Genomic DNA, 114,661 nt, shown 5'->3' with positions numbered 1-114,661 from the left:
GCGTGGGCTACACCGACATTCGCATCCGGGGCACGAGCAACACGGGCATCAACACCACCATCAACGGGGTGCCGCTGAACGACCCGGAATCGCACGGTGCGTTTTTGATTAACCTGCCCGACCTGGCCTCGTCGATTAACTCGCTGCAGATTCAGCGGGGCGTGGGCACCAGCCAGAACGGCGGCGCGGCCTTCGGAGCCAGCCTGAACATCAGCACCCTCGACAACCGCCGTGAGGCCTACGCCGAAACCCAGAACACCTACGGCTCTTACCAGACCTGGAAAAACAACGTTTCCTTCGGCACGGGCTTGCTGAACGGGCATTTCACCGTTGATGGCCGCCTGTCGCGCATTGCCTCCGACGGCTACATGAACCGGGCGGCTTCCGATTTGAAGTCGTACTACTTCGCCGCCGGCTACCAGGCCAAGAACACGCTGCTGAAGTTCATCACCTTCTCGGGCCGCGAAAAAACCTACCAGGCCTGGAACGGCGTGCCCGAGCCGGCCATCACCGGCAACCGCGCCCAGCTCCAGACCTACATCGACAACAGCGAGCTGAGCCCGGCCGACGCCGCCCGCGTGCTGACCGAGGGCCGCCGCTACAGCTACTACACCTACGACAACCAGACCGACAACTACCAGCAGAACCATTACCAGCTGCACCTCTCGCAGGGCCTGGGCCGCAGCTGGAGCCTGGGCGCGGCGCTGCACCTCACGCGCGGCTTCGGCTACTACGAGAGCTACCGCGCCCGCCGCAAATTCTCTAACTACGGGCTGCCCAACGTGGTTCTCGGGGGTGATACCATCACCCGCACCAACCTGGTCGACCGCAAGTGGCTTGATAACAATTTCTACGGCGGCACGCTGGCCCTGAACTACCAGCCCACCAACGGCAAGCTGCAAGCCACCGTGGGCGGGGCCTGGAACCGCTACGATGGCGACCACTACGGCGAAATTATCTGGGCGCAGTATGCTTCGACGAGCTTCCTCAACCAGCGCTACTACTTCAACAACGCGGTCAAGACGGACTACAACGCCTATGCCCGCGCTACCTGGCAGGTGCTGCCGGTGCTGGGCGTGTACGGCGACATGCAGGTGCGCCACATCGAGTACCGCATCGACGGCGTGGAGCAGGGCAACCAGGACGTGACCACCCGCGCCCGCTACACCTTCTTCAACCCCAAAGCTGGGGCCACGCTCACGCTCGGCCACGGCCACCAGCTCTACGGCAGCTTTGCCGTGGGCCAGCGCGAGCCCGTGCGTTCCGACTTTACCGACCGGCCCGTGGGCGACCAGACGGCCAAAGCCGAACGCCTCAATGACTTTGAGGGCGGCTACCGCTTCGGCCGCACCGACCTGGCTTTTCTGGGCGCGAATGGGGCGCTGCGCTTCGAAGCCAACGGCTTTTACATGAACTACCGGAACCAGCTGGTGGCTACCGGCCAGCTCAACGACGTGGGCACGGCCCTGCGCACCAACGTGGCCCGCAGCTACCGCCGCGGCGTCGAGCTGAGCGGCTTCGTTTCGGCCAACGACAGAATCAGCCTCAGCAGCACGCTTACGTTGAGCCAGAACCGCATTCTGGACTACCGCGACTACACGTATACCTACGATATGAATTACGTGGTAACCACCGAAATTTCGGCGCCACGCACGTCCACCATCTCGTACTCGCCGAGCGTGGTGTCGGCTCACACGCTCGAAGGCCAACCGGTGAAGGGCCTGCGCGTGGCGCTGCTGCTCAAAACCGTGAGCCGCCAGTACCTCGACAATTCGCAGAGCGAGCGTCGCAGCCTCGACCCCTACCACACGCTGGATTTCCGCCTGCGCTATGCCATCCATCCTTCGTTTATGAAGGAGATTGAGCTGGGCTTGCTGGTGAACAACCTGCTGAACCGCGAGTACTCGGCCAATGGCTACACCTACACCTACCAGGGCGCCAGCGGCAACCAGGAGACCTTCAACTGGTTCTACCCACAAGCCACCCGCAACTACCTGGCTTCGGTGGGGCTGAAGTTCTAAGGGTTCATACTCGTTAGAATTGGTTTGCGAAAAAGAGGTAGGGTGCGGGGCTTGCCCCCGCCCGTCGTTAGCATCGTTACAACGATTCCGCTCAACGACGGGCGGGGACAAGCCCCGCACCCTACTTCGCAATTATAACTAAGCAGTCATAAAGAGGCCCCGGTTCTGTCGAGCCGGGGCTTTTACTGCAACTCAGGCCGCTATTCCTTCATCACCCGGTGGGTTTTCTGGTAGCCCTTGCCGCGTAGCTTCACCACATAAATGCCCGGTGCCAAATGGGCCGTGTAGCCGTTGAGCTGCTGCTCGAGCAGGGCCGGCGAGCCGTGCATGGAGAGCAGCCGCAGGCCCTGGGGCAGCGCAAAATCGAGGGTGAGGGCTCCGGCACTGGCCGGCACGCTGGCCAGACCAAACGCTTGCGGCCCCGCCGCCGGGCCAGGGTACGCAAACAGGCGGTTCTGAGGCCGGTAGGCCACGTTGCGAATGCCCGCAAAATTCACCCCGATGAGCACCGGGTCGTGGTCCGATGAACGAAAGGGAGTCGTCACATCAGTTGCTTCGCCGGCCGCGTCGTACTGCAGCACCGTGGGCTCGGCTGAGTTGATGTGCCACTTCTGCACGTCGACAAACCCCACCAGGTTGGGCGTGACCACAGCGTGGTCGAGCGAACCGGTGAGGCCCCTGAAAACATAAGAAGCGCTGGTGGGCGGCGTAGCCGGCACCAGCCCGGCAGCGCGCAGCAGGTCGATGGGGTCTTCCTCGTAGTTGGCGTTGTAGTCGCCGGCGCTCACCACCCGCGCCGCGCCGGCTGGAATGAGTCTGGTGTTGATAAACTTCACAAGGGCGCGGGCCTGGGCCTTGCGCTGGGCATTGAAGCCGCCCTGGCCGTCGTGCTGGTCGGTCTCGGGGCCGGTGGCGGGGCTATTGAGCTTGCTTTTGAAGTGGTTCACCACAAAGCCTAGCGTGTCGGGCCGCTCCTTGCGCTGCGTAACGAACACCTGCGCAATGGGTGGCCGCTCATACACGCCGCGCGTGCTGTCGACCAGGGGCGGCCCCAGGGCCTGCACCACGGCCGGCTTGTAGATGATGGCGCAGTGAATGACGTCGGTGTTGTTGAACTGCTTGGCCGAGTTGCCGTCGTTCACGAAAATGTAGGTGCCGGCCCCCATCAGTTTGTTAAGGCCATCAACCAAATCCTGGATGGACGAAGCCGTGCTGGTGCCGTCGTTTTCTATCTCGGTCAGGCCCACGATGTCGGCATTCATCTGCTGCAGAGCCAGCAGAATTTTGGCGCGCTGGCGCTGGAAGTCGGCGGCCGTTTTGGCGCCGCGCGAGGTAGGAAAGCCGCCGCCCAGGCCGTCGCCGTTGAAGTAGTTGAGCAGGTTGAAGCTGGCCAGTTTCAGGTCGAGCGGCCCAAAGGCCGGCGGGGAAAGCGGCCGCACCACCCGCACGGTCGGCGCATCGACTCCGGCGAGGGGCTGCAAACGCCAGCGGCCGTACCCGAAACCCAGAATGCCACTGGCTCCGGTGAGCGTGCTGCCCACCCGCACGGTATGAAAGCGGGCATCGAGGTAGGGCGTAGGGGAGGGGTTCGACTTGGAGCTGCCGTCGTCGAGCACCAGGCTGCGCTGCTCGTTGGCGGCCTCAAAGGCGTTGATGGCCGCCAGGTTGCTGCTACCGCGGCTATGAATGCCCGTCGCGGGCTGGTCGTTGGGGTCGACGAACTGCGTGGGCTGATACGTAACGCCCTCGACCGACACTGTGAGCTCGCCGCGCTGCTTCAGGCTGAAGTTGTCGGTGACGGTGAGCGGCGCCGCAAAGCGCACCCGCATGCCCTCGTAGCGTTCGGCCGTGGCAACCGAAAAGCGGTTGTTGGCAATCGTGAGGAATTCCGGCAGCGCATTGCCCGCAGCCAGTACGGTGATGGCGGGCTCGAGCAGCACCGCCTGCCCGTAGGAAGGCGCGGCGGCATCCTCGCGCACGGTGCCGCGAATGCGCACCCGGTCGCCCACGGCCACGGTGGGGCTGCTCTGCACCACAAACAAGGCGTCGGAAGTAGCGGCGCTTTTGTCGGCGCTGGCGGCATCGTTCTGCACGTAAAACCCTGCGGGCTGCAGGTGGGGGTACACGGCCGTTACGATGGCTTCGATGGTGTAGGTGCCGGGGGCAGCGGTAGCGCCCGCACCCTGAATTGCGCCGATGGACGTGGCTGACACCGAGCGGGCAGCCAGCCAGATACCCAGGCTCAGGAGGAGTTTATAGTACATAGCTCAGGTAAATATGAACGGAAGTGAGATAGTAAAGTTATTCGGAACTGCGAAAGTGCCGCTGCCTGGGTATTGCACCAGCAACGGGGCTTTGGCATGGCTTCCCGGGCCGAACAATCGTATACTGCCCCCATGATTCCGCTTATCACCCATACTCCCCGCCTGCAAGTGCTGGCTGCCAGCCGCGCGCTGCTCACGGCCGAGCTGCAGAAACCACACTATTTCCCGGTGCTTCTTGGCGCCGCGCTGCCTGCCGACTGGAGCTCAGCCCAGGTGGCCCGCCCTGTCCTGGAGCAGTCGCTTGAGTTGCTTACCGCCGGCGGCCGCGATACCGCCGGCTGGTACGGCTGGTACGCCCTGCGCAAGGCCGACGACACCGCGCCCCGCACGCTGGTGGGCGCGGCCAGCTTTGGTGGGCGGCCCGACGCCACGGGCACGGCCGAAATCACCTTTGCCATCGCAGCTGAATGGCGTGGCCAGGGCCTGGGCACCGAGCTGGTGGCCGGGCTGGTGCAGCAGGCCGCCGATACCAATTTGGTCAGCCGATTGGTGGCGCACACGGCGGCCGATAACCTGGCCGCGCAGGAAGTGCTGCTTCGCAACGGCTTTGCGCCGGCCGGCACCGCCGACGATGGCCGGCTTCGTTTTGAGCGGGCCGTGGAGCCCTCGCCGCCACCTGTGCTGCCCGCCGGCGCGTAACGGTTAGCCGCCTGCGCCGTACTGCCGGATAAGCCGGCGGCGCAGGTGCCCGCGCCGGCCGGTTGTTTTCACCCTCTTTCATTTCGTGCTATGAACCGTCTGTTGCTTTTCGTGATGCTCCTGGTAGGGGCAATTGGAGCCGGGCCCGTTGCGGCCCAAACCGGCGACGCGGCCGGCCTGCCGCCACGCCCCACGCCTTTTAAGTTTGTGAACGACCAGGCCAGCCTGATGGCCCCGGCCGACGCCAAAAAGCTGGACAGCGGCCTGCGCCGCTACGCCGACAACACCGGCACCCAGATTGTAGTCGTGACCGTGCCCTCGCTGGGCGGCCGCTCGGTGGCCGACTACGCCCGGGCCCTTGGCACCGCCTGGGGCGTGGGCCAGCGCGACAAAAACAACGGCATTGTGGTGCTAGTGGGTGCGCAGGAGCACAAAGTGTCTATTCAGCCTGGCAGCGGCCTGCAAAGCGTGGTCACGCCGGAAGTCACCAGCCGTATCATCAATGAGATGACGCCGGGCTTCAAGCAGAACAACTACTTCGCCGGCCTGCGTACCGGTCTGAACACGCTAATGGCCACGGCCAACCCCAGCTCGGTGAAATATGCCACGGCGAACAATGCCGCTGCTGCGGGCGCCGCTGGTGCTGCTGCTTCAGCTAACAACTCCGCCGATAACCTCTCGTCTGAGACCCAGCAGTACCCCACTACTACCAACGACCCGGTGGCGACCACGCCCGTCGAGCCCGCGCCCTCGGGCCCCGGCATGGGTACCTTACTAATTGGTGCGCTCGTAATTGGCGGCATTTTGTGGTTTGTGGTGCGCATGTTTAAAGGCCGTAGCGCGGCGGCTGCCAACCAAGCGGCTAACCAAAGCAGCGCTCCCAACTTCCTGCCCAACCGGCCCAATGGCCCTAATAATGGCGGCAACTACGGCCAGAACCCCGGTAACTATGGCCCTGGCTACGGTCAGGCTCCGAATTCGGGCGGCGGCATGGGCATGGGCGGCATGCTGGCTACCGGCGCGGCAGCGGCGGCCGGTGCTTACCTCGGCAACCGCATGGCTTCGGGCCACGATACGTCGGGCAACAGCATGGTAAACGATGGCAGCAATGCCGGCAACGGCAACAACCTGGGCGGTGCGGGTGTCGCAGGCGGCGCGGCAGCAGGTTCTGCGGCTGGCAGCGACTATTTCAATGCGCGTGAAGGTGGCGGTGCCGATACCTCGGCCCCCGACTATTTCTCCGATGCCAACACGGCCCCCGACACCTCGAACGACTTCTTCTCTTCCGACGACAACTCGTCTTATGACGATACTTCCTCCAACGATACCGGCGGCGGTGGCTTCGACAGCGGCAGCGACAACAGCGGCTCGTGGTAACCACCAGGGTTGAATAACCCAATAGGAGAAGCTCCGGAGCGTGTTGCTGCCGGAGCTTCTTCCTTTTTGAGGAAGTAGTATTTCACCAGTTGGTGGGGCTGTTTATTAAGTAATGGCTATATCTTTTGTCGGTATTTAGCGCATCTGCTTTGGCCGGTGTTTGCCGTCGTAGCAGCGGTTTTCCTCCTCCCTACACAAGCCTGCGGGCTTTTACCTATGAAAACTGCCCAACAAGTTGAACACCCCACCACGCCGGTGCTCGAAACCAGCCGGCTGCGGCTGCGCGGCTTTCGGGCCGAGGATTTTGACAACTGGCTTGCCTTCAGCCGGGAGCCGGCGTACTACCGTTACTTCGGCAACGAGCCCATGCCCGCCGAAGAAGTGTGGAAGCTGGTGCTGCGCAGCGCGGGCCACTGGGTTATCATGGGCTTCGGCTTCTGGGCCGTGGAGGAAAAGGCCAGCGGCCAGTTTGTGGGCGCGGTAGGCTTCCTGCGTTTGCTGCGCGCGCTTGACCCGCCGCTGGGCGAAGCGCCCGAAATTGGCTGGGTGCTGGACCCCGCCATGCACGGCCGGGGCTACGCCAGCGAGGCCGTGGAAGCCGTGCTGGCCTGGGGCGAAAACCACTTCGGCCCGGTGCGCACGGTGTGCATCATTCATCCCGAAAACGAGGCTTCGCTGCGCCTGGCAGCTAAATTCGGCTACCACGAATACGCCCGCACTACCTACCACAACGAGCCCATTGTGCTGCTCGAGCGGCTTGGTGATGAAGGCTAGCAAAAGGTCCCAGCTGGCAGCAACTGCATTGTCTTTCTCCCTTCTCAATTCGCGCTGCTGTGACCGTTGAATTTCCACTTGCCGACCTTGACTTGGCCCGCCGGCTCGAGCGCACCGAAGCCCGCAGCAACGCCGCGTTCGTAGAAGCCCGCGCCCGGCTCTTTCCGGACCGTGGGGCCCGCTGGCAGGAAATAGCCGGAGCCTACGCCCTTTTCGATGGCGCCGACTCGCCCCTTACCCAAACCTTCGGGCTGGGCTTGTTTGCGGACGCGACAGCTGCTGGCTTGACCGAAATAGAAGCTTTTTTTTCCGAACGCCACGCGCCGGTGCTGCACGAAATCAGCCCGCTGGCCCACGACTCGTTGTGGCCGCTGCTGCGGGAGAGGGGCTATTTCCCCATCGAATTTACCACCGTACTCTATCGTGCTTTGGCTAGCGCAACCGAACTGCCTGCTTCGCCCCTGAGCATCCGCACGATTGGAACCGCCGAAGCCGATGCCTGGGCCCGCGTGGCTGCCACCGGCTGGCTCACCGAAGCGCCCGAGTTCACCGAGTTTTTGCAGGACCTGGGCCAAACCAGTGCCCAAAGCGAGGGCATGACGCCGTTTCTGGCTGAGCTTGACGGCTTACCCGTTGCCACGGCCAGCCTGTACCAAAATGCTGGCGTGGCCTTGCTTGCCGGGGCCAGCACGGTGCCTGCGGGCCGCCGCCAGGGCGCCCAAACTGCTTTGCTCGCCGCTCGCCTGCACCTCGCCGCCAGCCAGGGCTGCACCCTCGCCACGATGGGCGCACGGCCCGGGAGCCAGTCGCAGCGCAACGCCGAGCGGCACGGTTTCCGTATTGCCTATACCCGCGTGAAGTGGCAGCTATTGCGCTAGCCTAGTCCCCGTCAGTGCCCGACTTCGTCAGGTTTCATTTTATAAGCTTCCTCGCTATGCCTACTCGTCCGTACATCCTCGCCGAAACCACCTGGAAAACCGTGCAGGAGGCCAACTACGAAGTCGTGGTGTTGCCCTGGGGCGCTACCGAGGCTCATAACTACCACCTGCCCTACGCCACCGACAATATTCAAGCGGATTACGTGGCTGCGGAAGCCGCCCGCAAGGCCTGGGACCAAGGTGCGAAGGTGGTGGTGCTGCCCTGCATTCCGTTCGGCGTGAACACCGGTCAGCTCGATATTACCCTCGACATGAACCTGAGCCCCAGCACCCAGCTGGGCATTCTCAGCGACCTGGTGCACGTGCTGGCCCGCCAGGACATTCCGAAGCTGGTGATTTTAAACGGCCACGGCGGCAACGACTTCCGCCAGATTCTGCGCGAGCTCCAGGCCGACTTCCCGTCCGTGTTTTTGAGCACGCTGAACTGGTTTAAAGCCGCCGACCGCAACCAGTATTTCTCGGCGCCCGGCGACCACGCCGATGAGTTGGAAACCAGCGTAATGATGCACCTCGTGCCCGACCTGGTACGCCCCCTGAGCGAAGCCGGCGACGGCGCCGCCAAGCGCTTCCGCATTGCAGCCCTCCGCGAGGGTTGGGCCTGGGCCCAGCGCGAATGGAGCCAGGTTTCGGCCGATACCGGCGTGGGCAACCCCGCCGCCGCCACCCCCGAAAAAGGCGCCGCTTTTCTGGAGGCTGTAACCACCAATATCGCGCAATTTCTGGTGGAGCTGGCTGCTGCCGACCCGCAGGATTTGTACGAGTAGAAACTTGCCGGCTTGTTTCTTCTCGTCATTGACTACTGCGTCTTTCCCGACCCGTGCGATGGGTTACAGCATTAGAGCGGTTTCGTGGCCAGTGTACAGGCGGAACGATGTAGGGGCGGGGCTTGCCCCCGCCCGTCGTTGAACAGAATCGGTCAACGGGCGTCAACGTCCGGGCGGGGGCAAGCCCCGCCCCTACATCCACTGACTCCGAAACTGCTTTAGTTATATCGCTAGCCGCACTGTATAAGCAGTTCTTTCACTGCGTGGTCAGCAGCCCGGGTCGTTTCCGGCAGGCGGTACGTTGGCGTGAGGCGCAGAGCCCAGGCGGTCGCGGTTTCCAAACTTACTTTGTGCCCAACCGACACAAACACAGGGTTTTTATCTGTCTGGGTTCGCAGCGCCCGCCCAATCACCTCGCCGTTGTCCATCAGGTTCTGGTAGCTGCCCCGGTCAGCAGCCAAAGGAGCATATTCGCCGAGCAAGCGAGTCTTGGCGCAGCCAATGGTGGGCAGGCCCGTGGCCACGCCGAGGTGGCAGGCCAGCCCGAAGCGGCGCGGGTGCGCGAAGCCCTGCCCATCGCACACCAGTAAATCGGGCTTGGCAGCCAATTGCTCCAGAGCCGCTAGCACCGCGGGCAGTTCGCGAAACGAGAACAGGCCCGGGATGTAGGGAAAAGTGGCCTCGCCGTGGTACGAGGCAATCTGGATAACCTTGAGGCTGGTGGCGTCGAGCACTGCAACAGCTGCTACCAGCCGGTTGCTGTTTTTCTCATACGCCACGTCCACGCCCGCTACCGTCCGAATATCGTTGGGGAGCTCATCGTGTGCGATGACGGCTTGCCGTAGGGATTCCTGCTGCTCCAAAGCACTTTTAATTTCTTGGTCAAGCACGTTTTGTCGTTGAAATAAGCCTCTTTTTTGAAAGAACTCCGCGGGCCAGTTGATATGGTGTGCCTAGGGCGAACGGAAGAATCCATCAGCCAAGGGGTGAGGCGGTAGGAAGGCCAGCAGGTGCGAGTGGAGGAGGGAAGCGCACCAGGGCCGGCAGTGTCAAAGGTACTTCGTGCAGGACAACTGCTGGGGCTCAGCCAAGCGCGGCTAAAGAGATGCCAGCCGGTTGATACCAGTATGGAATGAGGCTGACAGGTGTTGCGCAGAAATACCTGTCAGTTATTCCCAAAATATAGCCATTATTCAGTAATTGAAAAGTCTAATGCTGTTTCCGCTTTTAGGTCTGTAAAATTGCTTCTGAGGGGTTTTAGTGCTTTGGAACAGCGGCTATAAAGTCCTGTATTGTCATTTTTAGGATTGCAAAGCCTTGAGGGCACCGTCTAGTTTTGGCTCAATATCAACCCGGCGTGGTGCAAACCAGCGCCTTGCCGGGGTCACCGCCAAACCTTCCCGCCCATGCCTTCCATCTACGAGCTGAAGCCCCGGTTTCAGCAGCTGTTGCGGCCCATCACCGCGTTTCTGCACTGGGCCGGCTGCACGGCCAATAGCGTGACGGTAGTGGCCGCGCTGGCCTCGGCCGCCTACGGCATCTGGCTGGCCCTGGACCCTACCAACCGCTGGGCCTGGGTTCTGCTGCCCGCCTTCCTGCTGGCCCGCATGGCCCTGAATGCCATCGACGGCCTGCTGGCCCGCGAGTACGGCCAGCAAAGCCAGCTCGGCGCGCTGCTGAACGAGGCCGGCGACGTAGTGGCCGATACTGCCCTCTACGCGCCGTTTGCCCTGCTGCCGGGCGGGCACGCCTTTGGGGTGCTGGCGGTGGTGTTTCTGGCCGGGCTCAGCGAGTTTGTGGGGGTGCTGGGCCAGGTGGTGGGCGGCGGGCGGCGCTACGACGGCCCCTGCGGCAAAAGCGACCGGGCCGTGGCCTTTGGTGCGCTGGCGCTGCTGCTGGGCCTGGGCGTGCCGGTGGCTCCATACCTCGACTACGTGATGGCGGCCTTGGCTGGCCTGTTGCTGCTCACCATTCGCAACCGGGCGCGCAAGGCGTTGCGGGCTGCTTCACCCTTAGCCGCTTAACCTCGCCATGAACGACGTACTGAGTTACGCTTTCGGCGGCATTGTGGGCCTGCTGCTCACGGCTTCGGGGGTGCTGGCCGGCCTGATGCGGGCCCGCCCCGGCCGCAACTTCCGCGAGCTGAAGCTACGCATCCAGACCTGGTGGTGGCTGGCGGGGCTGCTGTTTCTGGCGCTGGGCATCAACCGCACGGTGGCTGTGGTAGTGCTGGGTTTGGTCAGCTTCATGGCCTTCAAGGAGTTCATCTCGCTGATTCCCACCCGGCCTATTGACAATGGAGCCCTGCTGCTGGCCTACCTGGCCATTCCGGTGCAGTACCTGTGGGTGGGGCGCGGCTGGTACGGCATGTTTATCATCTTCATTCCGGTGTACGTGTTTCTGCTGCTGCCGCTGCGCATGGTCATCGCGGGCGAAACCAAGGGGTTCCTGCGGGCGGCGGGCACCATCCATTGGGGGCTGATGACCACCGTGTTCAGCCTCAGCCACCTGGCCTACCTGCTGGTGCTGCCGGCCCATGCTGGTACCCACGGCCCGGTGCGCGGCGAGATGCTGGTGTTCTACCTGCTGGTGCTCACGCAGCTAAATGATGTAGCCCAGTTCCTGTGGGGCAAGTGGCTGGGGCGGCACAAAGCGGCCCCCACTGTCAGCCCCAACAAAACGGTGGAAGGCCTGCTGGGCGGCGTAGCCACCACCACGCTGCTGGCCTGGCTGCTGGCGCCCTGGTTCACGCCTTTCTCGCCGCTGCACGCGGTGCTGGCGGGCCTGCTCATCAGCCTGTGCGGCTTCACTGGCGACGTGGTGATTTCGGCCATCAAGCGCGACATCGGCGTGAAAGACTCGGGCAGCCTGCTCCCCGGCCACGGCGGCATCCTCGACCGGCTCGACTCGCTGACCTACACGGCCCCGCTGTTTTTCCACTTCCTCTACTACTTCTACTACTAAGCCGCTGGCGCAATCTGAACGATGTAGGGGCGGGGCTTGCCCCCGCCCGGGCGCACGCATTGCCTCAACGATTCCACTCAACGACGGGCGGGGGCAAGCTCCGCCCCTACATCGCTCAGATTTTGCGCGGGCTTGGAAAACTGACAACCAACAACCGCCAACCGCCAACCAAACCACCACACCCACCCGCACCATGAGCAAGCTGCTGAATACCGCCAGCCGGTGGGCCGAAACTCCGCTGCGACTCCTGTTTGTGGTGTGTGTGGCCTACCCGGTGGTGTGGCTGTGGCTGGGCATTCATGTGCGGCACCGCGAGCGGCTGCCCAGTCGGGGGCCGGCCATCATCGCGGCCAACCACAACAGCCACCTCGATATTCTGGCGCTGCTCTCGCTGTTTCCGCTGCTGCGCATTTCGGGCGTGCAGCCCGCTGCCGCGGCCGACTATTTCTGCCAGAACCGCTGGATGAAATGGTTCTCGCTGCACGTCATCGGCATCATTCCGGTGGTGCGCGGCAGCCTGCACCAGTGCCCCGACGGGCCCGACCCGCTGGCTGACTGCTACCGCGCTCTGGAAGCCGGCAAGGTGCTGGTAATTTTTCCGGAAGGCACCCGCGGGGCCCCCGAAGAAATGGCCGAACTGAAAGCCGGCATCTGGCACCTGGCCAAGCGCTTCCCCGAGGTACCGGTGATACCGGTGTACCTGCACGGCCTAGGCAAGGCCATGCCCAAGGGCACGCTCATTCCGGTGCCCTTCTACGTGAAGGTAGCCGTGGGCCAGCCCCTGCACGGCTGCGCCGATAAGCTCGATTTCCTGCACCTGCTGCGCGAGCAGCTCACTTGGCTGCAACACAAAGTGCACACGCCTGCCCTCGCCGACGACTAGCTCCCGGCGCTCCTCCTGCTTCCCCTTTCCCCATTTCCTGTTTCCTTTTTACCCTTTCCCATTTCCTGCCCTTCTACCTTTTCACATTTCCCTTTTTCACATTTCCCAACCCCCCAGCTCATGGATACTGCTTATGCTACCGCGCGCACCTGCGCCGAGCACTATTTCCCTTCGGCCGATGCCATGCCGCTGTTCTACCGCCACTGGCCGGCCGCTACCACGGCCGGCCACTTGGCCGGGTCGAAAAAGGCTATTCTATTGTTTCATCGCGGCCACGAGCACGGCGGACGCATGGCTCACCTCGTCGACGAGCTGAACCTGCCCGACTACGACTTCTTTGCCTGGGATGCCCGCGGCCTGGGCGAGTCGTTGGGCGAGCGCGGCGCAGCCGCCAGCTTCGGCGTGCTGGTGAAGGATGTCGACACCTTTGTGCGCCACCTGGCCACTACCCACGGCATCACGCCGGAAAACATGGTCGTCATCGGCCAAAGCTTTGGGGCCGTGACGGTCGCCACCTGGGTGCACGATTACGCGCCGTGCCTGCGGGGCATGGTACTGGCCGCTCCGGCTTTTAAAATCAACCTCATTGTGCCCGGCGCCCGCCAGATGCTGGCGCTGCTGCACAAAGTGCGAGGCAATTTCTTCGTGAAGTCGTACGTGAAGCCCACCCAGCTCACCCACGACCCCGCCCGCATTGCCTCCTACACCCGCGACCCGCTCATCACTCGCCCCATTGCCGTGAACGTGCTGCTCGACGTGGACGCTGCCGCCGACCGCGTGGTGGCCGATGCCGCCGCCATCCATGTGCCTACCCAGGTGCTGGTGTCGGGCGATGACCAGGTGGTGTACCGCGAGCCCCAGCAGGTGTTTTTCGATAACCTGAGCAGCCCAAGCAAGGAGCTGCACGTGCTCGACGGCTTCTACCACGACACGCTGGGCGAGCTTGGCCGCGACCGGGCCGTGGCGCTGGTGCGCGACTTTGTTGAGCGGGTATTTGCTGAACCGGTAGCCAAGCCCGGCCTGCTCGCGGCCGACCAACAAGGCTTCACCAAGGCGGAATTCGACACCCTGGGCCAGCCCGCCGCCTCGGCATTGGCCCGCGCCTACTGGGGCATGAGCCGCTTCTGGATTAAAGTCGGTGGCCGACTGTCCACGGGCATTAATCAGAGCCTGGCCACTGGCTTCGACTCGGGCAGCACGCTCGACTACGTGTACCGCAACCGCCGCCAGGGTCACACCTTCATCGGCCGTCTTGTGGATGGCTTTTATTTGAACAGCATCGGCTGGCGCGGTATCCGGGTGCGCAAAACCCACCTCGAGCGCCTCATCGGCCAAGCCATCGACCGGCTGCGCGAAGCCGGCCGGCCCGTGCGCATCGTCGACATTGCCGCCGGCCACGGCCGCTACGTGCTCGAAGCCCTGGCCCAGCGCCCGGGCCAGGTCGACCGCATTCTGCTGCGCGACTACAGCGACCTCAATGTGGCCGCCGGCCGCCGCCTCATCACCGAAAAAGGCCTGGCCTCTGTGGCCCGGTTCGAGCCCGGCGATGCCTTCGACCAGGCCAGCCTGGCTGCCCTGGAGCCGCGCCCCACGCTGGCCGTGGTATCGGGCCTCTACGAGCTGTTTGCCGATAATAATTTGGTGCGCAAGTCGCTGGCCGGGCTGGCTGAAGCTGTGGAGCCCGGCGGCTATCTGCTCTATACCAACCAGCCCTGGCACCCGCAGCTCGAAATGATTGCCCGCTCGCTCACCAGCCACCGCGAAGGCAATGCTTGGGTGATGCGCCGCCGCGTGCAAGCCGAAATGGACGAGCTGGTGGCCGAAGCCGGCTTCGAAAAAATCGACCAACTGAGCGACCAGTGGGGAATTTTCAGCGTGTCGTTGGCCCGCCGGGTGCCGGTGGCCCCAGCCGCTGCGCCGGCTCCGGCCTTGGCCCAACAGGTTGCCATTCCGGCTTTGGCTGAATAACCAGTTGCCTAACCTAGTCCTCAACGCTGGGTTCGTTGGGAATGACCTTCAACTGCCCCAATAATTACCTGCATGGCACTGCTCATTCGCCTCTTCGTTGCGCTGTCGGATAGCCGCCTGGCGGTTCTGCTGGCTCGGCCAGTCCCGCAGGCGCCGGCCCCTTCGGGCCACCGGCCCTGGTTGCGGGCGGCCGGCTGGTTGGCCGTGCTGGGTCCGTTCTTCTTCCTGTCCTACGGCTTGGCCAACTGGTGGACCGGCCGACTACCCCACGTGGGCTCGGTGGTGTTTGGCTGGGAGCGGCACATCCCGTTTCTGTCCTGGACCATCCTGCCTTACATGTCGCTCGATGCCTTTTATGCGGGCTCGCTGTTTCTCTGCGCCACACGGGCTGAACTCGATACGCACGCCAAGCGGCTGCTGGCGGCCAGCATCATTTCGGTGGTGGGGTTTCTGGTGTTTCCGCTGCAGTTCAGCTTCGTGCGGCCTGCTACCAGCGGCTTCAACGGGGCGCTGTTTGAGGTGCTGATGGGGTTCGACAAGCCCTACAACCAAGCCCCGTCGCTGCACATCAGCCTGGTGATACTGGTGTGGCTGGTGTTTGCGCGGCACCTGCGCGGGGTGGCCCGGTGGACCATGCATATCTGGTTTAGCTTGATTGCGGTGTCGGTGTTCACCACCTTTCAGCACCACTTTATAGATGGGGTGGCCGGCGCCGCCGTAGCCGTGGTGGTGGTGTACCTGCTGCCAGAGGCCCCGCACGCCTGGCGGCCCGTGCTGGCCCCGGCCGATGGCTCCTGGCGGCGCTGGCTGGCGGCTGGCTACCTGCTGGGTGCAACGGGCGCCGCCGGACTAGCGGCCGCGCTGGGTGGCTGGTTCTGGCTGCTACTGTGGCCTGCCGTGGCCTTGTTGCTGGTGAGCTTGGCGTATGGCCATTTCGGCGTCCAAATATTCCAGAAAAATGCCGGGCGGTTGAGCTGGGCCGCTGGCCTGTTGCTGTGGCCCTACCGGATGGGCGCCTGGTGGTCGTCGCGCTGGTTCACTCGCCACGAAGCGCCGGCAGCCGAAGTAGTACCCGGCGTCTGGCTGGGCCGCGCCCCCGGCCGCGCCAACCTTCGCCAATTCTCAGCTGCCATCCTAGACCTCACAGCCGAGTTCAGCCGGCCCGCTGCGGCGCGCCAGCGGCCCTATCGCAGTGTGCCGCTGCTCGATTTGGTTGTGCCTGCCCCAGTCGAGTTGGCCGAGGCGGTGGCTGCCCTTAATGAGCTAAGCCCCACCGGCCCGGTGCTGGTACATTGTGCCCTAGGTTACTCCCGGGCGGCCATTGTGGTGGCCGCGTGGCTGTTGCACCGGGGCCTGGCCGCTACCCCCGAAGCGGCCGTGGCGCGGGTGCGGGCCGGCCGGCCGCAGGTGGTGCTATCGGGTCGGCACTGCGCGGCGCTGGCAGAATATGCGGTGGCTTACTGCCCGCAGCCCATGCTCGCACACTAACCTTTCGCTTGATGCACAATCCCGAAAACACCGTCCGGCTGCGCGTGCTGCTGGGGTTTCTGAAAGCAGCCCGAGTGCTCGACCACGGCTCGTCGGTGCTATTGCTAAGTACGGTTTTGGTGGGCACGCGCGCCAATGGCGGGCTCGCCGTGGGGCTGTGGGGAGTCGCAGGATTGCTGGGGCTGCTCGAAAAATACCTGGCCTGGCGAGTGGCCCTCGATACTGAATTCTTCGCTCTGCTACTCGAACACCCCGGACAGGAAGCTGCTTTTGACGCGGCGCTGGCCGAGTTTCTGAGTCGCCCGCCAGTAGCTGAAACCCGGACCATGACCAGCCGCTGGCAGGGCGCGCGTAGGTTGGTGCAGCAGCAGGCAGTTGCTTTGGCAGCGCAGGCATTAGCCGTTGCGGTGGGAGTTGCCTGCACCGTAATTTGGTAGCGGTAGCTGGCATAAAACAGGGGTAGGATTTGCGGGAGCTGATGTAGAGACGCAATATTTTGCGTCTCGTAGTTGAACAACAAAGGCGAACGATGACCGAACTACACCCAAGCGGCACGGCCGACGTGGCGCAAAATGTTGCGTCTCTACGTCGTTCTTGTTAGCCTGCCCAGTGCCAAAGCTTCAGCATCGCAGCCTGTCCCGCAACCGCAACGCGCAACCCCGGGACGCGGCGGGCGGTTAGGTACCGGGCAAGCTGCTTTGCCCGGACCTTTTTTGATTGCTGATGCCTACCCGTTTCGATAGCGTGATTTTTGACCTCGACGGTACCCTGTGGGACGCCTCTGCAAGTATTACCCAGGCCTTTCAGGCCGCGGCCCGGAGCGTCGACTACATCGACCACAACGTAACCCAGGAACAGGTACAAGCCGTGACTGGCCAGCCCTACACTGTGGTGTACGAGCGCCTCTTCCCAACCTTGCCGGCCGATAAGCTCGAAGCATACCGGGCCCTTTGCGCCCGCCAGGAGCTGGCTGCCGCCGCCGACCACGGCGGTACGCCCTACCCCGACCTCGAACCCACGCTGGCTTATCTGAAGGAGGATGGCTACCGCTTGTTCATCGTGAGCAACTGCCAGTTGGGCTACGTGGAGACATTTTTCAAGCATACTCAGCTGGGGCACTACTTCGAAGGCCATCAGTGCTTTGGCACCAGACTGCTGCCCAAGTCGGAGAACATCCGCGAAGTGGTGGCGCAATACGGCCTGCAGGCGCCCGTGTACGTGGGCGATACGCCCGGCGACCTGGCCGCGAGCGAGGCGGCCGGCGTGCCGTTCATTTTCGCCACCTACGGCTTTGGGCAACTCACGCCAGCCGAAGCGCCCACGCGAATCGACCAGCCCGCCGACATGCGGCAACTGCTGTAGCTGCTCGCCCGTTGGCCATAACAGGCCTATGAAAGCCAGTGGGCGTACTGTTCTGCTTGTAGGCGCTACCCGCCATTTGTAATTTGGTTGAATGAACATGCCGGGCTCCTCACGCATCACCATTCATCCCGCCATCTGCGACGGGCAACCGACCGTGCGCGGCTTGCGCATACCCGTGTGGCAAGTGCTTGAATGGCTGAGCGGCGGCTGTACCGCGGCTGAGCTAGCCACGGCGCACCCCGAACTGGAGCCCGAAGACTTGCAGGCCTGCCTGGCCTTTGCCGCCGAGCGCCTGAAGCCGTTGCATCATCCGCAACCCGTCGTGCCCGACCACAATTCCGAGGCCTGGCTGCTGAGCCGCCAACGCCAGTGGCTGGCCGAGCAGGACTTTCTGAAGCAGCTGTGGGAGCGTCCTGCAACGAGCCCGCAGTCCGCGGACTAACGCATTAGCGCTGGCTTTCCAGCGTCGGAATCGGCGTGGCGACTTCCACGTTCGAGGTGTTGGGGAAAGCCAGAAAGTGCGTCACGCGCGGCTCCTCCGGCCCTTGGTGGAAGCGGCGCACGCAGGCTTCTACCACCTGGTCTTCGCGGGTGAAGCGGTGGTGCTGGCGCTGGTGCTCGCCCCAGGTGGCCACGTAAAAGAACTCGCTGATGCGGGTAGGCACGGCCACATCGGCAAACACGCCGGCGCGCAGGGCCCCATCGCGCAGCCGCAGCCGCGTGAGCTGCTCGGCGGCCAGGTGGAAGGCGGCCCAGTTGGCGGGCGCCACCTGGTACTCAATCATCACCAGCACGGGGCCGTCGTCGGGGTCGATGGGGCCTTCGGTTTCCGGGGCGGGCCAGTGCTCGGCGGGGTCCAGGTTCAGGCCTTCGGCCGAGCGCATGGGGAAGGGGAAGGCCAGCAGCGTGCTGGCCAGCATCCAGCCGGCGGCGGCCAGCAGCGAGGTTCGCAGCGAAAGGTGGTCGGCCAGCTCGCCCCACACCAAGCTGCCCACCGACAACCCCGCCTGAAACACCAGCATGTACACGCTGATAACGCGCGCCTGCACCCACTTGGGCACGCTCAGCTGCACGGTGGTGCTGAAGCTGGTCATCACCAAAAGCCAGGCGATGCCCGACACGAACATCACGGCATACAGCACCTGAATCTGGCTCACGAGGGCCAGCGCCAGGTTGGTGCCCACAAACGCCAGCACGCCCAATAACACCCGTTGGTTGAAGCTGAGCCGTGAGCCGGCCCGGCCCATGAGCACCGCCCCCGTCACGGCGCCCGCGCCGAGCCACGACAGCGTGGCCCCGTAGTGCCCGGCGCTCAGGTTCAGGCTCTTCACTACCACCGAAGTGAGGGCCCACATGGCCGAAGCCCCGAACGAAAACGCGAACGTGCGCGCCAGCACGCCATAAATGGCCGGCGAATACTGCACGTAGCGCATCCCCGCCCGCAGCGCCCCGATGAAGTTTTCGGCCGGGCCATTCGTGGCCAGGGGCTGGCGCTTCCAGAAATATATTACCGCCCAGGTGCCCAGAAAGGACACGCCATTCAACAGAAACACCCAGCCCGGCGAGTAATAGGCGATGATGACCCCGCCAATGGCCGGCCCAATGGCGCGGGCAATGTTGTTGCTCACCCCGTTCAGCGTGATGGCTGAGGGCACTGCCGGGCGGGGCACCAGTTCGGTTACGATGCTTTGCCAGATGGGCAGGTTGAGGGCAGCGCCCATGCCCAGCAGAAACGTGAAACCCAGCACCCCGTAGGCTGAAATGCCGCCACTGAGCGTGAGTACACCCAGCCCCATGGCCACCACCGCCATGAAGCCCTGCGTGAAAAGCAGCAGCCGGCGACGGTCCACCAAATCGGCCAACACGCCGCCGGGCATGCTCAACAAAAAGGCCGGCAGCGAAGTAGCCGTCTGCATGAGCGCGACCAGCGTGGCCGAAGCCGTGAGGGCCGTAACGAGCCACACACCGGCCACGTTCTGCATCCAGGTGCCCACGTTGCTCACCAGGCCCGCAATCCAGATGGCCCGGAAAACGGCATGGACAAACGGCGTCCAGAGCGTGACTTTCGGAGCGGGCGGAACAACAGTCGGTTCGGGCATCGGGCAGCAGCAGGGTTTCGCTGCTAATAACAGCGCAACGACGCAAAAGGCTGCTTACGTTTCTGGCTGAGGAAAGGAGAAAACTTTCCCGGCAGGTTAAGTGCAACCTGTGCAGGCATCATTGCCAATCCACAAAAGCCCGGCTGCTGCCGAAACCAGCCAGCCCAAGCTCCGGGTTGGCAATGAAGCAGCCACGCGCACCTACAACCGGCTCCCCCAACCTGGGGGAACGCTACTCCAACAGCGTGCGAAACGACAACCGGGAACGCGCTGCTTTGGGGCGCCGTAGTAAGCTCCGCCGTGTGAGCTGCAGGGCTAATATCTGGGCGAAAAGTTGATGCGTAAACTGCCTTTGAGTGAAGCAGGCGCAGAAAAGAATAGTACCTTCACAGCTCCCCATTCCTTATTTTACACTGCATGACGGACTTCTCCACCTTATTTATGGACCAGGCAGAAGCCAGCGCCCAGGTGCAGTTTGTGTACGACGTGGCCGCGGGCCGTGTCGTTTACGTCAACGCTGCCTACGAGCAGGTGCTCGGCGGCAACCGGCAGCTGGTAAACCAGGAGTTGCCCGGCCTGCTTGCCCGCCTGCACCCCGACGACCGCCAGTACCTGGCGCACTGCTGGAAGCTGTGGCTGCAGGGCCGCATGCCCGACGAGGTAGAAGTGCGCCTGTGCACCCCCGAGCAGCCCGACCAGTACTTGTGCCTGAGCCCCTACTGTCCGCCCCAGGGCGAAGGGCCGCTGCTCGTGGCCGGTACCCTGCGCGACATCAGCGTGGGCAAGCGCTACCAGCAAAACGCCGACACGTTCAATGCCCGCAAGAACGCCTCGCTCGAAATCCTGTCGCACGACCTGAGCGGGGCCTTCGCGCTGGTGCACCAGATTGCCACGTACCTGCGCGAAGAAGTGGCGCCTCCGGCGGGCAGCCGGGTGCTGGAAATGCTGCGCGTGCTGGAGGCCACCAGCCAAAGCAGCCGGAAAATGATTCACGACCTGGTGAACATTGAGTTTTTGAATTCGGTCAACACCGACCTGAAGCGGGACCGGGTGGAGGTAGGCGCCGTGCTGCGGCCCCTCCTGGATGAGCTGCAGGGCAACCGCGAATTGCTGGGCCAAAGCTTTGCCTATTCGCTGCCCGCCGAGCCCTTGTATGCGCATCTCGACGTCAATAAAATAACCCAGGTGCTGAACAACCTGGTAAGCAATGCGCTCAAGTTTACGCCGGATGGCGGGCAGGTTACGGTCGAGGTCGAGCCCTGCCCGGGTTGCGTGCGCATTCACGTCAAGGATACGGGCGTGGGCATTCCGGAAACCCTGCAGCCGCATCTGTTCGAGCGCTTCACCAAAGCCCGGCGGCGCGGCCTGCGCGGCGAGCCCACCACCGGCCTCGGCCTGGCGCTATGCAAAACCATTGTGGAGTGGCACCAGGGCACCCTCACGGTGCGCAGCGCCGAGGGGCAGGGCAGCACGTTTACCGTAGAAATTCCGCAGGCGGAAAGCGCCGTATAACCCGGTTGCGGCACGTTGCCAGAGGTGGAGAACCGATGCGCTAAGCCGGTATTGGAGTAATGGACCGGGTGGCCATCGGTTAGCGGCTGGGCCTTCGCTTTCCCTACCGTCGCTGCGACGACTCGCGTACCAGCAGCTTGGGCTTGAGCACGATGGGCTTGGGCGGGCCTACGCGGTTGGGGCCGCTTTTCAGCATCTTTTGCAGCAGCTGCACCGCCGTTTTGCCCATCTGCTCGCAGCGCTGGTCCACGCTGCTAAGCATGGGCTCGGTGAGGGCGGTGAAGACTTCGTTGCTGAAGCCCACGATGGCCACGTCCTGCGGCACGCGCAGGCGCAGGGCCTTCACGGTTTGCAGGGCGCCCACGGCGGCCAGGTCGTTGCTGGAGAACACGCCGTCGGGGCGCTGGGCGGCGGGCAGGCGCAGCAGCTGGCGCATGGCCGTCTGGCCACCTTTTTGGCTCATCTCGCAGTGCACGCTCAGCTCGGGGTCGATAGTGAGGCCGTGGGCGGTAAGCGCATCGAGGTAGCCCTGGTGGCGGTTTTTGTGAATGCTCAGGTGCAGCGGGCCGGTGAAGTGGGCAATGCGCAGGCAGCCCTGCTCAATGAGGTGCGTTACCACCTGGTAGGCGCCCTGGTAGTCGTCAATCACCACGGCGCTCACGTTGCTGCCTTCAAAGTCCTCCACCATGCGGTCGAAAAACACCAGCGGAATGTTCTGTTGGCGCACGGCTTCGAAGTGGCCGAAGCTCTGCGTGGTGTTGGCCAATGAAACCAGGATGCCTTCCACCTGTGAGTTCATCAGCAGGTCGATGTTCTTCTGCTCTTGGCGGGCGTCTTCGTTCGACTGGCAAATCATCACGTTGAAGCCCAGCTTGGCGGCTTCGGTGGCAATGCCGTTCACCACCAGCGGAAAAAAATGGCCCGTGATGTGGGGCACCAGCACGCCCAGCGTGTTGCTGCGGCCCTTGCGTAGGGCGGCGGCCAGCTGGTTGGGCTGGTAGTGCAGCTCCTCGGCCAGTTGGCGCACGCGGGCCTTGGTGGCCTCACTCACGTCGGCGTGGTCGCTGAGGGCGCGGGAAATGGTGGACGGCGACAAGCCCAGCGTTTTGGCCAGGTCGGTAATGGAAGCGCGGCGGTTGGCCATCGGATGTGGTTAGCGAGGTGAACGAAAACCCGGGTCGGGGGCGGCACTGCCGCCCAGGGCCGGGCCCTGGCATGCGGCCGAAGGAGGTAGGCCGCCCGCGCCTGGGGCAGCCGCTTTCGGCCATCGATGGGAATTCACCCGCAATCTACACCGGTCGGCGAATCTGGCCGCCCCGGTCGAGGCCGCCCGGCGGCCAGCTGCTATTCCACTACCAGGTTGTAGCGCGCCACCACGCCCAGCAGCCCGGCCAGGGTGAAGTGCGCGCCCGTAAGGGGGTTGGTTTCGGGGTCGATGATGAAGCCGGTGGCGGTACGGAAATCAGCTCCCAGCAGCTTGGTGTTCTGGAACACGGCCCCGCCCAGTGCGCAATCTTCAAAGGCGGCATTGCTGAGGTCGGCATCGGCAAAGTCAGCATCTTCCAGCTGGCAACCCACGAAGCGGGTGCCCGCCATGCTCCGCCCCGCAAACGAGGCGTAGCGCAGCTGGCACTGGTCGAAATGCACGCCAAACAGCATGTCGCGGCATGCTCCAAACTGCAAGCCCATCAGCTTGCAGTCATCAAACGCCACGTTCTGGAAAGCCGTGCCTGCCAGCTGAGCTGTGGTGAGGTTGCAGTGCTCAAACCGGCAGTCGGTGAAGCGCAGCCGGCGCAAATCGGCCCCGCCAAAATCGCAGCCCACGAAGCGAAACTCATCAAACTCGGTGTGGCCCAGCAGGTGGCAGGCATCCCAGCGCTCGGCCACGTTTTCATCGGGAAAGTAGGTAGGCTTGCGCAGGGTAGGGACGGGCTTGCGGCGGGGCGGCATGAGGCGATGAATGTTATGATTATGCGATAAAGCAAGAACGTCATGCTGAGCGCAGCCGAAGCATCTCGCTTGCAGTTACTAACCTAATCGGTGAACGATTCAATCAGAGGTGGCAAGCGAGATGCTTCGGCTGCGCTCAGCATGACGTGCGGAATTAAACCAATCTACTCCTTCACCACCCACTGCACCTCGCTCAGGCCCTCACCGTGCAGCCGCACCAAATAAGCGCCCGGCGCCAGCTCGGCCGTGCGCCGCGCCAGTTCGGCCTGCACCTCGGCGACCGTACCGCGCATTGCCAGCACTGGCTGCCCCAGCGCCGACAGCACTTCCAGTGTCAGCGGCCGGGCATCGGGACTGGCGATGCGGATGTTGAACGCACCCGGCGCGGGGTTGGGAAACACCTGCAGCCGGGCAGTAGCCGTTTTCGGGGCCAGGGCGGCCGTTACGGTCGTCGTAAAATTCAGGCCGATGAGGATGGGGTCGTGGTCGGAGGAGCGGAAGGGGCTGTTCACGTCGGTAGCCGCGCCGGCTACGTCGTACTCCAGGAATTCGGGCTCGGCGGCGTTGATGTGCCACTTTTCGACCGCTGAGTGGCCCATCAGGTTGGGGGTAAGTACGGCATGGTCGAGCGAGCCGCTGAGGCCGTTGAACAGGTAAGATGCGCTGGCGGCGGGGCTGCCCACTACCAGCCCGGCGGCGCGCAGGACATCGATGGGGTCTTCTTCGTAATTGGCGTTGTAGTCGCCCACGCTCACCACGTAGCGGGTGCCGGCCGGCTTCACAATGGTGTTGATAAACTGCACGAGCCCGTCGGCCTGCTGCTTGCGGCGCAGGTTGCTGGCGCCCTGCCCATCCTGCTGGTCGGCATTTACGCCGCTGCCGCTGGCTTTCGATTTCAGGTGGTTTACCACCAAGGCAAACGTGTCGCGCCGTGAAGCCTGGTTCGTGATGAAAAGCTGGGCCAGGGGCGGCCGCTCAAACACGCCCGGCGTCAGGGCAATCAGGGCCGGACCGTAGGGCGTGAGCACGGCCGGCTTATAGATAATCACGCAGTGAATGAGGTCGGTGTTGTTGAACTGCTTCGTCGTGCCGCCGTCGTTGATGAAGGCGTAGGTGCCCGCGCCCATGGCCTGGTTCAGCCCGTTCACCAGGTCCTGCACCGACGAGGCAGTGCCGGTGCCGTCGTTTTCCACCTCCATTAGGCCAAAAACGTCGGCGTTCTGCTGGGTGAGGGCGGCCATGATTTTGCTGCGCTGGCGCTGAAAGTCGGTTAAGGTCAGGGCCCCGCGCGAGGTAGGAAAGCCGCCGCCCGCGCCGTCGCCGTTGAAGAAGTTCAGCACGTTCATGCTGGCGATTTTCACGTCAATCGGGCCGAAGGTGGGCACCGGCGGGCGTACCGTGACAACCTGCGGTGCATCGGCGCCGTCCAAGGGCTGCACGCGCCACTTGCTGTTGCCGTAGCCCAGCACGCCGCGCAGGCGGGCCACGGTGCTGCCCACGCGCACGGTGCGGGTAGTGGCATCGAGGTAGGGGGTGGGCGTGGGGTTGGTGGCCGCGCGGCCGTCGTCGAGCACCAGCGACTTGTTCACGTTGGCGGCTTGGTAGGCATTCACGGCGGGCACGTTGGCGGTGCCGGTGCTGCTGGTGCCGCTGGCCGGGTTGTCGTTGGGGTCCACGAACTGCGTGGGCTGGTACACCAGGCCGCGCAACGAAATGGTGAGCTCGCCGCGCGACTTCACGGCTGCCACGTCGGCGACCGTCACGGCTCCGTTGAATTCGACCAGCATGCCTTCGAGCGGCTCGGCGTCGGCCATCGAAAACGTTAGTGGGTCGATGCTACTGAATGCCGGCAGCGTACTGCTCGGGCTCAGCACCGTAACAACCGGGCTGGTGAGCACGGCCTGGTTGAACGACGGCGTGCTGGCAATTTCCTGCACCGCCCCGCTGATGCGCACGCGGTTGCCGACAACGACGGTGGGCGAAGTTTGCACTACAAACAGCGCATCGGAAGTGGCCGGGTCGCCGTCGGCGCTGGCTGCGTCGTTCTGCACGTAGAAGCCGGCCGGATTTAGGCCCGCGTACACGCCCGTTACCACCCCCTCGATGGTGTAGTTGCCGGAAGTGGCCAGCACGCCGCTGCCCTGAATGGTGCCAATTGGCGTGATGGTTTGGGCTTGGGCAGTAGCCAGGCCGGTGGCCAGCAGCGCGGGGAGGAAGGCAAAAAAAGAACGACGTAAAACTTGTGGCATAGAGTTAAAAATCAACGAGAGACTGATACGGGCTTGTAAATGTAACAGGCTTGCTTGGTCGGTTTGCATGGGGTCGGAAAATGCCCAATTAAGCTAGGCCACGAAGCCAATGCGGGCAACTTGCAGACCATCCCGGCACGTACGCTTTAGCAGCAAGTCTTCCTTCCATCTTATTCACTCCTAGCTACATGTTTCAGGAAAACAATTCCTTCGCTTTCGATACGGCTGCTACGCCCGATGCGGGTTGCGACACCTCGCGCCGCCACTTCATCAGCCACGCCCGCCACCGCGCCTCCTGTTACCGGCCGAAGAGGAGGCGTAGGCGAACGCCGGCCCGTTAGAAAACATGGGCCGGGCCAACATCCTTTCGACCTTTGTGGTTTACGCCCAGGCGCGGCTGCTCCGGACTTGGCTTTTGAGGCCAAAAAGCCGGAGCAGCCGCGCTTGTATGCAGTTGTTTTTTCTCGTTTAATGCCGCAGGCTCCCCGTTCCCTCTATTTCGAAAACAGCGTTGGCCGCCTTTGGGAAGAACCCGAGGGCTACCTGCGGCTCGAATACAAGCCAAACCCGCGCGAGTTGCTACAGTTTCGCGCCCTGCTCACCCACACGGCTCAGGCCCTAAGCCGCCGCCACTGGTCCAATATCCTCGTCGACCAGCGCCAGATGACGCCTTTCACCCCCACCGAGCAGGCCTGGATGACCAGCGAATGGCTGCCCAAAGCGGTGCACGAGCACGGCTACCGCCATGGCGCAGTGCTGGTGGCCAACAACGTAATTTCCCGCCTGGCCATGACGCAGCTGGTACTCGGCACCCGCTACCTGCCCCATACCTACCGCACCTTCGAGGAGGAAAAAGAAGCGGTGGTGTGGCTGGCTTCGGTGAAGCAATAAGGGATAAGGAAAAAGGGATAGGGAATAAGGATGTCTGGCTAACCAAACGTCCTTATTCCCTATCCCTTTTTCCTTATCCACAATCTTACAGCTGCCCCGCCAGCAAGTCCTCGAACGTCTGGCGCTGGCGAATCAGCCGCAGCTGGCCATCTTCCTGAATCAGGACTTCGGCCGGGCGCAGGCGCGAGTTGAAGCTGCTGCTCATTTCGAAGCCGTAGGCGCCGGCGTTGTGAAACACTAGCAAGTCGTTTTCGTGAATTTCGGGCAGCAGGCGGTCCCAGGCGAAAGTGTCGGTTTCGCAGATGTTGCCCACCACGGTGTACAGCCGCTCGGCTCCCTCGGGGTTGGTGAGGTTGCTGATGTGGTGGTAGCTCTCGTAGAACATGGGCCGGATGAGGTGGTTGAAGCCCGAATTCACGCCCGCAAACACCGTGGCGGTGGTTTGCTTTACTACCGATACGTTCACCAGCAGGCAGCCGCTTTCGCTCACGAGGTATTTGCCCGGCTCGAACCAGCATTCCAGCGGCCGGCCGTATTCTTCCTCGAAGTTGGTGAACGCCAAAGCCACCCGCCGGCCCAGCTCGGCCACGTCGGTTTCGGTCTCGTCGGGCCGGTAGGGCACCTTAAAGCCCGAGCCCAGGTCCAGAAACTCCAGGTCGGGGAAGCGTCCGGCCGCGTCGAACAGCACCGCCAGGCCGCGCAGAAACACTTCCACGTCCTTAATCTCGGAGCCGGTGTGCATGTGCAGGCCGCGCACGTGCAGGCCGGTGCTCTTCACCACGCGCTCGAGGTGGCGCAGCTGGTGAATGCTGATGCCGAATTTCGAGTCGATGTGCCCGGTTTGAATCTTGTAGTTGCCGCCCGCTTCGATGTGCGGGTTCAGGCGCACGCACACCGGGTACGAGCCACCGTAAGTAGCGCCGAAGCGCTCGAGCAGCGAGATATTGTCGATGTTGAGGTTGACGCCCAGGTTTTTGGCCTCGGCCACCTCGGCAAACGTCACGCCGTTGGGGGTGAAGAGGATGTTTTCGGGCAGGAAGCCGGCGTGCAGGCCGAGCTTCACTTCGTTGATGCTCACGCAATCGAGGCCGGCGCCCAGGTTCAGAATGTGGCGCAGTATGGCCACGTTGCTCAGGGCTTTGCAGGCGTAAAAGAAGCGCGTAGGCCGCTGCGGAAAAGCTTTTTCGAGCTTGCGGTACTGGCGCGTGATGGTGGCGGCGTCGTAAACGTATAGGGGAGTGCCGAACTGCTCGGCCGCGGCGCGCAGCGCCTCGTTGATTTCTGACATAAGCACAAAAGTACGCCCGCCCTCGCTGTAGCACCTTGCAGCACCCGGCAAATAGCTGCCTCAGGCCCCTCGGAAGGCTGCTGCAACCGCTGAAAGCGTTTGGGTAGGCAAATTTAATTTAACCAGTACGGCCGGTTCTGCGGCGCTTCGATGCTGCCATAGGCTCCGTATATTTCTATTTCACATGTCTCATTCTGCTTCCCTCGAATTCTGGCTGCGCGGTCCCGTACCGGGCGTGCCAGCCCTGCTGCAACCCGTGGCCCACGCCCTGCTGCAAGCCCGCGAAGAGCTCGCCACTGCGCTGGCCGACTTTCCGCCGGCCCTGCTCAACGAGCGGCCGGCCGGGCTGGCCTCGGTCGGTTTCCATCTGCAGCACTTGGCCGGCGTGCTCGACCGCACCTTTGCCTACGCCCGCGGCGAAGCGCTCACACCGGTGCAACAAGCGCAGCTAGCGGCCGAAACTGAGCCGCTACCACCTGATTTTGAGACACTGACGCAGCTTCAACAGCATTTCAATCAGCAGGTCGACCATGCCCTGGCCCAGCTATGTAGCACCGACTTTGCCGTTCTCACCGAGCTGCGTGGGGTCGGGCGGGCGCAGGTGCCGTCCACCGTTATCGGCTTGCTGGTGCACGCCGCCGAGCATACTACCCGCCACCTGGGCCAGCTGTTGGTAACGGCCAAATGGGTGCGTAGAGACGCATAATTGCGTCTCATCGTTGAACGACCGGCCCCAACAATTACAGGCGGCGCAGTCTCAGCCGTTCAACGACGAGACGCGATTATGCGTCTCTACCGCGAGCCGGCGCTGCTGGCTACCCGCGGTTTGGCGCGGTCGTACTGCGCCGGCCATTCGATTTCCACGCCCAAATCTTGCGCCGCGAACAGCGGGAAGTAGGGTTCGCGCAGAAACTCGCGGGCCAGCAGCACCAGGTCGGCCTGGCCGTTGGCCAGAATGGCTTCGGCCTCCGCCGGCGTGGTGATAAGGCCGACCGCGCCGGTCAGAATTTCGGCTTCCTGGCGGATGCGCTCGGCAAATTGCACCTGGTAGCCGGGGCCGACGGGAATAGGAGCTTTGGGCACGTTGCCGCCGGTTGAGCAGTCAATTAAGTCGACGCCGCGGGTTTTGAGCAATGCGGCCAGCTGCACCGACTCGTCGGCGTTCCAGCCGCCTTCGGTCCAGTCGGTGGCCGAGAGGCGCACGATGAGCGGCAACTCCTCGGGCCAGACCTCGCGGGTGGCCGCCACCACTTCGAGCAGCAGGCGCACGCGGTTTTCGAAGGAGCCGCCGTACGCGTCGCTCCGCTGGTTGCTGAGCGGCGACAGAAACTGGTGCAGCAAGTAGCCGTGGGCGGCGTGCAGCTCAATCACCTGAAAGCCGGCTGCCAGGGAGCGTTGGGCTGCCGTCCGGAAATCGGCAATGACCTGTTGTACCCCGGCTGCATCCAGCGCGGTGGGCTGCGGGTAGTCGCTGCTGAAAGCCTCGGCGCCGGGGCCTACTACCGGCCAGCCGCCTTCGCTTTCGGGCACGGCCCCGGCGCCCGACCACGGCCGGTAGGTGCTGGCTTTGCGGCCGGCGTGGGCCAGCTGCACGCCCGGTACCGAACCCTGGGCGATGATGAAGTCATTAATGCGCCGCAGCATGGGCACGTGCTCATCTTTCCAGATGCCCAGGTCTTCGGGGCTGATGCGGCCTTCGGGCGAAACAGCGGTGGCTTCCTGAATGATGAGGCCCGCGCCGCCCACGGCCCGGCTGCCGAGGTGCACGAGGTGCCAGTCGTTGGCAAAGCCATCCTCGGCGCTGTACTGGCACATGGGCGATACCACAATGCGGTTTTTGAGCGTGACGCCGCGCAGAGTGAGGGGTTCAAATAGCTTAACCATGGAATTGCTGAGGGAGAATGCGAAGCTGGGTAAACCAGCTACGGCGGGCGAAGGTTGCGGCCGGCAGCGCAGCATCCGGGCCTTGGCTGGCGTTCGCGGGCGGTTTTCCGCCGCTCGCACGATTTTTCCGGCATTGGCGCGAATTGCCGGGCAGCCGGGGCCGGCCGGCCGTTGTTTTGGGCATCTTCTCACTTCAACCCCCCGCATTTCGCCATGAATACCGACCAGCTTATCCGCGACGTGAAAATTCTCAAAGCCTACGCCGTGGGCCTTACCGTGCTGCCCGTACTGGGTGTGCTTTTTGCCTTTGGCAAACCCGATAAGCCGGTGCACTTCGGCGAAGTATCGGTGGAGCGCCTGAACCTGGTGGAGCGCGACGGCAGCGTGAAAATGGTGATGAGCAACAAAGACCGGTTTCCGCAGGGCGTGACTATCGACGGCAAGCACACCGACTACCCGCGCACCAACCCGGGCATGCTCTTCTACAACGACAAAGGGGAGGAGTGCGGCGGGCTCATCTTTGGCGGCCAGAAAGATAAAAACGGCCAGGTGTCGGCCGGCGGCCACTTTTCGCTCGACCGCTTCGGGCAGGACCAGGTAATTGCCCTCAACTACCAGGAGCACGGCGGCAACTACCGCGCCGGCCTCACCTTCAACGACGCCCCCGACGCCTCGATGACCGCCGTGGACGAGCAGTATAAAAATGCCACGCCCGATGAACGGCAGCAGGCCCGCCGCGCGGGCAAAATTGGCTTATTGCCGCGCATGTACCTGGGCACCACCCTGGGCCGGTCGTCGGCGATGATAATGGCCGACCAGCACGGCGAAAACCGCGTGATGCTGCTGGCCAATAATGAGCAGTCGACGCTTGATTTCAAGGACAGCCAAGGCCGTACCCGCCTCAGCCTCGGCGTCGACAAGAACAACCAGCCCGTGCTGCGCTTCCTGGATGAAGCGGGCAAGGAAGTGAAGACGGTGAGCGCGCAGTAGCCCGGTACTCAGCCACGTTACGTTGTCGGCGAGGGGCTCGGCAAAGAGCCTGCTCGTTCGGCCGCGTCTCGCAATCTTCCAGCCTCGTATTTTCGGCCCTCGATGCGTAAAAAGCCCTGGTTTTATTTGTTCGTGTTTGGGCTGTCGCTGCTGCTGGCACTATACACCCGCCTGACCATGGCCACCACGGCCGCTGAGTTTCATCTGTTTCCGGATGCTCCGGTCTGGACGTTTCTGGAGGCACTGCTGATTATTTACCTGCTCGACCGCCTGCATGCCCGGGCCGGGCGGCGGGGGCAAGCCAGCGGGCAGGCCGCCTACTTTTTCGGGTTGCTCTGGCGCGGAGCCCTGCTGTACTGGGGCCTTAAGCAGCTGCTGGTGCTCTTCCTCGAAGTCAGCTACCTGGGCCACGGAAACTATGCCAGCGGGTACGAGATGCTGCGCGGGTTCTCGTTCGATGTGTTTGTGTACCTGATGGTGGGCAGTATTTACCTGCCGTTTCTGTTTCAGCAGCACGCGGCGGCCGGGCAGCTGCAGGTAGAGCAGCTGGCCCGCGAGGCTACCCGCCACCGCTTGCTGGCGCTGCATCAGCACGTCGACCCGCACTTCCTGTTCAACAACCTCAACATTCTCAGCGCGCTCATCGAGCCCGGCAACACGGCCGCGCTGGCCTACGTTGAGCACCTGGCTCGCCTCTACCGCTACCTGGTGCGCACCCGCGAGCAGGAGTTGGTGCCCGTGGCCGAAGAGCTGGCCTTTGCCCGCGACTACCAGTTTCTGCTGCGCCAGCGCTTCGGGGCGGCCTACGAGTTTGCCGAGGAGCTGGCTGCCGAGCCTGCCAACCTGCACGACTGCCTGCTGCCCCCGGGTGTGCTGCAGGAGCTGCTAGCCAACGCCGTGAAGCACAACCTTGCCAGCCGCGCCCGGCCCCTGCGCGTGCACCTGCTGCTCACGTCCACGGCCCTCACGCTCAGCAACGCCCGCCAGCCCCGGCCGGCGCCGGCCGCTGGCGAGGGCAGCGGCCTGGCCAGCCTGCGCGCCCGCTTCGCCCTGCTCACCGACGAGCCCCTGCGCGTGACCGATACTGCCGAGACCTTTGCCGTTTCGCTGCCGCTTATCCACTTGCTGCCTTCGCCCGCTACTCGCCCATGACCGTTTTGCTTATTGAAGACGAGGAGCCGGCCCTCGCCCAGCTGCGCCGTTTTGTGCTGCAGTACAACCCCGCCGCGCAGGTGGTGGGCGAGTGCCAGCAGGTAAGCGAAGCGGTGGACTTTCTGCGTACCCACCCCGCGCCCGACCTCATCCTGTCCGACATTGAACTACTCGATGGCAATGTGTTCGGCCTGTTTGGCCAGGTGGCCGTGAGCAGCCCGGTGGTATTCATCACCGCCTACGACTCCTTCTTGGTGGAAGCTTTTGCCCAGAACGGCATTGGCTACGTGCTGAAGCCGGTGCAATACGCCGAGTTTGCGGCGGCGCTGCAAAAGTTCGAACGGCTGCGGCAGTCGTTTCAGGGGCCAGCGTTGGCCGCACTCACGGCTGCCTACGCCGCACCCGCGCCGCGCTACAAGCAGCGGCTGCTGAGCAAGGGGCGCACTGGTCTCTCCCTGCTCGACGTGGCCGACGTGGCGTACATTCAGTTGCGCAACGGCATCGCCCACGCCGTCGATGGCCAGGGCCGGGCCTTCCCGCTCAACGAAAGCCTGAGCCAACTCGAAGCCCAGCTCGACCCCGCGGCCTTCTTCCGCCTCAACCGCGCCGAGCTGGTGCGCCTGGGAGCAATCGAGCGCCTCGAACCTTATTTCAACGACACGCTGGTGGTGCACCTGCGTGGGCTGGCCGTTACCCTCACCAGCAGCACGCACCGCACGCCCGAGCTGCGCAAATGGGTCGCGGGCTAGTCGTGGAGACAACGAAGTAGGGTGCGCCCCGCACCCTGCTTCGCGATGAGTATATAAGCAGCCAGCCCCTGCCGGCCCGGCAAACGGCGAGGCAGCGAGAGCCCGGCAGCAAGGAATACGCCGGCACCGTTGGAGCACCGGGTTGAAAAACTTGGTTTTTTGAAATCCTCCCTTACCTTGCAGCCGCAAACACCAAGCACCATGTTCCAGACGCGCTACTTTTTTGGCTATTATACCTTCTACGCCACCGCGTAGAACGAGCCGCCGTTTGTAGCTAACCCGCAAACTTCTCCAGCGCCGCTCGTTCTTCGAGAGGCGCTTTTTTAATGCCCGTTTCATTTCAGATGCCCACGCTGCACCACGTCTTTTTTACCTATTGCTATTACTTCTTCTATCTGAAGAAGCCGGCCCTGTGTTGCCCGTGTTAACCACCACACGTTCCTCCACAACCCAGGGCCCCGCAACAACGGAGGCCCTTTTTTATTGCCTGTACCCTGGTTGTTAGTTGTCGGTTGCTGGTTGTTAGTAATTCGACAGCTGCCAACTAACAACTGACAACCAACAACTAACACCTAACATCATGCCCCAGCACGTTTCCATTCAGGGTTTCCAGGGAAGTTTCCACGAAGTAGCGGCCCGCCGCTTCTTTGGCGCGCAGCCAGCGCTGCTGCCCTGTGCCACCTTTAGTGCGGTGGTAGCGCACGTGGTGCAGGGCACCGCCGATGCCGGCCTGATGGCTATGGAAAACTCGTTGGCCGGCAGCATTCTGCCCAACTACCTGCTGCTGGAGCGCCACGCCGTGCGCGTAACCGGCGAGGTGTACCTGCCCATTCACCAGCACCTGCTGGCGCTGCCCGGTACCACGCTGGCCGAGGTGCAGGCCGTACACTCGCACCCCATGGCCCTGCGCCAGTGCGGCGAGTTCCTCGACCGCCACCCGCACTGGAAGCTGGTCGAAACCGACGATACCGGCCACAGCGCCCAGCTGCTGGCCGAGCAGCGCACCCCGGGCGTGGCGGTAGTAGCCGGTGCCCAAGCTGCCGAGCAGTTCGGCCTGCAAATCCTGGCCCCGGCCATTCACGACGACCCGCACAACTACACCCGTTTCCTGGTGCTGGAGCGCACTGCCGAGGCGCAGCCCGACCCGCTGGCCGACAAAGCCTCGCTCTATTTCTGTGCGCCGCACGCGCCCGGTAGCTTGGCCGCCGTACTCACCCGCGTAGCCGCTCATGGCCTGAACCTGAGCAAGCTGCAATCGTGCCCCCGGCCGGGCCAACCCTGGCACTACGGCTTTCACGCCGACGTAGAATTTGCAGCGTTGGAGCAGTTGGAAGCGCTGCTGGCCGATTTGGAGCCCGTAACGGAGGAGCTGCGAGTGCTGGGTGCCTACCGCCGCGGCAGCATGGCCGAGGCGATGGGAGAGGACTTGTCGTTGCAAGCCGAGCATTTCACGGCGTCTGTCATTGCGAGTGGAGCGCAGCGAAATGCGGCAAGCCTTCCTCTAAATGTGACCAACCTTTAAGAAGTGACACAGTCTTTTTGGTACGTCACGCTTTATCTAACCAATTGCTCGGCTCGACAAGAGAGCTTATCCCCATAGAAAATTAGTCGCATTTACAGGAAGGATTGCCGCGTTCCGCTGCGCTCCACTCGCAATGACAAATAGCCCCATGAACATCTCAATTGCCAGCCGCTTAGCCCACACCGGCGAATACTACTTCTCGCGCAAGCTGCGTGAACTGGCCGCCCTCAACGCAGCTGGGGCCAACATCATCAGCCTGGGCATTGGCAGCCCCGATTTGCCGCCGCACCCGAGCGTGACTGCGGCGCTGGCCCAGACGGCGGCGCAGCCCCATGCCCACGGCTACCAGAGCTACCAGGGCACGCCGGCGTTGCGCGGCGCCATGGCCGAGTTCTACCAGCGCCACTACGGCGTAGCGCTCGACCCGGCTACCGAAATCCTGCCGCTGCTGGGCTCGAAAGAAGGCCTGATGCACATTGGAATGACGTTTCTGGAGGCGGGCGACGCTGTGCTTATTCCCAACCCCGGCTACCCAACCTACCGGGCCGTGGCCGAAATCTGCGGCGCGGAGGTGCGGGAGTATGACCTGACCGAGGCCAACGGCTGGCTGCCCGACCTCAACGCGCTGGCCCACACCGACCTCTCGCGGGTGAAGCTGATGCTGGTGAACTACCCGCACATGCCCACCGGCACCGCCGCCGACCTACCCTTTCTCACGCGCCTCGTGGAGTTCGCCACGGCCCACAACATCCTGCTGGTGCACGACAATCCCTACGGCTTCATTTTAAACGAAACGCCCCCGGTAAGCCTGTTGGCCGTGCCCGGGGCCCGCGAAGTCGCCGTCGAGCTAAACTCCCTGAGCAAGTCGCACAACCTGGCGGGCTGGCGCGTGGGCCTACTAGCTGGCCGCGCCGACATCATCGCCAACGTCCTGCGCTTCAAGAGCAACATGGATTCGGGCATGTTCCTGCCGGTGCAACAGGCCGCTGCGGCGGCCCTGGCGCTGGGCGACGACTGGTTCCAGGAACTGAACGCTACTTACCGTGCCCGCCGCGAATTGGTCGTGGAGCTGCTGCGCGCCTTGGGCTGCGAGCCGGCGCCGGGTCAGGTTGGCCTGTTCATCTGGGCAGCAGTGCCTGCCCGCTTTGCCGATGGCTACGCGCTGAGCGATGCCGTGCTGGCCGAAGCGCGGGTGTTCCTCACCCCAGGCGGCATTTTCGGCAGCAATGGTAACGGCTACATCCGGGCCAGCCTGTGCCAGCCCGTGGCGCTGCTGCGAGAGGCATTGGTGCGGGTGTAGGATATGGCTGTCATCCTGAGCAGAGCGAAGGACCTTGTCACGTCCGCGCCTACTGAAGTATAAAGTACTGTCGGTCGTTCAAACCTGATAAGGTCCTTCGCTCTGCTCAGGATGACCAGTCAATTCACTAACTCACCAACTCAAACCTCCACCATGACCGTCACCATCATCGGCCTGGGACTTATCGGCGGCTCGCTGGCGCTCAGCTTGCGGCAGCACGGCTTGGCGCAGCACCTCATTGGCGTCGAAAACAGCACTGCCCACGCCCGCCGGGCGCTGGAGTTAGGGTTGGTCGATGAAATCGAAACCGACCTTGCGGCTGCGGTGCGCCGGGCCGACCTGGTGGTTGTGGCCGTGCCCGTAGATGCCATGGTTGCCGTGCTGCCGCCGGTGCTTGACCTCATCACCACAAAACAGGTAGTCATCGACGTGGGCTCGACCAAGCAGGCGCTGCTGGCCGCTGTGGCCGGGCACCCGTGCCGGGGCCGCTTCGTAGCGGTGCACCCCATGGCCGGCACCGAGCACTCCGGCCCGGAAGCAGCCGTTTCGGGCTTATTTGAGGGAAAAACGGTGGTGCTCTGCGATGTTGAGCACAGCGATGCCGACGCCGTGCAAACGGTAGAAAAGCTGTTCCAGGCGCTGCCCATGCGGCTGCTCTACCTCAACGGGGCCGAGCACGACGTGCACACGGCCTACGTGTCGCACATTTCGCACATCACCTCGTTTGCGCTGGCCCTCACGGTGCTCGAAAAGGAGAAGGAGGAGCAGCGCATTTTCGACCTGGCCAGCGGCGGCTTCGAGTCGACGGTGCGGCTGGCCAAGAGCGCACCGGCCACCTGGGTGCCCATTTTCCGCCAAAACCGGCTGAATGTGCTTGATGTGCTCGACGAACACCTCCATCAGCTGCAAGTGCTGCGCGAACTGCTGGCCAGTGAAGACTACGATGGGCTGACCGAGCAGATTCGGCAAGCCAACCACATTCGCAAAATTCTGCCCTGACAACACGCGCCAACTGTCATCGTGTGGTCATCTGTCATCCTGAGCTTGCGCAGGACCTTATCACCGAAGAACAGTTTGCAGTAATCCTGGTAATTGCGAACGTAACAAGGTCCTGCGTAAGCTCAGAATGACAGAAAAAATCAACAATCAAATCAACGAACAACTTTAACCAATACCCATGAAATCCGCCCTGTTTAACCGCCAGCCCGACGACAAGCCCTACCTCATTTCCGGCCCTTGCTCGGCCGAAACCGAAGAGCAGGTGCTCGAAACCTGCCAGCGCCTGGCCGCCACCGGCAAGGTGCAGGCCCTGCGCGCCGGCATCTGGAAACCCCGCACCAAGCCCGGTGGCTTCGAAGGCATCGGCACCAAGGGCCTGCCCTGGCTCAAGAAAGCCAGCGAGCTCACCGGCCTGCCCGTGGCCGTGGAAGTAGCCACCGCCAAGCACGTAGAGGACTGCCTGGCCTTCGGCGTAGACATTCTGTGGGTGGGCGCGCGCACCACCGGCAACCCGTTCTCGGTGCAGGAAATTGCCAATGTGCTGCGTGGCGTGGACGTGCCAGTGCTGGTGAAAAACCCCATTCACCCCGAGCTGGAGCTGTGGGTAGGCGCCGTGGAGCGCCTGCAAAAGGCTGGCCTGAAGCAAGTGGGCCTTATCCATCGGGGCTTTTCGAGCTACGGCAACACCGATTTCCGCAACGCGCCGATGTGGCACCTGCCCATCGAGATGAAGCGCCGGATGCCCGAGCTGCCGCTGCTCTGCGACCCCAGCCACATCTGCGGGCGACGCGATACGCTGGCGGCCGTGGCCCAGCAGGCCCTCAACCTGGGCTTCGAAGGCAACATGATTGAAAGCCACATCGACCCCGACAACGCTTGGAGCGACGCCAAGCAGCAAATCACGCCCGAAGTGTTGCGCGACCTCATCGAGAACCTGGTGTGGCGCCACGAAACCACCAACGCGCAGGAGTTCCTCTCGGCCTTGACCGGCCTGCGCGAGCAAATCAACCAACTCGATGCCGAGGTGATGCAGCTGCTGGGCCGCCGCATGGCCGTGGCCGAGAAAATCGGCCAGTACAAGCGCGAAAACGACATCACCATCCTGCAAACCAACCGCTGGAACGAGGTGCTGGAGCGGGCCCAGCGCCAGGGCTCATCCGTCGGCCTCACGCAGGAATTTGTGGAGCAGTACCTGGCGGCGGTACATTTGGAATCCATCAACCGCCAGAACAAGGTGATGGAGGGGTAGGCTAGACTCACGCAAATAGCTTTTGTGCGGGTTTTGTACTTGTGGTATATAAAAAATGCCCACTGCGTTAAGCCGTGGGCATTTTTTATGCTACGGCCGTGGCTATTCCACTACTAGGCGGCGGGCAGCTGTGGCCGCGCCGGCTTGCACCTTTATGACGTAAAGGCTGGGGGCAAGGCCCGTCAAACTCAATTCGTGGCGCAGGCCGGCGGGCGGCAGAGCCACGGTGGCGGAGCGCACGGCCCGGCCTAGGACATCGAGCACCGTGAGAGTGACTGTGGTTGCGCTGGGCAGTGCCGGTAGTTGCACGGTGGTACTGGTGCGGGCCGGGTTGGGAGAGAGGGTGAAAGCCGCGCCGCTCAGGGCCGGAGTGGTGGACGTAAGGGTGGCATCGGTGAGGGAGGCCAGGAAACCAGTTCGGGTACCAGGCTGGCCGGCAACTGCAAAATTGCCAAAACTGGCCGGAGGGGTGAGGCCGCCGGCTATATAAATGGTATTCCGGTCCAGAACCACCGTTGCGGCGGCATCAATGCCAGTGCCCCCGGCGCGTTGAGCCCACGTAAAGCTGCCAGTACTGCCCGCATCAATGATTTTGGCGGCGAATACGTCAAAATCTCCCGCCGCGGTAAGGGTGGTGTTGCCAAAGTCGGCCGTGCCCTTGAAAGCCCCGCCCACGCACAAACTTGTGCCATTAACAACCAAAGCCGGCGCATAATCATTATCAAGACCGCCAGCGCGTTGAACCCATATAAAGCTTCCTGAGCTACCGGCATCGGTGAGTTTGGCCACAAACAAATCGTAAAGCCCCACACTGTTCAGTGTGAGGTTGCCAAAGGTAGCAGTTCCCAAAAAATTGCCGCTCACGTAAAGTGCGTTGCTGCGTACGGCTAAACCTTGTACGTTATCAGTATCGACACCGCCCATGCGATGCGCCCACACAAAGTCGGCAGTGCTGCCCACATCGGTAAGCTTGGCTACAAATCCATCGAAGTTGCTGCTGCTGTTGGAAATGGTGACCGTGCCCAGCGTGGCCGTAGCTCCCAAAAATGACCCTGCCGCATAGATTGATGTTCCGCTAACAGCTAAGGCATTAACGTTAATACTGTTGTCTGTACTACGGGCCTGCTTCACCCAGCTAAATACGCTGGTTGTGCCCGTATCCAATAGCTTGGCCACAAATAACTCGGAGCCTCTGCTGCTCGTGAGGGTTATACTGCCAAAGGTGGCCGTGCCTTCAAAGGACCCGCCAATGTATACGGCGTTGCCCGCGGCAACAATAGTATAGGCTCGGTCGGCTCCTGTACCCCCTGCTTTGGCAGCCCACGCAAAACTGCCTGCACCGCCCGCATCGGTGAGCTTGGCCACAAACACGTCGTAATCGGCACCAGTATTATTGGGGGCATTATTAGACAGTGTAGTGCTGCCAAAGCTGGCCGTTGCACTAGTGAAATAACCGGTTAGATATAAATTGTTGCCGTTGATTGTCAGTGCTGTAGCTCGTTCGTCGCTCGTGCCACCACCGCGCTGCGCCCAAATGAAGCTACTCGTTGCTGGATGCCATTTAGCAACGAACACATCGGAACCACCAGCACTGATTAGGGTCGTATTGCCGAAGCTGATGGTGCCAACGAAAAACCCCGTTAAATAAACGCTGCCATTCGCATCGGTAGCCGTACCGGTTACTTGTGAAGTACTGCCTACTGGCTGAGTAAATGCAAAGGCGCTTTGCCAAGCCGGTGCCTGTGCCCGCGCCACCGGCCCCAGCGCTAGCAGCATAAAAGCCAACAGCCCGGCCAGTAGCCCGCCGCGCATTCCTGAGAAAAAGTGCTTCATAATAAGCAGGAAAAAGCCCACCATTAGTAGAAGGACCGGGCGAAGATAACCGCCAAAAAAGCCCCAATGCATAAGCATCAGGGCTTGCTATTATATAGTTGGAAACTACAGCCGCTTCAGTCGCTCGCGTAGCTGCTGGTACAGCTTTTCGCCGTCGCTGGGGTGGTAGGCGCTGGCCTCCACCAGCTGGCCGCTTTTGTCGAACAGCATGTAGCGCGGGATAAAGGGAATGACCGACTTAAGGGACTCCTGCACGGCCGGCGAGGCCAGGTAGTGGTAGCCGCGCAGGCCATTCTTGGCCGCCAGTGCCGCCCACTTCCCGCGGTAGCCGGGCTGGTCGACCGAGATATACAGCACCTCAATTCCGTTCTTGCTGGCAAACTCGTGCAGGCCGGGCTCATACCGAAACTCGGCGATGCACGGCCCGCACCACGAGGCCCAGAAATCGACGAATACCGGCCGGCCCGCAAACTGCTGGCGCACCAGCGCTGCCAGCGTCCGCACCGTATCGAGGCCCGGTGCGGGGGCGAAGGCCAGGGCACGGGTGCCCGGGGCAAGTTGGCCAAAGGTCTGGTTCTGGCTAGCCACGACTGGGGTAGCCGGGGCTCTGGGTAGCGCCCTGGCGATGATGGGCACGTAGGGGCTGGCCGGAAACATTCGGCGATAGTCGGCAAACACCCGGGCAAAATCGGCTGCGCTCATAGCGTTTAAGGACAGGGCCGTGAGGATGACGTTGCCCATTGCCTGGCCCTGGGCCGCGGCGGGCAGGTAGTCGTAGCGGGCCATTGCCGAGTTCACCTGCGCGAACTGGGCGGCGTAGCCGGCCCAGGCGCGGGCCGTGGGGGCCGGGCCGGGCAGCCCGCCTTTCTCGCGCAGGGCCGCTACCATGCCCTGGTTGCTTAAGGGCGAGGCCTGGTAGCGCGGCAGGCTGGGGTCGTACTGCGTGCAAAGGGCCACTGCCAGCTGGCGGGCTTCGGCCAGCGGCATTTGCAGCGCCGGGTTGGCTTTGTCGGGGGCTTTGAAATAGCCGACCAGCGTGTTGCTCGACCAATAGAGCAGGCGCTGCTCCACTTCGGCCGTGAGCACGTCGTAGCAGCGCTGGCTGATTTGGCGCTGGCGCAGCGCGGTGAAGAGCAGAGCCTTGGGTGCGGTCATCTCGGCTTGCAGGGAGGCCAGGGCGGTTTTGGCAGTAGGGGCTTTAGCCAGCACGTTGGCAATGCGCTCGCCGTCGGGCGGGCCGCCGTTCAGCAGCTTGCCTTGCTCGATGAGGTTGTTGGCTGCTGCGTTGGTGCCACCGAAGATGACGGTGGGCGGTGCATTGCCCACGCCCGGCTTCAGCGTGAAGGTGACGTGCGCGCCGGGCTCGACGAACGACACCCCGTGCGGCACCACCTTGCCCCCGTAGCGCACAAAGCCCGCTTCCGCGTGCCGCAACCGGTAGCTGAAACGCCCACCGCGCACCACACACTCGTTGGGCCCATCCGTGAAAAAGTAGTTCATCGGCACGCCGGGCATTGCCTCAAAAATGGCAATAGTAGTCGAGTCCGGTACCTCGCTGAGCTGGCCCGCAATAGTGGCCGGTACAGCTTTGGGGACGGTTTTTTGAGCGCGCAAGGGCCCGGGGGCCACGGCCAGCGCCGCCCCAAGCAAAGAAATCCAGAAATTCATGCGACGGAAGGAAGGGTAACTATTTCAGGTAGCTGGTGTAGGATTCCGAAACAAACTGCCCGGCCCCATCAAACAGCAGGTAGGCCGGCCGCCGGCCAATCGCCACCTGGGCCTGGTAGCGCGTGGCGCCGCCGTCCGGGGCGGGCACTTCCGTTACGCCGAGCAGCCGGGCCGCCGGGTAGTGCTGGGTAATGTAGGCCAGCGCCGGGGCCGCCAGGTAGGGCACACTGGCCGCTGCTGGCATTGGAGTAGCAGTAGCGGCGGGTACAAACGCTTTCTCCGTGCCCGCGCCCACTTTCTCGTTGAAGCCGCGCACATCGGCATCGTTTTGCTTGGCGATGGTCGTCACCACGACTACCCCATCGGCGGCCTCAACCCCGAACCGCTGGCGGGCCTCCGCACCCTTAAATACGCTGATGTTGGCAATGTTCTTCGGCCCGATGTTGTTAATATCGCCCGCGTAACGCTGGCCATCGAGGTACACTATTGGAGCCGGCTTGGTATGGGCGGGGCCACTGCTGGCCGCACGTGCCGCCGGCCCGGCTATGACCCTAGATGCGGCTTGGGCCAGCTGGTTTGGCCCGGTTACCAGCTCCTGCCTGCTATTGAAATACAGCTTGTGTTTCGCGCCGTTGCTGGTTGTGATGCTGGCGTAATACTGAACGTGCAGCGCTTTTTCCGAAGCTCGGTCGGCTGCAAAATAGCCCCTGATGGTGCTACCCGGGTAGGTTTTGGCGAGGTAGGCCTTGATGCCATCCGGCAGTTGAGGAGAGGCCGGGTCTACCGCCGAACCTATCTTGGCAGAAGCCTTGTGAGTTGGGGCGCTATCCGCGGGCACGGCAACGGCCTTGGCTGCTGGCACCCCCACAGGCGCACCGCTTTGCGCGCGGGCCCCCGAAATGCCCAGAGCCACGGCCAGCACCAATGGCCCGGCCACAAAATAGCGGGCCAGCTGCCCGGAGGTTGAAAGCGGCGTATTCATCATAACAACGCGGGTTTTTAGGCTTGGAAATGTGAAATGGGAGACGAGCGAAGGGCCGGCTGGCGCGTGGCTCAGGCGCAGCAAACTGTATTGGTAAGCGCGCCGGTCGAGCCCGGTAGCGAGCACGGCCTGGTCGGCCAGAAACTCGAGGTTGTCGAGCAGGGCGCGGCGCAGCAGCCACGCGGCCGGGTTGCACCAGGCGGCCGCCAGCCCTAGTTGGGCCAGCAGCACATCGAAGGTGTGGGCCTGGCGCACGTGCACCTGCTCGTGGCGCAGCACGGCGGCCAGTTCGGGCCCGGGGTGTTGGTCGGGGTTGAGGTAGATGCTGTGTGCAAAGGAAAACGGGCTGATTTCGCCCGTCAGCACCCGCACCGCCAGCCCGCCCACCACGGCCGGGCGCGAGCGCCGCCGCAGCTGCGCCAGCGCCAGCAGCTGCACCAGCAACCGGGCCAGCAGTACGGCGGTGCCTGCTGCATACAAGGCCACTCCCACGGCTGCCCAGTCGACGGCTGGCGCACTGGGCACCGCCGCCGCTACTGAAAAAGCCTCCGCGTTTCCCACCACAGGAACAAGGACGGCGGGAGTGGCCTCGGCCGGCAGCAGCGCCGGCACCGGCAGGGCCGGGTACAGGGCCGCGAACAGGAGCGCCAGCACCAGATACACCCGGTTCAGCGTGAAAAACGTGAGCCGGCGCAGCAGGCCGAAATACGCCGCCACAAACAGCAGCAGCACTCCGTTGGCCTTCAGCAAATACAGGAGAATGGAGGTCGACGTGGCCATAACTACTGCTCCTTCTTGCTTTCGATGAGCCGGATAATCTCCTGCAAATCAGCCGCGCTGATTTTCTCCTCCTGGGCGAAAAACGAGACCAGGTCCTTGTAGGAGTTCTGGAAATGGTGCTGCACCAGCGTGCCCAGCGAGCGGCGCTGGTAGTCGTCGGCCGTCACCACGGGCACAAAGCGGTAGGAGTTGCCCAGCTTTTCGGCGCGCACGTAGCCCTTGCGCTCAAGGTTGCGCAGGGTGCTGGCCAAGGTAGTGTAAGGTGGAGGCGGGGCGGGCAGCGCGTCGAGCACGTCTTTTACAAAGCCCCCGGCAGGCAGTGGCCAGAGCACGCGCAGGGCATCTTCTTCGGGTTGGGTAAGGCGTTCCATAACAACTTAAGCTTGGCGGATACGATGATGTCGTAAATCTACGAAAGTTTCGTAGATATAATAATCCAGTAGGAATAAAAAGGTTAGTTATAAAACCAAAACCCCATTTCCAAGCTGGAAATGGGGTTTTGGTTCGAAATGAATTGATGATGGGCCGGCCGTAGGGTGTTAGCCAACCGGCGCATCGGCCGGCCGCGCCTGCAGCCACTGCATGGCCGCGCCTTCGTCTCCAAAGAAAGAAATGGCAAAGGGCTGGCCGTCGTAGTATTCGGCCGAGACAAAGTCGGGCTGACTCACGATAGCCTCGTGCAGGACGGGCCCCACCAGGTAGGCTACGTAGAGGCGGCCGCCCAGGTGGCGGGCCATGCCAGGAAAGAAGTCCTGCAGCAGCCAGCGCGTCGTATGTGGGTCGTTGAGGGTGCGGCGGCGAATGTCCTGAAGCCAGAAGCGGCAGCCATGCTTCAGGGCCAACTCCTGCACTTCCTTGTACACGGCTGGCAGTTCGTGGGGGTCGGGCTGGTAGCCCCAGCGGCCCACCAGAATGTTGAGGTCGGGGCGGTAGGAAAGTTGCAGCAGGGGCGGGGAAGCTTCGGCGGACATAAGGAAAGGGTAAGCTGAACGGGTTGCACCTACGCAAGTAGAGTGGGGCACGGTTGCCGCCGCTAGTGGGCCGGCGTCGGCTCCGCTAGCGGCTGGCTGAGGTTGGCAGGTGGGTGTTTTTTTAGAGAATAATAGGCCAGAGCCACGCTGGCCAAGGCCAGTACCGCGCCCAGCAAATAAGGCGCGCCCGGAAACTGCACCGGCGCGGCGGGTTTGGTGAAGTAATGAAATAATCCCGTCATCAGCGGCGGGCCTACCATGCCGGTGGCACTTACTAGGCTGGTGAGCGCGCCCTGCAATTCGCCCTGCGCGTTGGCGGGTACCTGAGCCGAGATGGTGCTTTGAAGCGCTGGCCCCGCAATGCCGCCCAAGCAGTAGGGGGCCAGAAACGCCAGCATCAGCCAGCCGCTGGGCGCGAAGGCAAACAGCACGAACCCCACCGTATAGCACAGCAGGCCCACCACAATGGCGCGTGCCGCACCTAACTTCGGAATAGCTACCCGTACCAAGCCACCTTGTACCAATCCTGAAAACAGGCCCACCACCCCTAACGAAATGCCCACAAAACCTTCTGTCCAGCCAAATTTTAGCATCGTGTAAAACGACCAGACGGACTGCGTGGCATGTCCTGCCAGATAAATAAGGACCAACGCCGCTACCAAGCCCAACGTGGCCGGGTAGTTGCGCAGCCGCAGCAGCGAAGCCACCGGGTTGGCCCGCGCCCACTGGAACGGCCTGCGCAGGTTGGCCGGCAGCGACTCGGGCAACACGAAGTAGCCGTAGGCCACGTTGCACAGGCTCAGCCCCGCCGCTACCATAAATGGCACCCGCGCCCCAAAACCAGCCAGCAGCCCGCCAATAACCGGTCCGATAACGAAGCCCACGCCGAAGGCTGCACCCACCAGCCCGAAGTTCTGGGCCCGCTTTTCGGGTGTGCTGATGTCGGCAATGTAGGCCGTGGCCGTGGTGAAGCTGGCGCCGGTGATGCCCGCCAGCACCCGCCCCACAAACAGCCAGGCCAAAGTGGGCGCAAAGCTCAGGAAAATATAGTCGAGCCCCAGTCCCAGCAGCGCGGCCAGCAGCACCGGCCGGCGGCCCAGTTTATCGCTGAGCCCGCCCATCACGGGGGCGAAGCAGAACTGTGCTGCTGCGTAGGCAAACGTGAGCCAGCCCGAATACACCGCCGCCCGGCTCAGGCCCTCACCCGTCAGCTGCTCGATGAGCTTGGGCACCACCGGAATGATGATACCCAGCCCAATCACATCGATGAGGATGGTGACGAAGATGAAAGCGAGCGCGGGCGGGCGTTTTTCGGACATAAGCGAAGTGGAAGACCAACGGCCGGAAGCCGGACCACAAAGGTACCGGGATACCAGGGGTATGAAAGAACGTCATGCGGAACGCAGTCGAAGCATGACGTTCTTCAGCAATTATGCCCCTGCCAGGGCCGCAAGCGGCAGCGGGCCGGTTGCATCCACTTGGACCTGCTGGGCGCTCAGGCCCACATCCAGCAAGTCCTGCATCAACCCTTCGCTGGCAGCCTTGGGCAATGAGGCATCGGTTATCACCAGTACGGGGTGCTCGGGCAGGGCCACCAGCGTCGCGCGCCGGTCGATTTCGGACGGAAACACCGGGGCCACCAGAACGAGGCGCTCGTAGGCGCGGCCGTTGCCGGCCAGCCAGCGGCAGGCTGCCGCGGCGCCGTGCCCGTAGCCCAGCACCGTTACGGGCGTATCGGGTGGGCAGGCGGCCAGCACCTGCGCTGTCAGCGCATCGAGGTAAACGGCCAGGTCGGTGAGGTCGGGTAGCAAGGTTTCGGCCGCAAACCAGGCCGCGTCGGTACGCGGGGCCGCATCAATAACACCATCGGCGTTGGCATCCTGGGGTTGCTCGTAGCGGCTCAGGGCCTCGGGCAGCAACAGCAGTCGGTCAGGAATAGCGTGGTGTTGCAACTGGGCCGCGAGTTCAGCCAACGGCTGGCCGTGGCCGTGCAGGCACACCCACACCTGGGAAGTGGTCGGCCCGGCCTCGCCCAGGCAGAGGTAACGGGCCGTGCGGGAGGTTGTAAAGTTGAGCGGCAGCATAAGCGGGCAAATCAGGGGTAAGGCGCAGACTATTCAGGAGCTGCGGCCTATACGCATGCCCGGCCGCTTGCGCCGCCCTGGCTGGGTTCTGCCCAGCGAACTACTCCACTATGTCGGCCCGCAACCAATCAATGGCCGCGTTTTCCTCAACAAACCGGTTCCCGATAAAGGGCTTGCCCTCGAAGTAAGACTCGGGCGGAAAAGCTGAGTCGGCGGCGGCATCGCGCAGGTACACGGGCGCCAGCAGGTAGGCCAGCCGGCTGCGGCCACCCAGCATGGGCTCCAAGCGCGGCAGCAGGTTGGTCACCATCCACTGTGCGCCCACCTGGTGGGTGTTGAAGCGGCGACGCACGTCAATCAGCCAGCGGCGGCCAGCGCCAACTTGGGCAGCAGCCAGCATTTGCTCGTAGCCGGCCTGCAACTCGGCTAGTTCTACCGGTCGCAGCCAGCGGGCCACCAGCACATCCAAATCGGCCCGGTAACTAATGTCCAAAAAATCCTCCACCCGAACTGGGTTCATGCGCACTGCTCTGAAATAGAAACCATAAAGGTAGCGTTGGCTGGCTCGGTAGCCGCCAGGGCCAATCTTCCAACCGTTGGCTTACCGGCCCCCAATAATCCGGCGGCGGCCACCGGGTTCAGAAAAAACACCCCGGTAAAGTAAAAAAGCCATGCCAAGCCTTGTTTCAATAAAAACTTCTCGTACCTTTGCAGCACCAAAACAGTGCGGGGTGGAGCAGTTGGTAGCTCGTTGGGCTCATAACCCAAAGGTCACTGGTTCGAGTCCAGTCCCCGCTACCTAAAAGGCCGTTTCCAATCAGGAAACGGCCTTTCTTTTTGTTCGTAGGACAGTACATAGGACAAATCCAGCTTTCCTGTTAAAATGTCTGGAGTAGGTGTTCAGCTTAAAGCCCACTCTCAATCCGAGTCCAACACGCCTCACGAAAACCTCATTGCCTTGCGCAATGAAGGTTCTTTATATGTATGCCCTTGGTCTGCGTTGGGAAGTATAGTTTCTATGGGATGTGATGGCAAACCTAGACGACCGTGGCTGTTACAGAACTCTCTTATTCGCTTCTTCCACCTATTAGTCGAACCAAGCCGCGAGCAAAAAGACGTATCCGTGCGCTTCTGTCCACCTTGTTGAGGGCGAAGCCACCGCTAAAAGCGCCCGACGGGGAGTTCTGCAACAGCCACGACCGTTTAACTGAACTCCGTTGGAGCTATTTCCAGCGCTCATTAATGGCCTCCCAAAGCCCCAGCGGCGGCATGTCGGCCCACTTCGTGCCGCCCAGCTGGGAAGGAGACGTGAGTGTTCCAGTTATCCTCCGAACCCCTGCAGAACTAGCAAGAGGGACGTTTCTAAATATTGGTAGCTACAGGGAGCCAGGCGTGGGTTTAGACTGTGCAGATAATCCAGAAAGGGCGCCCTTGGCAAGTCGGGAACCGCCTCCAAAAGGAGCTTTGGCTTGGCTAGCCGGTTCGTTGACCAGTCCACGCCAATTTACCAAGCGGGCTTTTCAGGATGAAACAGTTCCAAGAAGCCTTCCGGCTGTGTTGCTACCTCCATCGAGAGGCCCGTCAGGGTATCTAAACCCGCAACGATTTGGGCCGGGTGGGGTGGGTCGAGAAAGTATACGTCGTAGTGACGGATGCCAATGGCCATGGCCGAAAGCTACACACAGCCCACGTACCCAAATGCTCGTATACCTTCGGACCGTCTACATAAGAATAAAACAGGGTTGTCACCTTGGGTTTCACAATTATTTGGAAGTCCCATTCGTGATTCTAAACAGCACCAGCGTCCCAGATTGTGGTCAGATAGAATTCCGGGAATTTCTTCACCGATCTTCCCGTGACAAGATCGAAGATTATCTGCGTGCAGACTCCCGCTGCTAACCAGGAAGCTATTGACAACTGGGGGGGAGAAAGTTGCTCTTCTTCTGCCTTGTACTTTCTTATCGTTTCATCGAGCCATTCCTGTGGACTGTTCTTGAGTCTCATGTAGTCTGATACGTGCTGCACAACACTTAGCTCATTGAACGGCCGATCGGCTAGTCGCAAGGAATCCAGACCAATGTCCCCAGTAATGACCATGACCAGGGCACTCCATCCCAAATTATACGGGTGCAAGACGGGGATGTCGTGTTCCTGGCATACGCTGTCGAATAACAGAGGGACATCCGACGTGAAGTCCAATGCATTTATGGCTATCGTGTGGCCTGGCACGAAGTCCTGAATGGTATCGGGTGTTATGAAACAGTTATAAGCGGTGATTTTGGCGTTGCTGTTGATAGCAATCAACCTGTTTTTCAGAGCTTCTACTTTAGGGATTGCTAGGTCTGACTCTATGTAGTTCTGCCGGTTGAGGTTAGATAGCTCGACCACGTCGCCATCAATCAGCGTGATGGTTTCAAAGCCAAACCGCACTAGACATTCGGCGATCACACTCCCAATGCCCGCCCCACCCAGCAAGATTGGTGTGGCTTGTATCAGGTTTTGCTCCTCCCTTGTCAGGTAGATTCGATTTCGAATATAACGCTGTTTCACGATTCGTATGAATGAGTTTACGTACTTTGTTTCGGCATCCGCTCCGTAAACCGACGTATTCCCGCATATGCATGGGTTTTATCGGTCTATTTGTCAGTTATAGCGCAAAAAAAAGAAATAATTTTGTTCCGCAATCAATCGAGCTTTCGTGAATGGGAAAGAGCCGTTGAGTGATGAGACGCCAATTGCACGATTGTAGAGTGTTTTATTGGTCTTGGCAACAGCACCAACGACGGCCAATCCTGCGGTCATTACCTGCCAACTATCAACATGTTGAGTACCCTTTTTAGACTCTCATGCGCCTGCAGAGTGCAGGTTTTTAAAACCAATTGACGCGATGAAAGGCAACAAGATGCAGAAAATGAGCAGCAAAGTGTCGCTAAAACAACAAAAGATGACAATAGCAGCAACAGGATTCCTTACCGAGATACTGACTGTACTCCTGATTGTAAGCTTTTTCTCGTGGTATAAGTAAGGATTTACTTCTTTAGTCATCGTTTCGTTTGCGCTACTCCCCATCGTGCTCCTGAATTGGAAAAACCTGAATGTGATAAAAGAAGAACGTATTTCTCGAAACGAAATGATGTGAGAATCATAAATGTATTGTCAATAAATAATCAATCACATAACCCAACAAAACTTATGGAACGGATAAATGATCAATTTTCTCTGCAGAAATTGGCTAAAAAAGTAAAAGAAATAGTAGTTGTTGATCAAACAGATCCTTCTACACAAAGCACAGAAGATGTGGAACTGAGTGAAGAACAGTTGGATATTGTATCTGGCGGTTTAGATAATGGGATTCTGATACTCAAACCGTGAGAATATTTCAGATATGTATGTTAGTGCTTCTCCTGGTTCTTACAAAAGGACCAGGAGAATTGCTATATGCGCAATCTGATTCCATACAGCTCAATAACAAGGCAAATTCTTTTAATAGCCAAGCATCAGTCGACAGTCTTTTTAGTCTTGGCGAAAAATGTTTACATTCTCAAAAATACGAGCAATCGCTGTTGCTTTTCCAAAAAAGTATCAAACTGTATGCCCTCGCGGATAATTACAAAAAAATAGGAGATTGCTTCAACTACATTGCAGTAATAAATTATTTCCAAGGCGACTATTCCAAAACAATATTCTTCTTCAAGAAGAGCATTGAGTCATACAAAAAATCTAGATATAAAAAAGGAGTGGCATCACTTCTAAATAATATAGGCAGTGTGTATAATACCTCTGGAAACTATCTCAAAGCATTAGATTACTACAGGCAAGCTATTGTTATGTTTGAGGAAGTTGGAGAGAAGGAAAATCTGGCTGTAGCTACTCAAAACATAGGACTGATCTACATGCAGGGTAAGGACTACAAGAATGCGATGGAATACTTTCGCAAATCTTATGCTCTTCATAGGAAGTTGAACAACCGGAAAAGTATTTGCGAAACCCTAATATCAATAGGGGATTTGTATGCCAAAGAAGGAAAGTACGATAGTGCTTTCGAGAATCTTACCAAAGCATTACAAATTGCAGATGAGGAGAAGGATAAGCAATTGCAAATCACAGCACTCGCTAGTTTAGGTGATTTGTTCTGTAGTAAGTCAGACTACAAACGAGCATTGCCATACTACACTCGTTGCTTAACCTATTCAAACGAAGTAGGCAGATTGCAGTACCAAAGTGAATCGCAGATTGCCATTGGCGGCATTATGCATATGTTGGGAAAGAACAGGAGTTCATTAGTAAAATGCCAAGATGGATTAAGATTGGCCGAAAAACTGGGATCTATGTCCCAAAAGAAGAGTGGATGTGATTGTCTGTATCAGACACATAAGTCATTAGGTAACAACCAGCAGGCACTGCGCTATTATGAGCAAGCCAATGCATACGAGGACAGCTTGAACCTAGCGGAAACGTCCAATAAGATAATGGGCATGGAGTTCCAGAAGCAGCAGTTGGTCGATAGCATTGCTTACGTCAAAAAAGAATACGTCGTTCAGCTCAAGCACAAAGAGGACGTACGGCGCAGAGAGAAGAACAGAAACATCATCGTCATCTCGCTGTGCTTTGTGCTCCTGATTGCGGCTGGCTTGTGGAACCGGCTAACCTATACCAGAAAGGCAAAGTCGGCATTACAAACCGAGAAGGACCGATCAGATACTTTATTACTAAACATCCTTCCGGAAGAAATTGCGGAGGAACTGAAGGAAAAAGGCAATGTGAGTGCCCGGGATTATGATCTGGTGTCGATCCTGTTCACCGACTTCAAGTCATTCACTCAGACCGCCGAGAAGATGACTCCCCAGAGCTTGGTCGAGGAAATAAATATATGCTTCAAAGCATTCGACCTGATTACAGAGAAATACCAGATCGAGAAGATAAAAACCATAGGTGACGCCTATATGGCGGCAGGGGGCATTCCCAAGGCGTACAAGAACTCAACCAGAAACATTGTGTTGGCCGGACTTGAGATGCAGGAGTTTATCAGGGATAGAGCCATGGAGGGCCACCGGACAAATCGCCCAGCCTTTGAAATGAGACTGGGCATCCACGTTGGGCCGATCGTTGCCGGGATCGTTGGGGTGAGGAAGTTCCAGTACGACGTATGGGGGGACACGGTCAATACGGCCAGCCGGATGGAGAGCAGCGGCATGGTCGGGAAAGTAAATATCAGCGAGACGCTGTACCAGGTCATCAAAGACGAAGACTGCTTCTCATTTGAATACAGAGGCTACGTCCAGGCGAAGGGCAAAGGTGAGGTAGCCATGTACTTCGTAGAGAAGTGCTGCGTAGCTCAGGTCGTGGCCTAACTAGGTTAAACTCACTTTTTTATCGCTTTACTTGGCAGTTTTGTAGATAATACCCTCGGTATGTTTGTATTATCAAACGTTACTAATATCGAGAACGAGAAATAAACTCGTTCTTATTGCTAGAAAATAGCAAGAAATAAAAGTTGACATTTTCGACAGTTTTTTTGGCAAATTTATAAGAAAATAATAAGTCAAATTTGTATCATAATAATTAGAAGATGGAACAGAGAAAACAAGATATTATAGAAGCAATCATATCTAAAGCCTGGGAAGATACCAGCTTTAGAACAGAGTTACAGGCAGACCCGATAAAGGCGATAGAGAAGCTGACCGGAGTTAAAGTTGTAATACCGGAGGGGAAGAGTTTGGTAGTTACGGACCAGACCGACCAATCTAAAATATACGTGAACATACCGGTAGAGCCCGAGGTGGAGAACCTGGAGCTAACGGAAGAGCAACTCGAAGCAGTAGCGGGTGGCGGGCATAAAATCTGGACTGATTTTGTCGGTAGTTTATTTCCTTCATTAGAACAATGTTTAATATATAAATAACATGTTTTCAAATACTTAAAATACAGTATGATATGTTAGAGAATACAGTATGATATGTTAGAAATAAATACTCATTTTAATTCAACTGTTTGATAATAAAATTTATAGAAATGCAATGCTGAGTAGCTTTTCGGATTTTGGATAATCAGCGCCCTAACAATTACAACGACTCTCCACTCAATTCACCCTTTTAACAATCAACCATTTTTAACAATCAACCACATGGAATTTACACAAAGTCAAAGTGTGTACGCTGAAATCGTACAAAAAGCTTGGGAAGACCCTCAGTTCAAAGGCGAGTTGATGGCCAATCCCGCCGAAGCCATTGAGAAAGCCACAGGCCACAAACTCAACCTGCCCGCAGGCAAGACCCTGGTAGTGCGCGATCAGACTGATGAATCCACAGTGTACATCAATATTCCGGCTATGCCAAACACGGAGGATGTCGAGTTGAACGAAGACCAACTTGAAGCCGTGGCTGGGGGGCATGGCGGTTTGGATCCATCCATGCCACCTCCTTATTTCCCCACTGATCCTTTTGTCGATTACTTGTAATCTTTTTTCGTGGTCAAAACAATTGAACACAGCATAATAAATCATATACACTGATCAAAAAAGAGCATGAAAAATTCACTTAACAACAAGATCAAGGCGCTGAAAGAAGACGCAGGAAATCAGGATGAGTTCATGGAAAAACTCGCTGAGATCGATGAGGAAGGCCAACTTACTGATGATGTGCTGGAGCAAATCAGTGGAGGTGCTGACCCCATTAAAATTGGTGCTCTCATCGACCCCCCCGTACTGGGCATGTTTACACCGGATTTCGCGGCACCTCCAGAATTCTAAACGGGTACGTCATGGCTTCTCTACTCTGTCCCAGCTCGACTGCTAAGCCCGGTGCCGCTCTTTTTGGTATTCAGGATGCTACCGGCCATATTCAGTACCTCGAAGAAACAGTCATTGTTGACCAGACTTTCGTTGATACCGCCCGCCAGCAGGTCCGCCAGCCCGAAGAACGGTTTCGGTTTGCCAGCAACTGCGCTAAAACCGGTTGTGGTCACTGGAGTCCGCAAAACACCGGTTGCGGTCTTGTGGGTAAAATTGTTGAAGCCATGAACCGCCAAGCCGATGCGACGCTCATCGCGTGCGCCATCCGCGCCCGCTGCCGATGGTATCATCAGGAAGGAGCGAATGCCTGCGCCAACTGCGACGAAGTGGTACGCAACGTCCGAACGCAGGAAGTAATGGCGTAAGGTGGTGGTTTCGTCACGTAAATAAGCACTAGGAGATATTAGTGATATAGCTAATTCTGTAGTTGCCTCACTTGGCGTATTATTCACTACTCCTGTATTTCTTCAACTTCAATGAAATTTTAAATAGTTCTTAACCATTCAACAATCAACCACATGGAATTTACAGAAAGTCAAAAAGTGTACGCTAAAGTCGTGCAAAAAGCTTGGGAAGATGCCCAATTCAAACAAGAGTTGATGGCAAGTCCAGTAGAAGCAATTGAGAAATTGACAGGCGAAAAACTCAACTTGTCAGAAGGACAAACGCTGGTTGTAAGAGACCAAACCGATGAGTCTACTGTTTATATTAACATTCCTGCTCAGCCAAAAAATCTCGCATAAAATAAACTAAACATTTAATTATCATGACAACACTAGAACAGCAAAAACAAAGTGCAGAGTTAATTAAAACTTTGGCACATAAAGCGTGGGAAAGTTCTTCTTTCAAAGATGAACTAGTGAAAAACCCTGTATCTACCATTGAATCAGTCATGGGGTATAAATTAGCAGAAAATGCAAAAGTTATAGTAGAAGACCAAACTAATGCATCATTCTTTTTTCTAAATATACCAAGGAAACCCAATTTAGATGAAATGGAGTTGACCGATGAACAATTAGAAATGATTTCTGGTGGAGAGTTAGTAATAATAGCAACAGTCGGATTAGGTATTGCCTGTGTAGGCTTATTCGCAGCTGGAATAGCTATAGGTCAAGCAATAGATTAATAAACATTTAAAAAGACTAATAAAATGATTACGAAAGAACAACAAGTTAGAGGTCAAAAGTTGACAAGTGATTTAGTGCAAAAAGCATATGAAAATACACTTTTCAAAGAACGTTTGATCAGCAACCCGGCGGAAACAATTGAAGATTTTACTGGAAATAAATTGCAAAAAAATGTAAATATAGTAGTTGAGGACCAAACAAACTCAAACCATATTTACTTAAACATCCCAGCTAAACCAAAAATGGATGAATTAGAGTTGACAGATGAGCAACTCGAAATGATTGCTGGTGGAGAGTTAGTTGTAGGTGGAGTTCTTATCGGTGTCGCTGTTGGATGTGCCATTTTAGGTGCAGGTATCTGGGTTGGTACACAGCTGGATTAAATTATTTGATTAAGAAATCTGATGACATAAAATTAAATTTTGTCATCAGATTTTTTTTTCAGTCATTGTTAAATCTTTTTTAATAAATATGAATAATCTAACTCCATTTGTTTTTCTAATAATAGGGGTTTTGCTAATCCCTATTAGCTATGCGTTTCACAATGATACATTTAAGTTGTTTTTATTGGGGTCTTCCGTTTTATTAATATCGGTCAGTATCTTTTTATTTTTTATGAAAATAAAAAACAAAAAGATATAATTCGATCCTTGTTATATTCATGTAATTGTGAGACTTTTTTAAACAATTATAACTAACCTAAAATTTGAAAAGCTTACTTTTCGTCAAATAGTTTTTATAAAAAAAAGAACTTAAAACAAATAAAAAAGGCTATGGAAGCAAACACTGAAACTCAAGGTAAACTGAAAGAGTTTTCTGATTTAATTCAGCCAATCAGTATCGAAGATTTTGAAGCTCATTATTGGGAGAAACAGTTTATACATATCAACAGAAATAATCCTGATTTTTTTTCATCCTTATTCTCGATTGAGGACTTAGATAGTCTTTTAGAATATAATCGCCCTAGAGGTAATAGTTTAAGGGTTGTCAAAAGCCAGCAACCCATGAATCCCACTATTTATGAAAACCCTGACGGGAGCTTAAATTTGAATCAACTTTACGCGGCTTATGCTGACGGTTATACTATTGTAGTTAATGAGATTCAACGTTTTTGGGATCCAATCAAAATGCTTGTGGAAAATATAAGGAATTATATGAGCCACAATGCTGTAGCAAATCTTTATCTAACTCCCGAAAACGAAAAAGCTCTTTCTCCCCATTATGATTCACATGACGTTTTTGCACTGCAAATTTCAGGAGAAAAACATTGGATCTTGTATGATGATACTCATTTCAAAACACCACTTTTAAAAAGTTTTCAACCTGTTTTTCAAAGGGAGCATCTTACGGGTGCAAAAGAAATTACAATGCGAGCAGGGGATATTCTGTATATGCCACGTGGAGTTCCTCACGAAGCTTATACCACGGATAAGTCGTCAATGCACATTACTATTGGTGTTCACTCTACACAATGGATTGATTTCATTGCAAAATCGTTATTAAATTTAAGTCAAAAGCATATAGAATTACGCAAAGCACTCCCTATTGGATATTTAAAATCTAAAAATAAAAATTTATTATCTGCTGATACTGAATTAGATTTTATAGCCATTTTACAACAAGTTTTTCAGAAACATAACATTGAAGGTTCTTTGAATATATTAGAAGAAGAGTTTAGAACAAAAGAACAACCAAAACCAGATGGTCATTTTTCAAGTTTAGACAAGTCAAACCACATCAAATTAAATTCTTGTCTTTCAAAAAGAGATGGTGTAACCTCTAAAGTCACTAATAATATTTCTGGAGCAAGGATTCTATTTCAAGGAAACACAATAAAAGGACCTTCTCAAATTACAAATTCATTAGAATTTATATCACAACAAGAAGGTGTTTTCTCAGTTATTGATATTCCATTTTTAACTGACGAAAATAAATTGAAATTAGCGAAAAGGCTTGTTAGAGGTGGGTTGCTTAAAGTTGTCAATTAGTTACATATTAAGAGCCCATCCAAAAACGGGCGAGGAAATGTGAAAATGTGGAGTCAACCTATCTTGTGGATTGATCCGATCACAAGGGCGGTCCGGCAAAGTTTCCCCACCTGCTCTAGCTGGCTCCGCCCGACAAGCCCAAACCCAACTATTTTCCGCAGGTCTTCTTTGATGCCCTATCCACTTGAATAAAACACGCGGTTAACAGCGATAAATGCCTAATGATATGCCGCCTTAGCCTCGTACTACTATTACTATTACTATTGGATCAAACTTTGAAATGAAAAAGTATTTTAGTTCATATATATTGTAAAATATATCATGACTTTGTGGGCTTTACCTGCCAAAATATATTAAGGTTATTGTTTACAGCATAAGAGATGGCCTCAGTCATACTGTTTACGCCCATCTTCTCAAAGAGCTTTCTCCGGTGGAATTTAACAGTATCGGGAGATACGAAAATCATTTCAGAAATTTCATTGATTGTATGACCTCTTACGGACAGTTGTAAAATTTCCGTTTCCCGATCCGATAGCTTCATTTTCTGGTCAGGTCGCCATGCATTTTCCTGAATGTCGTATGTGTAGACCTTGTTCTCTCCACTCTTGTGAATTCTGATGTTACCTTCGGTTCGCTCAGATGAAAGTGAAACGACACACAATGCCTTCCAGATCTTTCCTTCGTCGTTGAAGAATATAGGAGTCAGTTTCTGATTGATTAATATTAGCTTTCCTTCTTGGTTTCTTAGATGGAAGTCGTATGATATTGAGTAATTACCGCGGTCTTCTAACTGGATTTTCTCGTAAAACTCAAATCCTACTGTGTTGATTTTCAGCAACAGCTCCAGGTCCTTCTCGGGAACGTACTTGAAGTAGTAGTTGTACCCCATTTCCTGCACCTGGATCGCGGTGTTGCCACACAAGAATAAAGGGTTATCGGAGACGTACTCAAACCCCTGTTTCATGTAGTCTATCACGTAGATACTACTGTAAGTAGCTATTGCAAAGGCCTTTACACAGTCCAGATAGTTGAATTGCTGTCCTTTTTCCTGATCGATGTCAGAAATGGTGTTGGCACCATTAAAAAACGCGCTTACGTCCTTCATCTTACTGCTTTAAGTTACATTCAGTGAAATCAAATATTGTATTACTTCATAAAATCTGGACAGTTCAGGAGGCCGTTATCAAGTAAATGTTTGTGAGCACACAAGTAAGAGTTTTTGCGAAGACCTGGGCCGGCGTTTGGCCGTTGAGCTCGTGGTGGGGGCGCTGGTGATTGGAGTAGGTGGAGTAGGCGTGCAGTTGCTCATAGAGGTGCTGGTCGTCAATGGCCAGGTTGAGGTAAACGCATTCCCAAGTGACGGAACGCCATAGGCACTCAATGAAGGCATTGTCATTGGCCCGGCCGCGCCCGTAGTTGCTGATTTGGCAGCCGGCAGCCAGCAGGGCCTGCTCAAAGGACTGGCTGATAAATTGGCTGCCCTGGTCGGAATCGAAGAGGGTGCGGTTGGTAAGTCCCGGTTCCAAACTGCCGAGTTGCGTCAGTTGTTGGTGGGCCAACCCCTCGCTGCTCGTACAGGCAGTCGCCGAAAAAGCGGAGGGCGCATTAGGCACCGCGTCGATTTTTCCTGCCGGCGTTGTGCTGGCGGGGTACACCAGCCACCCGTAGCGGGTTTCGGTGCCCACCGTTTGAGCGGTGTCATCGGGATAACCGCGCACTTCCCGCCGAATGCTTACCCCGCCCGTCAGGCCCCAATTGACGCCAACTTGGCCGCCCCGGTCGTCGACCCGCACGCCGCTGGCCACGTAGGACAACCCCACCGGCACCGCAATGCCATTGGCTTGCACCGTGTGCAGGGGCACGTAGAGCTGGGCCGTACTAGTGAATTTGTCGACGGAAACCTCTTGGGGCAACCACTCAGCTGTGGGAGCGGCGCCTAGGCTATAGCCTGGGCTAATTGCCGCTGGCTTCACTTGAATATAGTCGAGGTTAATCCACCCGTTGTCATCTGCGTCATGGCGCAGCATCACCGTATTGGAGCCGGCCCGCAGGTTCAACGGGACGGTATGGGTCGCCCAGGCCGCCCAGGAATTTGTGGAGGGGAATAGCGCTTGCGTCACGTCCGTGCCGTTCACGTAAATGCTCAGGCTTGAAGCGAATGGCCGGGCGGCCGCGTAGCGAAAATCCACCGCGTAGGCTTTGGACTCGCTTACCCAGATTGACGTGAAGGAGACGGAGGAGCCCGGCGTCAAGGCCCTGCCTCGCTGCGTGATATACTCCGCGTAATACACCCCAGCCGAATTGCCGACGCGAGCTCCCCCAGCTAAAGTGGCCGATTCTGCCTGGTAAGGCGCTTGCGATTGCCCATTACTGAATTGGCTGAAGCATAGTGCGGCCGCGAGTAGATACAAAGAGAATAAGCGTGCATTCATAGAGAGCCAATGGAAGGTGGCGGTCGGATAGGACATGGAATACCCTCAAGCAGCCTTGAAAGAGCCTCGGACGCGTGAAGGAGCCAACTGAATTGCCGAGTGGCAACAGTTGTCTAGGGACGATTCGTAAGGGGACAGCGTGGACGCTGGTGTAAGAAGCAAAGGGCAGAAACGATGCTGTGCCAGAAGCTTGGGCACAGTCTCGCGAATCAATGCGGTCCTTTTGTGAAGTCCAACAAGGACGACCTTTAGGATCGCAGGCAGCTGGAAGCTGCAGCGGAACTACTGCGGCGGTGGAAGCGCCACAAGAGAAAGATAAATCACTATGCCGACGGAAGGACGGCCAATGGTGCCACAAATAAAATCTGCCGTTACCTAATATCCTAATATTTTTCCGGGTGGGCGAACCAATGGTTGAGGTCTTGTGAGTAGTGATTTACTAACTCACTACCGCTCGTTTATACCGTTGTTTCTTTTGAACAATCGCATACGGGTGGGTAGCGGCTAATTGGGCTCGTTCTGGCCAAATGGAAAGGAATCACCACCTTTAACCGACCGATTTTCCCACGTTCCCACTACCCATATCTCGTCGTTCCACTCTATCGGCAACGGAACGGGAGCAACTCCTGGCGCTACCCGAAAGCCACGAGGAGTTCATTCGGCAGTACACCTTCAGTGAAGGCTATCTGTCACTGATTCACCAACACCGGGGCCCGGCCAATCCCCTGGGGTTCGCCGTGCAACTCTGCTACATGCGCATTCTAGGCGTGGTGCTGGGCATGGACCAGTTGCCGGCTCCCTCCGTGCTCGCTTTTGTGGCCACCAAGTTGAAGCTAGCGGTACCGGAATGGGCGGTGTATGGCCAGCGTGAGCAGACCCGGCGCAAACATTTGCGGGAACTGCAAGCGGCGTTTGGGTTCCAGACGTTTGGCTTGCCGCATTACCGGGGCCCCGTTCCGTGGCTGGCCGAAGTTGCCCAGCAAACGGATAAAGGCGTGGTGCTGGTCCAGGCCCTGATGGGGCACTTACGATGCCAAAGCATTCATTGCCGTTGCCGTACTCGAACGCTTCAGCGCGGAGGCTTTAACGCGGGCTAATCGCGGGCTAATCGCTGGCTAATCGCTGGCTTTACCAGTCGCTGACCGACGACCTAGCCCCGGAAACCCGGCAAGCATTGGAAAATCTGCTCACGCGCCGCGAGGGCAGCGCCCTAATCTGGTTGGCATGGCTGCGACAAGCACCGGCGGCCCACACTTCGCGGCAGATGCTGGAACACTTGGCCCGCCTGGCGGCCTGGCACCAGTTGGGCCTGCCGGCGGAGTTGGCGCGGCGGGTCCACCAGAACCGGCTGCTTAAAATCGCTCGAGGGGACGGGCAGATGACACCGGTCGACTTAGCCAAGTTCGAGCCGGCGCGTCGCCTGGCCACGCTGGTGGCCTTGGCCCTGGAAGGTACGGCCACGGTGCTGGACTAGTTGCTCGATCTGCACGACCGCATTGTGGGCAAGGTGTTCAACGCGGCCAAGAACAAGCACCTGCAGCAGTTTCAGGCCTCGGGCAAGGCCATTAATCAGCAGGGCCTGACCAATGTGCCTGTTCGGGCGCATTGGTCAGGCCCTGCTGACGGCCCGTACGACGGGTACGGACCCATTTGCGGTCATCGAATTGGTGCTATCCTGGGGGGAATTCACCGTCAGCGTGGGCGAAGCGCAACAGTTGGCCCAACCGGCCAATTTTGACTTTCTGCCCCGCGTGGTGGAGCATTACGCCACTCTGCGCCGATACGCTCCCGCGTTTCTGGCGGCCCTACCCTTGCGGGCTGCTCCAGCAACCCGCCCGCTGCTGGCGGCGCTTGATGTATTGCGTGGGATGAACGCGACAGGGGTGCGCAAGCTTCAGGCTGATGCACCGACGGCTTTCATCAGCAAGCGCTGGCAGAAGCTGGCGCTTACCGCGGAAGGACTGGACCGCCGCTACTGCGAGCTGTGCGCCTTGGCCGAACTTAAAAATGCGTTGCGCTCAGGTGGTATTTGGGTGCTGGGTTCGCGCTAGTTCAAGGACTTTGAGGGGTACTTGGTACCGGCGGAACCGTTTGCCGCCCTGCTCCAAGCCGGTGAACTACTATTGGCTGTGGAACCAAACGGGGAGCGGTACCTACAGCAGCGCCTTGCGCACCTGACCCAGCAACTGGAAACGGTCAACCGCCTAGCAGCAGCCGGCGGATTGTCGGACGCGAGCCTGACCGCGGCCGGCCTGAAAATTACACCCCTCAGTGCGGCCGTGCCGGACGCGGCCCAGGCTCTGATATACCATGTGGCCCGTCTGCTGCCCCACGTCAAGATTACGGACCTGCTGCTCGAAGGCGACGAGTGGACTGGGTTCAGCCGCCACTTCACCCACCTGAAAACCGGGACCCCGGCCAAAGACACGGCGCTGTTGCTGACGACCTTGCTGGCCGATGGGCTCAATCTGGGCCTGACGAAGATGGCCGAATCCTGCCCCGGCAGCATCCCCGCTAAGCTTTCCTGGCTCCAAGCCTAGTACATTCGCGATGATACTTAGTAGCTGGCTCTGGCCGAGCTTGTTAAGGCGCAGTTGCGCCACCCCTTCGCAGCCCATTGGGGCGACGGCACGACCTCTTCGTCAGACGGGCAGCGGTTCCGGGGTGGGAGACAGGCCGAGAGTACCAGGCACATTAATCCCAAATACGGGTCTGAGCCGGGCCAACTATTCTATGCCCACGTTTCCGACCAGTACGCCCCCATTAGTAGCCAGGTCATCAACGTCGGTGTGCGCGATGCGACCTGCGTGCTTGATGGGTTGCTTTACCACGAATCCAACCTGCGCATTACCGAGCATTACCCCGACACGGCCGGCTTCATCTACCACCTGTTTGCTGTGATGATGCTGCTGAGTTGCCGCTTCGCCCCTCGCATCCGCGATCTGAGCGATACGAAACTCTACGTGCCGCCGAACTCCCCGGCGTACGAGTTCTTACAACCCCCTTCTGGGTGGGACACTCAACGTGCGCCACATCTTGGCCCACTGAGAGGAAATTCTACGCCTGGCCACCTCCATCAAGAAGGGCACGCTGACAGCGTCGCTCATGCTTCGCAAGCTCGGCAGCTACTCGCGCCAGAACGGGCTGGCTGTGGCCTTGCACGAACTGGGCCGCATCGAACGCAGCCTGTTCATCCTGGACTGGCTGCAAAGCGTGGAGCTGCGCCGCTGCGTGCAGGTCGGGTTAAACAACGGCGAAGCCCGCAACGCGCTGGCCCGCGCCGTCTTCGTCCACCGGCTGGGCGAAATCCAGGACCGAAGATTTGAGCAGCAGCGCGACCGGGCCAGTGGCCTGAATCTGCTCATTGCCGCCATCGTGTTGTGGAACACGGTGTACCTGCAGCGCGCCGTGCAGGCCCTGCGCGCCCACGGCCAGCCCTTGGACGAAGCACTGTTGCCATACTTATCGCCCTGGGTTGGTAGCACATCAACCTGACTGGGGACTATTCGGGGCGCACAAAACGGGGCGCACAAAACGCGCGCCCGGAAAATTTAAGCCCCTGAGGCCCCTTTCAAGACCTTAACGTGCTATTATTCCGTTTTCTGAGTGGCCCTCTACAGGTAGGCCCACGCCCCCGAGGCCAGGGGCAAATAGGTGATATCGCTGACCCAGAACTAATTCGGGCAGCTCAGCACCGGCTTGCCGCTGCGGATGGTCCCACGCGGTGGCCCTCTTCCCGCAATTCGACACGCAGGCGACGGATGCCGTAGCGCTTGTGGTAGCAGGTAAAGGCCTTTTCCAGCGCCGCTTCCCACACCACGGGCGCAGCGCTGGTAGCGAGCGAGGGAGCTTGTTTGCGCCTAGCGTAATAGCGGGCGAGGACCACTTCCAATACCTGGTACAGTAGCCGTACGCGATAGATACTACGCTGCTGATCCATAAATGGGTAGCAGCTTAAAGCGTCGGTGGGCTGGCCAAAAAAATGGCGATGGCTTTTCTGGAAATCTCCAACTCTTGCGCCAGCCGCCGGTTGGCAGTGCGCAACTGACGCACTTCGAGTGCCTCGACCGGGGCGGCAGGCAGGGCGGGATGGGCGTCGCGCTGCCATTTGTAGAGAAGCTTGAGGTCTAGGTTCAAAGCACGAGCGGCAACTGGGATCGAGCGGCTCTCGGCGACCATTCGCAGGGTTTCCGTGCGTAAGGCCGCGTCATACTTACGGCATTTATCGGGCTTTCCCATAGACGGAAAATACCACCCAATTTTTTCTCACTCAGCTAGATCACCTCAAACAACGACTACAAAGTGTAGTAGTTCGTCCCTCTTTTCTATACTACAATATAGTGTAGTTATATCCCCTGTGGGCTAGGGTTTATTTGGGTCTAATTCATAGACTAAACATGAATATTACCCAGAATTATTTAGGGCAGTTGGAGTTGGGACTACTCAGTGAGTTGGCAGCGTTTGTAGTACAGGAGAACTTCAGCCATCACTCCGTATCATGTCCAGAAGTGGAAGTACAACGTGATGTGCATAATATCTACTGTGAAGAGTTGCACCATCTCGAAAACTCTAGTTTTTACATTGCCCGAGATTCATTCGGTACTATTCAGGGCTCCATAAGACTCACCAAGTGGGACTACAAAGCGGAGTTGCCCTTACAAAAGATCTTCGACATTAATCCGATTGACACCCTGGACTGCGCTAAGAAGGCACCGACTATCTGGCACATCGGCCGGTTTGCTACGCGCAAAAGCAATACAGACAAGACTATGTTCAAAAAACTCATGGTCCACGCTGTTACACCTATCTGTAAGGAGGAAGATAGTGTAGCCTTCGCTGAATGTGACAGTAAGCTGTTGAGAATCATTAACATCCTTGGTATCGAGACCCGGGTGATTGGCAAGTCGGTGAATTACTTGGGGTCAGAGACTATTCCTATCTCAATAAGTGCCCAGGGGCTGAGCAAATTTTACCATAAAAATAAAGATCTGGTGAGAGTGGAATAGTATATCCACGCAAGTCATAACAGGGTGAACGAAGTCTACTTACAACTAAAACTGTCACAACAATGAATCAGGCAGAAAATCTAGTCATCGACTGGGATGCTCCCAACCTTTTAGATCAGCTCGTTCGGAACATCAAAGCTCCTTTGGAGAACATTGCAGCTGCGGGGAGGAACAGCGACGAATACAACAAAGAAAAAATAGAAGAAATAATATTTTCAAGCACTAAGGAGATAAGTGATATCATAGAAGCAATAGTGGCAAAGAATAAAGCCAGATCGCTTAGTCTAACCCATGAAAACCGTCCCGATATATTTGAAATTTATGAGTCTAACGAGAATGTTAGACAGATGTGTATGGATACGGTAACTCCTCAAAAAGTGACAAAGGTCGATCGGGAGTGGTTAATGATTCTCGAAAAAGAGGTCTATGACAACTTAAGTAATAATTTCATGAATTTGTATGAACTGTCATTTAGAATGGCCGTGAGCGAAAGGCAACTGCATAGAAGAATTTTGAGTCTGGTGGCCTTAACCCCTAATAAATACATTCGCATATTGCGTTTGCACAAAGCAAAGCAGATGATTGATAATTTTGTAGAACATTCCATTCCACAGATCGCCTACGCAGTCGGCTATAACGACGTTCATTACTTTACGAAGCTGTTTGCGAGTCAATACAGTGTTTCTCCAAAAGAACTCGTGGGTTCTATACGATAAAATGATGTCGGGTTCACATTTAAAGCAAGCTATTTTTGATTTGACTGTAAAACCCAACCATATGAAACAAAAGCGACCCTATGAATCTAACCGAACAACAAAAGAAAGGGCAAGAAGTCCTATTCAAGATAATTTCCGAAGCTTGGGAAAATGACCAGTTCAAACAAGCCTTACTTGCCAACCCTAAAGAAACGCTAGAACAGATCTTCGGAAAGCAATTCTCGTCTGGAAAGCAAATTAAGGTCACCGATCAATCTGATCCAACATATATATACATTAATATTCCGCTAAAGCCGGAAGATAAAGGAAAAGTGTCGACCCAGAATGGGAGTAAATTAGCAACAGGTGCAAACAGCAACGGCTTTGTTATGACCGATTATAAATCACTCTACGACTCATTAGATAAGACAAATACGTAAAATGTCGTTTATGACAGTCTTTTTAGCCAGAATGCCTATTTAATGCATGGTAGGTTTGTATGAAACAAAAGTTCTCTCTAAAACTAAACAGATAATATCATGAAACGCGTACTTTTTTTCCTGGGTCAGTTAAATGACAGAGACGTAGAATGGATGCTTCAAAACGGTAATAGAATGATGCTGAATTCTGGTGACCAAGTTATTACCAAAGGAGAAGCAATAGATAGCTTATACATAGTAATCTCAGGGCAATTAGCCGTGTATGTGAATAGTAGCCACAATAAATGTATCGCCCAGTTGGAATCAGGTGATATGGTTGGCGAAATGTCTTTTTTAGAATCTCGTCCCCCTTCGGCATCGGTAATCGTCACAAAACCTTCTACCATTTTCCAGATCTCCCGTGATAAGATCAATTCTCGGCTTTTAGAGAACGCCGAATTCAAAGCGAACTTCTACCACGCCCTGGCTCTGTTCCTGTCAAATCGATTGAGAGGAACGACCGATCAGCTTGGATTTGGAAATCCAGAAGAAGATGACTTGTTGGAAACTGCCGTTTTGGATGGGGTATCTCAAGCAGGCTCGCGGTTTGTCCAGATCATACATCGGTTCTCAGAAGCAGCCTGAGCCGTCATAGTAATACAACGTGTAGTAGAGATCGTTAAGTACCCGGTGCTAATTAGTTTATGTTAAAAATAGGTCGTGATTTTGCGCTGTTAGTGCTTGTCGCCAACGTGGAAACGCGACCCTTCGCCTCTCTGAGCGCTGGAACGACAGTTTCGATGAGTAGACACGCGAATGGTCGCGTTTCCACAAACACTAAACCTGTTGAATTTAACATAGACGCTGTTTAGGAAGTGATCAGGCGCGCTAGAATATAAAAGACTCCCACGGTAGAGCGAAATTTGAGGTACAACGATCTCTCGCTCCTTCATGGGAGTCTTTTCCAAAGGAATCATTACGACCTGAATTCTAACACATCTACCTTTTAGCTCGCACGGTCGTCGGCGTATGGCCCAGCCACAGAAAGTGGTCGGAGCCGTCTTGTACAAACTCAAACCGGATTGCCAGTGGCGCTGGTTGCCCGTGCAATAACTGCTGCCGACACAGCGCTTAAGCTGGCAAAGCGTGTACTATTATTCAACGAATGGCGCAAGCTAGGAGTTAGGGAACAGATTTGGTTACGCGTATTGCTGCATCGCTGCGCCCTGGACCTGTCCAGCATTCAATTCGATGGCAGCCATACACCGGCTAAAAACGGCGGAGCCGCTATCGGCTATTAGGGCCGTAAAACGGCCCTTACCATTAACGCCTATTTCTACAAAACACCGCTTGTGCGCTACGAAACCTGTCTGGAAAACTAGTTCGCCTTCCCCTTCCATTGGCTGGCCTTTGTCGTGCTACTGTTGCTTAAAATTGACCATCCCCCGCCTTGCCAAACAGCTTCATAAATTATTTGCCACCAAGAGACTAATAAATAAAATGTTTATATAATGACATACTTAAGATACATCATGATATTAGCTATGACTGTGCATGCAGCCGACGTATGCAGCCAGTCGAGGATCAAAGCTGACTTGGTTCAGATAGCCTACGGGGCATTCAGCAAAAACCCTAATATCATACGAAGCTCTTATGCAGTGCAGAACGTAGCGTCTGACTTACAGATTCAACGAAGCGTATTCGACCTGAACTCATTTTCAGAATTGCTTCTTCGTGCCGATCAGTACAGTCTGTTGGAGGCTGATCCCAGGAGATCTTATATAGAAAAAAACCGTCTGAATACCAATATCTTGAATTTCTCCGCAGGGGTGAGAAAGAAGATTCGTAATGGGCAGATAGCTGAATTTGGTGTGAACTACGGTTTTACGAATAATAACTACCCATTCAACAACTTCAATCAGCCAGTAAATACCTACTTGGGTAATAATAAAAGTGCGCTCAACTTTTCGCTAATTCAACCTTTGGTAAGGGGGCGGGGAAGGAACATTGCCACTGCACTTGAACAGTCATACGTCCTATACGTAGAAAACGCCAAGAGCAACAACGAGTACGTCAACTCGTATGAACTGTGGCAAATAGGAACTGCCTATTGGAATTACTACACAGCTTTCAAGAGTCTCGACATCTACAGGCAGAGTGAAGCCAGAATTCGGAGTGTTCTGTCCGTAACAAAAGACTTGGTCGAAGGCGATAAGAAGCCAGCCGGCGACTTAATTCAGATAAAGGCAGACTTGGCCAGCCAGGAAAGACTAACCATTGCTGCTGAACAAGAGTTGTACGCGGCAAAGATTCAGTTAGGAAAAATAGCTGGTCTGAGTAGCGAAGAGAGTTTGCTATTAGATATTCCTGAGAACGATTATCCTACTATCTCTCAGTCATTATACAAGAAGGGTATAGATCAAGCGGATTTCATCAGAATAGCCAAAGAAGAAAGAGCCGATCTAAGAGCAGCTAGACAGGGCAATGAAGCCTTAAGGCAGCAGTATCAGTTGGCCGAAAACAACGTAAAGCCCCAACTGGACTTAACAGGATTTTTCTCCTACGGCAGCGTAAGTACCGGAAACGGTGCAAATGACATGCTCTCTTCGTTCGCAAATAATCAGGGCAAAACGATCGGAACCGGTGCCAAGCTGACGTTCACATTTCCAGTTAACAACAACCTGGCAAAAGGGAACCTCATTAAAAGCTACGTGACGTTGAATGACCAGGGCGTGATCCTCAACAATATAGAACGGACTATCGCACTGGAAGTAGGTAACGATTTGAACTATTTGAATAACAGTGTCTCCAACTTAGAAAAGGCGGAAGAAATCACGAACTATAACCGGGAGGTGTTCAACAACGAGCAACTTAGGTTTAAATCGGGTCTGACTACGCTTTTGAGCCTAATTCTGTTCCAGGAGCGTCTTACAGCGGCGCAGTTAAGTCAGCTACAGGCTTATCGGCAGTTTGCTACGGCTATTATTAATCTTAGACACGATACGGGAACGTTAATCGACGCTGATAACAAAGGGTTCATCATCGATCAGAACGCTTTTTATACGATCCCAGAAACATCCAACACTAAACGCTAAAATTATGGCAGTAAGTTTTCTAAGAAAGTCAGCTTTAGAAAAGCTGTCAACCCCCGAAAAGCTAGATCAATTGATCCAGGTTACAAGCCCCAAGGCATGGATCGCGCTCCTGGTTGTCTTCGTAGCGCTTGGTACGGGTATAGGCTGGGCGGTCTTTGGTCGGGTAAGTACAAAACTCAATGTTACGGGAGTTGTGCTGGGCGGAGAAGTCCACGAGGTTGTAGCCACGTCCCAGGGGCAACTTACGAAATTACATGTTTCTATCAGCGAAAAAGTAGAAAAGGGGGCCATTATCGCGACAGTGCAGCAACCGGAGCTTCTCCAGAAGATCGAAGATGCCAAAGCTATTCTAGCGGAGCAGAAGCTCGAAATGAACAAACTCGTATCCTATGGTAGCAAAGGAACGATGTTGGAAGGTGAGTTGATGAGCCAAAACAGAGTAAGTATTCAAGGTGAAGTCGAAGCTGAAAAAAAGAAATTGATATTCCTCAACAGTCAGCTGGAATCAGAAGCTACGCTGCTTGAAAAGGGACTCATCGTTAAAGCGCAAGCTGCCAGTACGAAGCAGCAGATTGATGCGTCGAAAAATACGATAGAGCGTTTAAAGGGACAGATGGCCGAAGTTTCCAGTCGGCAACATGATGCGGGCTTTGGGATACAGCAAAAAGTTGCTATTCAAAAACAACGCATAGCTGAGGCCGAGCGGAATCTTCAGTTTCTGAATGAGCGATACGACACACAGTCAAATATAAAAAGCGCTTACAGCGGTGAGGTTGTCGAAGTTCTGGCTGATGCTGGTAGTATGGTAGGGCCTGGTACTCCGCTGTTTAAACTAAAAAATCAGGGTGGAGAGAAATCGACTACGCTGAAGGGTGTCCTCTATATTCCTTCGCAAGATGGAAAAAAGATAAAGCGAGATATGGAGGCCTTTGTGGTGCCTTCGACGGTACAGCCACAGGAGTACGGGTTCATGAAGGGGAAAGTTACCTACGTATCGGATTTCCCCATCACGCAGCAGGGGATGATGATCTCAGTGAAAAACGATCAGCTAGCGAAAGGCTTGTTGGCTATGGGCCCCCTGTTCGAGGTGCACGTAGAGTTTGAAAAAGATAGTGAATCCTACAGTGGATTTAAATGGACGTCCGCCAAAGGACCTGATATTTCGATAAAAGAAGGGACCTCCTGCATGGGTCAGATTACTATAAAGCAAGAAAATCCGATTACGATAGTTGTCCCTGCATTCAAGAAGTTCTTCAACTTATTCTGATATTTTCCAAGATGGCAACCAGCGCAATCTATCCCATAGGTAAGCAAGCTAAGCCTGTCAAGACGCCTACCATTCTACAGATGGAAAGCGTAGAGTGTGGTGCAGCAGCATTGAGTATTATACTAAGCTATTTCGGCAGGTTCGTGCCTTTAGAGAAGCTCAGGATCGCCTGTGGTGTATCCCGGGATGGCTTGAAGGCGACTAATATTATCAAGGCAGCCCGTGAATTCGGACTGGAAGCGAAGGGCTATGCCAAGTCGATTGAAAAGTTGATGCAGATTGAGACGCCAGCCGTCATTTTCTGGAACTTCAACCACTTTCTGGTTTTGGAGGGGTTTGCAAAAAACAAGGTGTATCTGAGCGATCCGGCTCAAGGACGGTATCATGTTACTTACCAGGAGTTCGATGACGCGTACACAGGCGTAGTCCTTACGTTTAAACCAAACGATCATTTCGAGAAAGGAAATGAGAAACGTGGGTTGGCTGCGTCACTGGCTTCCAGAATTTTGAACTCGAAATTGAGTATCACCTATATTTTTTTGGTGAGTCTCTTTCTGGTCATTCCAGGCTTGGTAATCCCGTCTTTTATCCAGGTGTTTATCGATAAATATTTGGTGAACGGCCACTCAGACTTTGTTATGCCCTTGCTGTTGATCATGACGGCCGTGCTGATCATTAATGCCGCCTTAGTCTATCTTCAGCAGTATTATCTGCTTAAATTAGAAACGAAGCTCGCCCTAACCACGTCCAGCAAATTCCTCTGGCACGTCTTTCACCTACCCATTTCGTTTTTCACGCAGCGGCACAGTGGCGAGATTGGCAACCGGGTGTCCCTCAACGATAAAGTTGCCAAATTGCTTAGTGGGGATCTGGCCAACGCGGTGCTAAACATCATTGTCGTCATATTCTATGCACTCCTGATGTTCTCCTACGATGTACCCCTAACGCTGATCGGGATATGTATGGCTGGCCTCAATGTGATCGCACTTAAGTATGTATCCAAGGCCAGAAAAGACGGCTCTCGCGTGCTTGGTAACGAAACAGGGAAATTGTTAGGGACGACTACTTCAGGCATCAGTATGATCGAGACGTTAAAGGCGTCGGGGCGGGAAAACGACTTCTTCACGAATTGGATCGGCTACCTAGCTAAAGTTATGAAGGCGCAACAGGAATTGGGATGGTTGACCATTCGACTTAATGTTTTGCCCCCGCTGATCACCTCTCTGACGACGACATTCATTTTGGGTTTGGGTGCCTTGCGAATAATGGATGGCGAGATGACGCTAGGCGCATTGGTATCCTTTACGTATTTGATGGGCAACTTCATGTCTCCGGTCAATCAACTTATCTCCGTAGGAACGATGCTGCACGAGACGGAAAGCGACATGGGGCGGATAGATGACGTGATGAACTATGAGCTTGATAGCCAGTTCAAGGCAAGCGAGGCAACGTCTGGTAACGACGCGGGTAGCTACAGTAAGTTAGTTGGCTACTTCGAAATGAGAGATGTGACGTTCGGGTACAACACAACGATGGCTCCGCTAATCGAGAATTTCAATCTGAAACTGAAGCCTGGTAGCCGGGTTGCCCTGGTGGGTGGATCAGGTAGCGGTAAGTCAACTGTCGCCAAGATAGCCTCCGGTCTGTTTCCGTTGTGGAGTGGTGAACTCTACTTCGACGGTAAACCTAAGAGCGAGATTCCAAGGCATGTCATCACCAACTCGTTGGCCGTAATCGACCAGGAGGTGCTTGTGTTGAGCGGGACTATAAAAGAGAATATTAGCTTCTGGGACTCCATGATTCCAGATAAACACGTGATTCAGTCGGCCCGTGACGCAGCCATCCACGACGTCATCTCCGTTCGAAAAGATGCCTATGATAGTTTGGTTACGGAAGGGGGTGCCAATTTCAGTGGCGGACAACGTCAGCGGTTAGAGATCGCACGAGCCTTAGTCACGAACCCGTCTATTCTGATCATGGATGAGGCCACCAGTGCTTTAGACCCCACCGCCGAAAAAATTGTCATGGACAACATCAAGAAACGTGGATGTACCTGCCTGATTGTGGCGCACCGACTCAGCACAATCATTGATTGCGACGAGATCATTGTCATGGAGTACGGTAAAGTGGTGGAGCGGGGAACCCATCAGGAGTTGATAAATAAACATGGAGTTTATGCGCACTTGATCGAAACAAAATAAATGCTACTTCTATGTCAGCTATAAAAGAAAAGATCCATATCAGTGGCGAGTCCCCCTTTGTACTCAATCGTTCCGACCAGTTCTGGATGGTCCTTTCCGGTGAGGTAAACGTTTTCTATACAAAGATTGATGAAGGTGGTAATTATAAAAATAGGCTTATACACCTATATACGGCAAAAAAGGGAGAGATAGTATTTAGTCTGCTTACCCCGGAAGTTACAAAGAGCACCCGGCTCGTTGCTTTTTCTCCCGCGTCTACTCTGCTGTCGATCGACAAGACTAATCTTTTAGAAATGGATCATTTCTTTCTGAAGAACATGATCGATAAATGGATTCAGAAAACCTCGTCCGTTGTCAATACAGGTATCGCGCCAAGGGTCTACAGACCCCTTGATGATTACCAAGAAGTGACCCTAGAAGCCAATACAGTTGCTTTCCCCTCAAATGGCATAAGCTGGATTCACCTGTTGAAAGGAGAGGTTAGTTTGTTTGCCGAAAGCACCCACGTTAAATCAGAGCAGTATTCCGGATTTCTGGTTCCAGTATCAAATAAACTATGGCTAAAATCGCTGAAAAACGGGGCCGTCGTGCGGCTGTTGAGTACCCGTGAGATACTGCTACAGGACGAGAGTTATTTCCTGCTGTCGTTGAGCAAGCTGGAGGCATACTTTTACGCCCAAATCAACAATATCATAGACACGCAACTCTTCGAGGAGAGCACGTATCTATCGGATAAGCTCATCGTTGACCAGCTTGCACTCGAGAACACACTCGGTCAAATAAAGTCCGTTGTAGCGGGTAACAGCAATAACCAGGAGGTAGCGATCGGTCGAAACCGTAAGCAGCAGAATATTCTTTATTTGACCTGTCAGTTAATTGGTAATCAGATTGGATTCACGTTAGAAGAGCCTAAATACATTGAGTCGCATCAAAACAATGTTACGAATCAGCTGCACCTCATTGCTAAAAGCTCGAAGCTGAGAATCCGTAAAATTATTTTAAGAGATATTTGGTGGAAAGAAGAGAATGGCCCACTCCTGGCCTTCACCAAAACGGACAGGACCCCTGTTGCTTTACTACAGAAGACATCCAGCAGTTATACGATAAAAGACTTATCGACGGGGAGTGAGTCGGTTGTTGATCACCAGATCGCCGAGTCGTTAGAGCCGATTGGATATATGTTCTTCTCCGGTTTTGATGGCACTATGACTTCGGTGAAAAAGGTACTCTCATTTGCGCTGAGGAGCGTCGAGAAAGATGCAAAGTTATTGATTTTGGCTGCGTTAGCGGGTAGCTTGATTGGCTTGTTGGTGCCAATACTGTCAGGCGTTATGTACGATGAAGTGGTACCAACCGCAGATAGATCCCTACTTCTTCAGGTATTCACAATCCTGGTCATGATTGCGCTCGTGAAGGCAGGCTTGCAATTGGTCGAGGGAGTATTACAGCTACGAGTCGAATCCAAGTCCAGTATCAATCTACAAGCCGGAATGATGGACCACATGCTTCGACTACCCGTTACGTTCTATAAAAAGTACACAGCGGGCGATCTAACGAACCGCGTATTAAGCGTCAACACGATCCGACAAATCGTATCCAGCACATTAATGACGGCCGTGCTGAGTGGGGCTTTCTCAGCGGTGAACCTGATATTACTCTTTTACTATGACTCTAACTTGGCTCTGGTAGGCGTAGGGTTAGGAATGATTGCTGCCGCGTTCATCATCACGATTGGCTGGCTGAAGCTGAAGTACGACCGCCAAGTTTCCAAGTACCAGGGTGAGATTCAGGGTTTCCTCTTTGAGTTTCTCTCGGGAATAACTAAGATTAGGATAACGGGGGGTGAGCGGAGAGTTTTCGCGCTTTGGGCCAATAAATTTTCTCTTCTGAAAAAGCTTGGGTTCAATTCGGGCACCTACCAAAACTTCGTAGAGACATTCACGGCCTCTTATCCTCTGGTAACGACCATTTTCTTCTTCTCCTTTCTCTACTATACCCAGTTGCATGCCACCGGCGTAACGGGTGTACTATCTGTGGGAATATTTATGGCGTTCATCGTATCATTCAATCAATTTCTAAACGATAGCCTGCGTCTGAGCATGGCCATGATAACCTCTCTGAACGTAATCACGCTGTATGAACGCGTTAAGCCAATTTTAGCCGCAGAAACAGAATCAGCCGAGCAAAGTATAGATCCAGGAGAACTGGCTGGAGAGATAGAAATGAATTCTGTCTCCTTCCGATACAACGAGGACCAGCCCCTTGTCCTGAAGGACGTCACGTTTAAGATAAAGCCAGGGGAGATGGTTGCGTTCGTCGGTGCTTCAGGATCAGGGAAATCGACAATCATGAGATTGCTTCTAGGCTTCGAGCAGGCTGAAGCAGGGTTGATCTACTACGACGGGAACTCATTTGATCTCATGAACAGGGAGTTGCTGCGCAGGCAGATCGGCGTGGTTCTGCAAAACGGGGCGTTGATGTCAGGTAGCATATTTCAGAATATCATCGGCAACTCAGAGCTAACCCTGGACGATGCCTGGGAAGCTGCAAAAATGGCCGGCATGGAGGATGATATAAAGCAGATGCCGATGGAAATGCATACTGTGGTGAGCGAAGGAGCCAGTACGTTCTCCGGTGGCCAGCGTCAGCGGCTTATGATTGCGAGAGCGATTGCCCACAAGCCACGACTGCTGTTCATGGACGAAGCTACCAGCGCACTGGACAATCGAACGCAGGGTTTGGTATCCCAGAGTTTGGAGAAGCTTCAGGCAACCCGGATCATCATCGCTCATCGACTCAGTACTATCAAAAACGCCGATCGTATTTACGTCCTGGACAAAGGGACCATCGTTGAGAGCGGTACATACGATGAATTGATGGAGAAAGATATGCTGTTTGCTAAACTGGCAAAACGTCAAATTGCATAGATCATGATTGCAAACTCGTCAGCCATGGTCTCAATTGATGCTGTTAATAGCGTATCGGATAAAATGAGTGAGTATTTTCTCAATAGGTTTTGCGAGAAGCCTGATAAGAAAATGGCTTCTATTGATGATCCCTACGTCAGGTCCTGGGAGGGCTACGCAGCAACATATAGAGAGGAAGAAGCATTTCAGTTGTTGAAGACGTGCTACCCTCAACTCAACTTTCCCATTCATGAAGGCATCAACAAAACCCAGAATTACATTGATGTGGTGCTGAAAGGGAAGTCTCTTCTTGGGAGTGAGGGGGATACACTGCTGCTCAACAAACCGGAAGGCGTAAGATTTACATTGCACGAAAGTATTGCGGGGAAAGTACCCGTGCTGACTGTCGCTGACGATGAGGACTTCGTCAAGATAGTACAATGCCTACTATACAAGAACAATCCGACGCCTGTCCCCCATTCCATGGGTGCTCTGCTGCTTAATGGAATAAACAACTGGGATCGAATCAAGGCGCTAAAGACAAAATGGCAACAAAACAATCCCTCAGAGAGCTGGAACCAAGAGTTTTCTAAGAACATCTTGCCGAATCCCGGCCTGCACAAGGATAAACTGATTATTCTGAGCACAAAGCCTTACAGTGCTGTCAGTGCTGACTTCCTGGGGCTTACTAAAGCGGACTGGATGTCTCAGTCGCTTACCTTAAGACTGGAGCATGAGTGTACGCATCTATATACGCTCAGTCGGTACGGCTGTGCTTCGAATAACCTCCATGATGAACTCGTCGCGGACTATATCGGGATCAGTAACACCATAGGTTTTTATTCTAAAGAGTGGATGTTAGCCTTCATGGGCTTAGAAGGGTACCCCAATTATAGACAAGGTGGAAGGCTTGAGAATTACGTGAATCATGCCAACTTAACTCTTGAAGATTTCAGGCAATTAATTCCAGTGATCAAATGTGCTATCGAGAACATCGCCAGTTTTGACGCGGTGGTAGGAAAGATTCATTCGGTAGATGATCAAGTAGCCAGGATGGATACGCTATGCACCACTGATTTGCTTGATATTTCATCGCCACTTGGACCGAGTTTGCTCAGTCAAAAATATGCATATCTATTCGCCAAGGCCGTATAGAATCAGTCAATAAACCGTCAATGGTTATGAGTCAGGCCACTTCTACCAGCATAGTATGTGTCAATTCTACATACCGGACCCCTTCCGCCCATTCGGCATTACATAAGTGGGCTTCCCGCGTCATCAATGGTGAATTAAACAAATTGTCCAGTACGAAACTGGAAATGATGCTGCGCGACATCACCACCATTATTAAAAGACGTAAAGAGGAAGAATTGAACATTCAGCAGGCGGGGGAATCTTAGATATGTATTTCCGCCAGATCAGCTCGTCGCTGAATTTGGTAAAGTGGTAGGTGCGTGAGCCATCCATGAGATTTTTTATCTCGTTGCTGTTCTCACCTCATTAGTACCAGGCGGCATTTGTTATCATAACTTAGAAGTGAAGCCACCTTACCGGTGGCTTTTTCTTTGCGGAACCACAGCGCGACGCGTTGATTTTCCAGGGACCGCTTTTGAAACAATAATGACTGATAACACCGTTTTTACGGTCTTGGACATGTTGGCTGTACCCACGCTACCGACGCGCCGGAGGCCATATACAGAACCTGTGGTAGCATTTCCCAAGGGGGCGAACCAACGTACGTGCAGGCGGCAAATGCAGCCATCAAGGCAATTGACCAAGCGGACAAGCGGAACGTTGGGGAATAGTGACGTTGGGAAGCCATGCAAAAATGAGAATGTAAGCTTACGTGCTATTGTTCAGCCAAACGGTCGAAAAGGCAATTACACGCCCGGTTCTTGGCCCGAAGCTTCAATTTCCTCCACCGAAAATCCGTAGGCCTCGGCCGCTTTTGCGGCCGTGAACAAGCCCTGTTCGACTGTGCTGCGAGCCGAATCCAGGCGATGTCGCCGATCGGTTTCGGCGTCCACGGTGAATTCACTGTGCATGGCTTTGGTCAATTCATCTTGCATCGGAACCCGTCGGTGCTGTTTCATCGCGGAAGGTAAATCAGACACCAGCATTCAGCAAAACGTACTGACCCAAACGCGCCCCGTTCAATTATTGGAGGATATATTTGGTAGCGGTCCTATTGCTCTTCCCCATAATGCGGTTCTTGGTTGCTCTTCTATCCCTGCTGGCTTGTATGGGAAGCAACGTTTGCGCCCAGGGTTCCAAATTGCCCCTCTGGCCTTTCCATCGGACTTACACCTGGCCCCCGGACCAAGGCGTCGTGGTGGTTTTTCATCAATACCGGATGTTTGGCCGAACGACGCGCTTGTCCCGCGGCCATGAATCACGGCCTATCCGAAAAAAGAGCTCCCCCGACAAGGTCAAAAAATGGTGGGGGTGGCGTACCACGCAAACCTTCACCCTGCGCAATCGGGCGGGCGGGCGCCTGACTTCGGCGCACTACGATTACGTCAGCACCGAAGCCGACTACCGAATCATCGTGGGGCGCAAGCGCAGCAAAAAGAACGTGCAGCATTGGTACATCGACTCAGTGGGCGTGACCACACCCTACCCCTACAAGCGACGATGAGGGGCGCAAGCCCTCGCATGAGGAGAAATTTTTCATGCGCCCTCCCGTTCATCCAAACGGTGGAATTAGTTGCCGGAAGAACGGATATACTTGGCCACTGTATTAGGGGAAATTCCTAATGTGCGTGCAATGAAACCGTTTGACTTACCCTCTAATTTTAAGGCTTGGGCACTAGTTACGACTGCTGGAGCTTTGGTGGGGCTCCAAGTTTTACGCCGGCCGCTTTCTTCTTCGCCAAGGCTGCCTTGGTGTTTTCGCTGACTTTAATCAGGTCTTGTGCGGCGATGGTTGCCAGCATCGACACAATCACGTCGCCAAATGGGCCCAACGAGTCGAGGTACGGTTCGGTGAACGATTTGTAGTTCACACCGTGGTCGCGCAGCTCCTTTAGGTATTTGAGGGTGGGCAGTGCGCCTTCGCGGCTGAACCGGTCCAGCCGCCAAAACACCACTAGGTCAAACTTCTTCTGGTAAGCTTCGAGCAGCAGTTGCTTGAATTCCGTTCGGTCGGACTTGCCACCAGAGACCTCTTCGGTGAATACCTTATAGATGGCGCCGTGTTTTTCAGCAAACTCGCGAAGCTGGTAAAGTTGGTGTTCCGGGTCCTGCCCCTTGTCGCGGGTAGACACGCGGGCGTAGATGGCAACTCTCATAGGTAAAGCGGCCCTCCAATAAACGGTGGACAAGATTAGTGTGAAAAGCTTGCGTTTTTAAGCAGTTTAGGCCTTTGAAAAAGCCTCCAGAATACGACCGTTAATTGGAGGTGGCGGCGAGCTGCTCCAGCGTGCGTTGCTTTGGTCGTGCCAACAGAACTTTCATTTTGCCACCTGCTGGTAACGTCGCTTGTTCGCTGATTAACGCAGAGCCGTTAATCAGGAAGTAGATTAGCTCGAAGCCTGGCGCGCTCTTTCGGAGTGAATTCTAACAGGATATTCTTCGCCGCTAGATATGCCGGACCAGGTTGATTTTTTAGTTCGTTTAGCAAGGCACGAAGCGTATCATATAGCCAGTAGATGTCGTCTAACCGTTCCGAGTTCCGGCTGCCTGATTGTCGCAACTTGGGATGGGTTCGATAAATCGTGCTGAGCTGGTCCAGGTCACTAATCTTGCTTTCCAGTGCCCATTTATCAAGCATAGTGCCATCTGCTTTTAAACTTTCGTTAATGGCAGAGCTGTATTTCAAATGCAGCAAATCACACTCTGCCACTACGCGCTGAAGTCTCGCGTTCTCTTGCCGAATGATTTCAGTGCGTTGAAATTCTGCCAACCAGTTTAAAGTCGCTGCCTGGTTGCTGTCCTGCGCGGGCGCGGACTGCCCCGGTGTCCAACTCTGGACCATAGCAGGCACTGCAACATCATTTGGCTTCACTGTTTGGTTGCTGTTTGCCCTTTCCTCCTGCGTATCACGAAAATTTTGTGCTCGACAAGCGGCGGAGCAGAAAAGTTTGTTGGCGCGCCCTTCCACGGGCTCGCCGCACTGGGGGCATTCTCTTTGTTCGTAATTCATGACTAAAAAAGGATGTATTATTCGTTTGAACCCGTTCGCAAGCGTTCGAAAACGCTTAGCAAACACTTTAGGAAAACCGTTTGCTAAGCGTTTTCGAACGATTCGGCGCCATATCGGAGCGTACAACTGACGCGCGTTTCACCAGGTAGATTAGTCTCGGAGGCAATTACTTAAGGCACCCCCCTTGCTCATCTGTCAACGAGATGTTTGTAGCGCGTAGCACTTTTGCTACAGCTACACTATTCGCGGTTCCACCGGGCTACGGTGGTGTGGTGAACGCCGGTTTGCTCGGCAATCGCGCGCGAACTCAGTCCTTGAGCACCCAAAGCCCGAGCCTTAGCCTCCTTCTCGGCCTTCGCCTCGAACTTGCCGCTGCGGCTGGCCGGCTGGGCGAGAGTGGCCAGTACGGCTAGCGCATGGGCCCGGCCGGTGTCCATGATTGCCAGGGCCGTGCCCACGTCCACTGAGCCGGCTTCCAAGCCGCTGGTCAGCGCTTCACCCCGCTCGAAGTGTCGGAGCAAGGTCAGTAATCCGGCGATGCGCCAAGCAATCAGTCCCAGCCGAAAAGCGGAACTGCCCCCGGCCCCACCACCTAAGGCAAGTGCTTCGTTTAGGCCGGCGGCGCCGGCCTGATTGAGGCGCTGCCAGTCGGCGGGTGAGAGCGTTATCTCGACGGGGTAAGCGCTGTTTTCCTCGGCGGCTGGCAGGGCGGCCATCATGTCCGTCACTTCGCTGGCCAACCGGTCAAAGTACGGGTCAAGGGGCGGCCCGGCGTCCGGCCCTACGTCTTGCCAAGTGGGGGATTGCTCAAAAACGTAGAACAGGAACCGGCTCAACAGGCCATCTTCCGCCGTCGGCATCAGGCGCGGTAACTGGCCGGGCGTTCCCGTCAATGCGATGCTGAGGGCGGGGCTGGCAAGGTCCACGTGTTGGCGGTCGGTTTTACGCAGCAGCGATACGGGTTCGTGTTGGAACGCTTTGCGGAGCACGTCGCTGAAGTTGCCAAAGTCAGCCCCGAGCGCTCCGCTGAGCGTATCGGCTTCCGTTTCGCAGATGATGCCGCGTCCGTCGTTTTCGGCCAAGGCGGTGAGCAGGGCCGCCGCCGTGGTGTTACCGGGCAGGAACAGCATTTTGTACGGCGGCGGAGTGGCAGGGGGCGGAGAGAGGCTGGCTTTGGCTTTACCCGCGTTTTTGTAGGCCAGCACTTCCTCTTCGTAGTCCTGGCGAGCGGCGCGGCTGGCCTCCGTCAGTGCTTTGTGCTGGGGCCAAGCCAGCCGCCGGGCCCAGGCCAGGGTACTCTTACCGCTGGCGGCTGGGGCGATGATGAAAACAAACAAATTCAAGCCAAACCGGCGCTTGTTGTAGGTGCCGCCCACGGCAGGGAAGCAGCCGGAGAGCACTGCCAACGTCCCCAACAACATGATGGCTTTTTCGTGTCCTTCGAAGGGAAGGCAGGCCCGGCGCAGGAAGTCGGGCAAGGCCTGGTACACCTCGGGCGGGAACGTGAGCGGCAGCCGTACGGACTCGGGCAGTGGAGACTCAGCGGGCCGAGAAGTGTTAAAAACGTTTGAATCGCGGGGTGCGAACGGTTTGCAACCGTGCGCACCCCGTTCGCGGGTGTAAATGCCGCATACGGTCCGTTGAATCTCCCGCGGCGGAAAGTCAGCGGCAGCGTACTGGTCGAGCGCGTACGCTTCGAGGTCGGCTAAGGGCACGCCTTTTTCGTTGCAGAAAAAGGCCAACGCGGCCAGCCGCTGGTTCCGTCCTTGGCCTGGTGCTGGGAAGGCGCCGTGGTGGGCTTCGTGTTGAGCAAGGCACCACGCCAAGGCTTCCCCTGGGGCGTTGGTCGGCGTTTGGGGGTACGTAGTGCCGGGCAGACGGGTGGATTCTGGCGCTCCGTTCAGCTCTTTTAGGTTAAGCGGTTTCATGTGGGCTAACAGAAGAAGTGAGGAGGGAAGAGGAAGCGGCAAAGGCGGGAGCCAACCATGCATTGGGGTCGTGGCTGATGAAGCAGGCGCGGGAAAGGTCCGTCGTGTTTTTGTCCAGGGTCGGCCCCCAGCCGTAGCGCCGGGTCAGATACTGGTCCAGGCGGCGGTAGTTCTCTCGGCGGTCGTGGTTCGGGTCGGCCATCACCACGACCTTCAAGCCGTCCCCCGATGGGCTCACAAAGAGCAGCGCCAGCGACTCAACGAGGTGGGTATCGGCCAGCAGTTCGGCGCGGGCGTCGGCTACCCGGCCACTCATCCCGTCAAAGTCGAGCACCAACAACCCCGAAGCCGTCACCAGAGCCGCGTCTTTGCGGCGGGTAAAAGTGCCGCCGACCGAGAAGTTATCCAGTCGAAGCTTCAATTGTTGATACCGAGGGCTTTTCCCGTTGGCTTCGTACTCGGCTCGGGCCGCTCGGGCCCTTTCGCGCAGCGATGGGAGCGGGGCCGTGATAACGCGGTGTAATTCCGGCAGCGTGATTGCTGCCCGGGGTATCGTATTAGTGATAGGCCCCTCAAAATAGCTGAATGTGCACTGTAACAGCAGTGCATTCGGCGTCGCCGCTACTGGGTGGGGGAATTCTACTGTGTCTTTGACTTCAGGGGGCCGTCCGCTTGCACTGGTACTAGGCGGGAAATAACGTTGTGGCGACGCCCCTGTGAGGGGCGGCAGGCGCAGCCGTTGCCCGTCAACGCTGGGTGCCAGCCATCCAGCGGCTACTACCTCGGCGACGTCGGGGCCGTTTGGATACAGCTCTGCCAGGGCCGTCGCAAGGGCAGACGGCGTTGGAGACGAACAGCCCGTCAGCGCTAAGGCACACTCCAAGTCTGTATGGCCAAACACCCATTGCTTAACCACGACGGCCTCCCTTTCCTGTTTTGCTCGTGCGTTGGTGGCCCTGCAGCGCGGAGAGGACGTCTGCGCGTTTAATATAGCTGCGACTGGCTATTTTGTTATATTTCAATAGCCCGCGCCGCTTCCACTCGTGAACGGTCTGCACGGTTACATCCAATAGCGCTGCCGCTTCACGGATGGTCAGCAATTCGTCCCTTGGGCTGGCTAATGGTTCGGCGATGACCGAGGAATGGTCTAGCTCATGGCGGATAACCGCGCGTAGGTCACTCAGGAATTGGGTGTATTCTACACCTACCGGAATCATGGATTGCATTTTGCCTTACGCCACCGGATTAGGTATGCAGGAAGCGTGGGCCAAAGAGCGACAAGGAGCCTTGCATAACCTTACATGTGTAAGGTTATGTGGTATTGTGCAAGAAAATGCAGCTATTTTTTGAGGAGTACGATTGCCTGCTCGTAGTAGCGAGTAGCTATTCCCGTGTCGCAGCGTTGAATTGTATGAAAGCTAGCGCTGATGCTAAACTGCTTCATAAACGCTCTGGTAAGCGCGGCCTTTTTTCCTACAATTTTAGGAGGATTAGAATCTGCTAGCGCGTGTATGGCACCGGACCACGCTGCCGTCTCTGCTGATGGATTAGCCTTGTTGTCTGCTCCAATCAGGCAACGCTCTTTAAGGAAGAGCACAAGCTCCTCCATTGTATAACCAAGTAGATGATCTGCAAAATCTTCTTTTGCTACCTCTGCTACTTGAGAAAGCTGCGTGGATTCTGTGATTGCGCTACTACCGGGATTGATTCGCTTGACAGAGTTTGTGCGCTTATAACCCATTCTCACTCTGTAAAGCTTACTGAGGGCTATGGCAATGATATGGTCGCGATGCACGTCATATGTAGCATTGCCAAGGCCACCAAAGTGCTGAAAAATTTGCTTGGATGGATAAATAACCGTTTGGGTGGCTAGTTCAATGCTTTGGTTTAGGCGTTTTCTGCAAAATGCTACAAACTCCTTTGGGGTATCTAATTCTTGCCGGATGTCGAGTTCCACTTGAGCTCGTGAGTAAACATCTTGAACCTGTTGATGGATAGGACACGCATCACATAGTGTTTCTGCTCGGAGTTCCTGCTTTTCAGAGCACTTATTACACGGGATTATCACTTGCTCACCCACACAGGAAGTGTTAGCGGGAAAAAAATAGTGCAACGGAGGCAACGGGTCCATATCGAGCTAGTGGGGTGAATCGGGCATCTCGTGAAACTTGGCAAATTCTTCGGCCACACGCTGAGGTGTGAGGTTCACGTAACGCTGAAACGATTTGTAGGACGTGTGCCCAGTTAACTTCATCACAAACTCAGCACTCATGCCTTTGCCCAAATTTAGGGTTACGAACGTACGGCGGGCTGTGTGAACTGTCAGCTTTTCGTATTTCAGGCAAGTTGTAATGTCGGCTACTCCGCCCCGGTAGCGGATAACTTCAATGGGCGAATCTATGCCGGCCAGTTTCCCCAGTTCCTTTAGAAAGCGGTTTAGCACAGGGTTTGTAATCGGTTGGCTTTTGATGCTAGCAAGGTCGCCGGCCAGCAGCCGGTTCACAATGTCGAGAGCGCGGGCACTCAAGGGTACGTTCACTACAGCGCGGGTTTTTTGGGCAGTCAGGCGTAGGTGCGCGGGCAACTTATCGGTAGCAGGTCGTAAGTGCTGGGGCCGGATGCTCACCAAGTCAGAATACCGTAGGCCCGTGTAACAGGCCAGCAGAAACCACGCTCGGGCTTTGTCAAGGCGGGAGCCAAGGCCCAGTTGTAGTGCTTCGAGGGCAGCCAGCTCGGCCACGCTCAAGGCAATTACGTCCGGTTCCCGCCGCGCCCAGCTCACTCGGTCAAGAGCAGTGCTTTCGGTATAGCCCCGCTTGCCCGCCCACTTCATGAACGCTTTGAGCCGCCCTAGATGCTTGTTAATGGTGTTATCAGTCAAGCTGGCTACGTTCAGAAGATAGGCTGCCCAGCGGTCGCCTACTGTGGGCGTGAGAGTGTCAAAATCTACGGCGTAGCCGTTCAGGTCGGCAAACTCTCGTAGGTGCCGCCCGGCGGTGGCGTGGGCTTGCGCGGTGCGCACGGTGCCAGCTTCGCGTGTGTAGCTTACCCACTCCTCATAGCGTTGCCAGAACAGTCCGCCGGGGGCAGGCAGAGGTTCCGCCTCGGCGACCGGAGCTTCGGTTTCGGCCAATGCCCGTAGCTCGGCAGCCGTAGGCGCGGTGCCGGCGGCGGCGTGAGTGTCGCAGCAGGTAGTGAGGCGTTCGGCTAGTATGTCTAACCAGTCATTCATCTTACCATTGCGTGGGTAGCCCCGTGTTAGCGCGCGGCGCTCAGTTGCGTCCCATTGCCGGGGGTGAATAGAACGGTTCGCGTACACCTTCACCCTTCGCCCGTCGAAGCTCAGGAAAGTGAAGATGGGGGTTGGCTTATCCGCGCCGGGCGCGTTTAGCAGATAGGAGACTTGAGATGGTTTTGCCATAGTGAAACGGGTTCGCAGTTGCCGTTTCAAAAGTAATTCATATGTCCTATCGTAGGACACAACGTAGGACAAAAAAGCCGATTCATACCGTATTTGTCCTTACTTATATCGACAAAGCATATTGCAATAAGCCGCTTTAAGGCCCTATAAGGCTATTTTTAATCAATATAAGGTCGGTGTGCAAATGTTGGTTGCATTCCAGTCCCCGCTACCTAAAAAAGGCCGTTTGCAATCTGCAAACGGCCTTTTTGTTTCCCCATTAGGCTTGCGTTGGCCACCGCATGGGGCGACCACCGGCATAAACCTAATAAGCTGGCAAAAACCAAGTACGGGGCTTGTTCCAGGCAAGCAGCCGGTACAGTAGCTTTGCAAAGAGATATTTTCTGTGGTTGAATCGTCGGTAAGCGGGCCGCGGTTATTTGCTTCTGCCCATGCTGCTGACCGGCTTCCTCCACCACTTGCTCACGACCGGGAACGTTACCCTGGCTGCCCGCCCGGCCCCCTTCGAGCCCGCCGACCTGCACGCCGCCGAAACGTTGCTGCGCGACTACTACGCCGACGATAGGCGCGAGCTGCCCGGCGTAGCCCCTGACTTCGATGCGGTGGCAGCAGCTTGGGCGGCGGCCTACCTCTACCACACGGTGCAGCTGGCCTTGGTGCGCGAACTCGACGAAAACGTGGTGGAGGCCCAGCTGCGCGACTTTGCCGGTCAAATCACACCGGCCGCCATCTATTCAGTCGACCTCACGTTGCGCTACCTGCCCGATTTGCTGCGGCTGGCCAAGGGCCTGGCCCCCGGCGATGCGCTGGTGGCGTGCCTGCGCACCACGGCCGGGCAGTGGCCCTTTTCGTTCGTGGGCGCGGAGGGCGGCACCGCGGAAGCAGAGGCGCGAATTCTGGCGCATCCGGCGCTACGGCAGGAATACATCGACCGGATAATCCGGACCCAGGACCGGGCCCGGGCCGACCAGCCTCACATTGCTCCGCTGGTGCACGCCGCCCTGGGGCACTACGCCACTACCTTGTGGCCCGATTTCGCGGCCTTCACGCTCCCAGTTTAAATGGAAAATCTATTGACCGAAGAATGGCTGCTCGTGGAGCAGCTCAACCGGGTTGCCGCGCACCTCAAGGCCACTTTTGTGGGCAAAGATGACATAATTGATTTGATGTGCCTGTGTTTGGTGGGGCGCGAAAACCTGTTTCTGCTGGGGCCGCCTGGCACGGCCAAAAGTGCCCTGGTGCGTGCCCTGGCCCAGCGCCTGCAGGGCAACACCTTCGAGTACCTGCTCACGCGCTTCACCGAGCCCAACGAGCTGTTCGGGCCCTTCGACATCCGGCGGCTGCGTGAGGGCGACCTCGTGACCAATACCGACGGCATGCTGCCCGAAGCCCACCTCGTGTTTCTGGATGAGCTGCTGAACGCCAACAGCGCCATCCTCAACAGCTTGCTGATGGTGCTGAACGAGCGGATGTTTCGGCGGGGGCGCGAAACCCGCGCGCTGCCCGCCCTGCTGATGGTGGGCGCCAGCAACCACCTGCCCGAAGACGACGCCCTGCAAGCCCTGTTCGACCGTTTCCTGGTGCGCGTGCACTGCGACTACGTGGCCCCCGATGCCCTGGCCGACGTGCTGGAAGCCGGCTGGACGCTGGAGCGCCCCGGTGCAGCCGACGCGCCTAATATCACGGCGGAGGCGGTGCTGCGCCTGCAGGCCGCCCTGCCGCTGGTGGACCTGCGCCCCGTGCGCCCGCTCTACACCGACCTCATTCGCAAGCTGCGGCTGGCTGGCCTGGCCGTGTCGGACCGCCGCGCCGTGAAGCTGCAGCGCCTGCTGGCCGCCAGCGCGCTGCTCTGCCGACGCACCACGGTCATTGCTTCCGACATGTGGGTGCTGCGCTACATCTGGGACACCGACGAGCAGCGCGAAGTAGTGGGCAGCATCGTCGATGCCGTGGTGCACGCCGACGCGGAGCCGGCCCAGCACCCCCGCGCGGCCGGCCACGATACCCCCGATGCGGAGGCCCTGTTGCGCGAAATCGAAACGTTGGCCAGCCAGTGGGAACTGCCCGAAACCTCGCCCGCCGAGCGTACCACCATCAAGGACCAGCTGCGCTACCTGCACGGCCGCGCCCAGTGGCTGGCCAACGATGAGCAGCGCGCCTACGTGCAGCAGCCGCTGGATGCGCTGTGGCAGAAAGTGCTGCAGGTATGATGACGGAGCGCGTACTCGTGCTGGCTACGGCCGACCGGGAAGCCCTGGGCCGGGTGCGCCAGCTGCCGGGCCTGCAAGTGGCCGAGGCGGCGGGGCAGCTGTGGCTGCGCGGCCTGCCCGCCACCGGCGAGCTGCCGCTGCCCGTGCGGGGCTTGCCTGCCCTAGCCGTCTATGCGCTCGATGCCGACGGCCGGCTGTTTCCGGCGGGGCAGCGCACGCCCACTGGTCGACTGCCGGTTGGGTTGGCTTGGCAGCCCATTCGGGCATTTGTGCCGCTGGAGCTGCCCACGGCGGCCCTGCCCGCCCAGGGCGCGCCTGCCTACCGCGTGCAGCTGCGTGCTTCGGTGCGGGCCGAGGCTGGCGTGGGCCTGCTTACCACCCTGGCGGCCTGGCACGCCTACGCCGAAACGGCTCCAGAAATTCGCCTGCGCGCCCTGCGTTTCGCCGTGGCGGCCGATGGGCGGGTGCTGCTGCTGGGCACGCCGCTGCCGCCCCTACCGGGCCAGGAGCTGTGGCTGCACGCGGGCCTTCTGCTGCCCGCCGGCTTCGATTTTGAAGCGCCTCTGCTGGCTCCGCTGCTGCGCGAAAAGCTGCAGACTGCGGCCGACGACGTGCTGCTTTTTGCCGCTGATGGCAGCTGGGAATGCGTGCCCGCTTCGGCAGTTTTGCCCGTTACGCGCAGTGCGGTGCGGCTCACAATGGAAGGGTTTGGGGCATGAGCAATTACATCGATGGGAGCACCGAAAGGCCGCCGCTCTGGTATTTCATAATCCCTTACCGCTATTTATGGCGTTTTGCCGAAGAGGGAGCAGTGGCGGAGTGGACCAACGGGCCGACCATCTGCTACCGGGAAGAGCTACAGGCGGCGCTGGAAGTTTTGGCTCCGGCTGGCTTACCGCCTTTAACCACCGTGCTGCTCCTGCTGGCAGCCTGCCGGGACGACTGGAACGATTCGGGCAACTTAGGCACCTTACATGGCTTTGCCCGTACGGCGCCGGTGGCCGCCGGGGCAACTGCCGATGATAAGTTGGCTGGCTATCTGCTCCGGGCAAGCAGCTTTCTGAACATCGTGGCGGGCTTGCCTCAGCCGCTGCGCACCGGGCCGGCAAAGTGGCATTTGTTTCGGCAGTTGGGCCAGCACATGCAACTGAAAGTGCTGGCCGACCATGCCTCCAGGGTGATAAGCGAATGGACCAGCGGCCGGCTTGATACGCAGCTGGACATAAAGACTTCTGCAAACACCCGGGTTCATCTGGTCGATGACTTGGCGTCTTTTGGCCAGCTCCGCAACCGCTTCCCCTCCACCGAAGCCTTGGCCCTGCACCTGCGCACCGGCCTCAACCAGCTGCCCGAGCCGCTGGTGCTGCCTGAAGCTGCCCTGGTCGCCCCGGCCCTGCCCGCTGCACCGCTCGACCTGCTCGACCAGCTGGCCCACGACCCGCGTACGGCCGGCCTGGCCCGCCTTACTCAGCAGCTGGTGGCGGCGCTGCGCATTCCGCTGCACGCCCGGGGGGCCAGCGACCAGCCCATTGGCGGCGTGGCCGACATAGCCAACCGCGGCAACTTCGACCGGCTCCTGCTGAGCGAGCTGGCCCACGACGACCTCTCGCTCATGGCGCGCCTCGTGAACAACGAGGCCCTGTACCTGCGCCGCGAAGCCCCGCCGCAGCCCGACGTGAAGCCCCGCGCCGTGCTGCTCGATACCACCCTGCGCATGTGGGGCGTGCCGCGCGTGTTTGCGCTGGCCGCCGCGCTGGCCTGGGCCCGCAACTCGCGCCAGGGCCGCCCACCGGTGCCGGTGGCGGCGTTTGCCCTCGGCGGCCAGCAGGCCACGCCGCTCGATTTAGAAACCTTCGATGGCGTGGTGGCCGCCTTGGGCCAGCTCGACCCGGCCCCGCACGCTGGCCCGGCGCTGCTGGATATTGGCCACCGGCAGCCCGCCGCCACCGACAGCCTGCTCATCACCGAAGCGGGGCTGCTGCACCAGCCGGAGTTTGCCCGGGCGCTGGCCGAGGCTGGCCCGGCGTTGCGCTTCCTCCTTACCGTGGACCGCAGCGGCGAATTGCAGCTGTATGAGTACCAGAATGGCCACCGCACGCTGGCCAGCACCGCCCGCTACGATTTGGCCGAGCTGCTTTTTGCGGCTGCGCCGCGCCGGCCGCTGTTCCGGTCGCCTGCCTCGGATGGCCTGGCTTTCTGGCAGCACGTGCCGGCCCCGCTTTACCTGCCGGTAACGGGCCTGCGGATGTCCATCAAAAACACGTTTTATGCGCCCGAGCTTGGGGTACTGGCCATTAATGACAAGCAGCGGGTGTTGTTCTGGCCCGATAAAAGCTTCGGGGCGCGCGAGCTGCTGCCCATGATTGAACCAGGCAGCTACTGCTTTGGCAGCGACGACCGGCAGGAGCTGTACGTGTTGGTGAGTGGCCCGGAGCTGCTGCGAGTGTACGCCTTGCGGGCTGATGGCGACCCGGCGATGGTGGATTTGTCGCCGGAGCTGAAGCTGGGCGAAGCCCCGACCCGCGTCGTGTTCCACGACCAGTGCTACCACGTGCAGCAACCCGATGGCATACTGGTGTTCGACTGCGCAAAGTGGCGCAAAGCCGACGGGTTGAAATCCTTGATGCCAACTGGTACGCCTACCGGTTTCCGCCCCAACTTTGGCCACTTGAAGCGCCACGTGAACAACGGCTACAACGTGTTGCAGCGGGTGAACCGGCTGGAATTGAACGGGCTGGACGAGCTCGTGATTGAGGGCCACGAGCTGCGAGTCATTGGTCATTCGGCGGCGCTGGGCCCCGGCCTGCGTCTGATGAGCATTGCCCGGGGCCAGGACGTCGTGTACCGGCGACGGGCCGAATACGGCGGCGCGGTAGCCCTCACACCCAACGAGCTGCTGCTGTTTCGGCACTTCACGTGGCCCGACGGCAGCCTGGCCATTGTGGACCCGCGCGGCCTGCTGCACCTGCGCAGCGCCGACGCCACGGTGCCGGAAATGGCCGTACTGCTCATTCTGGGCCAGCCCACGGCTGCCTGGGCGGCCGATGGCACCGTGTGCGGCCCGGCCTATTTCACCGGCCCCAACCCGCCGCGGCTGCTGTCGTCGGCCGCCTTCAACAAGCAGTATCTTCAACGCTTCATCGCCCACCTCGGCTAACCCATGCTTCTCACGCTTCGCTACCACGAAACGGCTCTGCGCCCGGCCTGCGCGGCTTTCCTGCGCGGGGCCGACCCGGCCGTGTGGCTGCGCGAGCTGAGCCGCTGGAACCTGCCCGCCGCGCAGCTGGCCTGCTACCTGGTGCCCGAGTCCATTCGCTCGGTGCGGGTGGCCGGGCTGTTTGTGGTGGCCGCCGGTCCGCTGCCCGCCGATGTGCTGGAGCCCTACGGGGCCGAAGCCGACGGCCGCCTCTACGTGCCGGCGGGCGCCAGCCTGTGGCCCGCCACTGCGCCCGGCGAGCTGGCCGCGACTCTGTTGTGGCCCCGGCAGCTGCTGCATCCCGGCATTGGCCTGGTAGGCTTCGATACCGCCGATGAGTTCGATTTGGCTACCCTGCTCAAATGCCCCGCACCGCGCGCCACCGACTGGGCCCAGGCCCGGCCGGGCCTCGCACTGCGGCCGCGCTTGGAGCAGGTGCGGGTGTTGCAACCCACCGTGGCTGAGGTAGTGCAGGATATGCAGGAAAACGTGGGCACAGTACCGCTGGCTCAGCTGCCGGGCCTGGCCGAAGACCGGCCGGGACCGGTGGGAGCGGCGCTTGACAACCTACGCCGCTGGCTCCTGCGAATGGGATTAGGTGTGTGGAGAATGCGCCCCCGCCCCCTGCGTATCGACTGGGGCTTTTTTGGTAAGGTGTTGGGCGGGGCCGCGTTGGTGCTGGGAGCGTTAGCCTTGATAGGCTTCCTGTTTAGTGTGCTGGGCTCGCATTCTGTATCGGGCCTGATAATGCTTGTGCTGCTGTTGGGGCGGCTTTTCGTTCGCATACATGGAGAAAGCAGCACCTCGCCGACTTCTCGCCGACAAGCCGCTCCAACTGCCCCGGCTCAGCCCGGGTTCGGGCAGCGCGTGGAACAGTGGCTCAACGGTCGCATTCACAACTTGGAGCAGAAGCGGCAGAACGAGATTGAGCGCCTGCTGAAGCTGTTCGGCGAAAACCTGGAGGAGGCACTGAAGTACGCCATTCCGCTGGGCGGCCCCTACCAGGACCGGGGCGCCGCGCCGCAATCGGCCCGGCTGGGGCAGCGCAGCACCGATTTCAACCTCGGCAGCCTGGGCGGTGGCGGCCGCGTCGACGCCTGGAACCTCGATGCCTACCGCCACAACCTGGGCCTGCAGTACCGCGCCGCCGCCACCCAGGAAATCGGGGCCGGCCGCTTCAAAAAAGCTGCCTATATCTACGCGCATCTGCTGGGCGACTACCCGGCCGCTGCCAATACCCTCAACCAGGGCGGCTTCTGCCGCGAAGCCGCCGCGCTCTACAAAGACCACCTCCACAACCTGCCCGCCGCCGCCAACTGCCTGGAAAACGGCGGCCTGCTGCTTGAAGCCGCCGAAATTTATACCGAGCTCAAGGAGCACGAAAAAGCCGGCGACCTGCACCAGCGCCTCGACCAGCCCGCGCTGGCGGCCCGCCACTACGAGCGCGGCGTAACCCTGCTGCTTGGCAACGACGACCACCCCGCCGCCGCCCGCCTGCTGGCCCACAAGCTCGCCGATGCCGGCCGGGCGCAGGAAGTGCTGCTGCAGGGATGGGCTGGCCCCAAGCAGCCCGAAGTGTGCCTAAACCAATATTTCGATGTGCTGGCCGCCGCCCCGGAAGCCGACCTGAGCGCCCACGTACGGGCCGTTTTTGCCGAGCACACGCCCCACGAGCGGCGCGTACCGCTGCTGCACGTGCTGGCCGCCGTGAACGAAAAGCACCCGGCCCCGGCGCTGCTCAGCGCCTCGCGCGACATTGCCTACGACGTGGTGAGCACCGAAGCCACCGCCGGCAACCTCACCCACCTGAGCTTGCTGCGCCACTTCCTGCCCGACGACCGCCTGATTGCCGCCGACTGCAGCCGCTTTGCCACTGCCCGGCCCGCCGCCCGCAGCGGAGCCGGGCCAACCGGGTCAGTGCTGGCCCCGCAGCTCGATGCCACCATTACCTGGCTAAAGGCCACGAGCTACCGGCAGCAGTGGGTGGCTGTCGGCAGGCGGCAGGGACGGCTGCACCTGGCCCGCGGCAACTGGTACGGCTACGTCGAATACTACTCGTGGCTGGCCGAGGTGCCCAGCAATTTTAGCCTGGTGCTGGTGGCCGACGAAACGCACGCCCCCCGCATACTGCTGCTGCCCTCGGAACCCGTGCTGCTCGAAGCCAAGGTGCTCCCCAAAAACAAGCATTTCGCCGAATCCCTCACGGTGAGCTGCGCACCCGGCCATCCGGCCTGGCCGGCGCGGGTGGCCCTGCTGCCGGACGGGGTCACCGCCACGGCCCGCCTGGCTGGCACGGCTCTGGTGGTGGAGCGGTATGCAGCCAACGGCCAGCCATTGCCCCCCATTACCCACGAGCTCAGCCCCGATGAGTTGCCGATGCTGGCCGAGCGGAAGTGGCCCAACGAAATGCTCTATCGCAACGGCACCTACTACAGCTTCGGCAGCAACGGCCTGCTGTGGTGGTCAGAGCAGGAAGTGCTCGGCTGGCATCCGGTGCCCTCCGCACCTGGTTACCAACTGATTGCTTCCCCATACTCGGCCGAGCTACGGCTGGCACTCGCCACCGATGACAGCCTGCTGTGCTGGAGCCCCCGGCAACTGCGCGCCGGGGCCGATATTCCAATTTTGCCCATGTCCTGCCCGGCGGAAATGGACTGCCGTTTTGTAGGGGCCGAGCACCTGGTGGCGGTTGGCATATCGTGGGCCGCCCTCTACCACCTCAGCGGCGAGGGGGCGAAAGCGTTGCGCCTTGTCGAAGCCGACGCTGATTTCGTAGCCGTGCTCACCACGGCCAGCCGCCAACACTTTGCCCTGCTGGAAAGTAACGGCTGCGTTACGCTGCACGCGCTACACGACGAATAGGCCTGGGCGCTGAAAACCCGCAGGTCTGCTTTACTCCCACACTTTCTCACCGAACCACGGCCTGCTTGCTGGCCGAACGGCCAAACTTGGTAGGGAAATACACCAGCTCGGCCTTGGCCGGATTGATGGTGTAAACGCCCCGGAAGCGGGGCTGAAGCGCGATGCGAAACTCGTGGTGACCGATGGGCAGCTGGTCGAGGAAGATGCCGGTTTGGTGGCGCAGGTACTCGCGGTGGGTTTCGAGGTAGTTGGGCGTGGCCGGGTCGCCGTAGGAGCACCCGGCCGGGATGGGCACTTCGAGCAGCACGTAGCGGGCTTCGGCCTTCACGTCTACCGTTACCACCAGCTCCACAGGCTGGCCGGCGCGCAGCACCACCCGGGTACCGGCCTGGCCAGCCAAAGCCGTGCGCACCGTGAACGCGCCGGCCACCGGAGCAGGCGTGGGGTTCCAGCGCGTTTGGTAGGCGGTGGCGTACACGGGCAGCAGCCCTTCCTTGTGCAATAGAATGGAGCCGGCAGCAGCGGGCAACTTGGCGGTGAAGGGAAACTCGCTGACCGTCTGGCTCAGGCCGCCGCTGAGCCTGGCGCGGGCAAAGGTGGCCGGCCGGCCATCGGCAAACAGGTCAGGGCCGATGGTTTCGAGGATTTGAGCGGCCTCGAAGGTGCTGGTCCAGTGGCCGCCGTCGCGCAGGTTGAGCAGGCCCATGCGCAGGCGCGCCAGCTCGGCTTCGTGGCCCGGCGCGGCACGCAGCACCCGATAGGCCAGCAATGTCGAGCCCACCCGGCCCCGCAGCAGGTAGCCATAGTAGGTGGAGGCGTGCAGCGTATCGCCATAAAACACGCCGCCGAGCTGGGTGCGCAGGCGGTAGCGGCGCAGCGTATCGAGCTGGTAGGGCAGGCCCAGCTGCTGGCGCAAAGCGGTGAGGGCCAGGTAGCGGTCGAGGGGTTGGCGGCCGGCCTGGAGGCGGTCGAAGCGGGCGAGGTAGGTGCGGTAGTCGGCCGGCGCGCCCAGCTTGTGCAGCAGGCTGAGCAGGCGAATAAGGTCGTCGGCTGATTGGTAATAGCTGCTGTAGTAAGCCGGGTGCTGGCGGTGCAGGGCCGCTATGGTGGCGGCCTCGCTCAACTGGGCATCGAGCTCGCGCAGCAGGTAGGCCTGCAAGGGAGCGCGGTCCAGCTTAAGGGTGTAGCCAGCTTTTTCGGCTTCGAGCAGGGCTTCGAGCACATGCGATGTGGCCCAGGGGCTCACCGGTGAACTGGGCCAGGTACCCCACAGGCCCTCGGGCTTGTGGCGACCCGCGAGCAGCTTGCGGATAAGAAAATTCACCGCCCGGTCGCCCCGGAAGGGTTGGGCCTGCACGACGCGAATCCGCCGTTCCAGCAGCAGCGCTTTCAGCTTGGATGCGGCTTGCTCGTTGCAGAGGTAAGCGTAGCGCTGCAGGTGCTCGATTTCAGACAGGAGCAGTGGCAGGGCGTCGCTTTCCAGGCGCACGGTGGCCTCGCCCAAGGTGGGGTCGATGGACAGCTGCACGGTGGTATCGGCGGCGGCCAGGGTAGCGAAGGTGCCCACGGTTTCGCGGGTGCCCGCCGGCAGCACAGCCAGGGTGCGCTGCTCGCCGTCCTGGTAGCCGTTGGGCTGGGCCAGGGCGAAGCTCAGCGTCACCGAATCGGGCACGGCGGGCGTGGGAGCGATGAAGGTGAGCGTATCGACGGCCAAGGGACTCACGAGGTGGTTTTGGGTGCTCAGCACCAGGCCACCGGCCCGGAAGGTGGTGGCCACCTGGGCCGTGTCGAAGCCGTAATTCAGGCTTTTGCCCAAGAGTTGGGTGCGGTCGCCGGCTACCAGGAAGCGGGGCGTGGCCAGCTCGGCCCGCAGCTGCTTGAAGGACTTCATGCGGCCGGTGGCCTTGCCCAGGCGGCCGTGGTTGTCGGAAGCCAGCACGAAGCTGTCCCAGCTGGTCACGTCGTCGGGCAGCACCACGTCGGTACGGGCCTGCCCGCGGGCGTCGGTGAGGAGCAGGGGCCGCCACCAGGCGTAGTCGCGGAAATGGCGGCGCATGGCCAGGCGCGGGTCCTGGCCGGGACCGTCGGCGGTGGCTGCTTTCTTGCTCTTGATAATAAGCACCCCGTTGGCGGCAGCCGAGCCGTAGAGGCCAGTGGCCTGGGTACCTTTTAGCGTGTTTATGCTAGCAATTGTGGCCGGGTCGAGGTCGGCGAGCTGGCCGTTGAAGGGAAGCCCGTCGAGAATAATCAGGGCCTCCCTATTGCCCGTGAGGGAGCGGGAACCCCGAAGCGTAACCCGGGCTCCTGAAATAGACGATAATGTCTGAATTTGCAATCCTGCCGCTTTGCCCTGGAGAGAATTAACGGTAATGGACGAAACGGCGCCGCTCACGCTATTGCGCGTAACCGAAGTGAAGCCAGTTACCACCACCTCACTCAACTGCTTGGCGTCAGCGGCCATCTTCACCGTGAGCTCGCCCAGCCAGCCCAGCGCAATTTCCCGAGTCACGTAGCCCACGCTGCTGATGGCGAGCGTGCTATACCCATCGGGTGGCACTTGCAGCACGAAGCTGCCGTCGGCGTTGGTCGATACGCCCAGTGTGCTGCCTTTTAGCAACACCGTCACACCGGGCATGCCTTCCTCGGTGCTTTGGTCGATTACCTGGCCGCGCACGGTGCGCCAGCCGGGCTGCGGACTGGTCGGAGTTTCGACCCGGATAACGCGGCGCTGCTCCATGTTCTCCACTGGCGTGCCGAGCCTGGGGCGCAGCCGCCACAGCAGCTGGTTGAGTCGGTGGCCCGGCGGCCCGGCGGCCACGCGGTCGGCCCGCTCCAGCTGGTAGTAGGTCTGGCCGTTGGGCTGGATGATGACCTCCTCGGCCGGGGCCAGGCAGGAGCTGTCGGCCAGCAGCACGGCCACGCGGTAGCGGCCAGCTGGCAGGGCGTGCAGCGGCATGGTACCGTAGTAGCGCACAAACCGCAGGAATTTGGGCTGGTCGGCGCGGGTGATGCGCACGTAGCGCGGGGCCGGTAATTCGGTTTCGGTGGCCGAAGTGGGGCGGGCAGGGAAGCGCAGCTCCAGCCGACCCTGCCCGGCGGGCGTGGCATAAGGAGCCTCAAACACGGTGTTGAGGTATTCGGGAATGGTGGGAGCCACCCACTGCGGCTGGCGGCGGAAATCGGCTTCGGTGTAGGCAAAGCCCTTCAGCGGCAGCCAGCCCATACCCGCCGTGCCGGCCAACGTGCCGAGCAGGTTGGCATCGAAACACTGCATTTTGAGCAGCTGCGGCCCGAACGAATACTTATACCCGGGGTCAAACAGAAACTTGCGCCGCAGCCCCCACGGGTCGCGCAGCAGCACCGAATCGGGCCGAAAAGGCCCCGCCAACCGGCCCGAATACGTCCGGCTGCCGAGTGGGCGTAGCAGCCGGCCCTGCCGCAGAGTAGCCGAAACCAAGCCCGCATCATCTATCACTACCAATGTACGCTGCAGCCCCAGCCGTTCATCAGCAGTGAGCAGCGGGGTGGCTTTTTGCACGCTCAGCTCCAGGCAAGGATGGTTCACGTCGATGCTGAGCGTGAGTTTGTGCAGGGGCCGCAGGTACACGCCGTCGAGGCGCACGAGGCGCGTGGCCGTGCGCACGCTGATGTTGTGCAGGCCGCTGTCGGCCACCACGGTGTAAGGGTCGTTGCTATTAACATCATGGATGTAGCCGGGCTGCCCGTCGACGTACACCGCCACCGGCGGCTGCACCCGGCCCGAGTCGACCAGAAACACCGCTACCTGCGTGATACCGCCCGGCGCGGGCTGGTACTCGTGAAAAAAACCGTCGTCGGGGTACAGAAAGCGGTAAAACGTGAGCGAGTCGAGCCCCAGCACGGCGCGCCAGTGGGGCCAGTCCAACAGTCGGCGGGTGGGCTGGTGGCTGAAATCGTTGGCCAGCCCAAAGCGTCGCAGCGAGCGCCGGCCCACCACCGCCCGGGCCGGGCGCAGCACTGGCAGCGCGGGGGCATCGGCCTGCTCGAACTTGCTGGTATAGGCGTAGCTGGTGAGGTCGGCGTTGGGCACGGGGCGGCCGCGTTCGTCCGTCACGGCAAAGCCCAAACTGATTTTTTGGCCCGGGTAAGCCACGGCGGGCTGTTGGGTTTCGATGCGCAACTGCGGCGCGGGCAGGGCCACGGTGTACTCGGCGGTGCGCAGCTCGCCGCCCCACCAGTAGTGCAGCGAAGCGTACCACGGCTCGGAGCCAACACCGGGCACCGCCAGGCGCAAGCTGGGGCCGTAGCCGCGGTAGCGCAGGTGGTTGCCCTGGTACACGTAGTACCAGAACGCGAGTCGGCGCGGGTTGTCCACGGCCATTACCAGCGAGTCGGCGGGCCGGTCGGAGAGCAAACTCAGCCCGGCGTTGTCGGCAGTGAAATCGAGATGCGCTTCGCGGCCCTGCGCGTCGCGCAGCTCATAAAAGTCGGCCTGCGCATTCACGGGCACCGCGCACGGCAGCTGCACCGGGCCCCGAAACAGCCAGTCGCTGCCCACCTTGCGGTCGGCCGAAATGTTGAGCGAGGCCGCGTGCGGCTGCGACTGCCCCAGGTGCTGGTAGGCGAGGTACACCGAGTCGCCGCGCAGCTCCAGTTTCAGGGTGCCGGGGTCGTGGCGCAGGGGCACCACGGTGCTTTCGGTGCGGCGCTCGTTGTCGGAGGTAAGCAGCGTGGCCAGTACGCGGTAGCTGAAATCGACGTCGGGCAGGGCGGTGGCGGGCACGTCGAGGCGGGTTTCGCCCAGCGCGTCGAGGGGCTGGCGGTGGGTCCAGAGCGTATCGGGAATGAACACCTGGCGGCGGGGCAGCAGGCCGGGCGCGCCGGCCGGCGTCAAACTCAGCTGCACGCGGGCGTCGAGCAGGTTGAGCTCGTTGGCGTCGGTGCCGCGCACGTACACGGCTTGGGGCTGTCCCACGTGCTGGGTTTTTTCAGCTACGCGCAGGGTGTATTGGCTGTTTTTCAGCTCGTAGTCTTCGAGCTTGAACTGGCCGCTGGCTCGTACCTGGCCTTGGCGGTCCTTCAACCGGAAGCCGACGTAGGTACTGGCCCGCAGGCCCAGCGTATCGGTCAGGGGCAGGGTGAAGAGGTAGCTGCCGGGCTGGCTGGCATGCAGCAGGGCCACGCGTTTGCCCTCGGGGTGCGCGTAGTCGCCGCCCAGCCACAGGGTGAGGGGCTTGCGGTAGGGCCGGCCGTTTTTGCGGGCGAGCACGCGGGCCTTCAGGCGCAGGGTGTCGCCGGTGGGGCGGTAGCGGGGCTGGCTGGTCGCCACGTAGCTGGCCCAACGGCCGCGCTGGTCGTCGTCATCGGAGCCGTTGCCGCGGTCGGGATGGCGACGTTCCTGGCGCTCCTCGCGCACATCCTCGTTGAACACCGAGCGCAGGAGCCCCACCAGGCCCGTTGATACTTCGGATGCGTAGCGCAGGTCGTTTACCAGCTGCCGCGTGGGCCGCGTGAGGTAGCCTAGCGGGAAACCGTACACCACCCGGCCGTAAGCCCGCCGCAGCCAATGGCCCGAAGGCCGGGCAGAATTCTGCTGGCCGTAGCGCTGCTTTCCGTACGGAAACGTCTGGTTGAGGGGGTGGAAAGTGGTGCGGCCGGCGTGCGTCACGGCTAGCAAGCCGGGCCGGCCGCCGCCCGCCTGCCGGTAGCTCTGGGTTGCGGGGTCGAAGGGTAGGGGGCGCCCGGCCAGCGCGACCTGCGCAGCGGGTAGCGGACGGCCCAGCGAGTCGCGCACCACCAGCGTCAGGTCGACTTGGTTGTCGATGATGGCCACTTCGCGGTCGGTTTCGGCGCGCAACTCATACACCAGCTGCGAGCCTTCGGCGTGGGCTTCGAGGTAGTAGCCCAGCGGCAGCGGCCGGCGCACCGGTTTGACGGTGGCAAAAGAGTCGACTACCAGCGTGAAGAATTCGGCCCGCGCCGCAGCCAGGCCGTGCTCGTACAGCTGGCGGGTCTGGACTTCGTTTATCCGGAAGACTTTGGTGAGGTAGCTCTGCTGGCGGGCATCGGCCACGCGCCGTTGGGCGTGGGCGGGCAGGAGCAGCAACAGTAGCAGGGCGAGGAGTAGAGTTGGGCGCATCGGCGGTTGGGGTTTGCTTCCCGATGCCTGCAAAGGACAGAATGCACATCCCACTATTCAGCCACGGCCCGGGGCGGCCCTTTTTTGAAAATCGCGGATGCCGGCTCTGCTGCCTCGCAGCTTACGCAAATGCACGGGTTGCTAGCCTCTAAAGGGGCAACACCCGACTTCCGTTTCGACGAGGTTCAGCTGAGCTCACGTGGCGGTTTGGGGTGGGGCTGCGGCCCGGGCCACCACGGCAAACAGCGGGTCGGAACGGCCGGGAGTGGGGCTGCGGTCGAGCAGCTCGATGGCTTGCCAGCCGGCGGCTAGCAAGTACTGGCGCACCAAGGCCAGGTGGCCGCGGTCGTCGAGGGCATGCCAGGCGGCCACGGCCTTGCTCGGGAAGCAGCGGTTGGAGAAGGTGATAACCAGCGGCGCGCCGGGCCGCAGCACGCGGGCCAGCTCGCGGAGCACGGCCACCGGTTGCGTGAGATAGTCGATGGACACGCAAATGGCGGCCCCATCGAATTCCTGGTCGGCGAAGGGCAGGGCGGGCTGCTGGTTGAGGTCCTGCACCGCGAAGGCGCCTAGGCGCGGGTTGGCTGTGAGCTCGGCGTGGTTCATGCCCAGGCCCACCACCCGGTGGTAGGCTATTTCGGGCGGCAGGTGGCTCACCCAACTGCTCATCAAATCCAGCAGGGTGCTGTCGGGCGCGAAGTACTCGCGGTAGAGCTGTGTGACGGCTGCAATGGCCGCCTCGTCGATGTGCGTAACGAAGCGCGGGTGGTAGTAGAAGTCAGCGTCGGCGGTTTCGTCCTGGCGGCGAAACAGGTTAGCGGGTAAGGCAGTGTTGGGGTCCATGAGCTTCTACTACGCACGCCGGCCCCTGATAGTGGGAGCGGCTGCTCAATCGCATTTACGGCCGGGGCCGGCGCGAAACGTAGACTACCGCCGGGCGGCTGACTGTCGCGTTGCTAGCTTGGCCGGTGGTTAAATCAAAGCGGACGCCCGAGGCGGCTACGTACAGCCGTTGCTTCCCATCGAGGTACAAGCCTTTGAGGTAATGGCCGGCGGGCAGGCGCATTTTGGTTTGGCCAGCACCGTCCGTCCGCAGCAGGTCAGAGGCCAGCACCAGGCGGCTGGTGGAGTTGGCGATGGGCTGAGTGTTTTCCTGGGTGCGGTACGTGATGCCAGCGGCTTCTACCCGGCCAAAGGGCTGGCTGAGGTTGCTATACTTCTCGTAACCGCCGGGCACGGTAAAAGTGTACACCCACGTTTTGCCGAGGTCAGTCGTGCAATAGTTAGCGTAGGTCGCCATTATTTCGCCTGGGGTATCGATGCGGTAGCTACTCAGGGCAAAAAGAGTATCGTTGCGCGACACAAGGCCATAGGTGGGGCCGTAGAAATTTTTTAATTCCTGCCAGGTTTTGCCTTGGTCGGAAGTGGCGAAAATATGTGCTCTGGTTGAAACCAGCAAGGTTTTGTCAATATCACCCCAAATCGAGTAAGCTTCATCGCTCGAAGAAATAGTTTTGATTTCCAGCTTTATCCAGTCCGGGTCTTCAATCTCGCGGGGCGTTACATCGGGGTCTTTTTTCTGGCAGGCCACCGCGAGTAGCCCGGCGGCGAGAAGTAGGAAAGGGCGTTTCATAGAAGTGAGCCTTGGGGTAAACTGATTGGAAAGGGGAAACACTGCCGGGTGGTCCAGCAGCTGTCGGCAAGATAGCGGCAATCACCGAAGAACACCGGTCGACTGCGGCTGTAAAAACTGCTGCAGATACGGCGCCGTGCGGCTTGCTTTCACCTGGGCCACTTCGCGCGGCGGACCGGCGGCGACCACTTCCCCGCCGTCTTCGCCCGCGCCGGGGCCGATGTCAATCACCCAATCGGAGCCGGCCACCACGCGCATGTCGTGCTCCACTACGATGACGGTATTACCCGCCTCAACAAGGCCTTCGAGTTGCGTCATCAGCTTCTCGATGTCGGAAGGGTGCAGGCCGGTGGTGGGCTCGTCGAGCACGTAGAGCGTGTTGCCGCGGCCGATGCGCTGGAGCTCGGTGGCGAGCTTGATGCGCTGGGCCTCGCCGCCCGAAAGCTCGGTGGCGGGCTGGCCGAGGCGCAGGTAGCCCAGGCCCACCTCACGCAGCACCGTGAGGGCGCGGAAGATGGCCGGCTCGTCGGCGAAGAACTCCCAAGCGTCGTCCACGGTCAGGCCCAGCACTTCGGCGATGTTGCGGTCTTGGTACTGCACTTCGAGGGTTTTGGCGTTGTAGCGCGCGCCGTGGCACACTGGGCAGGGCGCGTACACGCTGGGCAGAAACAGTAATTCCACCATCACGAAGCCCTCGCCCGAGCAGTTTTCGCAGCGGCCCTTGGCTACGTTGAAGGAGAAGCGGCCGGCGTCGTAGCGGCGCTTTTTAGCCTCGGGCGTAGCGGCGAATAACTTGCGCACGTGGTCGAACAGGCCGGTGTAAGTGGCCATGTTGGAGCGCGGCGTGCGGCCAATGGGCTTCTGGTCGACGCGCACCAGGCGCTTGATTTTGTCCAGCCCGGCCGTAATCTGGCCGCCGAGCGTGGCCGGCGCGGGCGGGGTCAGCGGGTCGGTTTCCTCTTCTTCGGGCGCGATTTCCTGGCCCAGGCTTTCGGCCACCAGCTCCACCAGCACCTGACTCACGAGGCTGGATTTGCCCGAGCCCGACACGCCCGTAACCGTCGTGAACACGCCCAGCGGAAACGCCACATCAAGGTTTTCGAGGTTGTTGCGCGTCACACCGGCCAGCTTCAGCCAGCCGGAGGGCGTGCGGGGCGGCGTGTCAGGAAGGGCAGCGGTGTCAAATAGAAACTGTCGCGTCTGAGACTCCTGCACGGCTTTCAAGCCCTCAGGCGGGCCGCTGTAGAGGATTTCGCCGCCCTTCTCGCCGGCAGCCGGGCCCACATCCACCAGCCAGTCGGCCTGGCGGATGACGTTCAAATCGTGCTCTACCACGAACAGCGAGTTGCCCGCGCTTTTCAGTCCTGCCAATGCCTTTAGCAGCGCCTCGGTGTCGGCGGGGTGCAGGCCGGCGCTGGGCTCGTCAAGTATATACACCACGCCGAACAGGTTGGAGTAGAGCTGGGTAGCCAGCCGCAGGCGCTGCAACTCGCCGGGCGACAGCGTAGGCGTGCCGCGCTCCAGGGATAAATAGCCCAGCCCCAAATCGAGCAGCACCGAGAGGCGGGCCGCCAAATCTTCAGCAATGCGCCGGGCCACGATGGCCTGCTCGGGGTGGTCCTTGTCGTGCTTCTGTTTCCCCGCTTTGCCCTCGGCAAAAGGCTGCAGCAGTGTCGCCAGCCGCTTCAGGGGCAGGCGCGACATTTCGGCGATATCGAGGCCGGCAAACTTCACCGACAGCGACTCCCGGCGCAGGCGCTTGCCCTGGCAGGTAGGGCAGTCGGAGCCCAGCATATACTGCGCCACGCGCTTCTTCATCAGCGCGCTTTGGGTGGTGGCGAAGGTGTGCAGCACGTACTTTTTCACCCCCGTGAAAGTGCCCATGTAGTTCGGCTGCTCGCGGCGCTTGATGGCCCGCTGGGTTTGTTCGGGCGAGTAGCCGGGGTATACCGGCAGCACCGGCTGCTCCTCGGTGAAGAGTATCCAGTCGCGGTCCTTTTGGGGCAGGTCCTGCCAGGACGTGTCCACGTCGTAGCCCATGCTCACCAGAATGTCGCGCTGGTTCTGGCCCCCCCAGGCCTGGGGCCAGGCCGCAATGGCCCGCTCGCGGATGGTGAGCGTTGGGTCGGGCACCATGCTGGCTTCGGTGACTTCGTACACGCGGCCCAGGCCGTGGCAGGTGGGGCAGGCGCCCTCGGGCGTGTTGGGCGAAAACGCTTCGGCGTAGATGATGCCCTGCCCGGCCGGGTAGTCGCCGGCCCGCGAGTACAGCATCCGCAGCAGGTTGGAAAGCGTCGTGACCGAGCCCACCGACGAGCGGGTGCTGGGCGCGCCGCGCTGCTGCTGCAGGGCCACGGCCGGCGGCAGCCCGTCGATGCTCGTCACCTCGGGCACGGCCATCTGGTGGAACAGCCGCCGCGCGTAGGGCGACACCGATTCGAGGTAGCGGCGCTGGGCCTCGGCGTAGAGCGTGCCAAACGCCAGGCTCGACTTGCCCGAGCCCGACACGCCGGTGAACACCACCAGCGCATCGCGCGGAATGTCAACGTCGACGTTTTTGAGGTTGTGCTCGCGGGCTCCGCGCACGCGCACAAAGCCGGAAAAGTTGGTGGGGGAGAGGGAATCTTTGGACATAGACAGCAGCGAAAAGACAGTCGAAAGCTGCATACGCAGGCGGCGGGCCGGCATCCGAAAAATAGCGGGCTGGGTGTTGGCGGTTCGAGGCTTTACTTTGGGAAAGCCTTGAATCTCCGCCCAATGAAGTCTGCCCGTCTTTTGGTTGTTGCGCTGTTGCTGTTGACCGTCGTAGCATTAGCAGGTTGCGCGTCATACAATAACACGTTTCGCGCCTCAGGCTATGTGCTCGATGTGGTCGGTCGCAAGCCGGTGCCCAGGGTAGAAGTAGTGGGAAGGTCATCTCTAGCTAATAAGTGGTTTTACACACAGTCGTCTCAAACCGATTCAAGTGGACATTTCGTGTTGCGAATGCCGGTTAGTCGTCGCGGAATAACCGGGTCAATAAAGGCTCAAACTATATTTTATGAGGGCCATTCTGTTATTCCAGCGAATACGACACAACAAATTAATATTCTTCTCAAACGCAATAGCTACCGGTTCAAGCCATATGGCTGCCAGCAGTTGGCCGACTCAGCGCGCATCGCCCCCTATGCGACGGGGCCAATTCAAGGCTTGCCGGGCTCCCAGTTCGCCTTTTTGATTCGGGATAGCACCGTCCATCAGCCACAGAAGTTGCGGACAGTTACTTTCAGGGCGGGTCCAAGCGGATTCTCACAGGAGCCCTTTAGACTCCGCATTTACTCGTACAATGAGCAGCCAGCAGTGTTTTCAGGAGCAGATTTGTTGCTGGAAAACATATACGTATTCCCACAGTATGACTCATTCTCCTACGATGTAAGCGCCTACAACATTGTGGTGCCGGCCAAGGGCTTCTACCTCGGAGTAGAATACCTTGTGGGCTGCGACCACTGCTGGGGCACTTCCCTAATACCAAATTACACCCCTACCGGCCCCATCCTGCGCCCGCCCTGCGCTCGGGCCGACATCCGCACCTGGGAGTATGTCATCGGCAAAGGCTGGCACCGGGCCACGGCGGTCGAAAACTGCTGGCCGCTGTACGAAAGCGCGCTGAGCGTGGAAGTAGAACCCGCCCCTAGCCAGCCCACAAAACACTAAGCCGCGGCAGCCCCACTGAGGAGCAGCTTGCCACTCAATACACCATTTCTTTCCCGGTCCCACGTGAGTTTCCCACGCTTGCTCCTGTTTTCGTTGCTGCTGGCGGGCTGCGCGGTGCGCTCCAGTCAGTCCACCACGCAGCGCTTCCAGAAAGGCCGGTCGGCAAGCGTTTCGGGCTACGTGCTTGACGCGGCCACCTGCCAACCCATGGCCGGCGTGCCCGTGGCAAAGAACGGCGCGCAGACCCGTACGGCTAAAGACGGGTTCTTTCGCTTGAAATATCCCTTGGCGCAATATCAGCTATACATGTCTAAGGAGTTGGACGAGTTAGGGGTGTATTCGCTCAATTACGCCGGCAGCGCCGCCATTCCGGCCGATACCGCCCAACGCGTAACGCTGCTGCTGGTGCGCAATACCTACCGCTTCCCGCCCCACGGTCACTTGCGTCCTGCCGATTCGGTGCACGTATCTCCTTGTCGTTCGCCGTGGCAGAGCTTGCCTGGCAGCCAGCGAGCCTTTCTGATTCAGGACAGTAGCATCCACCAGCCGCGGAAACTGCGGGCACTTACATTCCGCGTTGGAAAGGAAGGATTTGGCAGGGAGCCTTTTCGGGTACGCATTTATCAATATAACGGGCCAGATAAAGCACCTGGGGAAGATTTGTTGACTGAAAATTTTGTTGTTTCTGCTGGAACTGAAGGAACATTAACTTATGATTTGACTGATTATGATGTTAAGGTGTCTGGCAATGGCTTTTTTCTGGCCTTGGAGTATGTGGTTAGCGGCGACAAATTTTACCTTGATTATCATATGGTTGGATATGTCCCCACCGGCCCCGTGCTGCACCCGCCCTACGTTTTCGCCAACACCCGCACCTGGTTCTATATAATTGGCAAGGGTTGGCAGCGCCAGCCCCCAGCTGAAAACTGCTGGCCGCTGTACGAAAGCGCGCTGAGCGTGGAAGTGGAACCCGTCCCCAAACAGCCCACCGGCCGCTAAGTAGCCAGCGCCCAGCTGGTACCAGTTGAGGTTTTATTTTTGGAAAAGCCTTGAATTTTCGCCGGATGAAGTCTGCTCGTTTTTTGGTTGTTGTGCTGCTGCTCTGGAGCCAACTTTCGGTCGCGCAGAAACAGGCCCACCCGCCAAGGCCAATTGCGGGAACCGTCGTGGATGCAGTTACCAATGTGCCGGTTCCAAAGGCGCTGGTGGTGGGCAGTCGGGGCAGCACCTGGACCGATGAACAGGGAGCGTTTTCATTTGCTGGCCTGGCTCCTGCACCCTACCGCCTGCGGCAGCCCGAAGCCGTGTGGGTGAGTGCGCCGGGCTACGAAAGCCGGCAGTGGCCGCTGGTTGATACCGCGAAGCCCGTTATCCAGCTGCGGGCCCGGCGTCACGCTCAATCTGCTCCATTATGCGTTTCGGTGGGCGAAGCGCCTGCCGTGCGTACCTGCGAATCAGCCTGGTTTTTCGGTGGCGGGCGACCGGGCCAAAAAGGGTATCAGTCGCTGTACTTCGAAAACCCGCAACCGCATCAGCCGGGAATTATCCGCAGCATTACATTCGACATTGCCCGCACCGGGTTTCGGGATGTCCCGTTCCGGCTGCGGGTTCACGCGGTCAGCGCTTCGGGCGCGCCCGGCTCGGATATTTTAACAGAGAATCTCGTCCTGTGCCTTTACCCCGACCCGTTTCGGAAGGATTCTTTCGTGATATACGATATCAGTGATTATGCTATACCAGCTCCAGAATCAGGCTTTTATTTAGGGTTGGAAGCAGTGGAAATGTGGGAAAGGCCATGCACCCAAGAGCCAATAGCGGGCTCAGGCGGCGGCTTGGTCGCACGGCCGCCGTGTGCTTTCGCCCAATGCCGCAGCTGGACCTGGCGCAGCGGACAGACTGACATAAGAGGGGACTGGACGCCTTTGGCCGAAAATTGCTGGCCTCGATTTGAAGAGGCCCTGAGCGTGGAAGTAGGCCCGGTGCCGACGAAGCGTTAGCCGCAGCCCTGCCTTTTGCAGCGGGGGCAAGCGTGGCTACCTTGGAGAAACCTTGAATTTCCCCCTGATGAAGTCTGCCCGTTTTTTGGTTGTTGCCCTGCTGCTGCACGCAATAGCTCGTGTTGCCTCGGCGCAAGCGCCCGCGCCTAAGCGTACCGGTTCACCACCTATCGATTCGGTGCGCGTTACGTTTGGCCCCCCGGAAAAGACCCGCCGCGTCGAGGGCTACGTGCTGGACAAAGCCAGCCAGCGGCCAGTGCCACATGTCCGTGTGTGGCGCGACGACTATCCACCCCGGCAGGCGCGCACGGATGCAAGCGGGCATTTCGTCTTGAATCTGCCCGCAAAGGGCTATAATAGAGGGCAACTACTTACCGTCCAGACGCTGTACTACGAGGGTGTTGCCGCCATTCCCGCTGATACGACGCATCCGGTAAAGCTGCTGCTAAAGCGTAATGCCTACCGTTTCAAACCCTACGGCTGCCAACAGTTGGCCGATACGGCGCATCTTTCGCCGTATGCGCCGCTGCCCATTAAAGGCTTGCCCGCTACACAATATGCTTTTCTAATTCGAGACAGCAGCAACAGCCAGCCACGCCAGTTGCGGACGGTTACCATCAGAGTAGGCCGCGATGGATTTACCCGCGAGCCCATGCGGCTTCGCATATACCAGTACAGCGAGCAGTTGAACGCACCGCCCGGAGACGATTTACTGCGCGAAAACGTTGTTATGTGCCCGCCGAAAGAAGGGGTCTTTACTTACGATGTCAGTTCATGCGACATTGTAGTACCGGGAACAGGTTTTTTTCTAGCCCTGGAATACACCGCTGGTTCCGACAAGTTCTATTGTAATGACCCGCTTGTGGACTACACCCCCACCGGCCCGGTGCTGCGTCCGCCCTGCGCCCGAACTGATATTCGCACCTGGGAGCGCGCCAGTAGTTTCTCGTGGGCCCGGGCGTTGTCTACCGAAAACTGCTGGCCGCTCTACGAAAGCGCGCTAAGCGTGGAATTAGTGCCGCCAGGCCGCCGCGTCCGCCCGGTTCGTCGCTGAGGGGCCAGCTTGCTACTCAGAAACAGCATTCCATTTGAAAATAAATGACTATTTCGTCTCTACATGAGGTGTCTAAGCTTACTTCTGCTTTCGTTGCTGCTGGCGGGGTGCGTTGCGTCAGGTAATCGGCAGAAGTCGAACGTCCCGGAGAAAACGTTCCGTGTGACAGGCTACGTGCTGGATTCGGTGAGTCGCCGACCAGTTGCCGGGGTATTTGTAAATGCTTTTGAATGGGGTAATTATTTTGGATTACCTCAAACTAACAAGCGAGGCTATTTTGTGCTGCACCTCCCCATCAGCCGCCGTAGCCCGCTTCTTCGCCTTTCCGTGAATACCGTGCTATACGAAGGCAAGGCTGGAATTCCTGCCGATACTGCCTCCGAAATGCGCCTACTGTTGCACCGCAACGCCTATCAACTACCCAAGAACGACTGCTTTGCCGGCTTGCCCGATACGCTGCGGATGAACCCCTACGCTTCGCTGGCCAATCCATTGCCGGGCGATGAGTTGGCGTTTCTATTGAAAAACAACCCTGCGCAGGCAACCGATACCATTCGTACCCTTTTTCTGGACGTGAACCAGTTGGGACTTAGTCAGGGGGAATGGGATACGTATTATTCGCTAAAGGCTTACCTGGCGAATGGGCCCAAGCAAGGGCCGGGTACAGAGTTGCTGCCGGGTGTGCGAATAAATCTGTCCCGAAGCCGGACGTCATTAGCGGCCGAAAAAATAGGGCATTTCACATTCGATTTAAGGAAGTACCGCATTCCGATGCCCGCCCAAGGCGTGTATGTTTCCCTGAAAAGAATTGTGGTCGAAGGCGAGAGTTTCTCCGGCCCCGAACGCCCCGATAACTACATTCCCACCGGCCCAATGCTGGGCCCAGCTTGCACCCAGGCCAAAAGCAGTGCTTGGGTTTACACGCACACTACTGGCTGGCGGCCCCTCACCTCCGCCGAAAACCCGGCCCCGCTATATCACGAGGCCATTCAGGTGGAACTGGTGGGGTACAAGTAGCTCGTGCAGCGGGGCCGTAGCTGGAGTACGCATTCACGGACAGCCGCCCGAGGCGGGTGAGCCTGCTGAAAAACGATACTTGGTGCTGGTAGCTGGATGCGTTACTTTGGGAAAGTCTTGAATATGCGCCCGATATCTGCTATCCGGTTTTTACTCGTTGCGCTGCTGCCGCTGTTAGCGGCTTGTGTCGCCTCGCGGCCGGCTTATGTATGGAAGCCCTTTACCAATCCTCCCGCCTCCGCAGCACAAGGAGGAAGCCTAATACCGGGGAAAACCTTCCGCGTCTCTGGGTATGTACTCGATGCGGTGAGCTGCCAGCCGGTGGCCGGCGCAGGGGTATGTGCAGGTTGGGGGATGGCATTAGGGGCCGCATTAACGGATGAAAATGGCCGATTCGTGCTGACTATACCGAACACCGCTCACAAATACCCCAAAGAGCTAATCGTTGAGAGCCTGCTCTACCAGGGCCGCGTTGCCCTGCCCGCCGATACTACGCAGCGCATTACGCTATTGGTACAGCGCAGTTCATTCCGGTTCAAGCCTTATTACTGCCAACGCCTGGCCGATTCGGTACATTTCTCGCCTCATGCCATGCCTTTGCTGGGGATACCCGGTGCACAGATGGCCTTTTTAATTCAGGATAGCACTGCCCACCAGCCGCGCCGGCTGAAGACCCTCACTTTTCGTTTTGGGCCAAATGGGTTTCCGCAGGAGTCTTTTCGCGTTCGCATTTACCAATACAATGGGCCGGAGCAGCCCCCCGGCGAGGATTTGTTGACGGAAAATTGCACAGTGCAGGATATTCATGAAGGGTTCTTGAGTTTTGATATCAGTGCATACAATGTTTCACTGCCTCCTGCCGGCTTCTTCGTTTCTTTAGAGTGGATGGTAACAGAACTGCGCGGTATCACATCCCAGATGCAGGGCTATGCGCCCACCGGCCCCATCCTGCGCCCACCCTGCGCCTTTGATGATACCCGGACCTGGGCCTATGTCTTCGGCAAGGGCTGGCACCGGGCCACGGCGGTCGAAAACTGCTGGCCGCTCTACGAAAGCGCGCTGAGCGTGGAAGTAGAACCGGCTCCCAACCAGCCAGCAGGCCGATAAGCGGCCAGCGCGTCGCTAGGCGCGCGGTTACTAATGCGTTGCCATTCCGGGTTCAGCAATCAATGGGTGTCGCTTCAGGCAATGCCGTGGGCTGTACGAGCGGTTGCGTGTAAGAGATAACATCTCCAGGAAGCGGCGCTAAGCCTTGGCGTGGAGTGCAACGAGGGCGAGGTCCAGCAGGCCCGACAGGTCCGAAACGCTACTGCACACCCGAACCGCAGCGTGGGGAAAGCCGGCCTTTTTGAGGAAGTATTCGCAGGTATAAGCCACCGGCGAGGGAATAGGAAGCGCGGCGAGGTGAAGGTGAACATGTGAGCAACCAGCGCAGAGCACCTCCTGTAGCTGAACACCGACAAGCCCGATACGCGCAGTGAAATACCCCGCTCTGTAAAAAAAATAAATCAGGACTGTAAGCCTTTTTGATTGCCTAAATCGGAGGCACTTGCGAAATTGAACGAGGACTTTGTTTAGGATTTTATATAGAAAAATTAAACATAAGCAGGGCTGCGGGCGTAAATCAAGCACAACGTTTTCTTTCCGTCCTCGCATTATTCGGCGATATAAATGATATACATATGGTTGGTTTGCAAGAACATGCAGAGATACAGGAGTACCACGATTTCATCAGCAAAAAGGAATTTCCCTGCGTAGCCGCTAAAACTGCTCTGACCTGGGAGCAGATTCACTGCCTGGTCGTTGACCACATGGCTTGTCCCAAAGACGACGCGGCTATTCTGGATTTCCTCTACGAGTTTGTGGATACCTACCGCCAGTCGGAAAAGCTGTACCACAGCGCGGCCGTTATCTTCCGGGGGCCCACGGCGCCCAACGAAGCCCTGTTCGAAGAGCTGTTCTGGCAGCGGCTGCAGGGCCTGGCCAACCTCGACGCGCAGCGCTACGGCTACGACAAGCGCGTGGTGGCCGACCCGGCTTCGCCCGACTTCAGCTTTAGCCTCAAGGAGGAAGCCTTTTTTGTGGTGGGGCTGCACCCCGGCAGCAGCCGCGCGGCCCGGCAGTTTGGCCACCCCACGCTGGTGTTCAACGCCCACGCCCAGTTCGAACAAATTCGCACCAATGGCCGCTACAATGGCTTGCGCGACACCATCCGCACCCGCGATGTGGCCTATTCCGGCTCGGTGAACCCGATGCTGCAGAATTTCGGCGAAGCGTCCGAAGTGTACCAGTATACCGGCAAAGTCTACGACAATGCCTGGAAATGCCCTTTCCTCAGCCCCCATGCCCACTCCCCACTTAATTCCGCCGCGTAGCGGCACGGCTTTCATTCTGCGCCAGGGCCAGCGCCTGAAAGTAACCGACCCCCAGGGGGAGCAGGTGTCCGATTTCGTGTGCTTCAACCTGAACGACACGGCCGAGTACCTGTCGTCGGGGCGCACCATCGACTACGCCGAAACCATCTTTCTGACCGCTGGCCACCCGTTCTACTCCAACCGGAGCAACGTCATGTTCGAACTGGTGGAGGACACCGTGGGGCGGCACGACTTTCTGCTCACGCCCTGCTCGGCCGATACCTTTCGCATCATTTATGGGCACGAGCACCCGCACCGCGGCTGTTTCGGCAACCTAACCGAAGCCCTGGCTCCGTACGGCATCGCGCCCGACCAGATTCCAATCTGCTTCAACATCTTCATGCACGTGACCGTGGACGGCGACACGGGCAAAGTGGGCGTGCTGCCGCCCAAAAGCCGCGCGGGCGACTACGTGGTGCTGGAAGCCAAAATGGACCTGGTGGTGGGCATGACGGCCTGCTCAGCCGAGATGTCGAACAACTACGCGTTTAAACCCATTGCCTACGAGGTGCTGGGGTAAGCCACCGGCGTTTGTGGTTTAGTAAAGGACCAAATCAGGGATAGAGGAAACAATGTTTGCGTCCAGCCCGCAAGCCACGCAGCTGCATTGTATCGGGCGTAACGTTACTTTGGAGATGCCTTGCATTTCCGCTTGATGAAGTCTACCCGGTTTTTGTTGGTTGTGCTACTGTCCGTGTGGGGTATGGCCGCCTTTGCTGCTCCCTCTTCTCCCCAAGGACCCGAAAGGACCTTCAGCGTCGCGGGTTACGTGCTCGATGCTGGCAGCCGTAGGCCTGTGCCCGGTGTGTTGGTAGAAGACGAATCTTGGGCTGGAAAAATTATACAGGCTCAAACTGACTTAAATGGCCATTTTGTGCTACAGCTAACCCTCGTTAAGGGGCGTGGAAAAGTTAGGCGGCTGCTAGTCCATACTGTGCTTTATGAAGGAGAAATAGAAGTAACAGCCACGGGTAACAAAGAGCAGCAAGTTGTCATCCTGCTCCGGCGCAACGCCTACCGGTTCAAGCCTTATGGCTGCCAGCAACTGGGTGATTCAGTGAGCATCGCTCCCTACGCGCCGACCCCAATTAAAGGGTTGCCCGGAATTCAGTATGCTTTCCTTATTCGGGATTCCACAATTCAGCAGCCGCGCAAACTGAAAACACTTACTTTCAAAGTAAACCACAATTCCATTCCCCGAGAGGTTTTTCAGGTTCACATCTATGAGTGCAATGGCCTGGATAAGCCACCAGGGGATTACTTGTTGCACGGTACATTCAACATTTGCCCAGGAAAAGAGGATGGAATATTTACTTACGATGTAAGTGCATATGAAATAATGATATCGAAGAGTGGCTTCTTCCTGGCCTTAAAAGGTGATGAAGGGGGGACAAAATGGATTTGCTACGACCCAATGCCCAACTACACCCCCACCGGCTCCATCATGCGCCCGCCCTGCGCCCGGGCCGACATCCGTACCTGGGAGAGTGCCATTGGCAAGGGCTGGCAGCGCGCCACGGCGGTCGAAAACTGCTGGCCGCTCTACGAAAGCGCGCTGAGCGTGGAAGTGGAGCCCGCCCCTCGCCAGCCAACGAAACATTAAGCCGTGCCCGCTACCAACGGCATTGCCAGTCCGGGAAATCGTGCCTATTCTTAAGGCTGCAATTCTATTCCCTTCCGTGAAATCATTTCTACTCGCGGCGCTGCTGGCTTTGGCCGGCTACTCGGCCCGCGCCCAAACCTACTACCTCGACCTGAGCTACCAGGTCCTGACCTTATCCGACAATACGCTGGCCGTGGAAAAGGTAGTGGATGGGCGCCCCGGGGAGCCGCCCATTGGCATCGTGTACCGGGGGCTCGGCGTCTACGGCAAGTCGGCGGCGGTGGGGTTCCGGCAGGGGCTCGAAACTGAGCTCACCAACTTCGTGCAGGTGCAGCTGCCGCTGCGGCCCACCAGTGGCCACACCATTGTGCTGTGCCTGCGCAGCCTGCACATCGGCGAAACCCTGGGCGGCAATAAGCAGCAGGCCACCGCCGACCTCAGCGCCGACGTGTACGAGCACCTGCCCACCGGCTACCATTTCGTGTGCAGTGTAGGCAGCTTCGCCAGCGCCTACGGCCACGAAACCACCGGCCGCCACGCCGGCCACCTGGTTCAGCTGCTGAACGACTGCTTCCGGCAGCTGGGCACGGCCGCCTGGGCCGACGCGGCCCGCCAGCCGGCGCGCACCCTGGCCGAGCTAGCCACCGACCGGCCCGCAACTCTGGCCGTTGGCGGGAAACGGGGACCTGCCATTCTGCGCGAGGTGCCGCGGCGGGGTTTCTACTTCCGCCTCGACCAGTTCCTGGCCAACCGGCCCGATACCTTCAGCACGCTGGTGGTCGATACCATTGCGCGGCGCTACCAGAGCCGGACCGCAGCGGCACAGTGGCGGCAAGTGGCCCGGGTGCGGCCGCTGTTGGGCGCCGGCGTGCGCGCCGGCAAAGTGCCCGAAGGCCTGTGGGGCTTCTCGGACGGACGCCAGGCCTTTGTGTTGTACGACAAGCAGTTTTTTCCGCTGATGCGCCAGGGAAGCTCTTTTACTTTCGTGGGTGAAGCGCCCGTCGACCCCATTCATGCCCTCGCCCAGGCCCAACGCCAGAATTCGACCGGCCTGTCGTACGGAATCGTGGGCGTGGCCATTGGCGAAGCCGTCGCCAATTCTGTATCGGGCGGCATTCCCGACCACACGGCCGAGCCCATGGCCTATGGCCTCGACCTGCGCACTGGGGCCATTGGGGCGTTTCCCAGTCTGCACACCACCCTGCGCCCCGACACGGCCTACGTGTACGTATACCAGGTGTCGCAGAACCAGCCGGCCAGTGCCCGCACGGAGGGTGGCGTAGTGGTGGTAGCCGAAGGCCGCGAGGCCGGTGTGCTGCGCCCCGGCAAGTACTTGGAAGTGCCGTGTACCCGTTTCGGCAAGCCCTTGCGCCTGTGCCTGACGGGCCTGTCGCTCGCCAACCCCTGCCTGTTGGTGGTGCCCAATACCAGCCAGCTCAATTACCTGAGAATTGATGCTGCCAACCCCCGGCAGCCCTGGCAGTGGGTGTCGGCCGCCCAGGGGGCTGCCGACCTCGACGAGCTGGACAAGCAGACGAGCGCATCCAGGTAGCTTCCGCACGCCGCTGCAGGGGGCAAGTTGCGGAGGCCCGGCAGAAAGTAGCAAACCTGCTCAATGCCCCCAGGTGGGCACAGAAGGCGTGCTGCGCATTTCGCTGGGCTATTTCAACACCCGCAGCAGCGCCAGCACCGCCGCCGGGTCTGCCACTTCAATGATGAGCTGCTGGTAGTCCTCATCATGCAGGTCGATGACCACAGTTTGCTCCGGGTGCACCACGTCCACGAAAGTGGGTTTCAGGCCCGTCTGGCTGTGCAGGTAGAACGTGCCGGCCTTGATGCCCCACGGCACCGACGTGCCCAGGGCCCGAAAGCCGCTGAGCTCGCTAGCTGCGGCGGCATCCTGCCGGGCCCCGGCAATGTGGGCACGCGGAATGGTGAGCGAGCTTTTGAAGGCCCAAACCTTGTGCAGGCCCTGCACCGTGAAGAGAATGTCGTCGCCCTGCTGCGTTACAGAAACCATGAAGAAAGGAAATTAATGTATTGGAAATGTGGCGTTTGTCATCCTGAGCTTGCGAAGGACCTTATCACGTTTGCGCACGTAGTTCTTGCGCGATAAGGTCCTTCGCAGGCTCAGGATGACACCCGGTAGGCCGCTGTCGTTGCTGCTGCTGCTACCGGCTCGCTCACCTGCCCGCGCATCATCATCCAGTACACCACACCCGACACCGCAAAGCCCACAAACCACGCGTAGTTGTACAGCCCCACCAGCGCCGGCCACACCACGCCCTTTTCGAGCACGCCAATGGCGGTGAGGAAGCCCGGCACATTGGGCAGAATGCCCACCACCAGCGCCAGCATGGCCGCGTGATTAACGCCGCCGCGGTAGGCGTAGCGCCCGGTGTACTGGTAGAGCTCGGGCAAGCTGAGCCGCTGCTGGCGAATGAGGTAGTAGTCGACAATCATGATGCCGCCAATGGGGCCGAGCAGGCCCGAGTAGCCCACCAGCCAGGTAAAAATATAGCCCGAGGGGTCGGCAATCAGCTTCCAGGGGAAGATGAGCAGGCCGATAACGCCGGTGATGTAGCCGCCGGTTTTAAAGCTGATGCGCTCGGGCGAGAAGTTAGCGAAGTCGTTGGCCGGGCTCACAATGTTGGCCGCGATGTTGGTGGCCAGCGTGCTCAGGGCCACGGCCAGCATGGCGGCGCTCACCAGCAGCTTGCTGTCGAAGCGGCCGGCCAGCACCACCGGGTCCCAGATGGTTTTGCCGTAAATAACGAGCGTGGCCGACGTGACCACCACGCCCACAAACGAGAACATGGTCATGGAAGTAGGCAGCCCGATGGCCTGGCCCATTTGCTGGGCGCGCTGGCTGGTGGCGTAGCGCGTGAAGTCCGGAATGTTGAGCGAGAGCGTGGCCCAGAACCCCACCATGCCCGTGAGCGAGGGAAAGAAAAACGCCCAGAACTGCGCGCTGTTCGCGAATTTGCTCGGCTGCGCCAGAATGGGACCTAGGCCATTGCCGGCCGAAATGGCCCACCACAGCAGGGCCAGCGCCGCCACTGGCAGGAAAAAAGCCTTGAACACCAGCAGCTTCCGGATGCTGTCGACGCCCTTGTGCACCACGTACATGTTCAGCGCCCAAAACAGCAGAAACAACAGGGCCGGCCCTGTCGCCAGGCCCCAGCTGGCCGGAAATACCGCCGGCAGCGTGGCCAGCCCGGGCACCCAGAGCACCGCCATCTGGTAGAGCGCGTAGCCGCCAATCCAAGTCTGAATGCCGAACCAGCCGCAGGCAATAATGGCCCGCAGCAGCGCCGGCACGTTGGCTCCGCGCACCCCGAAGCTGGCCCGCGCAAACACCGGGAACGGAATGCCGTACTGCGCCCCGGCGCGCCCGTTCAGCAACATGGGCACTAGCACAATGCTGTTGCCCAGGAAAATGGTGAGCAGCGCCTGCCACCAGTTCATGCCGCCCTCGATGAGCGAGCTGGCCAGCATGTAGGTCGGAATGCACAGGCTCATGCTAATCCAGAGGGCGGCGTAGTTGCCGGTGCCCCAGGTGCGCTCGGCCGGCGGCACGGGTGCCAGGTCGGGGCTGGTAAGGCCAGGGTCGGGCAAAAGCGAAGCTTTCGGCGGGAAGTTCATGGGCTGAAGCGTGAGTTGGGCCGGGCTAATGTAGGAAAAACGCGTTGGTTAATCGTACTGGCCGCTTTCGCCCTGGGCACCGAGCTGCCCACAGGCCACCGCAGTTGGCCTGGTACTAGCCGCCCAGCTGGTAGCCCCGCGCCACT

The 114,661-nt window shown here is 58.5% G+C and carries 103 protein-coding genes, 1 tRNA gene and 1 pseudogene (2 of these 105 cut by a window edge); 66 read left to right on the top strand and 39 right to left on the bottom strand.

What is annotated here, in order from left to right; translation table 11 throughout:
- A protein-coding gene (locus tag ABD837_RS16310) for a TonB-dependent receptor (RefSeq protein WP_345056579.1) crosses the window boundary here: on the top strand, positions 1–2,021 show its 3' portion. Its footprint begins 475 nt before the window's first position; 2,021 of the gene's 2,496 nt are visible here — the last part of the coding sequence; its start codon lies beyond the left edge, outside the window; the stop codon is at positions 2,019–2,021.
- A 200-nt stretch (positions 2,022–2,221) separates the two neighbouring features.
- Here the strand turns inward: ABD837_RS16310 and ABD837_RS16305 are convergent, their stop codons facing one another.
- Positions 2,222–4,285 carry an ExeM/NucH family extracellular endonuclease gene (locus ABD837_RS16305; protein ID WP_345056578.1) on the bottom strand — a complete coding sequence of 688 codons (2,064 nt, stop codon included), beginning with the start codon at positions 4,283–4,285 and terminating at the stop codon, positions 2,222–2,224.
- 132 nt (positions 4,286–4,417) lie between these two features.
- Between ABD837_RS16305 and ABD837_RS16300 the strand changes: the two genes are divergently transcribed.
- From ABD837_RS16300 to ABD837_RS16280, 5 genes are all read left to right on the top strand, one after another.
- On the top strand, positions 4,418–4,984 hold the full coding sequence (locus ABD837_RS16300; protein WP_345056577.1) for a GNAT family N-acetyltransferase: 567 nt from the start codon (positions 4,418–4,420) through the stop codon (positions 4,982–4,984).
- 90 nt (positions 4,985–5,074) lie between these two features.
- On the top strand, positions 5,075–6,361 hold the full coding sequence (locus tag ABD837_RS16295) for a TPM domain-containing protein (RefSeq protein ID WP_345056576.1): 1,287 nt from the start codon (positions 5,075–5,077) through the stop codon (positions 6,359–6,361).
- A 216-nt stretch (positions 6,362–6,577) separates the two neighbouring features.
- A complete protein-coding gene (locus tag ABD837_RS16290; protein ID WP_345056575.1) occupies positions 6,578–7,135 on the top strand; it encodes a GNAT family N-acetyltransferase in 558 nt (185 codons plus the stop codon).
- Between the two features lie 59 nt (positions 7,136–7,194).
- On the top strand, positions 7,195–8,013 hold the full coding sequence (locus tag ABD837_RS16285; RefSeq protein WP_345056573.1) for a GNAT family N-acetyltransferase: 819 nt from the start codon (positions 7,195–7,197) through the stop codon (positions 8,011–8,013).
- A 56-nt stretch (positions 8,014–8,069) separates the two neighbouring features.
- On the top strand, positions 8,070–8,837 hold the full coding sequence (locus tag ABD837_RS16280) for a creatininase family protein (RefSeq protein WP_345056571.1): 768 nt from the start codon (positions 8,070–8,072) through the stop codon (positions 8,835–8,837).
- Positions 8,838–9,067: 230 nt separating this feature from the next.
- On the opposite strand, the gene nfi is transcribed toward ABD837_RS16280, so the two are convergent.
- On the bottom strand, positions 9,068–9,727 hold the full coding sequence (nfi, locus tag ABD837_RS16275) for a deoxyribonuclease V (protein ID WP_345056569.1): 660 nt from the start codon (positions 9,725–9,727) through the stop codon (positions 9,068–9,070).
- Between the two features lie 516 nt (positions 9,728–10,243).
- Here nfi and ABD837_RS16270 point away from each other — a divergent pair.
- The 8 genes from ABD837_RS16270 to ABD837_RS16235 all read left to right on the top strand — a co-directional run bounded on the left by ABD837_RS16270 (position 10,244) and on the right by ABD837_RS16235 (position 17,944).
- On the top strand, positions 10,244–10,861 hold the full coding sequence (locus ABD837_RS16270; RefSeq protein WP_345056567.1) for a CDP-alcohol phosphatidyltransferase family protein: 618 nt from the start codon (positions 10,244–10,246) through the stop codon (positions 10,859–10,861).
- A gap of 7 nt (positions 10,862–10,868) precedes the next feature.
- Entirely contained in the window at positions 10,869–11,801 is a 933-nt protein-coding gene (locus ABD837_RS16265) for a phosphatidate cytidylyltransferase (protein WP_345056566.1), read from the top strand.
- Between the two features lie 193 nt (positions 11,802–11,994).
- Positions 11,995–12,684 (top strand): lysophospholipid acyltransferase family protein, encoded by a 690-nt coding sequence (locus ABD837_RS16260; RefSeq protein ID WP_345056565.1) that lies wholly within the window; start codon positions 11,995–11,997, stop codon positions 12,682–12,684.
- A 120-nt stretch (positions 12,685–12,804) separates the two neighbouring features.
- Positions 12,805–14,652 carry a bifunctional alpha/beta hydrolase/class I SAM-dependent methyltransferase gene (locus ABD837_RS16255; protein WP_345056564.1) on the top strand — a complete coding sequence of 616 codons (1,848 nt, stop codon included), beginning with the start codon at positions 12,805–12,807 and terminating at the stop codon, positions 14,650–14,652.
- Between the two features lie 72 nt (positions 14,653–14,724).
- Positions 14,725–16,140, top strand: a complete 1,416-nt coding sequence (locus tag ABD837_RS16250; protein ID WP_345056562.1) for a dual specificity protein phosphatase family protein — start codon at positions 14,725–14,727, stop codon at positions 16,138–16,140.
- Positions 16,141–16,151: 11 nt separating this feature from the next.
- Entirely contained in the window at positions 16,152–16,577 is a 426-nt protein-coding gene (locus tag ABD837_RS16245; protein ID WP_345056560.1) for a hypothetical protein, read from the top strand.
- Between the two features lie 286 nt (positions 16,578–16,863).
- Complete coding sequence (locus ABD837_RS16240; RefSeq protein ID WP_345056558.1) at positions 16,864–17,502, top strand: HAD family hydrolase; 639 nt, start codon at positions 16,864–16,866, stop codon at positions 17,500–17,502.
- Positions 17,503–17,599: 97 nt separating this feature from the next.
- On the top strand, positions 17,600–17,944 hold the full coding sequence (locus ABD837_RS16235) for a DUF433 domain-containing protein (protein ID WP_345056555.1): 345 nt from the start codon (positions 17,600–17,602) through the stop codon (positions 17,942–17,944).
- A gap of 4 nt (positions 17,945–17,948) precedes the next feature.
- Here ABD837_RS16235 and ABD837_RS16230 read toward each other — a convergent pair whose 3' ends face one another.
- Positions 17,949–19,601 (bottom strand): MFS transporter, encoded by a 1,653-nt coding sequence (locus tag ABD837_RS16230; RefSeq protein WP_345056553.1) that lies wholly within the window; start codon positions 19,599–19,601, stop codon positions 17,949–17,951.
- A gap of 417 nt (positions 19,602–20,018) precedes the next feature.
- On the opposite strand from ABD837_RS16230, the gene ABD837_RS16225 reads away from it, so the two are divergent.
- Positions 20,019–21,113, top strand: coding sequence for a sensor histidine kinase (locus ABD837_RS16225; RefSeq protein ID WP_345056551.1), 1,095 nt, complete (start codon positions 20,019–20,021; stop codon positions 21,111–21,113).
- Between the two features lie 103 nt (positions 21,114–21,216).
- Here the strand turns inward: ABD837_RS16225 and ABD837_RS16220 are convergent, their stop codons facing one another.
- From ABD837_RS16220 to ABD837_RS16210, 3 genes are all read right to left on the bottom strand, one after another.
- Complete coding sequence (locus tag ABD837_RS16220; protein WP_345056549.1) at positions 21,217–22,257, bottom strand: LacI family DNA-binding transcriptional regulator; 1,041 nt, start codon at positions 22,255–22,257, stop codon at positions 21,217–21,219.
- A gap of 200 nt (positions 22,258–22,457) precedes the next feature.
- Positions 22,458–23,063, bottom strand: coding sequence for a pentapeptide repeat-containing protein (locus ABD837_RS16215; protein WP_345056547.1), 606 nt, complete (start codon positions 23,061–23,063; stop codon positions 22,458–22,460).
- A gap of 164 nt (positions 23,064–23,227) precedes the next feature.
- Entirely contained in the window at positions 23,228–25,312 is a 2,085-nt protein-coding gene (locus tag ABD837_RS16210) for an ExeM/NucH family extracellular endonuclease (protein WP_345056545.1), read from the bottom strand.
- A gap of 471 nt (positions 25,313–25,783) precedes the next feature.
- Between ABD837_RS16210 and ABD837_RS16205 the strand changes: the two genes are divergently transcribed.
- A complete protein-coding gene (locus ABD837_RS16205) occupies positions 25,784–26,203 on the top strand; it encodes an STAS/SEC14 domain-containing protein (protein ID WP_345056543.1) in 420 nt (139 codons plus the stop codon).
- 85 nt (positions 26,204–26,288) lie between these two features.
- On the opposite strand, the gene lysA is transcribed toward ABD837_RS16205, so the two are convergent.
- A complete protein-coding gene (lysA, locus tag ABD837_RS16200; protein ID WP_345056541.1) occupies positions 26,289–27,491 on the bottom strand; it encodes a diaminopimelate decarboxylase in 1,203 nt (400 codons plus the stop codon).
- Positions 27,492–27,675: 184 nt separating this feature from the next.
- Between lysA and ABD837_RS16195 the strand changes: the two genes are divergently transcribed.
- Positions 27,676–28,197, top strand: a complete 522-nt coding sequence (locus ABD837_RS16195) for a DinB family protein (RefSeq protein WP_345056539.1) — start codon at positions 27,676–27,678, stop codon at positions 28,195–28,197.
- 86 nt (positions 28,198–28,283) lie between these two features.
- Here ABD837_RS16195 and ABD837_RS16190 read toward each other — a convergent pair whose 3' ends face one another.
- Positions 28,284–29,375: an NADH:flavin oxidoreductase/NADH oxidase gene (locus ABD837_RS16190; RefSeq protein WP_345056537.1), complete on the bottom strand. Its 1,092-nt coding sequence runs from the start codon at positions 29,373–29,375 to the stop codon at positions 28,284–28,286.
- A gap of 213 nt (positions 29,376–29,588) precedes the next feature.
- Here ABD837_RS16190 and ABD837_RS16185 point away from each other — a divergent pair, with 213 nt between their 5' ends.
- The 7 genes from ABD837_RS16185 to ABD837_RS16155 all read left to right on the top strand — a co-directional run bounded on the left by ABD837_RS16185 (position 29,589) and on the right by ABD837_RS16155 (position 37,336).
- Positions 29,589–30,365 (top strand): hypothetical protein, encoded by a 777-nt coding sequence (locus ABD837_RS16185; RefSeq protein WP_345056535.1) that lies wholly within the window; start codon positions 29,589–29,591, stop codon positions 30,363–30,365.
- Positions 30,366–30,467: 102 nt separating this feature from the next.
- A complete protein-coding gene (locus ABD837_RS16180; RefSeq protein WP_345056533.1) occupies positions 30,468–31,517 on the top strand; it encodes a sensor histidine kinase in 1,050 nt (349 codons plus the stop codon).
- The gene (locus ABD837_RS16175) at positions 31,514–32,266 is read left to right on the top strand and encodes a LytR/AlgR family response regulator transcription factor (RefSeq protein WP_345056531.1); all 753 of its coding nucleotides are present in this window, start codon (positions 31,514–31,516) and stop codon (positions 32,264–32,266) included. The genes ABD837_RS16180 and ABD837_RS16175 overlap by 4 nt, the downstream gene beginning before the upstream one ends.
- A 580-nt stretch (positions 32,267–32,846) precedes the next feature.
- Positions 32,847–33,788: a prephenate dehydratase gene (locus ABD837_RS16170; protein ID WP_345056530.1), complete on the top strand. Its 942-nt coding sequence runs from the start codon at positions 32,847–32,849 to the stop codon at positions 33,786–33,788.
- Positions 33,789–33,936: 148 nt separating this feature from the next.
- Complete coding sequence (locus ABD837_RS16165) at positions 33,937–35,088, top strand: pyridoxal phosphate-dependent aminotransferase (RefSeq protein ID WP_345056529.1); 1,152 nt, start codon at positions 33,937–33,939, stop codon at positions 35,086–35,088.
- Between the two features lie 153 nt (positions 35,089–35,241).
- On the top strand, positions 35,242–36,087 hold the full coding sequence (locus ABD837_RS16160) for a prephenate dehydrogenase (RefSeq protein ID WP_345056528.1): 846 nt from the start codon (positions 35,242–35,244) through the stop codon (positions 36,085–36,087).
- Between the two features lie 178 nt (positions 36,088–36,265).
- The gene (locus ABD837_RS16155) at positions 36,266–37,336 is read left to right on the top strand and encodes a chorismate mutase (protein WP_345056526.1); all 1,071 of its coding nucleotides are present in this window, start codon (positions 36,266–36,268) and stop codon (positions 37,334–37,336) included.
- Positions 37,337–37,438: 102 nt separating this feature from the next.
- On the opposite strand, the gene ABD837_RS16150 is transcribed toward ABD837_RS16155, so the two are convergent.
- The 9 genes from ABD837_RS16150 to ABD837_RS16110 all read right to left on the bottom strand — a co-directional run bounded on the left by ABD837_RS16150 (position 37,439) and on the right by ABD837_RS16110 (position 46,374).
- Positions 37,439–39,169 (bottom strand): T9SS type A sorting domain-containing protein, encoded by a 1,731-nt coding sequence (locus ABD837_RS16150; protein WP_345056524.1) that lies wholly within the window; start codon positions 39,167–39,169, stop codon positions 37,439–37,441.
- Between the two features lie 105 nt (positions 39,170–39,274).
- Positions 39,275–40,837, bottom strand: a complete 1,563-nt coding sequence (locus ABD837_RS16145; protein WP_345056522.1) for a TlpA family protein disulfide reductase — start codon at positions 40,835–40,837, stop codon at positions 39,275–39,277.
- Positions 40,838–40,856: 19 nt separating this feature from the next.
- On the bottom strand, positions 40,857–42,599 hold the full coding sequence (locus tag ABD837_RS16140; protein WP_345056521.1) for a M56 family metallopeptidase: 1,743 nt from the start codon (positions 42,597–42,599) through the stop codon (positions 40,857–40,859).
- Between the two features lie 2 nt (positions 42,600–42,601).
- The gene (locus ABD837_RS16135) at positions 42,602–42,970 is read right to left on the bottom strand and encodes a BlaI/MecI/CopY family transcriptional regulator (protein ID WP_345056519.1); all 369 of its coding nucleotides are present in this window, start codon (positions 42,968–42,970) and stop codon (positions 42,602–42,604) included.
- Positions 42,971–43,138: 168 nt separating this feature from the next.
- Complete coding sequence (locus ABD837_RS16130; RefSeq protein WP_345056517.1) at positions 43,139–43,570, bottom strand: hypothetical protein; 432 nt, start codon at positions 43,568–43,570, stop codon at positions 43,139–43,141.
- 62 nt (positions 43,571–43,632) lie between these two features.
- A complete protein-coding gene (locus ABD837_RS16125; protein WP_345056515.1) occupies positions 43,633–44,889 on the bottom strand; it encodes a TCR/Tet family MFS transporter in 1,257 nt (418 codons plus the stop codon).
- Positions 44,890–45,000: 111 nt separating this feature from the next.
- The gene (locus ABD837_RS16120) at positions 45,001–45,654 is read right to left on the bottom strand and encodes an alpha/beta hydrolase (protein WP_345056513.1); all 654 of its coding nucleotides are present in this window, start codon (positions 45,652–45,654) and stop codon (positions 45,001–45,003) included.
- 100 nt (positions 45,655–45,754) lie between these two features.
- Positions 45,755–46,174, bottom strand: coding sequence for a hypothetical protein (locus ABD837_RS16115; RefSeq protein WP_345056511.1), 420 nt, complete (start codon positions 46,172–46,174; stop codon positions 45,755–45,757).
- Positions 46,171–46,374, bottom strand: coding sequence for a hypothetical protein (locus ABD837_RS16110; RefSeq protein ID WP_345056509.1), 204 nt, complete (start codon positions 46,372–46,374; stop codon positions 46,171–46,173). Before ABD837_RS16110 ends, ABD837_RS16115 begins: the two co-directional genes overlap by 4 nt.
- 5 nt (positions 46,375–46,379) lie before the next feature.
- Between ABD837_RS16110 and ABD837_RS16105 the strand changes: the two genes are divergently transcribed.
- Positions 46,380–46,452 (top strand) — tRNA-Met (locus ABD837_RS16105).
- Between the two features lie 706 nt (positions 46,453–47,158).
- Here ABD837_RS16105 and ABD837_RS16100 read toward each other — a convergent pair.
- Both ABD837_RS16100 and ABD837_RS16095 read right to left on the bottom strand, forming a co-directional pair.
- On the bottom strand, positions 47,159–47,320 hold the full coding sequence (locus tag ABD837_RS16100; RefSeq protein ID WP_345056508.1) for a hypothetical protein: 162 nt from the start codon (positions 47,318–47,320) through the stop codon (positions 47,159–47,161).
- Between the two features lie 122 nt (positions 47,321–47,442).
- Complete coding sequence (locus ABD837_RS16095) at positions 47,443–48,204, bottom strand: HesA/MoeB/ThiF family protein (protein WP_345056506.1); 762 nt, start codon at positions 48,202–48,204, stop codon at positions 47,443–47,445.
- A 531-nt stretch (positions 48,205–48,735) separates the two neighbouring features.
- Between ABD837_RS16095 and ABD837_RS16090 the strand changes: the two genes are divergently transcribed.
- The 10 genes from ABD837_RS16090 to ABD837_RS16045 all read left to right on the top strand — a co-directional run bounded on the left by ABD837_RS16090 (position 48,736) and on the right by ABD837_RS16045 (position 55,559).
- Entirely contained in the window at positions 48,736–49,026 is a 291-nt protein-coding gene (locus ABD837_RS16090; RefSeq protein WP_345056504.1) for a hypothetical protein, read from the top strand.
- A gap of 17 nt (positions 49,027–49,043) precedes the next feature.
- Entirely contained in the window at positions 49,044–51,005 is a 1,962-nt protein-coding gene (locus ABD837_RS16085) for an adenylate/guanylate cyclase domain-containing protein (protein ID WP_345056502.1), read from the top strand.
- Positions 51,006–51,223: 218 nt separating this feature from the next.
- Positions 51,224–51,556, top strand: coding sequence for an NHLP leader peptide family RiPP precursor (locus tag ABD837_RS16080; protein ID WP_345056500.1), 333 nt, complete (start codon positions 51,224–51,226; stop codon positions 51,554–51,556).
- A 222-nt stretch (positions 51,557–51,778) separates the two neighbouring features.
- Positions 51,779–52,111 (top strand): NHLP leader peptide family RiPP precursor, encoded by a 333-nt coding sequence (locus tag ABD837_RS16075; RefSeq protein ID WP_345056498.1) that lies wholly within the window; start codon positions 51,779–51,781, stop codon positions 52,109–52,111.
- A gap of 66 nt (positions 52,112–52,177) precedes the next feature.
- A complete protein-coding gene (locus tag ABD837_RS16070; RefSeq protein ID WP_345056496.1) occupies positions 52,178–52,402 on the top strand; it encodes a hypothetical protein in 225 nt (74 codons plus the stop codon).
- A gap of 11 nt (positions 52,403–52,413) precedes the next feature.
- Positions 52,414–52,809, top strand: a complete 396-nt coding sequence (locus ABD837_RS16065; protein ID WP_345056494.1) for a hypothetical protein — start codon at positions 52,414–52,416, stop codon at positions 52,807–52,809.
- Between the two features lie 153 nt (positions 52,810–52,962).
- The gene (locus ABD837_RS16060; RefSeq protein WP_345056492.1) at positions 52,963–53,187 is read left to right on the top strand and encodes a nitrile hydratase subunit alpha; all 225 of its coding nucleotides are present in this window, start codon (positions 52,963–52,965) and stop codon (positions 53,185–53,187) included.
- 23 nt (positions 53,188–53,210) lie between these two features.
- Positions 53,211–53,570 (top strand): class IIb bacteriocin, lactobin A/cerein 7B family, encoded by a 360-nt coding sequence (locus tag ABD837_RS16055; RefSeq protein ID WP_345056490.1) that lies wholly within the window; start codon positions 53,211–53,213, stop codon positions 53,568–53,570.
- Positions 53,571–53,594: 24 nt separating this feature from the next.
- Entirely contained in the window at positions 53,595–53,954 is a 360-nt protein-coding gene (locus tag ABD837_RS16050) for an NHLP leader peptide family RiPP precursor (RefSeq protein ID WP_345056488.1), read from the top strand.
- 390 nt (positions 53,955–54,344) lie between these two features.
- Positions 54,345–55,559, top strand: a complete 1,215-nt coding sequence (locus ABD837_RS16045) for a cupin domain-containing protein (protein ID WP_345056486.1) — start codon at positions 54,345–54,347, stop codon at positions 55,557–55,559.
- Between the two features lie 319 nt (positions 55,560–55,878).
- On the opposite strand, the gene ABD837_RS16040 is transcribed toward ABD837_RS16045, so the two are convergent.
- Together ABD837_RS16040 and ABD837_RS16035 are read right to left on the bottom strand one after the other, a co-directional pair.
- Positions 55,879–56,664, bottom strand: a complete 786-nt coding sequence (locus ABD837_RS16040) for a response regulator transcription factor (RefSeq protein WP_345056485.1) — start codon at positions 56,662–56,664, stop codon at positions 55,879–55,881.
- A gap of 64 nt (positions 56,665–56,728) precedes the next feature.
- Entirely contained in the window at positions 56,729–57,991 is a 1,263-nt protein-coding gene (locus ABD837_RS16035) for a carbohydrate-binding protein (RefSeq protein WP_345056484.1), read from the bottom strand.
- A gap of 581 nt (positions 57,992–58,572) precedes the next feature.
- Here ABD837_RS16035 and ABD837_RS25045 point away from each other — a divergent pair.
- The 5 genes and pseudogenes from ABD837_RS25045 (at position 58,573) to ABD837_RS25025 (ending at position 61,486) form a co-directional block, all read left to right on the top strand.
- Positions 58,573–59,088, top strand: a complete 516-nt coding sequence (locus ABD837_RS25045; protein WP_425554356.1) for a DUF4158 domain-containing protein — start codon at positions 58,573–58,575, stop codon at positions 59,086–59,088.
- A 77-nt stretch (positions 59,089–59,165) separates the two neighbouring features.
- A complete protein-coding gene (locus ABD837_RS25040; protein ID WP_425554354.1) occupies positions 59,166–59,465 on the top strand; it encodes a hypothetical protein in 300 nt (99 codons plus the stop codon).
- 112 nt (positions 59,466–59,577) lie between these two features.
- Positions 59,578–60,042 (top strand): hypothetical protein, encoded by a 465-nt coding sequence (locus tag ABD837_RS25035; protein ID WP_425554353.1) that lies wholly within the window; start codon positions 59,578–59,580, stop codon positions 60,040–60,042.
- A 78-nt stretch (positions 60,043–60,120) separates the two neighbouring features.
- Positions 60,121–60,933: pseudogene (locus ABD837_RS25030) on the top strand (Tn3 family transposase); the annotation flags it as partial.
- Between the two features lie 163 nt (positions 60,934–61,096).
- Complete coding sequence (locus ABD837_RS25025) at positions 61,097–61,486, top strand: Tn3 family transposase (protein ID WP_425554352.1); 390 nt, start codon at positions 61,097–61,099, stop codon at positions 61,484–61,486.
- A 193-nt stretch (positions 61,487–61,679) separates the two neighbouring features.
- Here ABD837_RS25025 and ABD837_RS16025 read toward each other — a convergent pair whose 3' ends face one another.
- Positions 61,680–61,931 carry a hypothetical protein gene (locus ABD837_RS16025; RefSeq protein WP_345056483.1) on the bottom strand — a complete coding sequence of 84 codons (252 nt, stop codon included), beginning with the start codon at positions 61,929–61,931 and terminating at the stop codon, positions 61,680–61,682.
- Between the two features lie 14 nt (positions 61,932–61,945).
- Positions 61,946–62,230 (bottom strand): transposase, encoded by a 285-nt coding sequence (locus tag ABD837_RS16020; protein ID WP_345056481.1) that lies wholly within the window; start codon positions 62,228–62,230, stop codon positions 61,946–61,948.
- Between the two features lie 158 nt (positions 62,231–62,388).
- Here ABD837_RS16020 and ABD837_RS16015 point away from each other — a divergent pair, with 158 nt between their 5' ends.
- The 10 genes from ABD837_RS16015 to ABD837_RS15970 all read left to right on the top strand — a co-directional run bounded on the left by ABD837_RS16015 (position 62,389) and on the right by ABD837_RS15970 (position 74,980).
- Positions 62,389–62,997 (top strand): hypothetical protein, encoded by a 609-nt coding sequence (locus ABD837_RS16015; RefSeq protein WP_345056479.1) that lies wholly within the window; start codon positions 62,389–62,391, stop codon positions 62,995–62,997.
- A 62-nt stretch (positions 62,998–63,059) separates the two neighbouring features.
- Positions 63,060–63,713 carry a helix-turn-helix transcriptional regulator gene (locus tag ABD837_RS16010; protein ID WP_345056477.1) on the top strand — a complete coding sequence of 218 codons (654 nt, stop codon included), beginning with the start codon at positions 63,060–63,062 and terminating at the stop codon, positions 63,711–63,713.
- An 80-nt stretch (positions 63,714–63,793) separates the two neighbouring features.
- Entirely contained in the window at positions 63,794–64,132 is a 339-nt protein-coding gene (locus ABD837_RS16005; RefSeq protein ID WP_345056475.1) for a hypothetical protein, read from the top strand.
- 99 nt (positions 64,133–64,231) lie between these two features.
- A complete protein-coding gene (locus ABD837_RS16000; protein ID WP_345056473.1) occupies positions 64,232–64,756 on the top strand; it encodes a cyclic nucleotide-binding domain-containing protein in 525 nt (174 codons plus the stop codon).
- Positions 64,757–65,643: 887 nt separating this feature from the next.
- Positions 65,644–67,206 (top strand): TolC family protein, encoded by a 1,563-nt coding sequence (locus ABD837_RS15995; RefSeq protein ID WP_345056471.1) that lies wholly within the window; start codon positions 65,644–65,646, stop codon positions 67,204–67,206.
- 4 nt (positions 67,207–67,210) lie between these two features.
- Positions 67,211–68,473, top strand: coding sequence for an NHLP bacteriocin system secretion protein (locus tag ABD837_RS15990; RefSeq protein WP_345056469.1), 1,263 nt, complete (start codon positions 67,211–67,213; stop codon positions 68,471–68,473).
- Between the two features lie 11 nt (positions 68,474–68,484).
- Positions 68,485–70,674, top strand: a complete 2,190-nt coding sequence (locus ABD837_RS15985) for an NHLP family bacteriocin export ABC transporter peptidase/permease/ATPase subunit (RefSeq protein WP_345056467.1) — start codon at positions 68,485–68,487, stop codon at positions 70,672–70,674.
- An 11-nt stretch (positions 70,675–70,685) separates the two neighbouring features.
- Complete coding sequence (locus ABD837_RS15980) at positions 70,686–73,601, top strand: NHLP bacteriocin export ABC transporter permease/ATPase subunit (protein WP_345056465.1); 2,916 nt, start codon at positions 70,686–70,688, stop codon at positions 73,599–73,601.
- 3 nt (positions 73,602–73,604) lie between these two features.
- Positions 73,605–74,735 carry a DUF7005 family protein gene (locus tag ABD837_RS15975; RefSeq protein ID WP_345056463.1) on the top strand — a complete coding sequence of 377 codons (1,131 nt, stop codon included), beginning with the start codon at positions 73,605–73,607 and terminating at the stop codon, positions 74,733–74,735.
- Between the two features lie 26 nt (positions 74,736–74,761).
- Complete coding sequence (locus tag ABD837_RS15970; RefSeq protein WP_345056462.1) at positions 74,762–74,980, top strand: hypothetical protein; 219 nt, start codon at positions 74,762–74,764, stop codon at positions 74,978–74,980.
- A gap of 480 nt (positions 74,981–75,460) precedes the next feature.
- Here the strand turns inward: ABD837_RS15970 and ABD837_RS15965 are convergent, their stop codons facing one another.
- Positions 75,461–75,673, bottom strand: coding sequence for a hypothetical protein (locus ABD837_RS15965; RefSeq protein WP_345056460.1), 213 nt, complete (start codon positions 75,671–75,673; stop codon positions 75,461–75,463).
- Between the two features lie 281 nt (positions 75,674–75,954).
- On the opposite strand from ABD837_RS15965, the gene ABD837_RS15960 reads away from it, so the two are divergent.
- Positions 75,955–76,218 carry a hypothetical protein gene (locus ABD837_RS15960; protein ID WP_345056458.1) on the top strand — a complete coding sequence of 88 codons (264 nt, stop codon included), beginning with the start codon at positions 75,955–75,957 and terminating at the stop codon, positions 76,216–76,218.
- Between the two features lie 175 nt (positions 76,219–76,393).
- Here ABD837_RS15960 and ABD837_RS15955 read toward each other — a convergent pair whose 3' ends face one another.
- The 7 genes from ABD837_RS15955 to ABD837_RS15925 all read right to left on the bottom strand — a co-directional run bounded on the left by ABD837_RS15955 (position 76,394) and on the right by ABD837_RS15925 (position 82,884).
- A complete protein-coding gene (locus ABD837_RS15955) occupies positions 76,394–76,870 on the bottom strand; it encodes a recombinase family protein (protein WP_345056456.1) in 477 nt (158 codons plus the stop codon).
- Between the two features lie 215 nt (positions 76,871–77,085).
- Positions 77,086–77,724, bottom strand: a complete 639-nt coding sequence (locus ABD837_RS15950; protein ID WP_345056454.1) for a hypothetical protein — start codon at positions 77,722–77,724, stop codon at positions 77,086–77,088.
- Between the two features lie 239 nt (positions 77,725–77,963).
- A complete protein-coding gene (locus ABD837_RS15945; protein ID WP_345056452.1) occupies positions 77,964–79,652 on the bottom strand; it encodes a DUF3987 domain-containing protein in 1,689 nt (562 codons plus the stop codon).
- On the bottom strand, positions 79,639–80,073 hold the full coding sequence (locus ABD837_RS15940) for a BT4734/BF3469 family protein (protein ID WP_345056450.1): 435 nt from the start codon (positions 80,071–80,073) through the stop codon (positions 79,639–79,641). Before ABD837_RS15940 ends, ABD837_RS15945 begins: the two co-directional genes overlap by 14 nt.
- A gap of 487 nt (positions 80,074–80,560) precedes the next feature.
- On the bottom strand, positions 80,561–80,869 hold the full coding sequence (locus ABD837_RS15935) for a helix-turn-helix domain-containing protein (protein WP_345056448.1): 309 nt from the start codon (positions 80,867–80,869) through the stop codon (positions 80,561–80,563).
- Positions 80,870–80,991: 122 nt separating this feature from the next.
- Entirely contained in the window at positions 80,992–81,609 is a 618-nt protein-coding gene (locus ABD837_RS15930) for a hypothetical protein (RefSeq protein WP_345056446.1), read from the bottom strand.
- Between the two features lie 180 nt (positions 81,610–81,789).
- Positions 81,790–82,884 carry a tyrosine-type recombinase/integrase gene (locus ABD837_RS15925; protein WP_345056444.1) on the bottom strand — a complete coding sequence of 365 codons (1,095 nt, stop codon included), beginning with the start codon at positions 82,882–82,884 and terminating at the stop codon, positions 81,790–81,792.
- 620 nt (positions 82,885–83,504) lie between these two features.
- Here ABD837_RS15925 and ABD837_RS15920 point away from each other — a divergent pair.
- Genes ABD837_RS15920 through ABD837_RS15900 form a run of 5 tightly spaced genes read left to right on the top strand, consistent with a single transcriptional unit; the run spans position 83,505 to position 91,341 of the window.
- Entirely contained in the window at positions 83,505–84,134 is a 630-nt protein-coding gene (locus ABD837_RS15920; RefSeq protein ID WP_345056442.1) for a hypothetical protein, read from the top strand.
- Positions 84,135–85,283, top strand: a complete 1,149-nt coding sequence (locus ABD837_RS15915) for an AAA family ATPase (RefSeq protein ID WP_345056440.1) — start codon at positions 84,135–84,137, stop codon at positions 85,281–85,283.
- Complete coding sequence (locus ABD837_RS15910) at positions 85,280–86,002, top strand: hypothetical protein (protein ID WP_345056438.1); 723 nt, start codon at positions 85,280–85,282, stop codon at positions 86,000–86,002. Before ABD837_RS15915 ends, ABD837_RS15910 begins: the two co-directional genes overlap by 4 nt.
- On the top strand, positions 85,999–88,440 hold the full coding sequence (locus ABD837_RS15905) for a hypothetical protein (RefSeq protein ID WP_345056436.1): 2,442 nt from the start codon (positions 85,999–86,001) through the stop codon (positions 88,438–88,440). The genes ABD837_RS15910 and ABD837_RS15905 overlap by 4 nt, the downstream gene beginning before the upstream one ends.
- Before the next feature lie 3 nt (positions 88,441–88,443).
- Positions 88,444–91,341: a hypothetical protein gene (locus ABD837_RS15900; RefSeq protein WP_345056434.1), complete on the top strand. Its 2,898-nt coding sequence runs from the start codon at positions 88,444–88,446 to the stop codon at positions 91,339–91,341.
- 46 nt (positions 91,342–91,387) lie between these two features.
- Here ABD837_RS15900 and ABD837_RS15895 read toward each other — a convergent pair whose 3' ends face one another.
- The 4 genes from ABD837_RS15895 to uvrA form a co-directional block, all read right to left on the bottom strand.
- Positions 91,388–97,459 (bottom strand): carboxypeptidase-like regulatory domain-containing protein, encoded by a 6,072-nt coding sequence (locus tag ABD837_RS15895; RefSeq protein WP_345056432.1) that lies wholly within the window; start codon positions 97,457–97,459, stop codon positions 91,388–91,390.
- Positions 97,460–97,654: 195 nt separating this feature from the next.
- Complete coding sequence (locus tag ABD837_RS15890; protein WP_345056430.1) at positions 97,655–98,302, bottom strand: methyltransferase domain-containing protein; 648 nt, start codon at positions 98,300–98,302, stop codon at positions 97,655–97,657.
- A 55-nt stretch (positions 98,303–98,357) separates the two neighbouring features.
- Positions 98,358–99,092 carry a beta propeller repeat protein gene (locus ABD837_RS15885; RefSeq protein ID WP_345056428.1) on the bottom strand — a complete coding sequence of 245 codons (735 nt, stop codon included), beginning with the start codon at positions 99,090–99,092 and terminating at the stop codon, positions 98,358–98,360.
- 81 nt (positions 99,093–99,173) lie between these two features.
- Positions 99,174–101,726, bottom strand: a complete 2,553-nt coding sequence (gene uvrA / locus ABD837_RS15880) for an excinuclease ABC subunit UvrA (RefSeq protein WP_345056425.1) — start codon at positions 101,724–101,726, stop codon at positions 99,174–99,176.
- A gap of 723 nt (positions 101,727–102,449) precedes the next feature.
- Between uvrA and ABD837_RS15875 the strand changes: the two genes are divergently transcribed.
- The 6 genes from ABD837_RS15875 (at position 102,450) to ABD837_RS15850 (ending at position 107,960) form a co-directional block, all read left to right on the top strand.
- Positions 102,450–102,785, top strand: a complete 336-nt coding sequence (locus ABD837_RS15875; protein ID WP_345056423.1) for a hypothetical protein — start codon at positions 102,450–102,452, stop codon at positions 102,783–102,785.
- A gap of 78 nt (positions 102,786–102,863) precedes the next feature.
- On the top strand, positions 102,864–103,784 hold the full coding sequence (locus tag ABD837_RS15870; protein ID WP_345056421.1) for a hypothetical protein: 921 nt from the start codon (positions 102,864–102,866) through the stop codon (positions 103,782–103,784).
- 65 nt (positions 103,785–103,849) lie between these two features.
- The gene (locus ABD837_RS15865; protein WP_345056419.1) at positions 103,850–104,782 is read left to right on the top strand and encodes a carboxypeptidase-like regulatory domain-containing protein; all 933 of its coding nucleotides are present in this window, start codon (positions 103,850–103,852) and stop codon (positions 104,780–104,782) included.
- Between the two features lie 67 nt (positions 104,783–104,849).
- Positions 104,850–105,836 carry a carboxypeptidase-like regulatory domain-containing protein gene (locus ABD837_RS15860; protein ID WP_345056417.1) on the top strand — a complete coding sequence of 329 codons (987 nt, stop codon included), beginning with the start codon at positions 104,850–104,852 and terminating at the stop codon, positions 105,834–105,836.
- 327 nt (positions 105,837–106,163) lie between these two features.
- Positions 106,164–106,853: a hypothetical protein gene (locus tag ABD837_RS15855; RefSeq protein ID WP_345056414.1), complete on the top strand. Its 690-nt coding sequence runs from the start codon at positions 106,164–106,166 to the stop codon at positions 106,851–106,853.
- Positions 106,854–106,976: 123 nt separating this feature from the next.
- Positions 106,977–107,960, top strand: a complete 984-nt coding sequence (locus tag ABD837_RS15850) for a peptidase associated/transthyretin-like domain-containing protein (RefSeq protein WP_345056413.1) — start codon at positions 106,977–106,979, stop codon at positions 107,958–107,960.
- 138 nt (positions 107,961–108,098) lie between these two features.
- On the opposite strand, the gene ABD837_RS15845 is transcribed toward ABD837_RS15850, so the two are convergent.
- Positions 108,099–108,230, bottom strand: a complete 132-nt coding sequence (locus ABD837_RS15845; protein ID WP_345056412.1) for a hypothetical protein — start codon at positions 108,228–108,230, stop codon at positions 108,099–108,101.
- Between the two features lie 314 nt (positions 108,231–108,544).
- Here ABD837_RS15845 and gntA point away from each other — a divergent pair, with 314 nt between their 5' ends.
- The 4 genes from gntA to ABD837_RS15825 all read left to right on the top strand — a co-directional run bounded on the left by gntA (position 108,545) and on the right by ABD837_RS15825 (position 112,422).
- On the top strand, positions 108,545–109,228 hold the full coding sequence (gntA, locus tag ABD837_RS15840; RefSeq protein WP_345056410.1) for a guanitoxin biosynthesis heme-dependent pre-guanitoxin N-hydroxylase GntA: 684 nt from the start codon (positions 108,545–108,547) through the stop codon (positions 109,226–109,228).
- Positions 109,197–109,787 carry a DUF1989 domain-containing protein gene (locus tag ABD837_RS15835; protein WP_345056408.1) on the top strand — a complete coding sequence of 197 codons (591 nt, stop codon included), beginning with the start codon at positions 109,197–109,199 and terminating at the stop codon, positions 109,785–109,787. The genes gntA and ABD837_RS15835 overlap by 32 nt, the downstream gene beginning before the upstream one ends.
- 183 nt (positions 109,788–109,970) lie before the next feature.
- On the top strand, positions 109,971–110,870 hold the full coding sequence (locus tag ABD837_RS15830) for a peptidase associated/transthyretin-like domain-containing protein (RefSeq protein ID WP_345056406.1): 900 nt from the start codon (positions 109,971–109,973) through the stop codon (positions 110,868–110,870).
- Between the two features lie 76 nt (positions 110,871–110,946).
- Positions 110,947–112,422 carry a hypothetical protein gene (locus tag ABD837_RS15825; RefSeq protein WP_345056404.1) on the top strand — a complete coding sequence of 492 codons (1,476 nt, stop codon included), beginning with the start codon at positions 110,947–110,949 and terminating at the stop codon, positions 112,420–112,422.
- Positions 112,423–112,530: 108 nt separating this feature from the next.
- Here ABD837_RS15825 and ABD837_RS15820 read toward each other — a convergent pair whose 3' ends face one another.
- The 3 genes from ABD837_RS15820 to ABD837_RS15810 all read right to left on the bottom strand — a co-directional run.
- Positions 112,531–112,890, bottom strand: coding sequence for a hypothetical protein (locus tag ABD837_RS15820; protein WP_345056402.1), 360 nt, complete (start codon positions 112,888–112,890; stop codon positions 112,531–112,533).
- A 110-nt stretch (positions 112,891–113,000) separates the two neighbouring features.
- Positions 113,001–114,515: an NCS1 family nucleobase:cation symporter-1 gene (locus ABD837_RS15815; protein ID WP_345056400.1), complete on the bottom strand. Its 1,515-nt coding sequence runs from the start codon at positions 114,513–114,515 to the stop codon at positions 113,001–113,003.
- 115 nt (positions 114,516–114,630) lie between these two features.
- Positions 114,631–114,661 carry the final stretch of a glycerol-3-phosphate dehydrogenase/oxidase gene (locus tag ABD837_RS15810; RefSeq protein WP_345056398.1) on the bottom strand. 1,571 nt of this gene lie beyond the right edge of the window, so only the last 31 of its 1,602 coding nucleotides appear in the window; its start codon lies beyond the right edge, outside the window — the gene reads right to left on this strand; it ends in the stop codon at positions 114,631–114,633.

This window comes from Hymenobacter glaciei (assembly GCF_039539585.1).
GTDB lineage: Bacteria > Bacteroidota > Bacteroidia > Cytophagales > Hymenobacteraceae > Hymenobacter > Hymenobacter glaciei.
This window is presented reverse-complemented; position numbering and strand designations above follow the sequence as displayed.

What these genes read in the sequence shown, in the direction of transcription:
- ABD837_RS16305 (WP_345056578.1), bottom strand. Translation starts at nt 4,285, where the DNA reads ATGTACTATAAACTCCTCCTGAGCCTGGGTATCTGGCTGGCTGCCCGC.
- ABD837_RS16300 (WP_345056577.1), top strand. Translation starts at nt 4,418, where the DNA reads ATGATTCCGCTTATCACCCATACTCCCCGCCTGCAAGTGCTGGCTGCC.
- ABD837_RS16295 (WP_345056576.1), top strand. Translation starts at nt 5,075, where the DNA reads ATGAACCGTCTGTTGCTTTTCGTGATGCTCCTGGTAGGGGCAATTGGA.
- ABD837_RS16290 (WP_345056575.1), top strand. Translation starts at nt 6,578, where the DNA reads ATGAAAACTGCCCAACAAGTTGAACACCCCACCACGCCGGTGCTCGAA.
- ABD837_RS16280 (WP_345056571.1), top strand. Translation starts at nt 8,070, where the DNA reads ATGCCTACTCGTCCGTACATCCTCGCCGAAACCACCTGGAAAACCGTG.
- ABD837_RS16270 (WP_345056567.1), top strand. Translation starts at nt 10,244, where the DNA reads ATGCCTTCCATCTACGAGCTGAAGCCCCGGTTTCAGCAGCTGTTGCGG.
- ABD837_RS16265 (WP_345056566.1), top strand. Translation starts at nt 10,869, where the DNA reads ATGAACGACGTACTGAGTTACGCTTTCGGCGGCATTGTGGGCCTGCTG.
- ABD837_RS16260 (WP_345056565.1), top strand. Translation starts at nt 11,995, where the DNA reads ATGAGCAAGCTGCTGAATACCGCCAGCCGGTGGGCCGAAACTCCGCTG.
- ABD837_RS16255 (WP_345056564.1), top strand. Translation starts at nt 12,805, where the DNA reads ATGGATACTGCTTATGCTACCGCGCGCACCTGCGCCGAGCACTATTTC.
- ABD837_RS16250 (WP_345056562.1), top strand. Translation starts at nt 14,725, where the DNA reads ATGGCACTGCTCATTCGCCTCTTCGTTGCGCTGTCGGATAGCCGCCTG.
- ABD837_RS16245 (WP_345056560.1), top strand. Translation starts at nt 16,152, where the DNA reads ATGCACAATCCCGAAAACACCGTCCGGCTGCGCGTGCTGCTGGGGTTT.
- ABD837_RS16240 (WP_345056558.1), top strand. Translation starts at nt 16,864, where the DNA reads ATGCCTACCCGTTTCGATAGCGTGATTTTTGACCTCGACGGTACCCTG.
- ABD837_RS16235 (WP_345056555.1), top strand. Translation starts at nt 17,600, where the DNA reads ATGCCGGGCTCCTCACGCATCACCATTCATCCCGCCATCTGCGACGGG.
- ABD837_RS16230 (WP_345056553.1), bottom strand. Translation starts at nt 19,601, where the DNA reads ATGCCCGAACCGACTGTTGTTCCGCCCGCTCCGAAAGTCACGCTCTGG.
- ABD837_RS16225 (WP_345056551.1), top strand. Translation starts at nt 20,019, where the DNA reads ATGACGGACTTCTCCACCTTATTTATGGACCAGGCAGAAGCCAGCGCC.
- ABD837_RS16220 (WP_345056549.1), bottom strand. Translation starts at nt 22,257, where the DNA reads ATGGCCAACCGCCGCGCTTCCATTACCGACCTGGCCAAAACGCTGGGC.
- ABD837_RS16215 (WP_345056547.1), bottom strand. Translation starts at nt 23,063, where the DNA reads ATGCCGCCCCGCCGCAAGCCCGTCCCTACCCTGCGCAAGCCTACCTAC.
- ABD837_RS16210 (WP_345056545.1), bottom strand. Translation starts at nt 25,312, where the DNA reads ATGCCACAAGTTTTACGTCGTTCTTTTTTTGCCTTCCTCCCCGCGCTG.
- ABD837_RS16205 (WP_345056543.1), top strand. Translation starts at nt 25,784, where the DNA reads ATGCCGCAGGCTCCCCGTTCCCTCTATTTCGAAAACAGCGTTGGCCGC.
- lysA (WP_345056541.1), bottom strand. Translation starts at nt 27,491, where the DNA reads ATGTCAGAAATCAACGAGGCGCTGCGCGCCGCGGCCGAGCAGTTCGGC.
- ABD837_RS16195 (WP_345056539.1), top strand. Translation starts at nt 27,676, where the DNA reads ATGTCTCATTCTGCTTCCCTCGAATTCTGGCTGCGCGGTCCCGTACCG.
- ABD837_RS16190 (WP_345056537.1), bottom strand. Translation starts at nt 29,375, where the DNA reads ATGGTTAAGCTATTTGAACCCCTCACTCTGCGCGGCGTCACGCTCAAA.
- ABD837_RS16185 (WP_345056535.1), top strand. Translation starts at nt 29,589, where the DNA reads ATGAATACCGACCAGCTTATCCGCGACGTGAAAATTCTCAAAGCCTAC.
- ABD837_RS16180 (WP_345056533.1), top strand. Translation starts at nt 30,468, where the DNA reads ATGCGTAAAAAGCCCTGGTTTTATTTGTTCGTGTTTGGGCTGTCGCTG.
- ABD837_RS16175 (WP_345056531.1), top strand. Translation starts at nt 31,514, where the DNA reads ATGACCGTTTTGCTTATTGAAGACGAGGAGCCGGCCCTCGCCCAGCTG.
- ABD837_RS16170 (WP_345056530.1), top strand. Translation starts at nt 32,847, where the DNA reads ATGCCCCAGCACGTTTCCATTCAGGGTTTCCAGGGAAGTTTCCACGAA.
- ABD837_RS16165 (WP_345056529.1), top strand. Translation starts at nt 33,937, where the DNA reads ATGAACATCTCAATTGCCAGCCGCTTAGCCCACACCGGCGAATACTAC.
- ABD837_RS16160 (WP_345056528.1), top strand. Translation starts at nt 35,242, where the DNA reads ATGACCGTCACCATCATCGGCCTGGGACTTATCGGCGGCTCGCTGGCG.
- ABD837_RS16155 (WP_345056526.1), top strand. Translation starts at nt 36,266, where the DNA reads ATGAAATCCGCCCTGTTTAACCGCCAGCCCGACGACAAGCCCTACCTC.
- ABD837_RS16150 (WP_345056524.1), bottom strand. Translation starts at nt 39,169, where the DNA reads ATGAAGCACTTTTTCTCAGGAATGCGCGGCGGGCTACTGGCCGGGCTG.
- ABD837_RS16145 (WP_345056522.1), bottom strand. Translation starts at nt 40,837, where the DNA reads ATGAATTTCTGGATTTCTTTGCTTGGGGCGGCGCTGGCCGTGGCCCCC.
- ABD837_RS16140 (WP_345056521.1), bottom strand. Translation starts at nt 42,599, where the DNA reads ATGGCCACGTCGACCTCCATTCTCCTGTATTTGCTGAAGGCCAACGGA.
- ABD837_RS16135 (WP_345056519.1), bottom strand. Translation starts at nt 42,970, where the DNA reads ATGGAACGCCTTACCCAACCCGAAGAAGATGCCCTGCGCGTGCTCTGG.
- ABD837_RS16130 (WP_345056517.1), bottom strand. Translation starts at nt 43,570, where the DNA reads ATGTCCGCCGAAGCTTCCCCGCCCCTGCTGCAACTTTCCTACCGCCCC.
- ABD837_RS16125 (WP_345056515.1), bottom strand. Translation starts at nt 44,889, where the DNA reads ATGTCCGAAAAACGCCCGCCCGCGCTCGCTTTCATCTTCGTCACCATC.
- ABD837_RS16120 (WP_345056513.1), bottom strand. Translation starts at nt 45,654, where the DNA reads ATGCTGCCGCTCAACTTTACAACCTCCCGCACGGCCCGTTACCTCTGC.
- ABD837_RS16115 (WP_345056511.1), bottom strand. Translation starts at nt 46,174, where the DNA reads ATGAACCCAGTTCGGGTGGAGGATTTTTTGGACATTAGTTACCGGGCC.
- ABD837_RS16100 (WP_345056508.1), bottom strand. Translation starts at nt 47,320, where the DNA reads ATGGCCATTGGCATCCGTCACTACGACGTATACTTTCTCGACCCACCC.
- ABD837_RS16085 (WP_345056502.1), top strand. Translation starts at nt 49,044, where the DNA reads ATGTTAGTGCTTCTCCTGGTTCTTACAAAAGGACCAGGAGAATTGCTA.
- ABD837_RS16080 (WP_345056500.1), top strand. Translation starts at nt 51,224, where the DNA reads ATGGAACAGAGAAAACAAGATATTATAGAAGCAATCATATCTAAAGCC.
- ABD837_RS16075 (WP_345056498.1), top strand. Translation starts at nt 51,779, where the DNA reads ATGGAATTTACACAAAGTCAAAGTGTGTACGCTGAAATCGTACAAAAA.
- ABD837_RS16070 (WP_345056496.1), top strand. Translation starts at nt 52,178, where the DNA reads ATGAAAAATTCACTTAACAACAAGATCAAGGCGCTGAAAGAAGACGCA.
- ABD837_RS16065 (WP_345056494.1), top strand. Translation starts at nt 52,414, where the DNA reads ATGGCTTCTCTACTCTGTCCCAGCTCGACTGCTAAGCCCGGTGCCGCT.
- ABD837_RS16060 (WP_345056492.1), top strand. Translation starts at nt 52,963, where the DNA reads ATGGAATTTACAGAAAGTCAAAAAGTGTACGCTAAAGTCGTGCAAAAA.
- ABD837_RS16055 (WP_345056490.1), top strand. Translation starts at nt 53,211, where the DNA reads ATGACAACACTAGAACAGCAAAAACAAAGTGCAGAGTTAATTAAAACT.
- ABD837_RS16050 (WP_345056488.1), top strand. Translation starts at nt 53,595, where the DNA reads ATGATTACGAAAGAACAACAAGTTAGAGGTCAAAAGTTGACAAGTGAT.
- ABD837_RS16045 (WP_345056486.1), top strand. Translation starts at nt 54,345, where the DNA reads ATGGAAGCAAACACTGAAACTCAAGGTAAACTGAAAGAGTTTTCTGAT.
- ABD837_RS16040 (WP_345056485.1), bottom strand. Translation starts at nt 56,664, where the DNA reads ATGAAGGACGTAAGCGCGTTTTTTAATGGTGCCAACACCATTTCTGAC.
- ABD837_RS16035 (WP_345056484.1), bottom strand. Translation starts at nt 57,991, where the DNA reads ATGAATGCACGCTTATTCTCTTTGTATCTACTCGCGGCCGCACTATGC.
- ABD837_RS25035 (WP_425554353.1), top strand. Translation starts at nt 59,578, where the DNA reads ATGTGCCTGTTCGGGCGCATTGGTCAGGCCCTGCTGACGGCCCGTACG.
- ABD837_RS25025 (WP_425554352.1), top strand. Translation starts at nt 61,097, where the DNA reads ATGCTTCGCAAGCTCGGCAGCTACTCGCGCCAGAACGGGCTGGCTGTG.
- ABD837_RS16025 (WP_345056483.1), bottom strand. Translation starts at nt 61,931, where the DNA reads ATGGATCAGCAGCGTAGTATCTATCGCGTACGGCTACTGTACCAGGTA.
- ABD837_RS16020 (WP_345056481.1), bottom strand. Translation starts at nt 62,230, where the DNA reads ATGGGAAAGCCCGATAAATGCCGTAAGTATGACGCGGCCTTACGCACG.
- ABD837_RS16015 (WP_345056479.1), top strand. Translation starts at nt 62,389, where the DNA reads ATGAATATTACCCAGAATTATTTAGGGCAGTTGGAGTTGGGACTACTC.
- ABD837_RS16010 (WP_345056477.1), top strand. Translation starts at nt 63,060, where the DNA reads ATGAATCAGGCAGAAAATCTAGTCATCGACTGGGATGCTCCCAACCTT.
- ABD837_RS16005 (WP_345056475.1), top strand. Translation starts at nt 63,794, where the DNA reads ATGAATCTAACCGAACAACAAAAGAAAGGGCAAGAAGTCCTATTCAAG.
- ABD837_RS16000 (WP_345056473.1), top strand. Translation starts at nt 64,232, where the DNA reads ATGAAACGCGTACTTTTTTTCCTGGGTCAGTTAAATGACAGAGACGTA.
- ABD837_RS15995 (WP_345056471.1), top strand. Translation starts at nt 65,644, where the DNA reads ATGATATTAGCTATGACTGTGCATGCAGCCGACGTATGCAGCCAGTCG.
- ABD837_RS15990 (WP_345056469.1), top strand. Translation starts at nt 67,211, where the DNA reads ATGGCAGTAAGTTTTCTAAGAAAGTCAGCTTTAGAAAAGCTGTCAACC.
- ABD837_RS15985 (WP_345056467.1), top strand. Translation starts at nt 68,485, where the DNA reads ATGGCAACCAGCGCAATCTATCCCATAGGTAAGCAAGCTAAGCCTGTC.
- ABD837_RS15980 (WP_345056465.1), top strand. Translation starts at nt 70,686, where the DNA reads ATGTCAGCTATAAAAGAAAAGATCCATATCAGTGGCGAGTCCCCCTTT.
- ABD837_RS15975 (WP_345056463.1), top strand. Translation starts at nt 73,605, where the DNA reads ATGATTGCAAACTCGTCAGCCATGGTCTCAATTGATGCTGTTAATAGC.
- ABD837_RS15970 (WP_345056462.1), top strand. Translation starts at nt 74,762, where the DNA reads ATGAGTCAGGCCACTTCTACCAGCATAGTATGTGTCAATTCTACATAC.
- ABD837_RS15965 (WP_345056460.1), bottom strand. Translation starts at nt 75,673, where the DNA reads ATGAAACAGCACCGACGGGTTCCGATGCAAGATGAATTGACCAAAGCC.
- ABD837_RS15955 (WP_345056456.1), bottom strand. Translation starts at nt 76,870, where the DNA reads ATGAGAGTTGCCATCTACGCCCGCGTGTCTACCCGCGACAAGGGGCAG.
- ABD837_RS15950 (WP_345056454.1), bottom strand. Translation starts at nt 77,724, where the DNA reads ATGAATTACGAACAAAGAGAATGCCCCCAGTGCGGCGAGCCCGTGGAA.
- ABD837_RS15945 (WP_345056452.1), bottom strand. Translation starts at nt 79,652, where the DNA reads ATGAAACCGCTTAACCTAAAAGAGCTGAACGGAGCGCCAGAATCCACC.
- ABD837_RS15935 (WP_345056448.1), bottom strand. Translation starts at nt 80,869, where the DNA reads ATGATTCCGGTAGGTGTAGAATACACCCAATTCCTGAGTGACCTACGC.
- ABD837_RS15925 (WP_345056444.1), bottom strand. Translation starts at nt 82,884, where the DNA reads ATGAATGACTGGTTAGACATACTAGCCGAACGCCTCACTACCTGCTGC.
- ABD837_RS15920 (WP_345056442.1), top strand. Translation starts at nt 83,505, where the DNA reads ATGCTGCTGACCGGCTTCCTCCACCACTTGCTCACGACCGGGAACGTT.
- ABD837_RS15915 (WP_345056440.1), top strand. Translation starts at nt 84,135, where the DNA reads ATGGAAAATCTATTGACCGAAGAATGGCTGCTCGTGGAGCAGCTCAAC.
- ABD837_RS15910 (WP_345056438.1), top strand. Translation starts at nt 85,280, where the DNA reads ATGATGACGGAGCGCGTACTCGTGCTGGCTACGGCCGACCGGGAAGCC.
- ABD837_RS15905 (WP_345056436.1), top strand. Translation starts at nt 85,999, where the DNA reads ATGAGCAATTACATCGATGGGAGCACCGAAAGGCCGCCGCTCTGGTAT.
- ABD837_RS15900 (WP_345056434.1), top strand. Translation starts at nt 88,444, where the DNA reads ATGCTTCTCACGCTTCGCTACCACGAAACGGCTCTGCGCCCGGCCTGC.
- ABD837_RS15895 (WP_345056432.1), bottom strand. Translation starts at nt 97,459, where the DNA reads ATGCGCCCAACTCTACTCCTCGCCCTGCTACTGTTGCTGCTCCTGCCC.
- ABD837_RS15890 (WP_345056430.1), bottom strand. Translation starts at nt 98,302, where the DNA reads ATGGACCCCAACACTGCCTTACCCGCTAACCTGTTTCGCCGCCAGGAC.
- ABD837_RS15885 (WP_345056428.1), bottom strand. Translation starts at nt 99,092, where the DNA reads ATGAAACGCCCTTTCCTACTTCTCGCCGCCGGGCTACTCGCGGTGGCC.
- uvrA (WP_345056425.1), bottom strand. Translation starts at nt 101,726, where the DNA reads ATGTCCAAAGATTCCCTCTCCCCCACCAACTTTTCCGGCTTTGTGCGC.
- ABD837_RS15865 (WP_345056419.1), top strand. Translation starts at nt 103,850, where the DNA reads ATGAAGTCTGCTCGTTTTTTGGTTGTTGTGCTGCTGCTCTGGAGCCAA.
- ABD837_RS15860 (WP_345056417.1), top strand. Translation starts at nt 104,850, where the DNA reads ATGAAGTCTGCCCGTTTTTTGGTTGTTGCCCTGCTGCTGCACGCAATA.
- ABD837_RS15850 (WP_345056413.1), top strand. Translation starts at nt 106,977, where the DNA reads ATGCGCCCGATATCTGCTATCCGGTTTTTACTCGTTGCGCTGCTGCCG.
- ABD837_RS15835 (WP_345056408.1), top strand. Translation starts at nt 109,197, where the DNA reads ATGCCCACTCCCCACTTAATTCCGCCGCGTAGCGGCACGGCTTTCATT.
- ABD837_RS15830 (WP_345056406.1), top strand. Translation starts at nt 109,971, where the DNA reads ATGGCCGCCTTTGCTGCTCCCTCTTCTCCCCAAGGACCCGAAAGGACC.
- ABD837_RS15820 (WP_345056402.1), bottom strand. Translation starts at nt 112,890, where the DNA reads ATGGTTTCTGTAACGCAGCAGGGCGACGACATTCTCTTCACGGTGCAG.
- ABD837_RS15815 (WP_345056400.1), bottom strand. Translation starts at nt 114,515, where the DNA reads ATGAACTTCCCGCCGAAAGCTTCGCTTTTGCCCGACCCTGGCCTTACC.